Source organism: Chenggangzhangella methanolivorans (genome assembly GCF_042648545.1).
Lineage (GTDB): Bacteria > Pseudomonadota > Alphaproteobacteria > Rhizobiales > Methylopilaceae > Methylopila > Methylopila methanolivorans.
In genome coordinates this window covers 1264639-1378542 of record NZ_JBHRXS010000006.1, presented here as the reverse complement: position 1 = coordinate 1378542, position 113904 = coordinate 1264639, and the positions used below count along the sequence as shown (strand labels likewise).

101 protein-coding genes and 1 tRNA gene (1 of these 102 only partly in view) are annotated in these 113904 nt (G+C 69.1%); 47 read left to right on the top strand and 55 right to left on the bottom strand.

Annotated features, from left to right (window positions below):
• Window positions 1-464 carry the 3' portion of an ATP-binding protein gene (locus ACFOWB_RS18025; protein ID WP_261405869.1) on the top strand. The gene continues 1039 nt to the left of window position 1, outside the view, so 464 of the gene's 1503 nt are visible here — the last part of the coding sequence; the start codon falls outside the window, past its left edge; it ends in the stop codon at window positions 462-464.
• A 28-nt stretch (window positions 465-492) separates the two neighbouring features.
• On the opposite strand, the gene cynS is transcribed toward ACFOWB_RS18025, so the two are convergent.
• The 4 genes from cynS to ACFOWB_RS18005 all read right to left on the bottom strand — a co-directional run bounded on the left by cynS (window position 493) and on the right by ACFOWB_RS18005 (window position 4244).
• Window positions 493-942: a cyanase gene (cynS, locus tag ACFOWB_RS18020; protein WP_261403498.1), complete on the bottom strand. Its 450-nt coding sequence runs from the start codon at window positions 940-942 to the stop codon at window positions 493-495.
• 49 nt (window positions 943-991) lie between these two features.
• Window positions 992-1894, bottom strand: coding sequence for an ABC transporter ATP-binding protein (locus tag ACFOWB_RS18015; protein ID WP_261403497.1), 903 nt, complete (start codon window positions 1892-1894; stop codon window positions 992-994).
• Window positions 1895-2039: 145 nt separating this feature from the next.
• Window positions 2040-2885 (bottom strand): nitrate ABC transporter permease, encoded by an 846-nt coding sequence (gene ntrB, locus ACFOWB_RS18010; RefSeq protein ID WP_261403496.1) that lies wholly within the window; start codon window positions 2883-2885, stop codon window positions 2040-2042.
• 3 nt (window positions 2886-2888) lie between these two features.
• Complete coding sequence (locus ACFOWB_RS18005) at window positions 2889-4244, bottom strand: CmpA/NrtA family ABC transporter substrate-binding protein (RefSeq protein WP_261403495.1); 1356 nt, start codon at window positions 4242-4244, stop codon at window positions 2889-2891.
• A gap of 163 nt (window positions 4245-4407) precedes the next feature.
• Here ACFOWB_RS18005 and ACFOWB_RS18000 point away from each other — a divergent pair, with 163 nt between their 5' ends.
• Window positions 4408-6321: a sigma 54-interacting transcriptional regulator gene (locus ACFOWB_RS18000; protein WP_378148640.1), complete on the top strand. Its 1914-nt coding sequence runs from the start codon at window positions 4408-4410 to the stop codon at window positions 6319-6321.
• 9 nt (window positions 6322-6330) lie between these two features.
• On the opposite strand, the gene ACFOWB_RS17995 is transcribed toward ACFOWB_RS18000, so the two are convergent.
• From ACFOWB_RS17995 to uraH, 7 genes are all read right to left on the bottom strand, one after another.
• Window positions 6331-7527 (bottom strand): urate hydroxylase PuuD, encoded by a 1197-nt coding sequence (locus ACFOWB_RS17995; RefSeq protein WP_378148638.1) that lies wholly within the window; start codon window positions 7525-7527, stop codon window positions 6331-6333.
• Window positions 7528-7741: 214 nt separating this feature from the next.
• Window positions 7742-9076, bottom strand: a complete 1335-nt coding sequence (gene guaD / locus ACFOWB_RS17990) for a guanine deaminase (RefSeq protein WP_378148636.1) — start codon at window positions 9074-9076, stop codon at window positions 7742-7744.
• Between the two features lie 135 nt (window positions 9077-9211).
• Window positions 9212-10222, bottom strand: coding sequence for a BMP family ABC transporter substrate-binding protein (locus ACFOWB_RS17985; RefSeq protein WP_261405868.1), 1011 nt, complete (start codon window positions 10220-10222; stop codon window positions 9212-9214).
• Window positions 10223-10337: 115 nt separating this feature from the next.
• Window positions 10338-11258, bottom strand: a complete 921-nt coding sequence (locus ACFOWB_RS17980; RefSeq protein ID WP_261403492.1) for an ABC transporter permease — start codon at window positions 11256-11258, stop codon at window positions 10338-10340.
• Between the two features lie 15 nt (window positions 11259-11273).
• Complete coding sequence (locus ACFOWB_RS17975) at window positions 11274-12389, bottom strand: ABC transporter permease (protein ID WP_261403491.1); 1116 nt, start codon at window positions 12387-12389, stop codon at window positions 11274-11276.
• Window positions 12382-13944 (bottom strand): ABC transporter ATP-binding protein, encoded by a 1563-nt coding sequence (locus ACFOWB_RS17970; protein WP_261403490.1) that lies wholly within the window; start codon window positions 13942-13944, stop codon window positions 12382-12384. Before ACFOWB_RS17970 ends, ACFOWB_RS17975 begins: the two co-directional genes overlap by 8 nt.
• Window positions 13945-14007: 63 nt before the next feature.
• A complete protein-coding gene (uraH, locus tag ACFOWB_RS17965; RefSeq protein ID WP_261403489.1) occupies window positions 14008-14361 on the bottom strand; it encodes a hydroxyisourate hydrolase in 354 nt (117 codons plus the stop codon).
• A 299-nt stretch (window positions 14362-14660) separates the two neighbouring features.
• Here uraH and uraD point away from each other — a divergent pair, with 299 nt between their 5' ends.
• The 3 genes from uraD (at window position 14661) to ACFOWB_RS17950 (ending at window position 18930) form a co-directional block, all read left to right on the top strand.
• Entirely contained in the window at window positions 14661-15185 is a 525-nt protein-coding gene (uraD, locus tag ACFOWB_RS17960; protein ID WP_378148630.1) for a 2-oxo-4-hydroxy-4-carboxy-5-ureidoimidazoline decarboxylase, read from the top strand.
• A gap of 251 nt (window positions 15186-15436) precedes the next feature.
• The gene (locus tag ACFOWB_RS17955; RefSeq protein WP_261403488.1) at window positions 15437-16252 is read left to right on the top strand and encodes an FAD binding domain-containing protein; all 816 of its coding nucleotides are present in this window, start codon (window positions 15437-15439) and stop codon (window positions 16250-16252) included.
• Window positions 16249-18930: a molybdopterin-dependent oxidoreductase gene (locus tag ACFOWB_RS17950; RefSeq protein WP_378148628.1), complete on the top strand. Its 2682-nt coding sequence runs from the start codon at window positions 16249-16251 to the stop codon at window positions 18928-18930. The genes ACFOWB_RS17955 and ACFOWB_RS17950 overlap by 4 nt, the downstream gene beginning before the upstream one ends.
• Before the next feature lie 3 nt (window positions 18931-18933).
• On the opposite strand, the gene ACFOWB_RS17945 is transcribed toward ACFOWB_RS17950, so the two are convergent.
• Window positions 18934-19158, bottom strand: a complete 225-nt coding sequence (locus ACFOWB_RS17945) for a hypothetical protein (RefSeq protein ID WP_261403487.1) — start codon at window positions 19156-19158, stop codon at window positions 18934-18936.
• A gap of 199 nt (window positions 19159-19357) precedes the next feature.
• The gene (locus ACFOWB_RS17940; protein WP_378148626.1) at window positions 19358-20050 is read right to left on the bottom strand and encodes a GntR family transcriptional regulator; all 693 of its coding nucleotides are present in this window, start codon (window positions 20048-20050) and stop codon (window positions 19358-19360) included.
• A 150-nt stretch (window positions 20051-20200) separates the two neighbouring features.
• On the opposite strand from ACFOWB_RS17940, the gene ACFOWB_RS17935 reads away from it, so the two are divergent.
• The 13 genes from ACFOWB_RS17935 (at window position 20201) to ACFOWB_RS17875 (ending at window position 32836) form a co-directional block, all read left to right on the top strand.
• Window positions 20201-21217: a formamidase gene (locus ACFOWB_RS17935; RefSeq protein ID WP_378148624.1), complete on the top strand. Its 1017-nt coding sequence runs from the start codon at window positions 20201-20203 to the stop codon at window positions 21215-21217.
• 20 nt (window positions 21218-21237) lie between these two features.
• Complete coding sequence (locus ACFOWB_RS17930; protein WP_261403485.1) at window positions 21238-21519, top strand: hypothetical protein; 282 nt, start codon at window positions 21238-21240, stop codon at window positions 21517-21519.
• Window positions 21520-21918: 399 nt separating this feature from the next.
• Window positions 21919-23043 carry a BMP family ABC transporter substrate-binding protein gene (locus ACFOWB_RS17925; RefSeq protein WP_261403484.1) on the top strand — a complete coding sequence of 375 codons (1125 nt, stop codon included), beginning with the start codon at window positions 21919-21921 and terminating at the stop codon, window positions 23041-23043.
• Window positions 23044-23071: 28 nt separating this feature from the next.
• Window positions 23072-24193, top strand: coding sequence for an ABC transporter permease (locus ACFOWB_RS17920; protein WP_261403483.1), 1122 nt, complete (start codon window positions 23072-23074; stop codon window positions 24191-24193).
• Complete coding sequence (locus tag ACFOWB_RS17915) at window positions 24193-25113, top strand: ABC transporter permease (RefSeq protein WP_261403482.1); 921 nt, start codon at window positions 24193-24195, stop codon at window positions 25111-25113. Before ACFOWB_RS17920 ends, ACFOWB_RS17915 begins: the two co-directional genes overlap by 1 nt.
• Before the next feature lie 23 nt (window positions 25114-25136).
• Window positions 25137-25838, top strand: a complete 702-nt coding sequence (gene biuH / locus ACFOWB_RS17910; RefSeq protein WP_378148621.1) for a biuret amidohydrolase — start codon at window positions 25137-25139, stop codon at window positions 25836-25838.
• Window positions 25838-26893: a cyanuric acid amidohydrolase gene (atzD, locus tag ACFOWB_RS17905; protein ID WP_378148619.1), complete on the top strand. Its 1056-nt coding sequence runs from the start codon at window positions 25838-25840 to the stop codon at window positions 26891-26893. Before biuH ends, atzD begins: the two co-directional genes overlap by 1 nt.
• Window positions 26890-28407 (top strand): ABC transporter ATP-binding protein, encoded by a 1518-nt coding sequence (locus ACFOWB_RS17900; RefSeq protein ID WP_261403481.1) that lies wholly within the window; start codon window positions 26890-26892, stop codon window positions 28405-28407. Before atzD ends, ACFOWB_RS17900 begins: the two co-directional genes overlap by 4 nt.
• Window positions 28407-30218 (top strand): allophanate hydrolase, encoded by a 1812-nt coding sequence (gene atzF, locus ACFOWB_RS17895; protein ID WP_261403480.1) that lies wholly within the window; start codon window positions 28407-28409, stop codon window positions 30216-30218. The genes ACFOWB_RS17900 and atzF overlap by 1 nt, the downstream gene beginning before the upstream one ends.
• The gene (locus ACFOWB_RS17890; protein ID WP_261403479.1) at window positions 30218-30427 is read left to right on the top strand and encodes a DUF4089 domain-containing protein; all 210 of its coding nucleotides are present in this window, start codon (window positions 30218-30220) and stop codon (window positions 30425-30427) included. The genes atzF and ACFOWB_RS17890 overlap by 1 nt, the downstream gene beginning before the upstream one ends.
• A complete protein-coding gene (locus tag ACFOWB_RS17885; RefSeq protein WP_261403478.1) occupies window positions 30424-31776 on the top strand; it encodes an AtzE family amidohydrolase in 1353 nt (450 codons plus the stop codon). Before ACFOWB_RS17890 ends, ACFOWB_RS17885 begins: the two co-directional genes overlap by 4 nt.
• A complete protein-coding gene (hpxZ, locus tag ACFOWB_RS17880; protein WP_261403477.1) occupies window positions 31773-32168 on the top strand; it encodes an oxalurate catabolism protein HpxZ in 396 nt (131 codons plus the stop codon). The genes ACFOWB_RS17885 and hpxZ overlap by 4 nt, the downstream gene beginning before the upstream one ends.
• A 5-nt stretch (window positions 32169-32173) precedes the next feature.
• Window positions 32174-32836: a cysteine hydrolase family protein gene (locus ACFOWB_RS17875; RefSeq protein WP_261403476.1), complete on the top strand. Its 663-nt coding sequence runs from the start codon at window positions 32174-32176 to the stop codon at window positions 32834-32836.
• A gap of 260 nt (window positions 32837-33096) precedes the next feature.
• Here the strand turns inward: ACFOWB_RS17875 and ACFOWB_RS17870 are convergent, their stop codons facing one another.
• The 6 genes from ACFOWB_RS17870 to ACFOWB_RS17845 form a co-directional block, all read right to left on the bottom strand.
• Window positions 33097-33972, bottom strand: a complete 876-nt coding sequence (locus tag ACFOWB_RS17870) for a hypothetical protein (RefSeq protein WP_261403475.1) — start codon at window positions 33970-33972, stop codon at window positions 33097-33099.
• Between the two features lie 270 nt (window positions 33973-34242).
• A complete protein-coding gene (locus ACFOWB_RS17865; RefSeq protein WP_261403474.1) occupies window positions 34243-35601 on the bottom strand; it encodes an 8-oxoguanine deaminase in 1359 nt (452 codons plus the stop codon).
• Between the two features lie 10 nt (window positions 35602-35611).
• The gene (locus tag ACFOWB_RS17860; protein WP_378148615.1) at window positions 35612-37015 is read right to left on the bottom strand and encodes a nucleobase:cation symporter-2 family protein; all 1404 of its coding nucleotides are present in this window, start codon (window positions 37013-37015) and stop codon (window positions 35612-35614) included.
• Between the two features lie 276 nt (window positions 37016-37291).
• Complete coding sequence (locus tag ACFOWB_RS17855) at window positions 37292-37717, bottom strand: GlcG/HbpS family heme-binding protein (protein WP_261403473.1); 426 nt, start codon at window positions 37715-37717, stop codon at window positions 37292-37294.
• Window positions 37714-38856, bottom strand: a complete 1143-nt coding sequence (locus ACFOWB_RS17850; protein ID WP_261403472.1) for a BMP family ABC transporter substrate-binding protein — start codon at window positions 38854-38856, stop codon at window positions 37714-37716. Before ACFOWB_RS17850 ends, ACFOWB_RS17855 begins: the two co-directional genes overlap by 4 nt.
• A 226-nt stretch (window positions 38857-39082) precedes the next feature.
• Window positions 39083-39763, bottom strand: a complete 681-nt coding sequence (locus ACFOWB_RS17845) for a GntR family transcriptional regulator (protein ID WP_378148612.1) — start codon at window positions 39761-39763, stop codon at window positions 39083-39085.
• A 139-nt stretch (window positions 39764-39902) separates the two neighbouring features.
• Here ACFOWB_RS17845 and ACFOWB_RS17840 point away from each other — a divergent pair, with 139 nt between their 5' ends.
• Complete coding sequence (locus ACFOWB_RS17840) at window positions 39903-40199, top strand: ArsR/SmtB family transcription factor (protein WP_261403470.1); 297 nt, start codon at window positions 39903-39905, stop codon at window positions 40197-40199.
• A gap of 116 nt (window positions 40200-40315) precedes the next feature.
• Window positions 40316-41065 (top strand): SDR family NAD(P)-dependent oxidoreductase, encoded by a 750-nt coding sequence (locus ACFOWB_RS17835; protein ID WP_261403469.1) that lies wholly within the window; start codon window positions 40316-40318, stop codon window positions 41063-41065.
• A gap of 810 nt (window positions 41066-41875) precedes the next feature.
• On the opposite strand, the gene ACFOWB_RS17830 is transcribed toward ACFOWB_RS17835, so the two are convergent.
• Window positions 41876-43324, bottom strand: a complete 1449-nt coding sequence (locus ACFOWB_RS17830) for an acetamidase/formamidase family protein (RefSeq protein WP_261403468.1) — start codon at window positions 43322-43324, stop codon at window positions 41876-41878.
• Window positions 43325-43433: 109 nt separating this feature from the next.
• Here ACFOWB_RS17830 and ACFOWB_RS17825 point away from each other — a divergent pair, with 109 nt between their 5' ends.
• From ACFOWB_RS17825 to ACFOWB_RS17790, 8 genes are all read left to right on the top strand, one after another.
• Window positions 43434-44333, top strand: a complete 900-nt coding sequence (locus ACFOWB_RS17825) for a polysaccharide deacetylase family protein (RefSeq protein WP_261403467.1) — start codon at window positions 43434-43436, stop codon at window positions 44331-44333.
• Between the two features lie 170 nt (window positions 44334-44503).
• Entirely contained in the window at window positions 44504-44800 is a 297-nt protein-coding gene (locus ACFOWB_RS17820) for a hypothetical protein (RefSeq protein ID WP_261403466.1), read from the top strand.
• Entirely contained in the window at window positions 44800-45789 is a 990-nt protein-coding gene (locus tag ACFOWB_RS17815; protein WP_261403465.1) for a CobW family GTP-binding protein, read from the top strand. The genes ACFOWB_RS17820 and ACFOWB_RS17815 overlap by 1 nt, the downstream gene beginning before the upstream one ends.
• A gap of 297 nt (window positions 45790-46086) precedes the next feature.
• Window positions 46087-47181, top strand: a complete 1095-nt coding sequence (locus ACFOWB_RS17810) for an ABC transporter ATP-binding protein (RefSeq protein ID WP_261403464.1) — start codon at window positions 46087-46089, stop codon at window positions 47179-47181.
• Between the two features lie 23 nt (window positions 47182-47204).
• The gene (locus ACFOWB_RS17805; RefSeq protein ID WP_261403463.1) at window positions 47205-48500 is read left to right on the top strand and encodes an ABC transporter substrate-binding protein; all 1296 of its coding nucleotides are present in this window, start codon (window positions 47205-47207) and stop codon (window positions 48498-48500) included.
• A 166-nt stretch (window positions 48501-48666) separates the two neighbouring features.
• Entirely contained in the window at window positions 48667-49581 is a 915-nt protein-coding gene (locus ACFOWB_RS17800) for an ABC transporter permease (RefSeq protein ID WP_261403462.1), read from the top strand.
• A 145-nt stretch (window positions 49582-49726) separates the two neighbouring features.
• The gene (locus tag ACFOWB_RS17795) at window positions 49727-50554 is read left to right on the top strand and encodes an ABC transporter permease (protein ID WP_261403461.1); all 828 of its coding nucleotides are present in this window, start codon (window positions 49727-49729) and stop codon (window positions 50552-50554) included.
• 69 nt (window positions 50555-50623) lie between these two features.
• On the top strand, window positions 50624-51586 hold the full coding sequence (locus ACFOWB_RS17790; protein WP_378148606.1) for an isopenicillin N synthase family dioxygenase: 963 nt from the start codon (window positions 50624-50626) through the stop codon (window positions 51584-51586).
• A gap of 22 nt (window positions 51587-51608) precedes the next feature.
• Here ACFOWB_RS17790 and ACFOWB_RS17785 read toward each other — a convergent pair whose 3' ends face one another.
• A complete protein-coding gene (locus tag ACFOWB_RS17785) occupies window positions 51609-52769 on the bottom strand; it encodes a M20 aminoacylase family protein (protein ID WP_378148604.1) in 1161 nt (386 codons plus the stop codon).
• A 158-nt stretch (window positions 52770-52927) separates the two neighbouring features.
• Complete coding sequence (locus ACFOWB_RS17780) at window positions 52928-54541, bottom strand: ABC transporter substrate-binding protein (RefSeq protein WP_261403460.1); 1614 nt, start codon at window positions 54539-54541, stop codon at window positions 52928-52930.
• Between the two features lie 271 nt (window positions 54542-54812).
• Between ACFOWB_RS17780 and ACFOWB_RS17775 the strand changes: the two genes are divergently transcribed.
• The 8 genes from ACFOWB_RS17775 (at window position 54813) to ACFOWB_RS17740 (ending at window position 63626) form a co-directional block, all read left to right on the top strand.
• Window positions 54813-56414 carry an ABC transporter substrate-binding protein gene (locus ACFOWB_RS17775; protein ID WP_261403459.1) on the top strand — a complete coding sequence of 534 codons (1602 nt, stop codon included), beginning with the start codon at window positions 54813-54815 and terminating at the stop codon, window positions 56412-56414.
• A 189-nt stretch (window positions 56415-56603) separates the two neighbouring features.
• Entirely contained in the window at window positions 56604-57545 is a 942-nt protein-coding gene (locus ACFOWB_RS17770; RefSeq protein WP_378148600.1) for an ABC transporter permease, read from the top strand.
• The gene (locus tag ACFOWB_RS17765; RefSeq protein ID WP_261403458.1) at window positions 57545-58465 is read left to right on the top strand and encodes an ABC transporter permease; all 921 of its coding nucleotides are present in this window, start codon (window positions 57545-57547) and stop codon (window positions 58463-58465) included. The genes ACFOWB_RS17770 and ACFOWB_RS17765 overlap by 1 nt, the downstream gene beginning before the upstream one ends.
• A 145-nt stretch (window positions 58466-58610) precedes the next feature.
• On the top strand, window positions 58611-59606 hold the full coding sequence (locus tag ACFOWB_RS17760) for an ABC transporter ATP-binding protein (protein ID WP_261403457.1): 996 nt from the start codon (window positions 58611-58613) through the stop codon (window positions 59604-59606).
• Window positions 59607-59754: 148 nt separating this feature from the next.
• A complete protein-coding gene (locus ACFOWB_RS17755; protein WP_261403456.1) occupies window positions 59755-60765 on the top strand; it encodes an ABC transporter ATP-binding protein in 1011 nt (336 codons plus the stop codon).
• Window positions 60766-60916: 151 nt separating this feature from the next.
• On the top strand, window positions 60917-62098 hold the full coding sequence (locus tag ACFOWB_RS17750) for an amidohydrolase/deacetylase family metallohydrolase (RefSeq protein ID WP_261403455.1): 1182 nt from the start codon (window positions 60917-60919) through the stop codon (window positions 62096-62098).
• Window positions 62095-62553, top strand: coding sequence for a RidA family protein (locus ACFOWB_RS17745; RefSeq protein WP_261403454.1), 459 nt, complete (start codon window positions 62095-62097; stop codon window positions 62551-62553). Before ACFOWB_RS17750 ends, ACFOWB_RS17745 begins: the two co-directional genes overlap by 4 nt.
• Complete coding sequence (locus tag ACFOWB_RS17740) at window positions 62550-63626, top strand: D-TA family PLP-dependent enzyme (RefSeq protein ID WP_378148597.1); 1077 nt, start codon at window positions 62550-62552, stop codon at window positions 63624-63626. Before ACFOWB_RS17745 ends, ACFOWB_RS17740 begins: the two co-directional genes overlap by 4 nt.
• Before the next feature lie 272 nt (window positions 63627-63898).
• On the opposite strand, the gene ACFOWB_RS17735 is transcribed toward ACFOWB_RS17740, so the two are convergent.
• The 13 genes from ACFOWB_RS17735 to ACFOWB_RS17675 form a co-directional block, all read right to left on the bottom strand.
• Window positions 63899-65104, bottom strand: coding sequence for a Zn-dependent hydrolase (locus ACFOWB_RS17735; protein WP_261405864.1), 1206 nt, complete (start codon window positions 65102-65104; stop codon window positions 63899-63901).
• 8 nt (window positions 65105-65112) lie between these two features.
• Window positions 65113-66582: an amidase gene (locus ACFOWB_RS17730; RefSeq protein ID WP_261403453.1), complete on the bottom strand. Its 1470-nt coding sequence runs from the start codon at window positions 66580-66582 to the stop codon at window positions 65113-65115.
• On the bottom strand, window positions 66579-67712 hold the full coding sequence (locus ACFOWB_RS17725; protein WP_261403452.1) for a M20/M25/M40 family metallo-hydrolase: 1134 nt from the start codon (window positions 67710-67712) through the stop codon (window positions 66579-66581). Before ACFOWB_RS17725 ends, ACFOWB_RS17730 begins: the two co-directional genes overlap by 4 nt.
• 94 nt (window positions 67713-67806) lie before the next feature.
• Complete coding sequence (locus ACFOWB_RS17720) at window positions 67807-68511, bottom strand: ABC transporter ATP-binding protein (RefSeq protein WP_261403451.1); 705 nt, start codon at window positions 68509-68511, stop codon at window positions 67807-67809.
• On the bottom strand, window positions 68504-69313 hold the full coding sequence (locus ACFOWB_RS17715) for an ABC transporter ATP-binding protein (RefSeq protein ID WP_261403450.1): 810 nt from the start codon (window positions 69311-69313) through the stop codon (window positions 68504-68506). Before ACFOWB_RS17715 ends, ACFOWB_RS17720 begins: the two co-directional genes overlap by 8 nt.
• Window positions 69314-69512: 199 nt before the next feature.
• Window positions 69513-70556: a branched-chain amino acid ABC transporter permease gene (locus tag ACFOWB_RS17710; protein WP_261403449.1), complete on the bottom strand. Its 1044-nt coding sequence runs from the start codon at window positions 70554-70556 to the stop codon at window positions 69513-69515.
• Window positions 70553-71425, bottom strand: coding sequence for a branched-chain amino acid ABC transporter permease (locus tag ACFOWB_RS17705; protein WP_261403448.1), 873 nt, complete (start codon window positions 71423-71425; stop codon window positions 70553-70555). The genes ACFOWB_RS17710 and ACFOWB_RS17705 overlap by 4 nt, the downstream gene beginning before the upstream one ends.
• A gap of 203 nt (window positions 71426-71628) precedes the next feature.
• On the bottom strand, window positions 71629-72780 hold the full coding sequence (locus ACFOWB_RS17700) for an ABC transporter substrate-binding protein (RefSeq protein WP_261403447.1): 1152 nt from the start codon (window positions 72778-72780) through the stop codon (window positions 71629-71631).
• A 29-nt stretch (window positions 72781-72809) separates the two neighbouring features.
• On the bottom strand, window positions 72810-74096 hold the full coding sequence (locus ACFOWB_RS17695; protein ID WP_378148593.1) for a xanthine dehydrogenase family Fe-S subunit: 1287 nt from the start codon (window positions 74094-74096) through the stop codon (window positions 72810-72812).
• Window positions 74093-74941: an FAD binding domain-containing protein gene (locus ACFOWB_RS17690; protein ID WP_378148591.1), complete on the bottom strand. Its 849-nt coding sequence runs from the start codon at window positions 74939-74941 to the stop codon at window positions 74093-74095. Before ACFOWB_RS17690 ends, ACFOWB_RS17695 begins: the two co-directional genes overlap by 4 nt.
• The gene (locus ACFOWB_RS17685) at window positions 74938-77325 is read right to left on the bottom strand and encodes a xanthine dehydrogenase family protein molybdopterin-binding subunit (protein ID WP_378148589.1); all 2388 of its coding nucleotides are present in this window, start codon (window positions 77323-77325) and stop codon (window positions 74938-74940) included. Before ACFOWB_RS17685 ends, ACFOWB_RS17690 begins: the two co-directional genes overlap by 4 nt.
• Window positions 77322-78203 carry an alpha/beta hydrolase gene (locus ACFOWB_RS17680; RefSeq protein ID WP_378148827.1) on the bottom strand — a complete coding sequence of 294 codons (882 nt, stop codon included), beginning with the start codon at window positions 78201-78203 and terminating at the stop codon, window positions 77322-77324. Before ACFOWB_RS17680 ends, ACFOWB_RS17685 begins: the two co-directional genes overlap by 4 nt.
• A 5-nt stretch (window positions 78204-78208) precedes the next feature.
• Window positions 78209-79495 (bottom strand): amidohydrolase/deacetylase family metallohydrolase, encoded by a 1287-nt coding sequence (locus tag ACFOWB_RS17675; RefSeq protein ID WP_261403442.1) that lies wholly within the window; start codon window positions 79493-79495, stop codon window positions 78209-78211.
• A gap of 139 nt (window positions 79496-79634) precedes the next feature.
• Between ACFOWB_RS17675 and ACFOWB_RS17670 the strand changes: the two genes are divergently transcribed.
• Complete coding sequence (locus tag ACFOWB_RS17670; protein WP_261403441.1) at window positions 79635-80123, top strand: MarR family winged helix-turn-helix transcriptional regulator; 489 nt, start codon at window positions 79635-79637, stop codon at window positions 80121-80123.
• A gap of 161 nt (window positions 80124-80284) precedes the next feature.
• Here the strand turns inward: ACFOWB_RS17670 and ACFOWB_RS17665 are convergent, their stop codons facing one another.
• Window positions 80285-81586, bottom strand: a complete 1302-nt coding sequence (locus tag ACFOWB_RS17665) for an amidohydrolase family protein (protein ID WP_378148826.1) — start codon at window positions 81584-81586, stop codon at window positions 80285-80287.
• A 140-nt stretch (window positions 81587-81726) separates the two neighbouring features.
• Window positions 81727-82128: a nuclear transport factor 2 family protein gene (locus ACFOWB_RS17660; RefSeq protein WP_261403440.1), complete on the bottom strand. Its 402-nt coding sequence runs from the start codon at window positions 82126-82128 to the stop codon at window positions 81727-81729.
• Between the two features lie 91 nt (window positions 82129-82219).
• Here ACFOWB_RS17660 and ACFOWB_RS17655 point away from each other — a divergent pair, with 91 nt between their 5' ends.
• Window positions 82220-83443, top strand: a complete 1224-nt coding sequence (locus ACFOWB_RS17655) for an amidohydrolase family protein (RefSeq protein ID WP_378148586.1) — start codon at window positions 82220-82222, stop codon at window positions 83441-83443.
• A gap of 48 nt (window positions 83444-83491) precedes the next feature.
• Here the strand turns inward: ACFOWB_RS17655 and ACFOWB_RS17650 are convergent, their stop codons facing one another.
• Together ACFOWB_RS17650 and ACFOWB_RS17645 are read right to left on the bottom strand one after the other, a co-directional pair.
• Entirely contained in the window at window positions 83492-83746 is a 255-nt protein-coding gene (locus ACFOWB_RS17650) for a hypothetical protein (RefSeq protein ID WP_261403438.1), read from the bottom strand.
• Window positions 83747-83917: 171 nt separating this feature from the next.
• Window positions 83918-83992, bottom strand: a tRNA-Gln gene (locus tag ACFOWB_RS17645).
• A gap of 80 nt (window positions 83993-84072) precedes the next feature.
• Between ACFOWB_RS17645 and ACFOWB_RS17640 the strand changes: the two genes are divergently transcribed.
• On the top strand, window positions 84073-84984 hold the full coding sequence (locus ACFOWB_RS17640) for an MBL fold metallo-hydrolase (RefSeq protein ID WP_261403437.1): 912 nt from the start codon (window positions 84073-84075) through the stop codon (window positions 84982-84984).
• Between the two features lie 3 nt (window positions 84985-84987).
• On the opposite strand, the gene ACFOWB_RS17635 is transcribed toward ACFOWB_RS17640, so the two are convergent.
• From ACFOWB_RS17635 to ACFOWB_RS17615, 5 genes are all read right to left on the bottom strand, one after another.
• Window positions 84988-85776, bottom strand: a complete 789-nt coding sequence (locus ACFOWB_RS17635; protein WP_261403436.1) for a DUF1499 domain-containing protein — start codon at window positions 85774-85776, stop codon at window positions 84988-84990.
• Entirely contained in the window at window positions 85773-86963 is a 1191-nt protein-coding gene (locus ACFOWB_RS17630) for a M48 family metallopeptidase (protein ID WP_261403435.1), read from the bottom strand. Before ACFOWB_RS17630 ends, ACFOWB_RS17635 begins: the two co-directional genes overlap by 4 nt.
• 96 nt (window positions 86964-87059) lie before the next feature.
• Window positions 87060-88262 carry a YjgN family protein gene (locus ACFOWB_RS17625; protein ID WP_261403434.1) on the bottom strand — a complete coding sequence of 401 codons (1203 nt, stop codon included), beginning with the start codon at window positions 88260-88262 and terminating at the stop codon, window positions 87060-87062.
• A 105-nt stretch (window positions 88263-88367) separates the two neighbouring features.
• Complete coding sequence (locus ACFOWB_RS17620; RefSeq protein WP_378148582.1) at window positions 88368-89747, bottom strand: aminotransferase; 1380 nt, start codon at window positions 89745-89747, stop codon at window positions 88368-88370.
• A gap of 46 nt (window positions 89748-89793) precedes the next feature.
• Window positions 89794-91317 carry an extensin family protein gene (locus tag ACFOWB_RS17615; protein ID WP_378148580.1) on the bottom strand — a complete coding sequence of 508 codons (1524 nt, stop codon included), beginning with the start codon at window positions 91315-91317 and terminating at the stop codon, window positions 89794-89796.
• Between the two features lie 130 nt (window positions 91318-91447).
• On the opposite strand from ACFOWB_RS17615, the gene dxs reads away from it, so the two are divergent.
• From dxs to ilvC, 3 genes are all read left to right on the top strand, one after another.
• Window positions 91448-93367 (top strand): 1-deoxy-D-xylulose-5-phosphate synthase, encoded by a 1920-nt coding sequence (gene dxs / locus ACFOWB_RS17610; protein WP_378148578.1) that lies wholly within the window; start codon window positions 91448-91450, stop codon window positions 93365-93367.
• Window positions 93368-93634: 267 nt separating this feature from the next.
• A complete protein-coding gene (locus tag ACFOWB_RS17605; RefSeq protein WP_378148825.1) occupies window positions 93635-94258 on the top strand; it encodes a TetR/AcrR family transcriptional regulator in 624 nt (207 codons plus the stop codon).
• 24 nt (window positions 94259-94282) lie between these two features.
• Window positions 94283-95302 (top strand): ketol-acid reductoisomerase, encoded by a 1020-nt coding sequence (gene ilvC, locus ACFOWB_RS17600; RefSeq protein WP_378148576.1) that lies wholly within the window; start codon window positions 94283-94285, stop codon window positions 95300-95302.
• Window positions 95303-95482: 180 nt separating this feature from the next.
• Here the strand turns inward: ilvC and ACFOWB_RS17595 are convergent, their stop codons facing one another.
• Window positions 95483-96382, bottom strand: a complete 900-nt coding sequence (locus ACFOWB_RS17595; RefSeq protein WP_378148574.1) for an AraC family transcriptional regulator — start codon at window positions 96380-96382, stop codon at window positions 95483-95485.
• A 223-nt stretch (window positions 96383-96605) separates the two neighbouring features.
• Between ACFOWB_RS17595 and ACFOWB_RS17590 the strand changes: the two genes are divergently transcribed.
• Complete coding sequence (locus ACFOWB_RS17590) at window positions 96606-97340, top strand: SDR family oxidoreductase (RefSeq protein ID WP_261403429.1); 735 nt, start codon at window positions 96606-96608, stop codon at window positions 97338-97340.
• Window positions 97341-97391: 51 nt separating this feature from the next.
• Here ACFOWB_RS17590 and ACFOWB_RS17585 read toward each other — a convergent pair whose 3' ends face one another.
• Window positions 97392-98804: a cytochrome P450 gene (locus ACFOWB_RS17585; protein WP_378148572.1), complete on the bottom strand. Its 1413-nt coding sequence runs from the start codon at window positions 98802-98804 to the stop codon at window positions 97392-97394.
• A gap of 200 nt (window positions 98805-99004) precedes the next feature.
• Here ACFOWB_RS17585 and ACFOWB_RS17580 point away from each other — a divergent pair, with 200 nt between their 5' ends.
• From ACFOWB_RS17580 to ACFOWB_RS17565, 4 genes are all read left to right on the top strand, one after another.
• Window positions 99005-99529 (top strand): DedA family protein, encoded by a 525-nt coding sequence (locus tag ACFOWB_RS17580; RefSeq protein ID WP_261403426.1) that lies wholly within the window; start codon window positions 99005-99007, stop codon window positions 99527-99529.
• A 223-nt stretch (window positions 99530-99752) separates the two neighbouring features.
• Window positions 99753-100601, top strand: a complete 849-nt coding sequence (gene pdxY, locus ACFOWB_RS17575; RefSeq protein WP_378148824.1) for a pyridoxal kinase PdxY — start codon at window positions 99753-99755, stop codon at window positions 100599-100601.
• Window positions 100598-101326 (top strand): NUDIX hydrolase, encoded by a 729-nt coding sequence (locus ACFOWB_RS17570; protein WP_261403425.1) that lies wholly within the window; start codon window positions 100598-100600, stop codon window positions 101324-101326. The genes pdxY and ACFOWB_RS17570 overlap by 4 nt, the downstream gene beginning before the upstream one ends.
• A gap of 318 nt (window positions 101327-101644) precedes the next feature.
• A complete protein-coding gene (locus ACFOWB_RS17565; RefSeq protein ID WP_378148569.1) occupies window positions 101645-103195 on the top strand; it encodes a 2-isopropylmalate synthase in 1551 nt (516 codons plus the stop codon).
• Between the two features lie 70 nt (window positions 103196-103265).
• On the opposite strand, the gene ACFOWB_RS17560 is transcribed toward ACFOWB_RS17565, so the two are convergent.
• The 9 genes from ACFOWB_RS17560 to urtE all read right to left on the bottom strand — a co-directional run bounded on the left by ACFOWB_RS17560 (window position 103266) and on the right by urtE (window position 113841).
• Window positions 103266-105524 (bottom strand): M4 family metallopeptidase, encoded by a 2259-nt coding sequence (locus tag ACFOWB_RS17560; protein WP_378148567.1) that lies wholly within the window; start codon window positions 105522-105524, stop codon window positions 103266-103268.
• Between the two features lie 119 nt (window positions 105525-105643).
• A complete protein-coding gene (recG, locus tag ACFOWB_RS17555; protein WP_261403423.1) occupies window positions 105644-107743 on the bottom strand; it encodes an ATP-dependent DNA helicase RecG in 2100 nt (699 codons plus the stop codon).
• A gap of 209 nt (window positions 107744-107952) precedes the next feature.
• Entirely contained in the window at window positions 107953-108573 is a 621-nt protein-coding gene (ureG, locus tag ACFOWB_RS17550) for an urease accessory protein UreG (RefSeq protein WP_378148565.1), read from the bottom strand.
• The gene (locus ACFOWB_RS17545; protein ID WP_378148823.1) at window positions 108570-109262 is read right to left on the bottom strand and encodes an urease accessory protein UreF; all 693 of its coding nucleotides are present in this window, start codon (window positions 109260-109262) and stop codon (window positions 108570-108572) included. Before ACFOWB_RS17545 ends, ureG begins: the two co-directional genes overlap by 4 nt.
• 130 nt (window positions 109263-109392) lie before the next feature.
• Window positions 109393-109839, bottom strand: coding sequence for an urease accessory protein UreE (locus tag ACFOWB_RS17540; protein ID WP_261403422.1), 447 nt, complete (start codon window positions 109837-109839; stop codon window positions 109393-109395).
• 148 nt (window positions 109840-109987) lie between these two features.
• Window positions 109988-111700 (bottom strand): urease subunit alpha, encoded by a 1713-nt coding sequence (gene ureC / locus ACFOWB_RS17535; protein ID WP_378148562.1) that lies wholly within the window; start codon window positions 111698-111700, stop codon window positions 109988-109990.
• Window positions 111700-112320: an urease subunit gamma gene (locus ACFOWB_RS17530; RefSeq protein ID WP_261403421.1), complete on the bottom strand. Its 621-nt coding sequence runs from the start codon at window positions 112318-112320 to the stop codon at window positions 111700-111702. Before ACFOWB_RS17530 ends, ureC begins: the two co-directional genes overlap by 1 nt.
• On the bottom strand, window positions 112320-113171 hold the full coding sequence (locus tag ACFOWB_RS17525) for an urease accessory protein UreD (protein ID WP_261403420.1): 852 nt from the start codon (window positions 113169-113171) through the stop codon (window positions 112320-112322). The genes ACFOWB_RS17530 and ACFOWB_RS17525 overlap by 1 nt, the downstream gene beginning before the upstream one ends.
• On the bottom strand, window positions 113146-113841 hold the full coding sequence (urtE, locus tag ACFOWB_RS17520) for an urea ABC transporter ATP-binding subunit UrtE (RefSeq protein WP_261403419.1): 696 nt from the start codon (window positions 113839-113841) through the stop codon (window positions 113146-113148). Before urtE ends, ACFOWB_RS17525 begins: the two co-directional genes overlap by 26 nt.
• Window positions 113842-113904: the final 63 nt, after the last annotated feature.

Here is a 113904-nt window from a genome sequence, read left to right as displayed (position 1 = left end):
GGCAGGAAGTCGTTTTCCTGGAGGGCGCGCGCATTCGCACCCGCTGCCGGCCGGACTCGTTGCGCCGGGCGGTCCGCAACCTCGTCGAGAACGCCTCGCGCTACGCCGGCGGAGCGCGCGTCAGCGTGTTCGAGACCGCGCAGGCGATCGCAATCGACGTCGAGGATGACGGGCCCGGCGTGCCCAAAGACGCGCTGGAGCAGGTGTTCGCGCCGTTCTACCGGCTGGAGGTCTCGCGCAACCGCGAGACCGGGGGCGTCGGGCTCGGCCTCGCCATCGCCCGCTCTATCGCGCGCCGGCATGGCGGCGACGTCGTGCTGGAGAACCTCGACAAGGGCCTGCGCGCGCGCATCACGCTTCCGCAGGCGAGGGTGGCGGGCGAAAGCGAACAGACGTCCGCGCCCCGCCAGCGCCGGGCCGCGCTCCCGGCCCCCGTGACCTCGCCCGCGGCGCCTGCGCGCTGAGGGGCGAGGCCCGGACGGCCGCAGCGGCTCAGTAGCGCTTGTAGCTCAGGAACTTGCCCGACATCTGGAGTTTCACCCGGTCGCCCTTCTGATCGGGCTGGCGCTCCATCGTCATGTCGAAGTCGATCGCCGACATGATGCCGTCGCCGAACTCCTCGTTGATGAGCTCCTTCCAGGTCGTGCCGTAGACCATGACGAGCTCGTAGAACCGGTAGATCACCGGGTCGGTCGGCGGGATCTCGGTGAGCGAGCCGCGATAGGGGATCTCGGTCAGCAGGATCTCGGCCTCCTTCGGCAGGTCGAGCAGCGCGGCGGCCTTGGCGGCCTCGCTCGGCTCGAGCCGCATCTGGCCGAGCAGCGCGGCGGTGATCACGATCGGCGAGGTCGAGACCGAGACCTTCTCGTGGATCTCCTTCCAGGTCAGGCCCTTCATTCTCTTCTGCGACAGGACGAGTTCGGTGACTTCGGCGCGGATCATGGCGCGGCTCTCCTTGGGTGAGGCAGGTTGAGGTCGGGGTAGTGAAAAGTCAGGCCGACGCGGCGCGGGCCGGGGCGATCTCGGGCGGCGCGGCGGCGGCCGTCTCGCCCGGCCGCACCAGCGGCGGGCGGCGCGGGTCGTAGCTCTTCCCGGCGATCTCCGACGCGAAAGTCTTCGAGCGCGTCACGAGGAAGTCGAGCAGGTGGTTGCGCAGCGCGTAGTAGCTGTCGTGCTTGTGGATGTCGGTGCGCCGCCGGTCTTTCGGCAGCGTGTTCTCGACGATCTCGGCAATCTTGGCGCCCGGACCGTTGGTCATCAGCACGATCTTGTCGGCGAGCAGCATGGCCTCGTCGACGTCGTGGGTGATCATGAACACGGTCTGCTCGGTCTCGGTGCAGATGCGGCGCACCTCGTCCTGAAGGGACCCGCGCGTCAGCGCGTCGAGCGCCGAGAACGGCTCGTCCATCAGCAGCATCTTGGGCTCGATCGCGAGCGCCCGGGCGATGCCGACCCGCTGCTTCATGCCGCCCGACAGCTCCGCCGGCTTCTTGTGCTCGGAGCCGGTGAGATGGACGACGTCGATGTATTTCTGGCAGTGCGCCCGGACCTTGTCCTTCGGCCAGTCGGGATGACGCGACGTCACCGCGAAGGCGATGTTGCCCATCACCGACATCCAGGGCAGCAGCGAATGCCCCTGGAAGATCACCGCGCGGTCGAGGCTCGGACCCGAGATCTCGCGGCCGTCCACGATCACGACCCCGGCCGAGGGCTGGTCGAGGCCTGCGAGCACGTTGAGGATCGTGGTCTTGCCGCAGCCCGAATGGCCGATGAGGCAGACGAACTCGCCCTTGGCGATCGGCAGCCAGACGTTCTCGAAGACCGTGGTCTCGGTCCCGCCGGGCGCCGGATAGCGGCGCGCCAGCGCCTCGATGGAGATGAGGGGCTTGGTCATGGGCGAACGCCTGAAGGTTCGTCATGCCCCGGCTTGTCCGGGGCATCCACCGCGCCGACGCGCGGCGCTTCGTGGGTTGGCGTGGATCCCCCGGACAAGCCGGGGGATGACGAGGCGGTTGTGGTTTCAGACGACGCCATCACCGTCACTCCCGGTAGGCCACGAGGCGGGCGGCGCGGGCGAGGGCGACGTCGAGGATCATGCCCACGAGGCCGATCAGCAGGATCGCGGTCAGGATGTTGCCGATGGAGAGGTTGTTCCACTCGTTCCAGACGAAGTAGCCGATGCCGGTGCCGCCCACGAGCATCTCGGCCGCCACGATCACGAGCCAGGCGATGCCGATCGAGATGCGCATGCCGGTCATGATGGTGGGGGCCGCCGCCGGCAGGATCACCATGAAGGCCTTGCGCAGCGGTCCGACCTCGAGCGTCGCGGCGACGTTGAGCCACTCTTTCCTGACGCTCGCGACCCCGAAGGCCGTGTTGATCAGCATCGGCCACAGCGAGCAGATGAAGATCACGAAGATGGCCGAGATCCCTGAGTCCTTGATCGTGTAGAGCGCGAGCGGCATCCAGGCCAAAGGCGAGATGGGTTTGAGGATCTGGATGAAGGGATCGAGCGCCCGGTAGGTGAGCGGCGACATGCCGATCAGGAAGCCGAGCGGGATCGCGACCAGCGCCGCGAGGCCGTAGCCGACCAGCACGCGCCCGAGCGAATAGGCGAGCTGGATCCCGACGCCTTGGTCGTTCGCGCCGCGGACGTAGAACGGGTCCTTGATGTGTTTCCAGAGCGTCGCGCCGACATCGGCAGGGGTTGGGAACGCGCTCTTCTGTCCCTCCGCGGCCGCGCCCGAGACGAGGGCTGCGTATTCCGGATCGACGTTTCCGGCCGCGCCTGCGGTCGGAAGGGTCGCGACGTGCCAGATCCCGATCAGCGCCGCGAGGATCGCGATCGAGAGCAGGCCGGCGCGAAGAGACAGCGAGGCGCGCATCGCTCAGGTCCGCTTGATCGCGAAGGACTCGACGTACTCCGCCGGCTTGGCCGGATCGAACGGCTTGCCCATCACCGAGAACGTCTTGGTGGTGGCGGTCGGCGCGGTGAGCCCGGCCTCGGCCATGAGCTTGGTCGCGTCGGTCGCGAGGAACACGTCCTTGGCCACCTTCTGGTAGTCGACGTCGCCCTTGATCTGCCCCCAACGCTTCATCTGGGTGAGGATCCAGACCGCGAAGCTCTCATAGGGGAAGGGGTCAAACGCGATGCGGTTCGGGTCCTTCATCACCTTGCCGAGCCCGTCCGCGAAGGTGCCGGTCAGCACCTGTTCGACGACCGTCTGCGGCTGGTTGAGGTAGTTGGTGGGTGCGATCGCCTCGGCGATCTGCTTGCGGTTCTCGGGCTTCTGCGCGAACGCCGTCGCCTCGATGATCGCCTTCAGCAGCGCCTGATAGGTGCCCGGCATCTCGGTCACGAACTGCTTGGAGGCCGAGAACGCGCAGCAGGGGTGGCCGTCCCAGATCTCCTTTGAGAGCAGATGGATGAAGCCGACGCCGTCATAGACGGCGCGCTGGTTCACAGGGTCGGGCGCGAGAAAACCGTCGATGTTGTCGGCGCGCAGGTTCGCGACCATCTCGGGCGGCGGCACGGCGCGGATCTGCACGTCGCGGTCCGGGTCGATCCCGGCCTCGGCGAGGTAGTAGCGCAGCAGGTAGTTGTGCATCGAATAGTCGAAGGGCACGGCGAACTTCATGCCCTTCCAGTCCTTCGGGTCGCGCTTGTCCTTGTGCTTGACCGCGAGGGTGATGGCCTGGCCGTTGATGTTCTCGACCGCCGGCATCGTCCACGGGATCGGGTTCGAGCCCACCCCCATCGAGATCGCGAGCGGCATCGGCGAGAGCATGTGGGCGGCGTCGTATTCCTTGTTGATCGCCTTGTCGCGGATCACCGCCCAGCCGGCGGTCTTCACCACTTCGACGTTCAGCCCCTGCTTTTCATAGAAGCCCATCGGCTTGGCCATGATGATCGGGGTCGCGCAGGTGATGGGGATGAAGCCGACCTTGAGGTCCTTCTTCTCGACCGGCAGCCCTTGGGCGAAGACCTCGGTCGCGGTCGCAAGCGGGAACAGCGCGTTGACGGCGGCGATCGCCGTCCCGGCGCCGACGGCGGCCAGGAAGGCGCGGCGGGTGGCGTCCTGCGGGAACAGCGCCCGCATCACCGCGCTCTCGACGACGCGCTTCGAGCGGTCGTCGGCGCTTGCGGGGTCGGCCGCGTGCTCGGCCTGACTGGCGTGGCGGCCGCAGGAGCAACCGGGGGTCAGGCGGTGGCGGGCGTCGAAGGGGTCTTTGAAAGCGGTCATCGGCGCGAGGCTCCGGTGGCGAGGCGTCACTTCCATTGCGAAGCGCGTGCCAAACTCCGGACGCCGCGCAATCCTCTCGCGTTCTTGACGCAAACGCGCTGGCGGTCGGTTACGAAAAATCGTAATTTACGAAATATCGTCTCTTGCTTACGAGATTTCGTTGTTGGCGCAGCTTTCGTTCGATCTCGGCCGGAACCCCGTCGCGGCCTTCGAGGCGCTCGCCGAGGCGGCGCTCGTGGTCGATCCGTTCGCCGACCGGGTGCTCGCCGCCAACGACGCCGCGCGCCGCCTACTGGCGGGCGGCGAGGGCGCAGACGTGGTCGGCCGCTCCTTCGCAGAGCTGCATCCGGGCCAGCGTCCGGCGCTCGTGGTGTTCACGGACGCGGTGCTGACGCTCGGCCGGCACTGGACGCGCTCGCTCTCGCCCGCGCCCTTCGAAGGAGGGGCGGCGCGCTACGAATATTCCGGCGTGCGGCTCGAGGGCCCGCGCGGGCCGATCGTCGTCACGATCGCCGATCTCGACGAGCGCCGGCGCCGCGACGCGGACGCCGAGGCCGAGCTCTACATGCGCGACGGCATCGCCGAATGGCGCAAGGTCGAGCGCTTCTTCCAGGAGGTGGAGCGCGAGAACCAGCTCATCCTGAAGGCGGCGGGCGAGGGGGTCTACGGCGTCAACGCCGAGGGGACCACCACCTTCCTCAACCCCGCGGCCGAACGCATGCTGGGCTGGAACGCCGAGGAGCTCGTGGGCAAGAACATGCACGCGACGGTGCATCACCATCACCCCGACGGCAGCCACTACCACAACCACGACTGCCCGATTTACGGCGCGTTCCGCGACGGCGCGGTGCACACCGTCACCGACGAGGTGTTCTGGAAGAAGGACGGCTCGCCGCTCTGGGTCGAATACACCTCGACCCCGATCAAGGACCGCGGCGTTGTGGTGGGCGCCGTCGTGGTGTTCCGCGACATCGGCCAGCGCCGCGAGGCCGACGAGAAGCTGAAAGCCGCTCTCGCCGAAGTCGACGCGCTGCGCGAAAAACTCGAGCTCGAAAACGCCTATCTGCAGGAGGAGATCCGGCTGGAGGGCCGCCATCGCGGCATCGTCGGCGCGAGCGCTGCGATCCAGACCACGCTTCGGCAAGTGGAGCTCGTCGCTCCGACCGACGCGAGCGTCCTCGTCACGGGCGAGAGCGGGACCGGCAAGGAGCTGATCGCCCGCGCGATCCACGAGGCGAGCGAGCGGCGCGAACGCCCGATGATCCGAGTCAACTGCGCTGCGATTCCGCGCGAGCTGTTCGAGAGCGAGTTCTTCGGCCACGCCCGCGGCGCCTTCACGGGCGCGCTGAGGGACCGCGTCGGGCGCTTCGAGCTCGCCGACGGCGGGACGCTGTTCCTCGACGAAGTCGGCGAGATCCCGCTCGAGCAGCAGGGCAAGCTGCTGCGCGTGCTCCAGGAAGGCCAGATCGAGCGCGTCGGCGAGGAGAAGACGCGGCGGGTCGACGTCCGCGTCATCGCCGCCACCAACCGCGACCTCGAGGCGGAGGTGAAGCGCGGCGCGTTTCGGCGTGATCTGTTCTTCCGCCTCAACGTGTTTCCGATCCACGCCGCGCCGCTGCGCGAGCGGCCGGAGGACATCCCGCTGCTCGCGCTCCACATGCTGGGCCGGCCCGGGCGCGCGCCGGCCGGCCGGGCTCCGAGCCTCACCGAGCGCGACGTCCGCCGCCTCGTCGCCTATGACTGGCCGGGCAACGTTCGCGAGCTCGAGAACGTCATCGAGCGCGCGCTCATCACCGCGCGCGACGGGCGGCTGGCGATCGATCTTCCGGGCGGCGAGGCGGCGGCGGTCCGCGCCGAGCCGCGGCCGGCCGGCAAGGCCCCTGCGATCGTTTCGGAGGACGACCGCCGCGCCCGCGACCGCGCCGCGCTCGTCTTTGCGCTGGAGGCGGCCGGCGGCCGGGTGTCCGGTTCCGGCGGCGCGGCGGAGCTGCTTGGCGTGAGGCCGACGACGCTCGCCTCGCGCCTCAAGGCCGCGGGCCTCGACGCGCGATCGTTCCGGCGGGGGGCCAAGACCTAGCCGTCCCGCTCACTCGACCGCGACCCAATCCTTCAGGATGCGCCGTTCCTCGTCGGTGATCTCCGTGACGTTGCCGGGCGGCATGGAATGGGTCAGCACCGCCGTGACCCGGATCGCGCCGGCATGGGCCCGGATGTCCTGAAGCGTCTCGAGCTTCACCCCCTTCGGCGCGACGCCGACGCCGGGCCAGAGCGGCCTTTCGGCGTGGCACATGCTGCAGCGGGTCTGCACCACGAGCTGGGCGTTTTCGAACAGCTCGCTCTGGGCGCCTTGCGGTTCGACGACCGCGCGCCGGGCGGGCGCGGGGCCGGCCGCCGACAGAGCCGCGATCGCCGCCCCGCAGGCGGCCGTGATCCCCCAGGTCCACCAGGGCGAGGGCTTTCCGCGATGCATCGTGTTGAAGAAATGCCGGATCGACACGCCCATGACGATGACGAGCGCGAGGATGATCCACGAATACCGCGTCGCGAATGCGAGCGGATAGTGGTTGCCGATCATCACGAACACGACCGGCAGCGTCAGGTAGTTGTTGTGCAGCGAGCGCTGCTTGCCCTTCGCCCCGAGCGTCGGGTCGGGCGTCTCGCCGGCTTTCAGCGACGCCACCACCTTCCGCTGGTTGGGAATGATCACCATGAAGACGTTGGCCGCCATGATGGTGCCCATCATCGCGCCGATCTGCATGAAGGCGCCGCGGCCGGAGAACACGAAGGAGTAGATGAAGGCGAAAGCCACGATCATCGCGAAGGCCGAGAGCGCGAGCTTCAGGTCGCTCCTGGCGAGGTCGCTCTCGCAGAACTCGTTGTAGAGGAACCAGCCGAGAAAGATGCCGCCGAGGCTGTAGGCGACCGCCGAGATCGGATGGATGTCCATCACGGCGGGGTCGATCATGTAGAGCCGCGCGCCGAGATAGTAGACGATGACCAGAAGCGCGAAGCCCGACAGCCAGGTGGCGTAGGCCTCCCATTTGAACCAGGTGACGTGCTCGGGCAGCTGCGGCGGGGCGACCAGATACTTGACCATGTGGTAGAAGCCGCCGCCGTGGACCTGCCACTCGTCGCCATAGGCTTTCTCGGGCAGGCTGGGCCTCTGTTTCAGGCTGAGGTCGAGGTGGACGAAGTAGAACGACGAGCCGATCCACGCGATGCCGGCCATCACGTGCGTCCACCGCACGAAGAAGCTCACCCACTCCCAGATGATCGCGTCCAAGGCTCAGGCTCCCGAGAGTGGGCTTTGGCGTGGGAGAAACGACAGGCGCGACGCCTCCGGCCCCCTCCCCCTTGCGGGGAGGGTGAGGGTGGGGGTGGCGCCGGATAAGGCGCCGCGAGCGGTCATAGAGCGTTGGCGCCGTCGCGCTCCGTCCTGAACCACCCCCACCCCCGACCCCTCCCCGCAAGGGGGAGGGGAGAAGAGCGTCTCGCGATCAGCGATCCGCATTGGACTGATCCCGGTCGTGGAGCTTTTTGCCCGCCACGTATGTCGCGCGGATCGCGCGGTCGTCGGCCAGGATCATCTGGACGAACAGCGCCTCGAACAGGCTGTCGACCTCGCGCATCCGGCGGCGGATCAGCGGCGTCGAGTTCAGGTCGATGACCATCACGTCGGCCTCGTGGCCGGCCGCGAGATTGCCGACCTTGCCCTCCATGCGGAGCGCCGCCGCGCTGCCCATGGTGGCGAGCCAGAACGCCTTGACCGGGTGCAGCGAGTAGCCGCGCAGCTGCGCGATCTCGTAGGCGGCCTTCATCGTGTCGAACATCGACATGGACGAGCCGCCGCCGATGTCGGTCGCAAGCCCCACCCGGACGGGCGAGTCGCAGTCGCGCAGGCCCTTCATGTCGAACAGCCCCGAGCCGATGAAGGCGTTCGAGGTCGGGCAGTGGGAGATGGCCGAGCCGGTCTCGCGCAGCCGCGCGATCTCGCGTTCGGTCAGGTGGATGCAGTGGCCGAAATTCGCGCCCTCGCCGATGAGCCCATAGGCCTCGTAGGCCCCGAGATAGTCCGGCGCGTCCGGATAGAGCTCTGCGACCCAGGCGATCTCGGCGAGGTTTTCAGACATGTGGGTCTGCATCAGCGTGGTAGGATGCTCGCGCCAGAGCGCGCCCATGGCCTCCATCTGCTCGAACGTCGAGGTGACGGCGAAGCGGGGCGTCACTGCGTAGACGATGCGTCCACGGCCGTGCCATTTCTCGATCAGCGCCTTGGATTGGTCGTAGCCCGACCGGGCCGTGTCCCGCAGCGCCTCGGGGCAGTTGCGGTCCATCATGTTCTTGCCCGACACGATGCGCATGCCGCGTTCGAGCGCGCCCTCGAACAGCGCCTCGACCGACGCCGGATAGGTGGCCGAGAAAACGCTCGCCGTGGTGACGCCGTTGGCGAGGCAGCCGTCGAGATAGGTCTCGGCCCCGGCGCGGGCGTATTGCGGGTCGGAATATTTGATCTCGGTCGGGAAGGTGTATTTCTCGAGCCATTCGAGCAGCTGCTCGCCATAGGAGCCGATGATCTCGAGCTGCGGATAATGCGCGTGGCTGTCGACGAAGCCCGCCATGATCAGCGCGTCGGGGCCGTAAGAGTCGACCTCGACGCCCGGATGGCGGGCGAGCACGTTGGAAGCCTGTCCGACCTCCAGGATTCTGCCGTCCGCGATCACGACCGCGCCGTCGTCGCAGGTCTCGACGGCCGCATCCGGACCGACCCGGAACGGATCGTCCCGGAAGGCGAGCGTGCGTCCGCGCAGGGCGAAGGTGTGGGGTGTCGTCATCGTATGACGTTCGGCTCCGCCATTTCCGTCATCCCCCGGCTTGTCGGGGGGATCCAGGCCCATTGCCGGGCGCGGCGCTGCGGAGGTCTGGATGCCCCGGATGAACCGGGGCATGACGAGCCGCAGCGGTTCAGTTCACTTCGGCAGAGATCCCTCGACGCCCTGGACGAAGAAGTTCATCGACAAGAGGTCCTTGTCGGCCGCCTTCTCGCCCTCCTTCAGCCAAGGGCTGCCGTCCTGCTTGTTGATCGGGCCGGTGAAGGGGTGGAGCTCGCCCGAGATGATTTTCTCCTTGGTCGCGTCCGCGAGCGTCTTCACGTCGTCGGGGACCGCCGGGCCGTAGGGCGCGAGCTCGACCATCTTCTGCTTCAGGCCGTCCCAGGTGTCCTTGGTGGCCCAGCTTCCGTCCATCACCGCCTTCACGCGGTCGACGTAGTAGTAGTTCCAGTCGTCGAGGATCGAGGTGAGCTGCGCCTTCGGGCCGAAGATCGCCATGTCGGAGGCCTGACCGAAGGCGTAGATGCCGCGCTCCTCGGCGAGTTTCATGGCGGCGGGCGAATCCGTGTGCTGCATCAGCACGTCCGCTCCCTGGTCGACGAGCGCCTTGGCGGCGTCCGACTCCTTTCCGGGATCGAACCAGCTCGAGACCCAGATGGTCTTGATCTTGATGTCCGGGTTGACGGTCTTGGCGCCGAGATAGGCCGAGTTGATGCCCATCACGACTTCCGGGATCGGGAACGAGGCGATGTAGCCGATCGTCCCGGTCTTCGACATCTTGGCCGCGATGATGCCGGCGATGTAGCGGCCCTCGTAGAAGCGGGCGTTGTAGATCGAGACGTTCTTGGCCGTCTTGAAGCCGGTGGCGTGCTCGAACTTCACCTTGGGGAAGCGGTTCGCGACCTTAATGGTCGGGTTCATGAAGCCGAACGAGGTGGTGAAGATGAGGTCGTTTCCGCCCTGCGCCAGCTGCGTGATGACGCGCTCGGCGTCGGGCCCTTCGGAGACGTTCTCGACATAGGTGACCTTCACCTTGTCGCCGAACTCCTTCTCGACCGCCTTGCGGCCGACGTCGTGCTGGTAGGACCAGCCGTGGTCGCCGATCGGGCCGACATAGACGAAGGCGACCTTGAGCGGCTCGGCGGCCATGGCGGCCGTGGCCGCGACCGCCGCGGCGGCGACGAGGCCGGCCGAGGCCAGCAGGCGGAACGCGCGTTTCATTGCCAGGACTCCTTCGAAAGGCGCCGGGCCAACGGGACGACCGTCAGCTCGTCGCGTAAAACACCTTGCCAAGGCAGGACGGGGCGTTGAGCTTCATCTTCACGCGGTCGCGCGAGATCACGACCAGCACGAGGATGGTCGCGAGGTAGGGCATCATCGACAGGATCTGGGCGTCGACCTGAAGGCCGAGCGCCTGGCTGTGAAGCTGCATGATGGTGATGCCGCCGAACAGGTACGCGCCGCCGAGCACGCGGAGCGGCCGCCACGAGGCGAACACCACGAGCGCAAGCGCGATCCAGCCGCGCCCGGCCGACATCTTCTCGACCCAGAGCGGGGTCTGGACGAGCGAGAGATACGCCCCGCCGAGCCCCGCGCAGGCGCCGCCGAACATGACCGCCAGATAGCGGATGCGGATCACCGGATAGCCGATGCCGTGCGCGGCCTCGTGGTTCTCGCCGACCGCGCGCAGGATGAGGCCGGGCCGGGTCCTGGCGAGGAACCAGGCGACGCCCGCCACCAGCGCGAGCGAGAGATAGACGAGCGCGTCCTGCCCGAAAATCAGCGGGCCGAGGAAAGGGATGTCGGTGAGCAGCGGAATGTCGACGCGCGGGAATTGCGGCAGCGAGATGCCCGAATAGGACTGGCCGATCAGCGCCGAGAGGCCGAGGCCGAAGAGGGTCAGCGCAAGTCCGCAGGCGACCTGGTTGGACATCAGCGTCAGCGTCAGCACGCCGAACAGCCCGCCCATCGCAGCGCCGGCGAGCGCGCCGATCAGGATGCCGGCCACGTAGGAGCCGGTTCCCACCGTCCCCGCGAAGGCCGCGATTGCGCCCATGATCATCATGCCCTCGACGCCGAGATTGAGGACGCCGGACTTCTCCGTCACGAGCTCGCCGATCGCCGCGAAGACCAGAGGAGTCGCGGCCACCGTGACGCCGAGCAGGATGTTGAGCAGGAGATCCATCGGGTCCGTCTCTCCTTACTCGGCGGGTTTGGGGGTCAGCGGCGCAGGCGCGGGCTTCGCGGGCGCGGCCAGCCGCTCGCCGGCGCGCACCACCCGGAAATTCACCAGCACGTCGGTGGCGAGCAGGAAGAACAGCAGCAGGCCCTGGAACACGCTGGTGGTGGCCGACGGCAGGCTCATCTCGATCTGGGCGGTCTCGCCGCCGATATAGGTGAGCGCCATCAAGAGCCCCGCGAACACGATGCCGACCGGGTGGAGGCGTCCGAGGAAGGCCACGATGATCGCCGTGAAGCCGTAGCCGACGGGCAGCGACGGCACGAGCTGGCCGACCGGCCCCGCCGCCTCGAACAGACCCGCGACGCCTGCGAGCGCGCCGGAGATCATGAAGCAGGTCCAGACGATGGTCTTCTCGGAATAGCCGGCGAAGCGGGCGGCCCGGGGCGCCTGGCCCAGCACCTTCACCTGAAAGCCGAGGATCATCCGCTCGAGATAGACGTAAGCGGCGGCGGCGGCCGCGAGCGCGACCAGGAAGCCGATGTGGGCGCGGGTGTCCGTGATCAGGTTGGGGACATGGGCGTCCTCCTGGAACAGGCGGCTTTCCGGGAAGTTGAAGCCCTCCGGATCGCGCAGCGGCCCATGAACGAGAAGGCTCAGCAGCAGCGTGGCGACATAGACCAGCATCAGCGAGACGAGGATTTCGCTGGCGTTGAACTTCGTGCGCAGGAAGGCCGGGATCGCGGCCCACGCCATGCCGCCGAGCGCGCCGGCGATCGCCATCATGGGCAGGAGCAGCGGGCCCCCGTCCGGGTAGGCCGCAAGCGCGACGCTGCCGCCCGTGATCGCCCCAATGGTGAACTGTCCCTCCGCGCCGATGTTCCAGACGCCGGCGCGGAAGCCGATCGAGAGGCCGACGGCGATCAGGATCAGCGGCGTCGCCTTCACCAGCATTTCGGCGAGGCTGTTGAAGTCGGTGAGAGGCTTCAGGAAGATCAGGTACATCGCATGCAGCGGCGCCTTGCCGAGCAGCGTGAACAGGACGAAGCCGGCGAGGATCGTCAGCGCGACGGCCAGGAACGGCGTCGCATAGAGCATCGCGCGGTTCGGCTCCTTCCGCGGGACGAGCTTAAACATGGGCGGGCTCCGCCGCGGCGGCGTCCGCGGCTCGTGTCGCCTCGACCTCCTTGGCCCGGCCGCCCATCGCGACGCCGAGCTTCTCGACGGTGAGCTCCTCGGTCGGTTGGCTCGGAAACAAGTAGCCGCCCGCGATCACCGAGATCCGCGTCGAGATCGTGAACAGCTCGTCGAGGTCCTGGCTGATGATGACGACGGCGGCGCCGGCGCCCGCGAGATCGAGCAGGATCTTGTGGATCGCGGCCGCCGCGCCCGCGTCGACGCCCCATGTCGGCTGGGAGGCGACCAGCACCTTCGGGGCCTGCATGATCTCGCGGCCCATGATGAACTTCTGCAGGTTGCCGCCCGAGAGCGAGCGCGCCGCGGACTTCACGCTCGCGGTCTTGACCTTGAGGTCGGCGACCACCTGGCTCGCGAAGCGGTTGGCGTTGCCGGGGCTGATCAGCCCGCCGCGCGCGAGATCGTTGGTCTTGCCGGCCGAGAGCAGCGTGTTCTCCCAGAGCGCCATGCCGGGCACCGCCGCATGGCCGAGCCGCTCCTCGGGCGCGAAGCACATGCCGGCCGCGCGCCGCTCGCGGGGGCCCGCAAGGCCGATGTCGGCGCCGTCGAGCTGGATCTGGCGGGCGAAACGGCATGGCCGTTCGCCGATGAGCGCCTCCATCAGTTCGGTCTGGCCGTTGCCAGCGACGCCCGCGACGCCGAGGATCTCGCCGGCGCGCACGACCATCGAGACGTTCTCGAGGTCGACGCCGAACTGCTCCTCGCTGTCGAGCGACAGGTCCTGAACCTTGAGGCGGATCTCGCCGGGTTCGGGCAGCTCGCGCACCGGCTTGTTGAGCGTCGCGCCGATCATCATCTCGGCGAGCGACTTCGCGGTCTCCTGTCGCGGGTCGCAGGAGCCGACCAGCTTGCCGCCGCGCAGCACGGTGGCCTTCGAGCAGAGCGCGCGGATCTCGTCGAGCTTGTGGGAGATGTACAGGATCGAGCAGCCTTCGGCCGCCAGCCGCCGCAGCGTCTGAAACAGGACCGAGACCTCCTGAGGCGTCAGCACCGAGGTCGGCTCGTCCATGATGAGCAGCTTCGGCTCCGACAGCAGGCAGCGCACGATCTCGATTCGCTGGCGCTCGCCGACCGAAAGCGTGCCGACGAGCTGGGATGGGGCAACTTTCAGGCCATAGGCCGTCGAGACCTCGACGATGCGCTTGCGGAGGTCGCCGTTCTTCGCCTCGGCGGCGGACAGGCCCAGCGAGATGTTCTCGTAGACGGTGAGCGCCTCGAACAGGCAGAAGTGCTGGAACACCATGCCGACGCCCTTGGCCCGGGCCTCCGACGGCTTTGACGGCGAGAACGGCTCGCCCATCAGCGTCATCTCGCCGGAATCGGGCTTCTGGATGCCGTAGATCATCTTCACGAGCGTCGACTTGCCCGCGCCGTTCTCGCCGAGCAGCGCGTGGATCTCGCCCCGGCCGACCGTGAACGAGACGTTCTCGTTGGCGATGACGCCGGGGAACGTCTTGGTGACGTTCTCGAGCTTCAGGATCGGTGACTCAGACATCGGGCCGCCTCTCGCGTGAGCTTCGGGAGGCAAGAACTTTGCCGGGCGCCGATCCTGTCCCCATCAGCTGCCCCGATAGGTCGAATAGCCGTGCGTCTGCAGCAGCAGCGGCACGTGGAAGTGTTCGTCCGGCGAGGCGACGCCGAAGCGCAGGGTGACGACGTCGAGGAACGCCGGATCGGGCAGCGTGCGGCCGGCGCGCTTCAGATAGGGCCCGACATGGAAGCGGAGTTCGTAGACGCCGGCCGAGAACGCCTCGCCCTCGATCACGGCCGCGTCGGTGCGGCCGTCATGGTTGGTCGTCACCTCGCCGAGCTTCTCGGCGGCTTCGCCCGTGATCCGGTAGAGCTCGACCGCGATGCCGGCGCCGGGGCGGCCGAGTTCGGTGTCGAGAACATGCGTGGTCAAGCGTCCCAAACGCGTCCGCCCTGTCGCTGTGGCCTCGTCGGCCGATCGAAACGACCTCGGGCGGCGCCGGCGAAACTCAACCTCGCGCCGCGACGGCGCGGTATGGGCGCACCCGGACGGAAGGTTGGCGGGAGCCGGAGCCTCGTCGATCCTTCCGCCGGGCGCGTGTCCAGAAGCTGCCACCAAAGGTCGAAACTGCGCAATCTGCACGCAGGAACAAAATTGTGGCGCCGCCTTGCTTTTGGCGCCGTTCAAATCGGCGCCGACGCTGCTGGCCCCGCAGTCCGGAGGCGGTCTAGAAATCGGTGATGGACGTCTCGCCCAAGCGGCCCTCGGGCCTTTCCCCCGAAAACTTCGTCGCTCTCTACGGCGGGGTCTACGAACACTCGCCGTGGGTCGCCGAAGCCGTGGCCGCCAAGGGTCTGACGGAGGCCGACGACGAACCCGAGGCGCTGTCGGCGCGGATGTCCGCGATCGTCGAGGCGGCGGGGCGGGAGCGGCAATTCGCGCTGCTCCGCCTGCATCCCGAGCTCGTCGGCAGGCTCAAGGTCGGCGAGACGCTCACCGCCGAATCGACGCGCGAGCAGGCCTCCGCGCGGCTCGACGAGTGCTCTCCCCAGGAGTTCGAACGCTTCCAGACGCTGAACGAAGCCTACAATGCGCGGTTCGGCTTTCCCTTCATCGTCGCGGTCACCGGAATGACGCGCGCCGACATCCTCGCCGCATTCGAATCGCGTGTGGAGAACACGCCCGAGGACGAATTCCGGACCGCGCTCGACAACGTCCACCGCATCGCCCGCATCCGGCTCGACGCGCTGGCGCGGCAGGCGTGACGTCGCTCGACGACGGAACGGCGTGCTTCGAGACGCCGTGAAGAGCAGGCGTCTCAGCATGAGATGCCCTCTGGGTACGCCGGAGCTCAGACCCCCCTCATGCTGAGGAGCGGCCGTCAGGCCGCGTCTCGAAGCACGCAGTTCCTTCCCGCAGGCCGCCTGTGTCGCCGAGCCGGCGCTGGCACGCCGCTTGCCACTTTGCGCTTTAGCAGGCGCGCCATGATGATGGCCGTCCCGTCCGGAGCGTCGCGTTGGACATCAACACCATCGAGGAGATCGTCGCCCGGCCCGACCGCGGATCGCAGTCCGGCTGGCGCCCGGGCGACGCGTGGCTCGGCGGCGGCACGTGGATCTATTCGGAGCCGCAGCCGGACCTTCGCCGCCTGATCGACCTCGACGGCTTCGGATGGCAGGCGATGACGATCTCAACTGACGCGCTCGTCGTCTCCGCCACCGCCAAGATCCGCGAGCTCCACGATTTCGAGCCGCCGTCGGACTGGCGTTCGGGCGGACTCATCGTGCAGTGCTGCGAGGCGCTGCTCGGCTCCTTCAAGATCTGGAACATGGCGACCGTCGGCGGGAACATGTGCCTCGCGCTTCCCGCCGGGCCGATGACGTCGCTCGCGGTGGGCCTCGATGCGACCTGCGTGATCTGGACCGCGGACGGCGGCGAGCGGCGCATGGAGGCCGCGGACTTTGTCACCGGCGACCGCAAGACCGCGCTCAAGTCCGGCGAGCTTCTCCGCGCGATCGCGTTCCCGATCGAGAACTTTCGGGCGCGCTCCGCCTTCCGCCAGACCTCGCTGACGCCGCGGGGGCGCTCGGCCGCGCTGCTGATCGGTCTGTTGCATGACGACGGCCGCTTCGCGCTCACCATCACGGCGTCAACCAAGCGCCCGGTGCGGCTGGACTTTGCTCACATTCCAGAGGCCGGCGAGCTGGTCGAGGCGATCGCGGAGGCGGTCCCGAACGCGCTGCTCCATGACGACGTCCACGGCCGGCCGGACTGGCGGCGGATATTGACCTTCATGCTCGCGGAAGAGATCCGCGCAGACCTTCTCGCGTGAGCGTGACGGTCAACGGATCGCCGTTCGACGCCGAGCCGCGGCCGGGCCAGTGCCTGCGCACGTTCCTGCGCGAACTCGGCTGGTTCGGCGTCAAGAAAGGCTGCGACGCCGGCGACTGCGGGGCCTGCACGGTCCATGTCGACGGGCGGCCCGTGCACAGCTGCATCTTTCCCGCATTCCGCGCCGAGGGGCGCGAGGTCACGACGGTCGAGGGCCTCGCCGGGCCGGACGGGACGCTCTCGCCGGTCCAGCAAAAGTTCCTGGAAGCGCAAGGGTTTCAGTGCGGCTTTTGCACCGCCGGCATGATCTCGACCGTCTCCTGCCTCACCCCGCGCCAGCTCGACGATCTCCCGGGCGCGCTGAAGGGAAACCTCTGCCGCTGCACCGGCTACAGGGCGATCGAGGACGCGGTGCGGGGCGTGGTCCACGCCGAAGGCGCGGCGGATGGCGAGGCGGCGGGCCGCGCGGTGGCGGCGCCTGCGAGCCGGCGGATCGTTACGGGGGCGGAGCGCTACACGTTCGACCTCGCCATGGAGGGCGCGCTTCACATGAAGCTCCTCCGATCGCCCTTGCCGCATGCGCGCGTCGCGTCGATCGACGCTTCGGAAACGCTTGCGATTCCAGGGGTTCGGCTCGTTCTCACCCACATGGACGCGCCGAAGACGCTGACCTCCACCGGTCTTCACGAGCTTGATTCCGACGACCCGCCCGACACCCGCCTGCTCGACGACGTCGTGCGCCATATCGGCCAGCGCGTGGCCGCCGTCGTGGCCGACACCGAGGCCGTGGCGGAGGCCGGCGTCGGGGCGTTGAAGGTCGACTACGCGCCGCTGCCGGCCGTGTTCGAGCCCGCCGCCGCCATGGCCCCGGATGCGCCGCTGCTGCACGAGCGCGAACCGAAGAGCAACGTCCTCGCCGAGGTGCGCGGCCGCATCGGCGAGGCTGACGAAGGTTTCGCGCAGGCCGACGCGGTCTATGAGGGCACGTTCGACTCCCATCGCGTCCAGCACGCCCATCTCGAGACCCACGGCTCGCTCGCCTGGATCGACGATGAGGGGCGGCTTGTCGTCCGCACCTCGAGCCAAGTGCCGTTCCTCGTCCGCCGGCGGCTCGCTTTCGTGCTGGATCTGCCGGTCGAGAAGGTCCGCGTGATCTGCGCCCGCGTCGGCGGCGGGTTCGGCGGCAAGCAGGAGATGCTGACCGAGGACATCGTCTCGCTCGCGACGCTGAAGCTTGGGCGGCCCGTGAAGCTGGAGTTCACGCGTGAGGAGCAGTTCATCGGCGCGACCACCCGCCATCCGATGCGCGTGCGCGCCAAGCTCGGGGCGACGGCCGACGGGTGGCTGAGCGCGATCGAGATGGAGGTGACGTCGAACACCGGCGCCTATGGCAATCACGGGCCCGGCGTCTTCTTCCACGGCTGCAACGAAAGCGTGGCGCTCTATCGCTGCGCGGCCAAGCGCATCGACGGGCGGGTCGTCTATACAAACGTCGTGCCGGCGGGCGCCTTCCGCGGCTACGGGCTGAGCCAGACCAATTTCGCGATCGAGTCGGCCATGGACGAGCTCGCGCGAAAGATCGGGATCAGCCCGTACGAGATCCGCCGCCGCAACGTCATCCGGCCGGGCGACGCGATGGTCGCGTTCGACGACCACCCGCACGACGTCGAATACGGTTCCTACGGGCTCGATCAGTGCCTCGATCTCGTCGAGGCCGCGATGGCGACCGATCGAGGCGAGGCCGTGGGGCTCGGCGTGGACTGGCTTGTCGGCGAGGGCATGGCGGCCGGCATGCTCGACACCATCCCGCCGCGCGGACACCACTCGCACGCGCAGGCGCGGCTGACGGGCGAGGGGGGATACGAACTCTCGATCGGCACCGCCGAGTTCGGCAACGGTTCGACGACCGTCCACGCGCAGCTGATGGCGTCGGCGCTCGGCGTCGCGCCGGAAGCAGTGACGATCCTGCAGTCCGACACCGACATCGCAGGCTACGACACCGGCGCGTTCGGCTCGACCGGCACCGTCGTGGCGGGCAAGGCCGTGCACAAGGCGGCCATGGACCTGAAGGCGAAGATCATCGGCTCGGCGGCCGCGAGGCTGGGCGTCGATCAGGCGACATGCGACCTCGGGCCCGACGGCGTGACGGCCGGCAACGCCAAGCTGACGTTGAAGGAGATCGCGGACGAGGGCGGGCTTTCAGGAGAGGGCGTCGCCGACGGCAGTCCGCGCTCGGTGGCCTTCAACGTTCAGGCGTTCCGCGTCGCCGTCCATCGCCGGACCGGCGCGATCAGGATCCTGCGCAGCGTCCATGCGGCGGACGCCGGCTTCGTGATCAATCCGATGCAGTGCCGGGGGCAGGTGGAGGGGGGCGTAGCGCAGGCGATCGGCGCGGCGCTCTATGAGCATGTGGACGTGTCGGAAGACGGCGAGGTGACCACCGTCACGTTCCGCAACTATCACATCCCGGCCTTCGCGGACGTGCCGCGCACCGAGGTGCTGTTCGCCGAAACCCATGACGCGCTTGGGCCGTTGGGCGCGAAATCGATGAGCGAGAGCCCGTTCAATCCGGTGGCGGCGGCGCTCTGCAACGCGGTCCGCGACGCGACCGGCGTGAGGTTTACGTCGCTCCCGCTGACCGCCGACCGGATTTTCGGCCGGCTGCCAGGGAGCGTCTAAGCGTCAGCCGTTGGCGCCGCGCGCCGTCGACCGGTCCATCTTCGCGGACTGATGTTCGAGGCACTTTTGCACGAAGCTCGAGCGGGCGTAGCCGGTGACGTCGTGTCGGTCGGCGATCTCGTTGCAGGCCTCAACGTGCTTGATCTGGGCCTCGGCCGACGGCGCCGCGAAGGAAGGCGTGGAGAACGGAATGATGGCGAGCGCCAGCATCGCTGCGGTGGTGCGCATGGCGGAACTCCTCTGTTTGGTTGCGTCGCCTAACAAATGCCGCCGCGCCGGAAGAGTTCCGGGCTTTGCCGGGTCTCGATGACCAAATATTGGGCGATCGACATCTCGTTTGATCGAGACCTCGACTGCAGCGTCGGCCGCGACGTCGCGTCGATGCGGCGCGGGGGCTTTCGGGATCGGTTGGCGGCCGCGGCGCGTCTTAGGCGGTCTTGCTGGCCTTCGACCGCGTGAAGGCCGCGGCGAGGCGCTCGAACGAGTCCTCGACGAGGCTGACATGGCGCAGCATCGCGGCGTGGGCGGCGGCGGCGTCGGCCGCGACGATCGCCTCGACCACGGCGCCATGTTCGGCGTGGGACCGCGGCAGGCGGCCCGGCGTGTGAAACTGGGCGCGCCGATAGGGCAGGAGGCGTTGACGCAGGCCCGCCGCCATCTCGGCGAGCGGTCCGTTGTGCGCGCCGGCGTAGATCATGGTGTGGAACGTCAGGTTCGCGGCCGCGAAGCCTTCCGGGTCGTTCTCGGTCACGAAGGCCGACATGGACTCGTGATGGGCCTCCAGCCGACGCCTTTCGACGGGGCTCATGCCGATGGCGGAAAGCCGCGAGCAGGTCGCCTCGAGTTCGGCCATGGCGCCGAAAAGTTCGGCGAGACGATCGGCGGTGAGGCTCGCCACTACCGCCCCGCGGCGCGGCCGAACCTCGACGAGGCCCGAGGTTGCAAGCTGCCGCAGGGCCTCGCGGACAGGCGTGCGCGACACGCCGAAGCGGTCGGCGAGCGAGTGCTCGTCCAGCCGGTCGCCGGGCTCGAACTCGCCGCTCATGATCGCGTCCGACAGGTCCCGCACGAGGCGGTCGGTGCGGGTGTGAGCGAGATCTGAGAGCTGAGCTTCGGACATCTCGCCTTCGCAAGGGCGGTGAAACGGCCGCTTCGGAATGCAGGATTTGAGTTCTGCATGCAAGGCGCCCGGTTGGCACGGCGTTCGCCTGTCGGAAGGCGCCACAACAAACGATGCGCCCGTCGCGGCGCGGAAGCGGAGGCGATCGCCATGAACGGACTGGGCGGGCTCAACAAGTCGGAAAACGGCGTCGTGATCGGGCTGGTGCAGCTTCAGCTGCCGACCGTCGTGACGCCGGAGGATCTGGCGAGGCAGACGCAGGTCATCGTCGAGATGGTGGCCAAGGCCCGCCGGAACCTCGGCACGATGGACCTCGTGGTGTTCCCCGAATACGCGCTCCACGGCCTCTCGATGGACATCAACCCGGCGATCATGTGCCGGGTCGACGGACCCGAGGTCACGGCGTTCAAACAGGCCTGCGTCGACAACAGGATCTGGGGCTGCTTCTCCATCATGGAGCTGAACCCCGGGGGCATGCCGTACAACACCGGCCTCATCATCGACGATGAAGGCGAGATCCGGCTGAACTACCGCAAGCTCCACCCCTGGGTTCCGGTCGAGCCGTGGGAGCCGGGCGATCTCGGCGTGCCCGTCATCGAGGGGCCGCGCGGCGCGAAGATCGCGCTCATCATCTGCCATGACGGCATGTTCCCCGAGATGGCGCGCGAATGCGCCTACAAGGGCGCCGAGATCATGATCCGCACGGCCGGCTACACCGCGCCGATCCGCCAGAGCTGGCGCTTCACCAACCAGGCGAACTCCTTCCAGAACCTGATGGTGACCGCGAATGTCTGCATGTGCGGCAGCGACGGCTCGTTCGACTCGATGGGCGAGGGCATGATCGTGAACTTCGACGGCACCGTCATCGCGCATGGCGAGACCGGCCGGCCGAACGAGATCATCACCGCGGAGGTGCGCCCCGACCTCGTGCGCGAGGCGCGCGTCAACTGGGGCGTCGAGAACAACATCTACCAGCTCGGCCACCGCGCCTATACGGCGGTGAAGGGCGGCGCGCAGGACTGCCCCTACACCTTCATGCACGACATGGTGGCGGGAAAGTACCGGCTGCCCTGGGAGGACGAGGTCAAGGTGACGGACGGAACCTCCTGCGGCTTCCCGGCGCCGACTCGGCTCTATGGCGAGCGGTTCAAGGACGCGGCCGAGTGAGCGCGCGGGGAGATCTTGCGATGAAGCTGTCTCCGCGGGCCCTGATCGTCGCGGCCGCGTTCGCCGCCTCGACCGGCGCGCTCGCCGATCCGGTCAACAAGTACACGATCACGGGCCGCGCCTCGGCGGCCGCCGAGGCGCAAGGCGTTCCGCTCGACCAGACGCCGAAGCCGCCCGCCCCGGATGGGGAGGCGGCCGCGGGCGAGCCCGGCGCCGATCCGGCGGCCGCGTCGCAGGCCGGGCCGCCCAAGCCGCGCATCGAGCGCTACGGACTGTTCGGCCTCAGCTGGCGTTCGCAGTAGCCGGCGCCTGCGGGCGTCGGGCGCCCGATCGGTTCGCAGACGTTTTGACGAAGACCCGCGAAGCGCCCTCCCGCGCCGCGGGCCTCGCGCTGGCCAGCTCCTCGGATCTGAGCGGATCCCGAGCGCGCCGCGCCCTGCGGCGCCTGTCTATCGCGCGGCGCTAAACTTTGGGCGCCCGTGACGCTCATTAATGCATGCAAAGATATGACATTGCATGCAATCTTCTCGTCACGGGCTTTCGCGGCGTTGTCTTCCTCCAGATCCCACGCGCCGCCGCATCCGGCCCCGACATTGCATGACCCTGTGAGTGCGCCGTCCCCGGATGGGCCGGGACGGCGAGATGCGTCGCGCATGGCGACGCGGACGGCAGATCCGCGTCCGGCCCGAGGGGATGACACGATGACCGACCTGACGATCTCCCGCCGCTCCCTGCTGAAGACCACGGCGGCCGGCGCCGCGCTCGGCCTTGCGGGCGTCCCGGCCTTCTCGACGAGGGCTCGCGCGGCCGCCACGACCGTCGGCTTCATCTATGTCGGGCCCAAGGACGACTTCGGCTACAACCAGGCCCACGCCGAAGGCGCCAAGGCGCTCAAGGCCATGGAGGGGATCGAGCTCGTCGAGGAGGAGAACGTTCCCGAGACCGTCGACGTCCAGAAGACCATGGAGTCGATGATCAATCTCGACGGCGCGTCACTGCTGTTCCCGACGTCCTTCGGCTATTACGACCCGCACGTGCTGGCCATGGCCAAGAAGTTCCCGGACGCCCAGTTCCGCCATTGCGGCGGCCTCTGGGACAAGTCGAAGCATCCGATGAACGCCGGCTCCTATTTCGGCTACATCGCCATGGGCCAGTATCTCAACGGCGTCGTCGCCGGCCACATGTCGAAGTCGAAGAAGATCGGCTTCGTCGCGGCCAAGCCCATTCCGCAGGTGCTGAACAACGTCAACGCCTTCCTGCTTGGCGCGCGCGCCGTCGATCCGACCATCACCTGCCAGGTGATCTTCACCGGCGAGTGGTCGCTCGCGGTGAAGGAGGCCGAGGCCGTCAACGCGCTGGTCGACCAGGGCGCCGACGTCATCACCTGCCACGTCGACGGGCCGAAGGTCGTGGTGCAGACCGCCGCCAACCGCGGGGCGTTCGTGTGCGGCTACCACGCCAGCCAAGCGCCGCTCGCGCCGGAGAAGTACCTCACCGGCGCCGAGTGGAACTGGGCCACGGTCTATTCGATGTACGCCAAGCACGCGCTGGCCGGCGAACCGCTGCCGAACTTCACCCGCGGCGGCCTCTCGGACGGCTTCGTCAAGATGAGCCCGCTCGGACCCGCGGTCACGGAGCCCGCCAGAAAGCAGTTCGAGGCGACGCTCGCCGAGATCAAGAAGGGCGGCTACGCGGTCATCAAGGGCCCGCTCAAGGACAACAAGGGCAAGGAGATCGCGGGCGCGGGCAAGGCCTTCCCCGAGACGGCGATCGAGCTCGAGAGCACGAGCTTCCTCGTCGAGGGCGTGCTGGGTTCGACGTCCTGACGCGGCCTTTGGGCGGGGAGACGCTTCCATGGCCGATGTGACCGCGACCGACGTCGCAGCGCCCCTGGCGCCGCCGAAACTCTCCGGCGCGATCGCCTTCGCGGCGCGCCGCGCCGAAGGGCTGGTCATCCCGCTCGCCGCGCTCATAGCCGGCATGGCGGCCTTCAGCCTGTTCCTGCTCGCGCTCGGCAAGTCGCCCACGCAGTTCTTCGAGCTGATGTGGCGTGGCGGCTTTGGCTCGTGGTTCTCGCTGCAGAACGCGCTGCTCCGGGCGACCCCGCTGCTGTTCGCCGCGCTCTGCGTCGCGCTTCCGGCGCGGCTCGGCCTCACCGTCATCGGCGGGGAGGGCGCGATCGTGCTCGGCGGCGTCGCGGCGGCGGCCTTCGGGCACTGGCTGTCCGGGCTTCCGGCTCCGATGGTGATCCTCGCCATGGGCCTCGCCGCCATGGCGGCCGGGGGCCTGTGGATCGGCGCGGTCGGGGCGCTCCGGCACTACCGGGCGGTCAACGAGACGATCTCGAGCCTGCTGATGGCCTATATCGCCATCGCGCTGATGAACCAGCTGGTCGAGGGGCCGTTGCGCGACCCGGCCTCGCTCAACAAGCCCTCGACCCATCCGCTCGCCGAGGCCTACCGCATCGGCCCGATCCCCGGCATGGACGTGCATTGGGGGCTCGTGGTCGGAATTCTGGCCTGCGTCGCCTGCTGGGTGCTGATCGACAAGACCCGCTGGGGCTTCGCCGCGCGAGTCGCGGGCGGCAACGTGCGCGCGGCGCAGATCCAGGGTCTGAGCGTCGGCCCGCTCATCGTCGGCTTCTGCGCGCTCGCCGGCGCCTTCGCGGGCCTGGCCGGCATGTTCGAGGTCGCGGCGGTGCAGGGCACGGCCAACGCCTCGCTCGCGATCGGCTACGGCTACACCGGCATTCTGGTCGCGTTCCTCGCCCGCCAGAACCCGCTCGGGTGCATCCCGGTCGCCTTCCTGCTCGGCGGCATCGCGGCCGCCGGCGGCCTGATCCAGCGCCGCATGGGCCTGCCGGACGCCACCATCCTCGTGCTGCAGGGCATGCTCTTCATCACCGTGCTGATGAGCGAGACGCTCTACGGCCGCTTCAAGATCTTCAACCCCGACCGCTGGAAGAGGGCCGCCTGATGGAAGACATCGGCCTGTGGGGCGTGCCCCTCGCCATCCTCGGCGGCGCGATCCGCGTCTCGACGCCCTTCATCTTCGTCAGCCTCGGAGAGGCGGTGACGGAGCGCTCGGGCCGCATCAATCTCGGGCTCGAGGGCACGCTCGTCTTCGGCGCGATGGCGGCCTACGCGGTCGCGGTCGAGACCGGCTCGCCCTGGTTCGGCGTGCTGGCCGCGATGGCGGCGGGCGCTGGTTTCGGCCTCGTCCATGGCTGGATCTGCTCGTTTCCGCGGGTCAACGACATCGCGGTCGGCATCGCGCTGATGCTGTTCGGCATCGGCCTCGCGTTCTTCTTCGGCAAGCCCTACATCCAGCCCTCGGCCCCGCCGCTGCCCGCGATCGGTTTCGGCGACTGGTCCGACATCCCGCAGGTGCGCGCCGCGCTCAACGTCAACGTGCTGTTCCTGTTCGGGGCGGCGCTCGCGCTCGCGCTCTGGTGGGGCTTCAAGAACACCAAGATCGGGCTGATCGTGCGGGTGGTGGGCGACTCGGCGGACTCCGCCCGCGCCATGGGGCTCTCGCCGACGACGGTGCGCCTCTTCGCCACCGCCTTCGGCGGGGCGCTCGCGGCGATCGGCGGGGCGTATCTCTCACTCTACTATCCGGGCAGCTGGAACGAGCGCATCTCCTCGGGCCAGGGCTTGATGGCGGTCGCGCTCGTCATCTTCGCGCGCTGGAACCCGATCGGCTGCTTCGCCGCCGCCATGCTGTTCGGCGGCGCGGGCGCGCTCGGGCCGGCGCTTCAGTCGGTCGGCGTCACGCAAGGCTACTACCTGTTCTACGCAGCCCCCTACATCCTCACCCTTCTCATCATGATCGCCACCTCCTCGCCTGGCCGCCAGCTCGCCGGCGCGCCAGGAGAGCTGTCGATCACGAAGTGAGATCCGAAGCCGGAGCAGGTTCCATGAACATGCACGCCCGCGTCGACCAGCGTTTCGTCGAGGCCGAGCCCTACAAGTGGCCCTACAACGGCGACCTGAGGCCGGAGAACACCGCGCTCATCGTCATCGACATGCAGACCGACTTCTGCGCGCCCGGCGGCTATGTGGACGGCATGGGCTACGACCTCAGCCTCACCCGCGCGCCGATCGAACCGATCAAGCGCCTGCTCGCCGCGATGCGGGCCGGCGGCTACCACATCTTCCACACCCGCGAGGGCCATCGCCCGGACCTCGCGGACCTTCCCGAGAACAAGCGCTGGCGCTCGCGCCAATTCGGCGCGGGCATCGGCGACGCGGGGCCCTGCGGCCGCATCCTCGTGCGCGGCGAGCCCGGCTGGGACATCATCCCCGAGCTCTACCCGGTCGAGGGCGAACCGATCATCGACAAGCCCGGCAAGGGCTCGTTCTGCGCGACCGACCTCGAGCTGATCCTCAAACAGCGCCGCATCGACAACATCGTGCTGGCGGGCGTCACCACCGACGTCTGCGTCCACACCACCATGCGCGAGGCCAACGATCGCGGCTTCGAATGCGTGATGCTGGAGGACTGCTGCGCCGCGACCGACAGGGGCAATCACGAGGCCGCGCTCAAGATGATCAAGATGCAGGGCGGCGTGTTCGGGACGGTCGCGACTTCGGACGCCTTCATCCGGGCGATCGCCTGATGGCGTCGATGCGCGCCGTGGTGAAACGGGTGGCGGCGGCCAGCCCGGACGACGTCTCGGGCGTCGAGGCGCTGTTCGACGCCGGGCTCGATCTGGCTTCGGTCGTCGCGGTGCTCGGCAAGACGGAAGGCAACGGCTGCGTCAACGACTTCACCCGCGGCTTCGCCACGCGCTGCTTCGAGGACCTGTTCGCCCGCCGCGGAGCGGGAGACGTCGCGATCGTGATGTCGGGCGGTACGGAAGGCGCGCTGTCGCCCCACTGGACGGTGTTCGCGCGTGAGGCGAGCGACGAAGAGCCCACCCGCGCGCTCGCGGTCGGGATCGCCCGGACAGCGGATCTTGCGCCCGAAGACCTCGGGCGGCGGGGCCAAGTCGAGATGGTGGCAGAGGGCGTCGCCAAGGCGATGGCGGACGCCGGGGTCGAAACCGCGGACGACGTCCATTTCGTGCAGGTGAAATGCCCGCTGCTGACCGCCGCGCGCGTCGAGGAGGCCTCCCGACGGGGCGTCACGACCGCGACCGGCGACACGCTGAAGTCCATGGGCCTGTCGCGCGGAGCCTCGGCGCTCGGCGTCGCGGTCGCGCTCGGCGAGGTCGCGGCGGACGAGATCGGGGACGCGGACGTCTGCCGGAACTACGGGTTGTTTTCCGGCCGCGCCTCGGCGTCGGCCGGCGTCGAGCTCGGGGGCCACGAGATCGTGGTGCTCGGCATGGGGGAGGGCTGGTCCGGCCCGCTCGCGATCGACCATGCGGTGATGGGCGACGCGATCGACGTGGCCTCGGTTCGCGAGGCGCGCGAGCGGATGGGCGAGGGGATCTTGGTCGCCGCGCTCGCCAAGGCCGAGGCCGATCCGACGGGCCGGATGCGCGGGCGCCGGCACGTCATGCTCGACGACTCGGACATCTCCTCCACCCGCCACGCCCGCGCCTTCGTTGGCGGCGCGCTGGCGGGATATTTCGGCGAGACGGAAATCTACGTCTCCGGCGGCGCCGAGCATCAGGGGCCGCCCGGCGGCGGCCCGGTCGCGATCATTCTGGACAGGAGCCAGCCATGAGCACAGCCGTTTCGGTCGAAGCCGTTAGCATGACGATGCGCTTCGGCGCCTTCACGGCGCTGGACGACGTCTCGGTCAAGGTCCCGGCGGGCTCGTTCCACGCGCTGCTCGGCGAGAACGGCGCGGGCAAGTCGACCCTCGTCAAATGCATGATGGGCTTCTACACGCCGACTTCGGGCCAGATGCTCGTCGACGGCAAGGAAGCCGTGATCGCGAGCCCGAAGGACGCCGACCGGCTCGGGCTCGGCATGGTCTATCAGCACTTCACGCTGGTGCCTTCGCTGACCGGCGCGGAGAACCTCGTGATCTCGCGCGAGAACGCCCCGAAGATCATCGACTGGCGCAAGGAGCGCCGCGACCTCGCCGACTTCATGACCACGATGCCGTTCCGCATCCCGCTCGACGTTCCGGTCGCCTCGCTTGCGGCCGGCGAGAAGCAGAAGCTCGAGATCGTCAAGCAGCTCTATCTCGGCCGCCGCTTCATCGTGCTCGACGAGCCGACCTCGGTGCTGACGCCCAACGAGGCAGAGGAGATGCTCGGCCTCGTGCGCGGCATGACGAAGGCCGGCGACCTCACCGTGCTGATGATCAGCCACAAGTTCCACGAGGTGACGTCGTTCTGCGACGACGTCACGGTTCTGCGGAAGGGCAAACGCACCGGCTCGGGCTCGCTCGGCGAGCTCGACCGCAAGAAGATGGCCGCCATGATGATCGGCGACCAGCCGATCGCGGCGCTCGACAGCCGCTCCGCGACGCCCGCCGACGCCAAGCCCGTGCTCACCGTCACCGCGCTGAAGGCCAAGGACCGCACCGGCCTGAAGTCGATCGCGGTCGACGGGCTGACGGTGCGGTCCGGCGAGATCGTGGGGATCGCCGGGATTTCGGGCAACGGCCAGAAAGAGTTTCTCGAGGTGCTGGCCGGCCAGCGGGCGCGCGAGGCCGGCGAGGTGGCGGTGAAGGCCGCGCCCTACGCCTCGACCCGCGAGCAGTCGCGCAAGCTCAACGTCCGCTTCATCCCGGAAGAGCCGCTGCGCAACGCCTGCGCGCCCAGGATGACGGTGGCGGAGAACATCTCGTTCCGCACCTTTGACCTCAACAAGGACGGCAAGCCGGTCGCCTGGATCAGCGCCCGCGCGATCCGGACCTACGCCACGAAGCTCATCGAGCAGTTCAAGGTGAAGACCGCGTCGCTGTCCTCGCCGATCCAGTCTCTGTCGGGCGGCAACGTGCAGCGCGCGGTGCTGGCGCGCGAACTGACCGGGGAGGTCGATCTGCTGATCGTCTCCAACCCCTGCTTCGGGCTCGATTTCGCGGCGGTGGCCGAGATTCGCGCCCGCATCATGAAAGCCCGCAATGGCGGCGCGGCGGTGCTGCTGATGTCGGAGGATCTCGACGAGCTGATGGAGCTCTCCGACCGCATCCTCGTGATGTCCGACGGGGCGCTGGTCTACGAGACGCCGATCGCGAGCGCCGACGTCCATGTCATCGGCGAGCACATGGCGGGGCATCACTGATGGCGCGCCCGCTCGAAGGGCTTGGCCTCGACCTCGCCTCGCTCGCCGCAGCCTACGCCGGCGGGACGACGCCGGCCGACGTCGTAGACGAGGTCTTCGCCCGCATCGAGGCCTGCGGGGATCCCGGGATCTTCATCTCGCTCGCCGACCGCGCCGCCCTCCGCGCGGCCGCAGAGGCGCTCGGCGCGACGCCGGACGGGCGGGCGCTCTGGGGCGTTCCCGTCGCGGTGAAGGACAACATCGACGTCGCAGGCCTCGAGACCACCGCCGCATGCCCCGCCTTCGCCTATCGCGCGGCGGAAGACGCGGTCGCGGTCTCCCGGCTGAAGGCGGCTGGCGCGCTCATCGTCGGCAAGACCAATCTCGACCAGTTCGCCACCGGGCTCGTCGGCCTTCGGACGCCCTATCCTGTCCCGCTCAACGCCGTCGATCCGTCGCTCGTGCCCGGCGGATCGAGCTCGGGCTCCGCGGTGGCGGTGGCCAAGGGACTCGTCGCCTTCGCGCTCGGCACCGACACCGCCGGCTCCGGCCGCGTGCCGGCAGGGCTCAACAACATCGTGGGGCTGAAACCGACCGTCGGCGCGATCCCGACCAAGGGCGTCGTGCCCGCCTGCAAGTCGCTCGACTGCGTCTCGGTCTTCGCGCTGTCGGTCGACGACGCCTATGCGGCCTTCTCCGCGATGGCGGGCTTCGAACCCTCCGACCCGTTCTCGCGCGACGTCCGGACCGCGCCGGTCGGCTTGGCCCCGCCGAAGTTTCGCGTCGGCGTCCCGACGCCCCAGACCCGCAGCTTCGGGGGCGACCCCGCGGCAGAGGCCGCCTACGAGGCGACGCTCGCCGACGTCGCGGCGCTCGGCGGCGAGATCGTCGAACTCGACTTCGAGCCGTTCTTCGCGGTCGCGGGGCTGCTCTACAGCGGACCCTTCGTCGCCGAGCGGCAGGAGGCGATCCGCGGCTTCATCGAGACCAACGCCGACGACATCCATCCGGTGACGCGCCAGATCATCGAGGGCGCGCGCCGCTTCGACGCCGGCCACGCCTTCGGCGGCATGTATGAACTCGCGGCGATGAGGCGCGCGCTCTCGGGCCCGCTCGGCTCCGTCGACTGCCTGCTCGTGCCGACCTATCCGCGGCCCCGCACCGTGGCCGAGGTCTCGGCCCATCCGGTCGGGCTCAACAGCGAGTTCGGCGCCTACACCAACTTCGTGAACCTGATGGATCTCTGCGCTCTCGCGGTTCCCGGCCGCCCGCGGCCCGACGGGCTGCCGGCCGGCGTCACGCTGATCGGCGCGGCAGGCGCCGACGCGCGTCTCGCCGCGATCGGAGAGCGGCTCCACGCCATGGGCGAAACGCCGCTCGGCGCGCTCGGCCTGCCGGCTCCGGCCGCGCCCGATCGCGCGCCGGCTCCCGCGCCCGACGAGACCGCGATCGTGGTGGTGGGCGCGCATCTTTCCGGCATGGCGCTCAACGGCGAGCTCACTCGGCTCGGCGGGCGCTTCCTGCGGGCGATCGACGCCGCGCCCTGCTACCGGCTCTATGCGTTGCCCGGAAAGGTCGCGAGGCCAGGCCTCGTGCGCGTCGCGGAAGGCGCGGGCGCTGCGATCGCGACCGAGATCTGGGCGCTGCCGTCGGCCAATGTCGGACCGTTCATCGCGGGCGTTCCGGCGCCGCTCGGCTTCGGGACGCTGCGCCTCGCCGACGGATCGACGGCGCTCGGCTTCCTCGCGGAGGCGATCGCCACGGACGGGGCGGAGGACATCACCTCGTTCGGCGGCTGGCGCGCCTACCAGCGCAAGCGGGCGGCGGCGTGATGGCCGACGACGCCGCCGCGCTCGAAGCGCATCTCGACGCCGCCGCCGCGCTGCTCGGCCTTCGGGTCGCGCCCCAATGGCGCGCCTCCGTGCTCGCCCATCTTGGCGTGACCGTGACCGCGGCGCGGCTCGTCGACGCCTTTCCGCTCGAGGACGAGATGGAGCCCGCGCCGATCTTCGCGCCGATCGCTCCGGGAGGCGCCGCGTGAGCCTGGCCGCCGCCAGACCCGAGCCCGGCCCCGCGGAGCAAGCGGCCGCCGCCGCGCTCGCCCGGATCGACGCGCTCGACGGGCGCGTCGGCGCCTTCACCGACGTGACGGCCGAGCGTGCGCTCTCCGCCGCGCGCGCGCTCGACGCCGGCGCCAATTCGGGCGCGCTTGCGGGCGTCGCCTTCGCGGTCAAGAATCTCTTTGACGTCGAAGGGCTCCCGACCCGCGCGGGCTCAAGGATCAACCGCGACCGTGCGCGTGCGACCCGCGACGCCGCTCTTCTGACGCGCATGGAGGCGGCGGGGGCGATCCTCACCGGCGCTCTCAACATGGGCGAATACGCCTATGACTTTACAGGTGAAAACATTCACGACGGGCCCTCGCGAAATCCCCATGACCTCACGCGCATGTCGGGCGGTTCGTCGGGCGGGTCGGGCGCGGCGGTGGCGGCCGGATTGGTCGATGTCGCGCTCGCCTCCGACACCAACGGTTCGATCCGGGTGCCCTCGGCGCTCTGCGGCTGCTTCGGCCTGAAGCCGACGTACGGACGGCTCACCCGCGCCGGAACCTTCCCCTTCGTGCAGAGCCTCGACCATCTCGGTCCAATCGCGCGCTCGACCGATCTTCTGGCGCGCGCCTACGACGCCATGCAGGGGCCGGACGCCGAGGATCCCGCCACCACGACGCGCGCGCCGGAACCCGCGGCTCCGTCGCTCGACGCCGGCTTCGCGGATCTCCGGATCGCCACGCTCGGCGGCCATTTCGCGCGCGGCGGCGAGGCGGAGTGCTTCGAGGCGGTGGCGCGCGCCGCGGCCTGTCTCGGGGCCGAAGCGGTGGTCGAGTTTCCCGAGGCCGCCCGCGCCCGCGCCGCGGCCTATCTCATCACCGCGACCGAAGGCGCGGCGCTTCACCTCGAGCGCCTGCGCGCGCGCCCGGACGAGTTCGACCCCGCGGTGCGCGACCGGCTGATCGCCGGCGCGACGATCCCGTCGGCCTATGTGGCCAAGGCCCAGCGCTTCCGGCGCTGGTTCGCGCAAGAAGCGGCGCGCGTGTTTGAGACGGTCGACATCCTGCTCGCGCCGTCGACCCCCTGCCGGGCCCCGGCGCTCGGTCAGAAGACCTTCACGCTCGACGGCGTGACCTTGCCCGTGCGGCCGAATCTCGGCGTCTACACCCAGCCGATCTCCTTCATCGGCCTGCCGGTCGCCTGCGCGCCGATCTTTCTTGACGAGGGCCTGCCGCTCGGCGTGCAGATCATCGCGGCGCCCTGGCGGGAGGCCGACGCGTTGCGCGTCGCCCGCGCGCTCGAGGCGGCCGGCGTGGCCGAATTCCGAAAGGCGAAGCTGTGAGCATCGAGTCCGAGATCGACATTCCCGAGGTGAAGGCCGAGGTCGAAAAGGCCTTCGCGACCTATGAGGCGGCGCTGACCGGCAACGACGTCGCGACGCTCGAGGCGCTGTTCCGCGACGATCCCCGCACGCTCCGCTACGGCGCGACCGAGAACCTCTACGGCATGGACGAGATCCGCGCCTTCCGCCGCGGCCGGTCCTCGAAGGGGCTCGACCGCACGCTCGAGCGCACGCAGATCACCACCTACGGCCGCGACTTCGCGGTCGCCAACACGCTGTTCCGGCGCGAGAACGCGCCCGGCAAGATCGGCCGCCAGAGCCAGACCTGGGCGCGGTTTCCCGACGGCTGGCGGGTGGTCTCCGCCCATGTCAGCGTCATCGACGAGGAGTAAGGGCGATGGTGACGATCGACGCGGAGCCGCAGCCGATCGCGGTGGACCTTGGAAGAACCGCGCTCGTCATCATCGACATGCAGCGCGATTTCCTCGAGCCCGGCGGCTTCGGTGAGACGCTGGGCAACGACATCTCGCTGCTTGAGGCCGCGATCGCGCCCTGCCAGGCGGTGCTGGCCGCGGCGCGCGCCGCCGGAATGCTGGTGATCCACACCCGCGAGGGGCACCGTCCCGACCTCTCGGACGCGCCCAAGGCCAAGGTGGAGCGCGGCGAGCCGAGCCTCAGGATCGGCGCGCAAGGCCCGATGGGCCGCATCCTGATCCGCGGCGAGGCCGGCCACGACATCATCGCGGCGCTCAGACCCGCGCCCGGCGAGCCGGTGATCGACAAGCCCGGCAAGGGCGCCTTCTACCAGACCGATCTCGAACTGATGCTGAGGAACCGCGGCGTCGACACGCTGCTGGTCTGCGGCGTGACGACGGAGGTCTGCGTCAACACCACGATCCGCGAAGCCAACGACCGCGGCTATCGCTGCGTCGCGCTTTCGGACTGCTGCGCGTCCTATTTCCCCGAGTTCCACGAGATGGGGCTCCGGATGATCAAGGCGCAGGGCGGCATCTTCGGCTGGGTGTCGAGCTCCGGGGCCGCGATCGCCGCGATGGCGTGAGGCGCTCTCCCTCGTAAGCCGTTGTTCCGTTGGAGCCCCCGCCGTCGTGCCCGCGCCTTCGCGCGGGCATTCACGACTTGGTCAAAAGCGCGCGGCGACAGCCGAAATCGTGGATACCCGGCTTTGCCGGGCATGACGGCGGTGCGTCCGGTGGGCCGGCGGCTCTCTTCTCCCCCAGGCCGAGGCATAAAAAATGGCCGGCGAACCTGTCGCCGGCCATGTTCAAGTTTGGGAGGAAACCCGGAGAGAGGGAGGAAAGATCAGAAGCGCAGCACCGCAAGCGCCTGGAAGCGGCTCTCGTCGACCTTCGAGCCGAGCTTGTTGACCCAGAGCTGGTATTCGGTGCCGAGGAAGAACACGTCCTTCTTGCCGGTGATCGCGTAGCCGGCGTCCCAACGCAGCTGCGGCTGGGCGAGGAACCAGTCCTTCTGCTTGATCTTGAAGCCGTCGATGTTGGTTTCGACGTTCCACGTATATTCCCAGTGGCCCTCGAAGCTGAAGAACTGGCCGGCGATCTCGAACGGCGCGGCGAAGGAGTTGTCGAACTGCCAGCCGTCCTTCTGGCGCCCGTTCGGCCCCTTGTGGTCGCTGTCGTCGAGCACGGCGGTGAACTGGGTGCGGAAGAACGCGAAGCCCGGAACCTTCCAGTCGACATAGATGCCGGGGAGGTAGCTGCGATAGTTGGCGTCGGCGTCGGCGTTGATGCCCGCCACCACGCCGACGTCCTTGATGATGCCGTCGCCGTAGTTCACGCCGAGCAGCTTCGAGGACGAGAAGTAGGCGTAGAATTCGCCGTAGGCGTCCTTGTCGTTGAAGCCGTCGCGCTTGTTGTCGTCGAGGAAGTCGATGAAGAAGAACACGTCGCCGAACACCCAGCTGGAGGCGTGCTGCAGCGTGACGATGGGGGTGTAGTTCGGGTCGCCGCCCGGCGCGAAGGGGTTCTTCAGCCGGCCGAGCTGGAACTGGATTTCGGTGGTCGAGAAGGTGAAGGGCGCGGGCGTCGCGGGAGCGGGTTCGGCCATGTCGGCCGCGACCGCCGAGGTCGCGCCGCCGGCCAGGACCGCAGCGGCGACGGCGCCGAGCGTCCAGGACTTCAGGTCGGCGAAGGATTTGCTCGAATTCCAAAGACGCGTCATGTCACAAGGCTCCCCGTCGAGCGTAGTTCGCCGCACCCGCGCAAGATTTTGCGCGCGGCTTTCGTCTCGAATTACATCGACCCCCGATGCTTCGACGAGAGTCACATGACCGAACCGGACGGTCAATATGACGAGGACGTGAAAGCTGTAGTCGTTCGCAAGTGTATCCGAGGGTACACAGTGGCGTGAAAAGAGGCGCGAGAAGACGTGACTTGATCGATCTTTGATCAATACCGGCCGGCGGACGCGCAGTTGGTGCAAGCCGGCGCCTTAATGCGAGTCATGGATCAGCGCGCGGGCGAGCGCTGCATGGCGTTCGAGCGCCATCTCACGGTCGACCGTAACGCAGCGGCCGCGCTCGACCACCACGCGGCCGTTGACCACCGTCAGGTCGGCGCGCGCCGGACCGCAGAAGACGAGCGCCGCGACCGGGTCCCATTGCGCGCCCGCGAAGGCGACGTCGGAAAGGTCGAAGGCCGAGACGTCGGCGGCCTTGCCCGGCGCGAGCGCGCCGATGTCGTCGCGCCCGAGCGCCTTCGCGCCGCCGAGCGTCGCGAGTTCGAGCGCCTGCCGGGCGGTGAGCGCCGCGCCGCCCTTGGCGACGCGCTGGAGCAGCAGCGCCTGCCGCGCTTCGGCGAGCATGTGGCCGCTGTCGTTCGAGGCCGAGCCGTCGACGCCGAGCCCGACGCTGACGCCCGCCGCCATCATCTCGCGCACCGGCGCGACGCCGCTGCCGAGCCGCATGTTGGAGCAGGGGCAGTGCGCGACGCCCGTGCCGGAGCGGGCGAAGAGGCCGATCTCCTCGGCGTCGAGCTGGACGCAGTGGGCGTGCCAGACGTCAGGCCCGCACCAGCCGAGCGCCTCGGCATAGGCCCCCGGGCGCACGCCGAACCTTTCCAGCGAATAGGCCACGTCCTCGACGTTCTCGGCGAGATGGGTGTGCATGCCGACGCCGTAGCTTCGGGCGAGCTCCGCGGAGTCCCGCATCAGTTCGCGACTCACCGAAAACGGCGAGCAGGGCGCGACGCCGACCCGGACCATCGCGAACCGTGAGGGGTCGTGGAACGTCTCGATCACGCGGCGGCAGTCGCGGAGGATGGCGGCCTCGTCCTCCACCAGCGCGTCGGGCGGCAGGCCGCCCTTCGACTCCCCGATGCTCATCGAGCCACGGGTCGCGTGGAAGCGCAGGCCGATCCCGGTCGCGGCCTCGATGGAATCGTCGAGCCGCGCGCCGTTCGGAAACATGTAGAGGTGGTCGGAGCTCGTGGTGCAGCCGGTCTCGGCGAGCTCCATCAGGCCAATGGTGGTCGAGGCGCGGATGTGCTCCGGGCCCATTCGGCCCCAGATCGGGTAGAGCGTCTTCAGCCAGCCGAACAGCAGCGCGTCCTGCGCGGCCGGGACCACGCGGGTGAGGTTCTGGTAGAGGTGGTGGTGGGTGTTGACGAGGCCGGGCGTCACGACGCGGCCCGCCATGTCGATCACGCGGTCGGCGGTCTGCGGAAGCTCGGCGGTCGTCCCGACCTGTTCGATCACCCCGTCGCGGGCGAACAGCGCCCCGTCGGCGATTTCGCGCCGCCCGTCGTCCATGGTGACGAGCACGTCGGCGCGGCGGATCAGAAGGGTCGGCAAGCCAGGAACCTCACACGTGCTCGGCCGTCGCAGCCGCCGAGGCCGCGTGGGCCCGGGCGTCCTCGGCGCTCCCGAACCCGTTGAAGAACAGGTTGAGCAGCACCGAGACGACGGCGGCGAGCAGAATGCCGGACTCCAGCAGCGGATGGAGCGCATCCGGCAGGTTCCGGAAGAAATTCGGCGCCACCATCGGGATCATGCCGAAGCCGACCGAGATCGCCACCACGAAGGTGTTGAAGCGGTTGGTCTCGAAATCGGCGTTCTTCAGGATGCGCACGCCCGTCGCCGCCACCATGCCGAACATCACGACGCCCGCCCCGCCGAGCACGGGCTGGGGGATGGCCTCGACCAGCGCGGCGACCTTCGGCAGGAGGCCGAGCACGATCATGATCGCCCCGCCCGTGACCGTCACCCAGCGCGACTTGACCCCCGTGACGCCCACGAGCCCGACGTTCTGGGAGAAGGACGTGTAGGGGAAGGTGTTGAACACCCCGCCGAGGATCGTCCCGACGCCGTCGGCGCGCAGGCCCCGCGTCAGGTCTTTCTGGTCGAGCGGCCTGTTCGTGATCTGGCCGAGCGCGAGGAACATGCCGAGCGACTCGATCATCACGACCAGCATCACGAGGCACATGGTCAGGATCGGCACGAGGTGAAACTGCGGCAGGCCGAAATGGAAGGGCGTTATGAAGGCGCCCCATGAGGCGGTCGCGACCTTCTCGACATGCATGAGGCCGAGCGCGGCCGACAGCGCCGCGCCCGCCACGATGCCGAGCAGCACCGCGATGTTGGCGATGAAACCCGCGCCCCAGCGGATGAGGCCAAGGATCACGAGCAGCGTGAAGAGCGCGACGCAGAGCCCGAGCGTCTGGGCGTAGGCGGGGTTGGGGAAAGCGCCCGGAAACGCCTCGCCGGGCACCGCCTTGGTGATGGTCGGCAGGCCGCCGCCCGCCCAGTTGATCGCCACCCGCATCAACGAGACGCCGATCACGAGAATGATCGTGCCGGTGACGACCGGCGGGAACAGCGGCAGCAGCCGGCTGACGAAGGGCGCGACGAGCACGCCGAAGACGCCGGCGGCGATCACCGAGCCGTAGATGCCCAGGATGCCGATCTCGGGAACCGTCGCCATCGACAGCATCGGGCCGACGGAGGCGAAGGTGACGCCCATCATCACCGGCAGGCGGACGCCCACGCCCCTGAAGCCGAGCGATTGGCAAAGCGTCGCGAGCCCGCAGACGAAGAGGTCCGCGCTGATGAGGAAGGCGACGTCCTCGGGCGGCAGCTTCAGCGCGCGCCCGATGATGAGCGGCACCGCGACCGCGCCGGCGTACATCACCAGCACGTGCTGCAACCCGAGCGTGATCAGCCGCGGGGCCGGAAAGGTCTCGTCGACCGGATGGACTGCTGACGACATGCCGGACCCCTCGTGACCTCACTGTCCCGTGAGGATTCAAGCCGCGTGCCAGTCGTCGGCGCGGGCTTGGTCCGGGACCAGGGGAACGCCCACGGGACCGGACTGCGTGCTTCGAGACGCCGCGCTTGCGCGCGGCTCCTCAGCATGAGGGAGGTTTGCGGGTTGCGGGACGAGCCTTCCGATGGCTGGAGCCCTCGACAGCCCTCATGCCGAGTGGCCCGCCTTCTGGCGGGCGTCTCGAAGCACGCAGTCCGCAAGTCCACGGCGCCTCGCCGCTCAGACCTCGTCGGCTCCCACGGCCGCGAGCGCCGCGCGGGCGATCGCGATGTCGTCCTCGTCCGAGGCCGACCCGATCCCGATCCCGCCGACGCACGCCCCGTCGATGAAGACCGGCAGGCCGCCCGCCATGTCGGTGATGCGCCCGCCCGATGCGAAGGCGAGGCCGGTGGCGATGTCGGCCGGGATCCGCGTGCTCGGCCGCCGGTGCGAGGCCGACGTCTGGGCCTTGGCGCGGGCCGTCTCGATCGACAGGAACTTCGCCCCGTCCATGCGCACGAAGGCGAGGTCGACGCCGCTCTCGTCCACCACCACGACGTTGACGGGGGCGCCGAGGCGCGTCGCCTCCGCGACCGCCGCTGCGATCATCGCGAGCGCGCCGGCATGGGTGATCTTTCGCGCGGGACGAAAGGGGTCTCCGCTCACGCCAGAGAGCCTTGCACGCCCTCGACCAGGAAGGCGGTGGCGTCGAGCTCCGGCGCGTAGTTTCCGAGGGTCTGGCCAGCGGCCACGATCGTCGCGCCCTTGTTGTCCTTGATCGGGCCGACATAGATCGGCTTTCCGGCCGCAAGCTCGGCGATCGCGGCTTCGGCGGCCTTCCGCGCCTCCTCGGTCGCGCCGGCACCGTAGGGCGTGAGGCGCACCATGTCCTTGTCGAAGCCGCCCACGGCGACGTTCGGCAGCGGCTTGCCGCTCGCCAGAAGCTCGGCGAAGCCCTTGTAGATCGTCTCGTATTTGAGCTCCGCGCCGGTGACGAAGCCCTTGGGCGCGAGCGAGGCCTGGGAGGCGTTGTGGCCGCAGGACTTCACGCCGCGCGCCTCGGCGGTCTGCACGATGATCTTGGGGCTGTCGACATGGCAGGCGATCAGATCGCAGCCCTGGTCGATCAGCGAGTTGGCCATCTCGGCCTCGCGCACCGGCAGCGACCACTCGCCGGTGACCGCGAGCCTCACGGTGGCGTTCGAATTGGCCTTGCGGGCGCCGAGCGTGAACTGGTTGACCGAGCGCAGCACGATGCTGATGGGTTTTGCCGCGATGAAGCCGAGCTTGCCGGACTTCGACGACAGGCCCGCGGCGACGCCCGAAGCGTAGTGCGCCTGGTCGAGCGAGGCGAAGTAGCCGCCGAGGTTCTTCGGGTGCTTGTCGGCGCTCCAGAGCGTCGTCGGGTGCCGGAACTGCACGTCCGGATACTTCTTCGCCAGCTCGATCATGAACGGATTGAAGTAGCCGAACGAGGTGCCGAAGATGAGCTTCGCGCCGTCGAGCTCGATCATCGACTCCATCGTCTTCACGACGTCGATCGACTCCGGAACGCGCTCCTCCTCGAGCACCTTGACGCCAGGCGTCGCCTTCAGCGCGGCGATGGCGCTCGCGTGCGACTGGTTCCAGCCGAAGTCGTCGCGCGGGCCGACATAAACGACGCCCACGACGAGATTCTCGGCCGCGCGGACGGGTGCCGGGCGCAGGCCTGCGGCGGCGGCCAGCGTCGCGCCGCCGCTGGCGATCAGGAGAGAGCGGCGGTCGAGGCCGCGTGAGGTCAGGCGAGGCTCATGCGCATCGGTCATCGCGCGCTCCTGGCGTCTGCGGCCGCCGTCATGGCGGCGTCGCGGTCGGCGGAAGGGGGAGGGACCGGCGTCGCCGATGCGGCGCGCTGCCTTCATTCACCCCCACGCCAACCCATGACCGAAATCATGTATACGTGATGGCGCAACGCAAGAATACATTATGGGCGCCGGGGCTTCCAAACGGCGCAAAGATGCGGCGCCGGGCGGTCCGCGGATGCGAGGGCGCTCAGCCGGCGTAGCGTGCGAGCACGTCCGAAAGCGTCGCGGGCGCCGTGGGCGTTTCGGGAAGCGCCCGCGCCGTCACGGCGGCGAGATGGGCCGCCATCAAGGCTGCGGCGCGGTCCGCGTCTCGGGCCGCCAGCGCCGCGATCACGCCGCGATGCTCGGCGGTCGCGCAGTCGGACTGATGCGGCCGGCCGTGAACGGCGAGGATGAGCGAACTTCGCGAGACCACTTCCGAGACGTAGCGCGCGAGCAGCGGATTGCCGGTGAGCCCCGCCAGGACGATGTGGAACTCGCCGGCGAGCCGGCCGGCGGCGGCCGCGTCGCCCCGGCGGGCGGCCTCGTCCTCCTCGTCGACATGGGCGAGGAGGCGCGCCGCCATCTCGGGCGACCAGCGCTCGACGACGAGCCGCACCGTCTCGCGCTCGAGGCAGCGGCGGACCTCGAAGATCGCTCGGGCCTCCTCGACGCTCGGTGAGGCCACGGTCGCCACCCGCTTGCGCTGCGCGTCGACGAGCCCCTCGGACTGGAGCCGCGACAGCGCAGCGCGCGCCAGCGTCCGGCTGACGCCGAAATGCGCGCCGATCTCGTCCTCGCGCAGCTTCGCGCCGGGGGCGAGCGCCTGCTCGATGATGGCCCGGCGCAGCGCCTCGTAGGCTGCGTCCGCTCGCGTCGGCGTCTCCATGGTCTCCCGGACAGTGATCGGCGGGTCGCCCGCCAGACGCATCGTGTATACGCGATGCGTGCGTCATGCGCACGACGCCCAGCGGACTTGTGAGGGCGGCGGCCTCGACGGATGCGCCGGCCGTCGCCATGTTCCGTCCATGGCCCAGGCTGACGACGCCGCCCAACTGACCGACAAGGACTTCACCCGCATCGGGCGGGCGCTGGCGGAGCCGCGCCGCGTCCAGATCCTGCGCCAGCTCGGCGCCGCGTCGGAGCCGATGGCCTGCGCCGCTTTGCACGAGACGCAGGACATCAGCGCCGCGACCATGTCGCATCACATGAAGGAGCTGGAGACCGCGGGGCTGATTTCGATCGCCCGCGAGGGCCGCTGCGCCATCCTCACGCTCAATCGCGACCGCCTCTCGGCCTATCTCGCGCGCCTCGCCGCGATCTGACGGCGGCTGCGCCGTCGCAGGCCGCGTTTCGATCCGGCGATCACGGCGGACGCTCTTGCGGCATATGTTTCGATAATTACCTAACTATCGAAACATTTCGCCGAAAGGGAACTCCAATGAGCGAACTGACTGGAAAGACCGCCGTCGTCACCGGCGCCTCCAAGGGCATCGGCGCGGCCATCGCGCGCAGCCTCGGCAAGGCCGGTGCGTCCGTGGTGGTGAACTACGCGTCCGACAAGGCAGGCGCCGACAAGGCGGTGGCCGACATTGCGGCGGCCGGCGGCAAGGCCGTCGCCGTCCAGGGCGACGTTTCGAAGGAGGCCGACGTCCTGCGCCTGTTCGAGGAGACCGAAAAGGCTTTCGGCCGGCCCGACGTCCTGGTCAACAACGCCGGGATCTATCAGTTCGCGCCGCTCGAAGAGGTGACGGCCGAGCACTTCCACAAACACTTCGACATCAATGTTCTGGGCGCGCTGCTTGCGACGCGCGAGGCCGCCAAGCGGTTCGGGTCGGACGGCGGCGTGGTGATCAACGTCTCCTCGCTCGCGAGCCAGGTGGCGGTGCCCAACGCGTCGGTCTACAGCGCCACCAAGGGCGCGATGGACGTGCTGAGCCGCGTCCTCGCGGCCGAGCTTGGACCGCGCAACATCCGCGTGAACTCGCTGAACCCGGGCGCGGTCGAGACCGAGGGCACGCATACGGCCGGGGTCATCGGCTCGGATCTCGAAAAGCAGATGGTGGCCCAGACCCCGCTCGGCCGGATCGGCCAGCCGGACGACATCGCCGACGTCGCGGTGTTCCTCGCCTCCGACGCCTCGCGCTGGGTCACCGGTCAGACCATCAACGCCTCGGGCGGCGCGCGCTGACGGGGCGGGCGGGTCGGGGAGGACGCGAGCCGGCCGCCCGCGCCTGCTTCAATACGGCCGCCGTCGACGCGCCTCACGCTTCCTCATGTCGAGGAGCAGGCCGCAAGGCCTGCGTCTCGAAGCACGCATCGACCGCTGTGCGTCCTTCGAGACGGCCCTTCGGGCCTCCTCAGGATGAGGAGCGTGGAGGATGGCGAAGAGGGAGAGAGCCGAAGGTCCCCGGCCGACTCTTCTCCAGCGCCAACGCCTCCGAAAACCTCCGTCCTTCCTCATGCTGAGGAGCAGGCCGCAAGGCCTGCGTCTCGAAGCACGCAGCGACCGCTGTGCGTCCTTCGAGACGGCCCTTCGGGCCTCCTCAGGATGAGGAGCGTGGAGGATGGCGAAGAGGGAGAGAGCCGAAGGTCCCCGGCCGACTCTTCTCCAACGCCAATGCCTCCGAGAACCTCCGCCCTTCCTCATGCTGAGGAGCAGGCCGCAAGGCCTGCGTCTCGAAGCACGCACAGCGGTCGATGCGTCCTTCGAGACGGCCCTTCGGGCCTCCTCAGGATGAGGAGCGTGGAGGATGGCGAAGAGGGACGGAGCCGAAGGTCCGCGGCCGCCTCTTCTCCAACGCCAATGCCGCCTCCGAGAACCTCCGTCCTTCCTCGTGCTGAGGAGCAGGCCGCAAGGCCTGCGTCTCGAAGCACGCATCGACCGCTGTGCGTCCTTCGAGACGGCCCTTCGGGCCTCCTCAGGATGAGGGGCGTGGACGGCGGCGAAGCGGGCGTCGCCGCTTCGCCGCCGCCTCGCCTTCCAGTTCTGGCCCCGGCCTCAGACCCGTCCTGCAAACAGATCCTTCTTGACGATGGCGTGGACGCCCCAGTTGCCGTCCACCACCTGCGTCACGCCGAAATCGACCGCGATCGACATCAGCGACACCGCCTCGTCCTCGGTGAGCTTCTGGGTCGTCATCAGGAAGTGGCGCATCTTGCGGAAGGCGTCGCGCATCGCGAGGTCGACCGACGACTTGCCGTAGATCGCCGACTGCGCGTCGCTTCCGAGCTCCTTCAGATAATTGGCGAAGGAGAAGCCGTGGACGAGCCACTCGTCCTTGGTCTCGAGCATCGGATAGTTCAGCTCCTCGAGCGGCGTGCCGGCGAGGTCCGCCTTCTTGTGCAGGATGAGCTGGAACACGCCGGTCAGCGAGCACTCGATCGCGGTGCCGCAGAGCTCGCTGTCGCCCTGGCTCGCATGCGGGTCGCCGACCGAGAGCAGCCCGCCTTCGACCGCGACGGGGTAGTACATCGTCGCGCCTTTGCCGATGCGCCAGTTGTCGATGTTGCCGCCCACCCAGTTCGGCGGGATCGTGTCGACGAAGTCGACCTCGGCGGGCGCGAGCCCCAGCGTGCCGAAATGCGGGCGGATCGGGATCCTGACACCTTTCAGCACGTCGAAGTTCCGCGCGGTCTTCGAATGGTCGACCGGCACGCCCGGATAGTCGATCGTGGCGTGCTCCACCCCGAACGGGTCGGTCTGCGGCACCCATTTGAAATTGTAGACCGCCTGCGCCCAGCTCTTCGCGCCGGAGGCGTCGACCTCGTAGATCGTCACCACCTCGCGTTTCTGGCCGCCCAGCATGTCGTTGTAGTGGTAGCCCCACCAGGCGGCCGCGTTGGAGCCGAACGACTTGCCCTTGAAGGCCGGGTTGGCGCAGGCGCGGGGCGCGCAGTCGAGGATGCGCACCTCCAGCACGTCGCCGGGCTCGGCGCCGCGGACATAGACCGGACCGGTCATGACGTGGACGCCTTGGCCTTCGCCCGACCCTTTCTTATAGACCTTGGGGTCGGTCGGGCCGGCGCCGCGGCGATCGACGCCCTTCTTGTCCTTGGTCCAGAGGAAGACGCTTTCCGCGCCTTCGTCGCCCTGCACCATGCGCTCGGCGTCGTCGTTGGCGTGGTGGGTCAGCGTCTCGATGGTGACGATGTCGCCAGAGTCGCATTCGACGCGGGGTTTGAGCGTCTTCGAAAAATAGCCCCAGTGCACCGTGTCGGCGTTCGCGGGCAGGTAATGGTGCTTGCGCGTCGCCGGGGCCTTGGCGGCGGTCGCCTGCGCGAGCGCCGGCGTCACCAGCGACATGCCGCCGGCCGCAAGGCCTGCGAGACCGCCCGCAGCGACGAAGCTCGATTTCAGGAAGCTGCGCCTTTCAGAGGCGAGGTCGCGCTTCAACGCCTCGTAATGAAGCCCGAATTCCGGGCAGGACGGGTCGTCGCCTTGGCACATCGCCAGCTCTCGCTACTGTGAAATCGGGTCGGCGGACGCCGCGCGGCCTCCGCCCTAAAGACGCCAGCAAGCCCGGCGCCATCTGGCGTCCCAGATCGAGGAGACACCCATGCCGAAAGAGATTTTCGTGTCCTACGGGATCGACGTCGACGCCGTCGCAGGCTGGCTCGGCTCCTATGGCGGCGAGGACAGCCCCTGCGACATCTCCCGCGGCGTGTTCGCGGGCCGCGTCGGCTCGCCGCGCCTTCTGCGCCTCTTCGACAAGTGGGGGATCAAGACCACCTGGTTCATCCCCGGCCACTCGATCGAGACCTTCCCCGACGAGATGAAGGCGGTGGCGGCCGCCGGCCACGAGATCGGCATGCACGGCTACAGCCACGAAAACCCGATCGCCATGACGCCCGAGCAGGAGGAGGCGATCTTCGACAAATGCGTCGAGGTGATCGCCAAGCTCTCGGGGCAGGGGCCCCGCGGCTATGTCGCGCCGTGGTGGGAGTTCGGAGCCAAGACCAACGAGCTGCTCAAGAAAAAGGGCGTCCGCTACGACCACTCGCTGATGCACAACGACCACCACCCCTATTACGTGACGGTCGGGGACGAGTGGACCAAGATCGACTATTCGCAGCATCCTTCGACATGGATGAAGCCCTTCGTGTCCGGCGAGGAGACCGATCTCATCGAGATCCCGGCCTCCTGGCATCTGGACGACCTGCCGCCGATGATGTTCATCAAGGCAGCGCCCAACAGCCACGGTTTCGTGGATCCGCACGTCATCGAGCGGATGTGGCGCGACCAGTTCGACTGGGTCTACGAGAACTACGACTATGCGGTCTTCCCGCTCACCATCCATCCCGACGTTTCGGGCCGCCCGCACGTGCTTCAGATGCACCAGCGCCTCTACGACCACATGCGCGCCCATGACGGCGTGAAGTTCGTCGCCATGGAGGAGATCGCGGAGGATTTCGCGAAGCGCTATCCGCGGTCGGGGACGGCGCGGCCGATGTCCTGAGCGCCGGGGAGAGGAACTGTGTGCGTCGAGACGCCCGCTGACGCGGGCTCCTCACTATGAGGGGGGTCGAGGGCGCCTAAGCCCGAAGCCCAACTCATGCTGAGGAGGCCCGAAGGGCCGTCTCGAAGCACGCAGTCGGCTGATGCAGTTATAATCCACGGAGCACCACCATGTGCGGCCTCTGCGGCTCCTTCGCGCACGGCCACTGGAGCGACGGCGTCGCCTCGAACGCGCAGACGCCGACGGCCGAGCGGGCCCGCCGCGCCGCCGTCGCGAACGCGGCGCTCGCGCCCTTTGGGTTGACGCTGAAGTCCTGGGGCGGGCGCTACGTGCTCTCGTCGCGCACCGGCAAGGCCGCGGTGGTCGAGGGTTTCGGCGATCTCTGGCCGGCGGCCGAAAAGCTCGGGGGCCGCTCCTGCGATCCGCTCGACGCGACGGTGCTCGCCCGGCTGGAACTGGGCGCCTGATGAGCGCCCGCCTTCCCGTCGACGTCATCACCGGCTTTCTCGGCGCCGGCAAGACGACGCTGCTGCGCCGCCTGCTCGCGCGGCCGGAGCTCGCGGGGGCGGCGGTGCTCGTCAACGAGTTCGGAGAAATCGGGCTCGACCATCTGCTGCTCGAGCGGATCGACGGCGACGTCGTGCTGCTGAAGAGCGGCTGCGTCTGCTGCACGGTGCGGGGCGACCTGAAGGCCGCGCTCGAAGCCCTGCTCGGACGCCGGGCGCGTGGCGAGATCGCGTTCGACCGCGTCGCGATCGAGACCACGGGCCTCGCCGATCCCACTCCGGTCTTCGCCACGATCGCAGCGGACGCGGCGCTCAAACACCGTTTGAGGATGGGCGCGGTGGTCTGCGTCGTCGACGCTCTGAACGGCGCCGCGACGCTCGACGCCCACGACGTCTCGCTGCGTCAGGCCGCCGCCGCCGACCGCATCGTGGTCTCGAAGACCGACCTCGCGCCGCCCGAGGCTTGCTCCGCGCTCGCGGCGCGCCTGCGCGCCCTCAATCCCGTCGCCGAACTCCTTCTGCTCGACGCCGAGACGCCGCCGCCTGCGCTGTGGCTCACGGGGGCGGGCGAGGGACCGCCAAGCCGGTGGCGCGCCGACACGCCCGCGGCCGAGCCCGGGCACGACGCGCGCGCGTTCCTGCTTGAGGCGGAGGCGCCGCTAGACTGGGCGCGCTTCGGACTGTGGCTGTCGATGCTTCTCAACGCCCACGGCGACGACATCCTGCGGCTCAAGGGCGTGGTCGCGATCGAGGGCGTCGCCGGGCCGGTCGCGATCCAGGGCGTGCAGCGCGTCGTGCATGCGCCCGAGCACCTCGAGGCCTGGCCGGACGGCGATGCGCGGACACGCCTCGTGGTCATTGCGCGGACCATCGATCCCGAGCGCGTTCGGCGGTCGTTCCGGGCCTTCGTCGGGCGCGCCGGGACGAACGCGGCGGCGGCCTCCGCCTGAAGCGCCCGATCCGTCGCCGTCACGCCCGGCGGCGGCCGGACATCCATGACTTGTCGGGATCGTCGAGCGCGACGTCGAAGTCGTGGATACCCGCGCGAAGGCGCAAGCATGACGGCGAGGACACGGCTCACGCACTGCGAGATCCCCGCGCCGTTTCCGATCAATCGCCCAAAAATTAGGCGAACGCGCCATCACGGACGCGCGACCCCGTGCCCGTCTCCCGCAATCCGTGCGGTTGGCATGACCGTTGCTGCTTTCTTGAGCGACGCGAAGCCCGCGGGGGACAAAAGGGGCAAGATGCAGCAGGCCGCCACGATCGACATCGCTTCGCTGACCAAGAAATACGGCGACGACGCCGTCGCGGTCGACGCCATCAGCCTCAAGATCAAGGCCGGGACCTATTGCTGCCTGCTCGGCCCCTCGGGCTGCGGCAAAACCTCGACGCTCAGGATGATCGCCGGCCACGAGACCGCGACGTCCGGCGACATCAGGCTCGGCGACGTGGTGGTCACCGACCTGCCGCCCGCCAAGCGCCAGACCTCGATGATGTTCCAGTCCTACGCGCTGTTTCCGCATCTCGACCTTGTCGACAACGTCGCCTTCTCGCTGAAGATGAAGAGCGTGCCGAAGGCCGAGCGCCGCGCCAAGGCGCTCGACATGCTGAAGCTCATGCACATCGACCAATACGCCTCGCGCCGGCCCGCCCAGCTTTCGGGCGGCCAGCAGCAGCGCGTCGCGCTCGCCCGCGCGCTCATCACGAGCCCGCAGGCGCTGCTGCTCGACGAGCCGCTTTCGGCGCTCGATCCGTTCCTGAAGGTGAAGATGCGCCAGGAGCTGAAGCGCCTTCAGCGCGAGCTCGGCGTCACCTTCGTGCACGTCACCCACAGTCAGGAGGAGGCGATGGCGCTCGCCGACCTCGTGGTGGTGATGTCGAACGGCCGCATCGAGCAGGCCGCCGAACCGCGCGAGATCTTCCACCGGCCGGCGACCGCTTTCGTGGCGCGCTTCATGGGCGACCACAACGTGCTCGCCGGAAAGGTGAAGGAGCTCGACGCCGAGGGCGCGCTCATCGAGGCCCCGAACGGCGCCTCGTTCCGCATTCCCGGCGCGGATCACCTCGTCGTCGGCGAGACCGCGGAAGCCGCGGTTCGCCGCGACCGGATCGCGATCGGCGAAAGCCCGACCAAGGGGCTCGGCTTCACCGGCCATGTCCGCAACGTCGAGTATCGCGGCGGCTCGATGAAGGTGACGCTCGACGCGCCCGGCGTCGAGGACTTTACGGTCTACGCCGAGGAAAGCGCCTTCGACAGCGCCCCGCACGAGGTCGGACAGGCGGTTCCGCTGTCCTGGAGCCTCGCCGACGTCCACGTGCTCAAGCCCACCGCACACTGAGAAGACACCCAAGGAGACGACCAATGACCGACTCGACGGAAACGCCGCGCGGCCTTGACCGCCGGAGCCTTCTCAAGACCGGCGCGGCCGCGGCCGGCGTCGCCGCAGGTTCGGGCGCGATCACCGGCTTTCCGACCATCTGGGCGCAGAACATCAAGGACGTGACGCTGCGCCAGTTCGGCACCGGCGTGTCGAACCTCAACGCCATCGCCGAGAAGGTGAAGCAGGATCTCGGCTTCACGCTGCAGATGACGGCGCTGGATTCCGACAGCGTCACGCAGCGCACGGTGACGCAGCCCAACAGCTACGACATCGCCGACATCGAATACTGGATCTGCAAAAAGGTGTTCCCGACCGGCGCGCTGCAGCCGATGGACGTCAAGAAGATCAAATACTACGACAAGATCACGCCGATCTTCACCACCGGCAAGCTGACGCCCGAGAGCACGATCGCTCAAGGGACGGCGCCCCACACGGTGACCTTCGTCGAGGCCCCCGGCGCGAAGACCTTCGCCAAGGCCCCGACCGAGTGGATGACGCTGATCCCGACGATCTACAACGCCGACACGCTCGGCATCCGGCCAGACCTCGTCGGCCGCCCGATCGCCAACTGGAAGGACATCCTCGACCCCAAGTTCAAGGGCAAGGCGTCGATCCTCAACATCCCCTCGATCGGCATCATGGACGCCGCGATGATCTGCGAGAGCGCAGGCCTCATCAAATACGGCGACAAGGGCAACATGACCGAGGAGGAGATCGACAAGACCATCGCGGTCCTGATCGAGGCGAAGAAGGGCGGCCAGTTCCGCGCCTTCTGGAAGACCTTCGACGAGAGCGTGAACCTGATGTCCTCGGGCGAGGTCATCATCCAGTCGATGTGGTCGCCGGCGGTGACCGCGGTGAAGTCGAAGGGCATCCCCTGCGTCTACCAGCCGCTCGCCGAAGGCTATCGCGCATGGGGCGGGGGCCTCGGCATCGGCAAGAACGTCAAGGGCATCGTGCTCGACGCGGCCTATGAATACATCAACTGGTATCTGTCGGGCTGGTGCGGCGCCTACCTCAACCGCCAGGGCTACTATTCGGCCTGCCCCTCGACCGCCAAGGAGCACATGTCGGCGGAGGAGTGGGGCTTCTGGATGGAAGGCAAGCCCGCCGCCGCCGAGATCACCTCGCCGGACGGCAAGCCGATCGAGAAGGCCGGCGCGGTGCGCGACGGCGGCTCCTTCGAGAACCGCATGGGCAAGGTCGCTTGCTGGAACGCGGTCATGGACAAGGACCGCTACATGGTCCGCAAGTGGAACGAGTTCATCGCCGCGTGAGGATGCGCTTCGGCCCTAGTCCGCGACGCCTCCGCCCCCCTCTCCCGCGCGCGGGAGAGGGTAAGGGTGAGGGTCTGTCGCAGATCAGGGAGGTCGCTGGACGCCCCCTCATCCTTACCTTCTCCCGCAAGCGGGAGAAGGAGTCCCTACCGTCGAGCGAAAACGCATGACCGTCGCCGCTGACGCCTCCCCCACTTCAGTCGAGACCGAGGCTCCCCCGCGCAAAAGGCGCCTCGCGCTTCCGCTCGCGCCCTATCTCCAGGCCGCGCCGCTCGCGCTGATCCTCGGCGCGTTCCTGCTGCTGCCGATCGCCGCGATCGTGATCGTCAGCTTCTGGGACTATGACAGCGTCCAGATCTACCCGGCCTTCGTGACGCTCAACTACGAGGAGAGTCTCGGCTCCTGGGTCACCTGGTCGACCTTCCTCAACACGCTGAAATTCGTCGCCATCGTCTGGGCCATCACGCTCGTGGTGGGCTTCTGGGTGGCGTATTTCCTCGCCTTCCACGTCCGCACCTCGAAGATGCAGACGGTGCTGTTTCTCGTCTGCACGGTGCCGTTCCTCACCTCCAACATCATCCGCATGATCTCGTGGGTGCCGTTCCTCGGGCGCAACGGCCTGCTGAACTCCGCGCTCGTCGAACTCGGGATCGTGCCCGCGCCGCTCGAATTCCTGTTGTTCTCGGAGTTCGCCGTCGTCCTGGCGATGGTGCATCTCTACGCGCTCTTCATGGTGACGCCGATCTTCAACACGCTGGTGCGCATCGACCGGTCGCTGGTCGAGGCCGCGCGCGACGCCGGCGCGTCGAGCTGGCAGATCCTCACCAACGTCATCATTCCGCTGGCCAAGCCCGGCATCGCCATCGGCTCGATCTTCGTCGTGACGCTGGTGCTCGGCGACTTCATCACCGTGCGCTTCATGTCCGGCGGCCAGTCGGCCTCGATGGGGCTGATGATCGCGAACCAGATCTCGCTGCTGCAATATCCGGCCGCCGCCGCCAACGCGGTCGCGCTGCTGATCCTCGTGCTGCTGATGATGGCCGCGATCCTGAAGATCGTCGACATCCGGAAGGAGCTGTGATGGCGCTCCGCCGCCTTTGTCCCGGCCTTGAGCCGGGACCCAGAACCGATGCGGGCGCCGAAAGAGGCGGCTGCGTTGAGGTCCACTTCCAGAGCGTGCCGTTTCTGGGTCCCGGCTCAAGGCCGGGACAAGGAAGGAGCGCCGGATGACCTCTGACCGGCGCACGCTCGAATTCTATCTGCTCGCGGCTTTCTTCGCCCTGTTCGTGCTGTTCCTCTACGGCCCGCTCTCGACCATCCTGATCCTGTCGTTCCAGGGCCCGAACGGCGGCCTGACGTTCCCGATGAACGGGGTCTCGACGCGCTGGTTCCAGAACCTGTTCGAGACGCAGGCCGTCGGCGATTTCGGCGGCTCCTTCACCCGCTCGGCGCTGCTCGGCCTGATGGTGATGGCGACGACCGTGGTGGTCTCGCTGCTCGCGGGCCTGGCCTTCCGGCGCGGCTTCTTCGGCGCGACGCCGCTGTTCTATCTCGCGATCTCGAGCCTCGTCGTGCCCTCGATCCTGGTGAGCCTCGGCATCGGCCTGTCGTTCCAAATCCTCGGGCTGGAGCCGACCTGGTGGAGCTCCGCCTTCGGCGCGCATCTCACCTGGACGTTGCCTTTCGGCGTGCTGATCATGTTCGCGGTGTTCAACCGTTTCTCGCCGGCCTACGAGGAGGCCGCGCGCGACCTCGGCGCCTCGAGCTGGCAGGCCTTCGCCCATGTGGTGCTGCCCATCATCGCGCCGAGCCTGGTCGGCGTCGGGCTGTTCGGCTTCACGCTCAGCTATGACGAGTTCGCCCGCACGCTGATGACCGCGGGCTCGTTCAACACGCTGCCGCTCGAAATCTACGGCATGACCACCAACGTCACGACGCCGGTGCTCTATGCGCTCGGCGCGGTGACGACGCTGGTCTCGTTCGGCGTGATCGGGGTCTCGCTCGCCGCGATCGCCGTCATCGCGCGCCAGCGCAAGAAGCTCGGCGTGTCCTGAAGCTCGGTCCGCGCCGCAAAGCCGGCGGGGACGAGCCGATCACGAGCAGGGACGGCGAGGAGAGGATCGATGGACCTGCCGATCGTCGACGTCGCGCCCTTCATCGACGGCGGCGAGGCCGCCAAGAAAGCAGTCGCGCGCGCCTTCGGCGATGCGCTTGAGACCACGGGTTTCGCCGTCGTGGTCGGGCATGGCGTGCCCGAAAGCCTCGCGACCGCCACCTACGACGCCATGAAGCGTTATTTCGCCCGAGACGTCGAGGCGAAGCTCGCCGACAAGGCGCCCGAGAAGACCAAGGGCCGCGGCTATCTGCCCATGGGGATCGAGAGCGTCGCCAGGACGCTGAAGGGCGAAACCCTGACGGACCTGTGCGAGGCGCTCGTGTTCAACGCGCCGCATCGCGAGGGAAGGGCGGTCAAGCCGAACATCTGGCCCGCCGAGCCGCCGGAGCTCTCCGGCCTCGTGCGCGAGTGGTGCGGCGAGATCCTGACGCTCACCGATCGGCTGACCCGGCTTTCCGCTCTGGCGCTCGATCTGCCCGAGAACCACTTTGACCCCGTCTTCGAGGATCCGGCGCTCACCCTTCGCTTCGTGCACTATCCCGATCAGGTCGAGCCGCCGGCTCCCGGCCAGCTGCGCTACGGCGCCCATCACGACTATGGCGGGCTCACCATCCTGCGGCAGGACCAGGCGCCCGGCGGCCTCGAGGTCGCGGACAAAGAAGGCGTCTGGCATGAGGCCGGCGTCGTCCCGAACAGCTTCGTCATCAATGTCGGAGACCTGCTCGCCCGCTGGACCAACGATCGCTGGAGATCGACGCTCCACCGGGTCTCGAACCCCAACCGCGCGCTCACCGGCTCGACCGCGCGGCTTTCGATGGTGGCGTTCACCGCGCCGAACGAGGAAGCCGAGGTCGCCTGCCTGCCGAGCTGCTGCGACGAGGCGAACCCGCCGCGCTACGCGCCGGTGAAGTCCGGCGAATACATCTGGTCGAAGATCGCGGCCTCGCACGACATCTCGACGGCCGCATAGGCGCTGCCGCGCCCTCCGGCGCTCAGGCGGCGAGCCGACGCTCGACGATCCGCGCCAAGAGGCTCGCGCCGACCGGCAGGATGGCGTCGTCCAGCACGAAGCCGGGATTGTGCAGCGGCAGGTCGCCCGCATGGCCGACGCGGGCGTAGCAGCCCGGCGCCTTGCGCAGCATGTCGGCAAAATCTTCCGAGCCCATCATCGGCCGCGGCCGGGTGATCAGCCCCGTGTCGCCCACGACGTCCCGCGCGGCCTCCGCCATGGCGGCGGTCTCGCTTTCGGTGTTGATCAGCACGTCGAACACGTCGCGAAGGTCGAGCGTCACCTCGACCGCGTAGGTCGCCGCGATCCCGGCGCAGATCTCCTTCATGCGCTTGCGGGCGAGCTCCATCATCGTCGGGTCGAAGGCGCGGATCGTGCCGGTCAGCGTCGCCTCCTCGGGGATGACGTTGTAGGCCGAGCCCGAATGGACCTGCGTCACCGACAGAACCAGCGACTCGAACGGGTTGGCGTTGCGGGAGACGATCGACTGCAGCGCCATGACGAGCGCCGAGGCCGCGACGACCGGATCGCGCGACATCTGCGGCATCGCCGCGTGGCTGCCCGATCCGACGATCTTCACGTCGAAGAAGTCGGCCGCCGCCATCGCCGGGCCGGGGAAGACCGAGATTTCGCCGGGCTCCAGATAGGGGTCGTTGTGGAGGCCGTAGATCTCGTCGACCGGGAATTTCTCGAACAGCCCGTCGGCGATCATGGCGCGCGCGCCGCCGAGCCCTTCCTCGGCGGGCTGGAACACGAACACGGCCGTGCCGGGAAAGTCGCGCTTTTCCGCCAGATAGCGCGCGGCGCCGAGCAGCATGGTGGTGTGGCCGTCATGGCCGCAGGCGTGGGAGACGCCCGCGTTGTTCGAGCGCCACGGCAGGTTGGTGGTCTCGACGATCGGCAGCGCGTCCATGTCGGCGCGAAGGCCGATGGCGCGGCCGGGGCCGCCGGACCCCTTCAGGACGCCCACGACGCCCGTGCCGCCGATCCCGCGATGCACCTCGACGCCGTAGGAGGCGAGCTTTTCGGCCACCACGCCCGATGTGCGGGTCTCCTGAAAGCCGATCTCGGGGTGGGAATGGAGGTCGCGGCGCAGCGCCGTCATGTCGTCGGCGAAGGCGAGGATCTCGGGGAGGGCGGGCATGCTGGAGTTCCCTTGTAAGTGCTGACACGCCTCAGTCAGTCATGCCCGGCGGAGCCGGGTATCCACGACTTACTGAGATCGTAGGGCTCTACGTCCAAGTCGTGGATACCCGCGCGAAGGCGCGGGCATGACGGCCGAGGTTCGGGCGGCCATGTGAGCTAGCCCTTCTTCTCCATGTTCCAGAACACCGGGATCGGGGCCTTGACCACGCCCGACACGGAGGCCCGCCAGGCGGCCGGCTGGCGATACTGGCCGAGCGGCACATAGATCACCTGGTCATAGACCCGAGCCTGAACCTTCTCGGCGATCTGCTTGCGCTGGTCGTCCGTCTCGGCGGCCGCGAAGTCGGCGCGCATCTTCTCGAGCTCGGGATCGTCCGGCCAGCCGAAGAAGCCGGTCTTGGCGCGGCCGTTGATCATCGGATTGACGATCGGGTTCCAGACCTCCGGGATCACCCAGTTGGTGAAGAACATGTTCCAGCCGCCCTCGGCGATCGGCTTCTGGCTCGCGCGGCGGGCGACCAGCGTCTGCCAGTCCATCGGCTGGAGATCGACCTTGAAGCCTGCGGCGCGCAGCAGCTCGGTCGCCACCACCGGCTGCGAGGAGGTCGAGGGCGTGTCGGTCGGGTGCATGATGACGACGGGCGTGCCGTCGTATCCCGCCTCCTTCAGCAGCGCCTTCGCCTTCTCGACGTCGCCGCTCTTGGCGATGGTCGCGGCGCCTTCGCCGGCCTCGGTCGAAAGCGGAGTGCCGCAGCCATAGACCGAAGGGCAGGTCTGGAAGAATTCGGGATCGCCGATCAGCGCCTGCAGCACGCTCTCCTGGTTGAGCGCGTAGAGCGCCGCCTTGCGGATGCGGATGTCGTTGAAGGGCGGATAGAGGAAGTTCATCCGGCCCATCGTCTGCGAGCCGAGCTCGTTGTAGAAATCGACCTTCACGTCGTCGGGGACAGCCTGCAGCAGGGGCAGCAGGTCGACGGGCGGCTGCTCCATGTAGTCGATCTCGCCCGTGACCAGCGCGTTCACCGCGGTCTGCATGTCGGGCATGTTGATCCACTCGACGCGGTCGACCTTCACGGCCTTTCCGCCCGCCATCCAGTTCGGCGCCTCGGCGCGCGGCTTGTAGCCCTCGAACTTCTCGTAGACCGTGCGGTCGCCCGGCCGATACTCGGCCTGAACGAAGCGGAACGGGCCGGAGCCGACGATCTCCTTGACGGCCGTCGTGGGAGGCGTCTCGGCGAGGCGCTTGGGCATCATGAAGGGCACGTAGGAGGCGGGCTTGGCGATGAGGTCGAGCACGTAGCGGAAGGGCTTCTTCAGCTTCAGCACGATGGCCTTGTCGCCGTCCGCGGTGATGCTCTCGACGGAGTCCATCAGCATCTGGCCGCCGGCGTCGCGCGCGCCCCAGCGCTTGAGCGAGGCGACGCAGTCGTCCGCGGTGACGGGCGCGCCGTCGTGCCAGGTCAGGCCGTCGCGCAGCGTGAACGTGTAGGTGAGCTTGTCGTCCGAGACCTTGAAGTCCGCCATCTGCGGGGTCGGCTCGTACTTGCTGTTCATCGAGAGCAGCGTGTCGAACACCATGTAGCCGTGGTTGCGGGTGATGTGCGCCGTGGTGACGATCGGGTCGAGGATGTTGATCCCCGAATGCATCACGACCTTGATCGTCGTCTTGGTCTGCGCCGCCGCGCGCTCGGGCGGCGTGAAGGCGAGAGCCGCCAGCGCAAGCAGGCCAAGGGCGACGGGAGGGAGTGAGCGGACGCGCTTCGCTGACATGGGCGGGGCCTCGCTTGAGCTTCCGGGCGGCGTTTCGGGCCGCGACTGCGGCCAACATAGCGCGCGCTCGCCGCCGCCCATCGATTGGGCGCGCACAAATTAGCGACGCGACCGCTCATTGCTTGATCACTTCTAAACCCGGGGCCATGGTGAGCGGCCCACTGCGCGCCTGTCGTCGTCTGACGGTCCGGGCATGGCACGATCTCTGCAGACGGATTGGCTGGCGCGCCAGGCGCCAGCTTGCGGCCCACGCCGCTACCGGGAGACACCGATGGATCGTCGCACTTTCCTTCAGGCCTCGATTGGCGCGGGACTTATCGGAGCGACCGGTTCGCTCGCCGCGCCCTCCATCGCGCTCGGCGCGGCGAAGAAGACCCTGAAGTTCGTGCCGCAGGCGAACCTCGCCAACTTCGATCCGATCTGGGGAACGCAATACGTCGTCCGCAACGCCGCGGCGCTGGTCTGGGACACGCTCTACGGCGTCGACGAGAAGCTGCAGCCGCAGCGCCAGATGGTGGAGAGCGAGACCGTCTCCGATGACGGCCTTGTCTGGACCTTCAAGCTGCGCTCGGGGATGAAGTTCCACGACGGCGAGCCCGTGCTCGCCAAGGACGCGGTGGCCTCGGTCGCGCGCTGGTCGGCCCGCGACCCGATGGGCCTGATGATCCGCGTCATCCAGAACGAGCTCGTCGCGGTCGACGACCTCACGTTCAAGTGGTCGCTGAAGAAGCCCTATCCGAAGATGCTGCTGGCGCTCGGCAAGAACAACGCGCCGTGCTCCTTCGTGATGCCGGAGCGGATCGCCAAGACCGACCCCTTCACCCAGATCAAGGAATATGTCGGCTCCGGGCCGATGAAGTTCGCGCAGAAGGAATGGGTGCCGGGCGCGATCGCGGTGTTCGAGAAGTTCGAGGACTACAAGTCCCGCGACGAGCCCGCCTCGTGGCTCGCCGGCGCCAAGCGCATGATGGTCGACCGCATCGAGTGGATCATCATGCCGGACCCCGCGACCGCGCTCGCGGCGCTCCAGAACGGCGAGATCGACTGGTGGGAGAACCCGCTCTCCGACCTCGTGCCGGTGCTGCAGGGCAATTCCGACGTGAAGGTCGACATCGCGGACCCGCTCGGCAATGTCGGAGCCTTCCGCATGAACCACCTCTATCCGCCCTTCGACAAGGTGGAGGTGCGCAAGGCCGTGCTCACCGCGATGAGCCAGGAAAACTACATGCGGGCGATCGTCGGCTCCGACGACAATCTTTGGAAGCCGATGCCCGGCTTCTTCACGCCCGGCACCCCGTTCTACAGCGAGCAGGGCGGCGACATCCTGAAGAAGGCGAGCATCGACGAGGCCAAGAAGTTGCTCGAGAAGGCCGGCTATGACGGCACGCCCGTGACCTGCGTGGTGGCGCAGGACAACCCGATCACCAAGGCGCAAGGCGACGTGACCGCCGACCTTCTCCGCCGCATGGGCATGACCGTCGACTTCGTGGCGACCGACTGGGGCACGGTCGGGGCCCGGCGCGCGTCGAAGAAGCCGCCGAAGGAAGGCGGCTGGAACATGTTCCACACCTGGCACGCGGGCGCGGATTGCCTGTCGCCCGCCGGCTACAACGCGCTGCGCGCCAACGGCGAGAAGGCGTGGTTCGGCTGGCCCAACAGCCCCAAGACCGAAGAGGGCATCACGGCCTGGTTCGAAGCGGCTGATCTCGAGGCCGAGAAGGCGGCGCTGGCCAAGACCAACGAGGCGGCGGTGGACGACGTGGTCTACGGCGTCACCGGCTTCTTCCTCAGCTACCAGGCGTGGCGCAGCAACGTACAGGGCGTGAAGAGCGGCCCGCTGCCGTTCTTCTGGGACGTGACCAAGGAGGCGTGAGCCGGTGGCGCATGGCCGAGGCCAACTGCGTGCTTCGAGACGCGACGGCGAAACGCCTTCGCTCCTCAGCATGAGGATGGTTTGTGCTTTGGCGCCCACCCACCCCCCTCATGCTGAGGAGCAGGCCGGAGGCCTGCGTCTCGAAGCACGCACTTCGTTGATCCCGGGCTCGTTCGAAGGGAGCGGCTGATGTCCTCGGTCGTCCTGCGCCGCATCCTCTCGACCATCCCCGTCATGGGGGTGGTGGCGCTGTTCGTCTTCAGCCTGCTCTACGTCGCGCCCGGCGATCCGGCCGCGGTGATCGCGGGCGACCAGGCCTCTCCCGAGGACGTCGAGAAGATCCGCGCCGGGCTCGGTCTAGACCGGCCCTATCTCATCCGCTTCTTCGAATGGGTGGGGCAGATCCTGTCCGGCGACCTCGGCACCTCGATCTTCACCAACATGCCGGTCACCACCATGATCGCGCAGCGCGTCGAGCCGACGCTTTCGCTCATGATCGTGACGCTCATCATCGCGGTCGGCGTCGCGGTGCCGATGGGCGTCGTGGCGGCGTGGAAGGCCGACACCTGGGTCGACCGTTCGGCGATGGCCTTCGCGGTCTTCGGCTTCTCGACCCCGGTCTTCGTGGTCGGCTACCTCATCGCCTATGTGTTCGCGCTGAAGCTCGGCTGGTTTCCGGTCCAGGGCTACAAGCCGATCTCGGCGGGCGTCGGCCCGTGGATCCAAAGCCTGATCCTGCCGTCCGTGACGCTCGCGCTCGTCTACATCGCGCTGATCGCCCGCATCACCCGCGCCGCGATGCTCGACGTGCTCGGCCAGGACTACATCCGCACGGCCAAGGCCAAGGGCGTCGGCCAGCGGCGCATCCTCTTCGTGCACGGGCTGAAGAACGCGGCGGTGCCGATCGTCACCGTCATCGGCATCGGCGTCGCGCTGCTCATCGGCGGCGCGGTGGTGACCGAGAGCGTGTTCGCGATCCCGGGCCTCGGCCGCCTCGTGGTCGACGCGATTCTGCGGCGCGACTACCCCGTGATCCAGGGCGTCGTGCTGCTCTTCAGCTTCGTCTACGTGCTGGTCAATCTCGCCGTTGACCTCGTCTATGTCTGGGTCGATCCGAGGATCCGCTACTGATGGCCGTCGAAGCCAGGACCCTCGCGCCTCCGCCCGGCCTCAAGGTCGCCGAGGAGCTGCCCGACGTCATTCCCGCGCGCAAGCCCCTGAAAGGGTTTTGGGGCGTCGTCCGCCGCCGGCCCGCGGCGGCGCTCGGCGGCGCGATTTTGCTCGCGATGATCGCGGTCGCGGCGTTCGCGCCGCTGCTCGGGACCGTCGACCCCGGCGAACTCGCGCCGTCGCGACGGCTGCGGCCGCCTTCGGCCGACTTCTGGTTCGGCACCGACATGCTTGGCCGCGACCTCTATTCGCGCGTGGTCTACGGCGCGCAGGTCTCGCTCGTCGTCGGCTTCTCGGTGGCGGTGCTCGCCTCCGTCTTCGGCCTCGCCATCGGGCTCGTCTCGGGCACCGTGCGCTGGATCGACGGCGTCGTGATGCGGCTCATCGACGGCATGATGTCGATCCCGCCGATCCTGCTCGCCGTCGCGCTGATGGCGCTGACCCGCGGCTCTCTGCAAAACGTCGTCATCGCCATCACGCTCGCCGAAATCCCGCGCGTCGCCCGGCTGGTGCGCGGCGTGGTGCTGTCCTTGCGCGAGCAGCCCTATATCGACGCGGCGATCGCCGCCGGCACGTCGACGCCGATGCTCGTCATCCGCCACATCCTGCCCAACACGCTCGCGCCCATGACCGTGCAGGCCACCTACATCTGCGCCTCCGCCATGATCGTCGAGGCGATCCTGTCGTTCATCGGCGCGGGCGTGCCGCCGATCACGCCGTCCTGGGGCAACATCATGGCGGAGGGCAGGGCGCTCTGGCAGGTGAAGCCGACGATCGTGTTCTTCCCCGCGATCTTTCTGTCGCTCACCGTCCTCGCCGTGAACCTCCTCGGCGACGGCCTGCGCGACGCGCTCGATCCCCGCATGGCGAAGAGCTTGTGATGGGAGATTCTCTCCCGAACCACCGGCGTCATGCCCGGACTTGGTCCGGGTATCCACGACTTGGGCGTAGAGCGCGCGGCCCAGGAAGTCGTGGATACCCGCGCTGCCGCGCGGGCATGACGGCGGCGTCGCCGGAGTACGCCTGATGCCCCTGCTCGAAGTCGACCGTCTCCAGACCCACTTCCGCACTCCCGACGGAGTGAACCGGGCGGTCGACGGCGTCTCGTTCCACATCGACAAGGGCGAAACGCTCGCGGTCGTCGGCGAAAGCGGCTGCGGCAAGTCGGTCACCGCCATGTCGATCATGCGCCTGATCGCCGAGCCGCCCGGCAGGTCCGCGGGCGAGATCCGCTTCGAGGGCAAGGACCTGCTCAAGCTCTCCGAGAAGGAGATGCGCAAGATCCGCGGCGACGACATCTCGATGATCTTCCAGGAGCCGATGACGAGCCTCAATCCGGTGCTGAAGGTCGGCCGGCAGATCGGGGAGTCGCTGCGGCTCCATCAGGGGCTCGGCCGCGCCGCCGCCGAGGACAAGGCGGTCGAGATGCTGCGCCTCGTCGGCATTCCCGAGCCCAAGCGCCGGGCGGGCGAATATCCGCACCAGCTTTCGGGCGGCATGCGCCAGCGCGTGATGATCGCCATGGCGCTCGCCTGCTCGCCGAAGCTGCTGATCGCCGACGAGCCGACCACAGCGCTCGACGTCACCATCCAGGCCCAGATCCTTGACCTGATGCGCGACCTCAAGCAGCGCGTCGGCGCCGCGATCCTGATCATCACCCATGACCTCGGCGTCGTGGCCGAGGTCGCCGACCGCGTGGTGGTGATGTACGCCGGACGCAAGGTCGAGGAGGCCCCAGTCAACGACCTCTTCGCCGACCCCAAGCATCCCTACACCCGCGGTCTTCTCGGGGCGGTGCCGAAGCTCGGATCCTCGCTCGACGGCGAGGCCGAGCGGCTCGCCGAGATTCCCGGCATCGTGCCGAGCCTGAAGAAGAAGATCGAGGGCTGCGTGTTCGCAAGCCGCTGTCCCGACGCCGAGGACGTCTGCCGCCAGTTCGCGCCGGCGCTCGAGGAGAAGGCGCCGGCCCATCTCGCCGCGTGCCATTTCTCGAACCGCGACGCCGCGGAGGCCGCGGCGTGAGGGGAAAGCGCAGCCCTTGTCCCGGACTTGATCCGGGACCCAGAACCGACGGCGCTTCCAAAGGAGACGGCGGCCGTCGCGATCATCTGAGAAACCGCATCGGTTCTGGGTCCCGGATCAAGTCCGGGACAAGAGGGGGAGACGCCCCATGACCGCCCCGCTGCTCGAGGTCAACGACCTCAAGATGCACTTCCCCCTCGGCGGGGCGCTGTTCGGCGAACGGCGCTACGTCTATGCGGTCGACGGGCTGTCGTTCCGCGTCGAGCGCGGCGAGACGCTGTCGCTCGTCGGCGAGAGCGGCTGCGGCAAGTCCACCGTCGGACGCGCCATCCTGCGCCTGCTGAAGCCCACGGGCGGCCAGGTGGTTCTCGCGGGCAAACGCATCGACGACATGGGTTCGGCCAAGCTGCGGCCCTACCGGCGGCGCGTGCAGGTCGTGTTCCAGGATCCGTTCTCGAGCCTCAATCCGCGCATCCGGGTCCGCGACGCGCTCGCCGAGCCGATCAACAATTTCGGGCTGGCGAAGGACAACGCCGAACTGACCCGCAAGCTCAACATGCTGATGGACAAGGTCGGCCTGCCAAGGGAAGCGCTCGGCCGCTGGCCGCACGAATTCTCTGGCGGCCAGCGCCAGCGCGTCGGCATCGCCCGCGCGCTTGCGGCCGAGCCCGACCTCATCGTCTGCGACGAGGCAGTGTCGGCGCTCGACGTCTCGGTCAAGGCGCAGATCGTCAATCTGCTTGGCGATCTGCAGAAGGAGCTCGGCCTCGCGCTTCTGTTCATCAGCCACGACCTCGCGATCGTCGAGCATATGACGCATCGCGTCGCGGTCATGTATCTCGGAAAGATCGCCGAGATCGGGACCAAGCGGCAGATCTTCGCGCGGCCGCGCCACCCCTACACCGAGGCGCTGCTCTCGGCCGTGCCGACGCCGGACCCGCTGGCCAAGCGCGAGCGCATCATGCTGAAGGGCGACGTTCCGAGCCCGATCAGCCCGCCCAGCGGTTGCCGTTTCCACACCCGCTGTCCCTATGCGTTCGACCGCTGCAAATCGGAAGAGCCGCGACTGCGCGAAGTAGAGAAGGGCCACGAGGCCGCCTGCCACCTCAATGACCGCGACGCGCAGGACAATCCGCTGCTGAGCGGGGCGCGGGCGTGATGCGCCTTCCTTGTCCCGGACTTGATCCGGGACCCAGAGCCGTCGGCGCTTCCGAAATAGGCGGCGGCCGCGGCGGTCGCCAAAGCAACCGTCTCGCTTCTGGGTCCCGGATCAAGTCCGGGACAAGCAGGCGGCGGGTCCGGAGAACGCTATGACGGCGGCGGCTCCCGACCTCATCCTCCGCGGCTCGCGGGTCGTCGATCCCTCCCAGAACTTCGACGGGATCGCCGACGTCGCCTTCACGGACGGCAAGGTGTCGGGCTTCGGGCCAAACCTCCCCGGCGGAGCGCAGACAGACATCCGCGACGTCTCCGGCGCGATCGTCACGCCCGGGCTGATCGACCTCCACACCCATGTCTATTGGGGCGGGACGTCGCTCGGCGTCGACCCCGACGCGTTCTGCCGGCTCTCGGGCGTCACCACCTCGATCGACACCGGCTCGGCCGGCCCCGGCAACTGGGCGGGCTTTCGCAAGCACGTCATCGAGCGCGCGGAAGCGCGCGTGCTCGCCTATCTCCACGTGTCCTTCGCGGGCATCTTCGGGTTCTCGAAGACCGTGATGGTGGGCGAGAGCGAGGACATCCGGCTCATGGCGCCGAAGGAGGCCGCGCAGGTCGCCGACGCGAACCGCGACCTCATCGTCGGCATCAAGGTCCGGGTCGGCCGTCATGCCTCGGGCGACCAGGGAACCGCGCCGCTCGACATCGCGCTGCAGGTCGCCGACGAGGTCGGCATGCCGCTGATGTGCCACATCGACCATCCGCCGCCCTCCTATGAGGAGGTGCTGGCGATGTTGCGGCCGGGCGACGTGCTGACCCATGCTTTCCGCCCGTTCCCCAATGCGCCCTGCACGGCGCAGGGCACGGTGAAGCGCGCGGTGCGGGAGGCGCGCGAGCGCGGCGTGCTGTTCGACATCGGCCACGGCATGGGCAGTTTCTCGTTCAAGACCGCGCGCGCGATGCTGGCGCAGGGGTTCGCGCCCGACACCATCTCGTCGGACGTCCACCAGCTCTGCATCGACGGTCCGGCCTTCGACCAGGTGACGACCATGTCGAAGTTTTTGTGCCTCGGCATGGCGCTTCCCGACGTCGTCCGCCGCTCGACGGCGAACGCCGCCTTCGCCCTGAAGCGGCCGGACCACGGCTCGCTGAAGGTCGGCTCGCTTGGCGACGCAACGGTGCTGAGCGTGCGCGAGGGCGCGTTCGACTATGTCGATACGGTCGGAGAGCATATGACGGGGGCGCAGAAGATCGTCTCGGAGGGCGTCGTGCTGAAGGGGAAGTGGTGGCACTCGGCCGAGGGGACGGCGTTCGGGAAGAAGGTTGCGGCATGACCGCCGAACAGAAACTCGCCGAACTCGGCCTGACGCTGCCTGACACCTACACGCCGGTCGCGACCTATGTGCCGGCCAAGCGCGTCGGAGACCTGCTGTTCCTCTCGGGGCAGGGACCGCGGCTCGCGGACGGCTCGCACCATGTCGGCAAGGTGGGCGCGGAGGTCTCGGTCGAGGAGGCGAACGGGCACGCCAGGCTTGTGGGCCTTGGCCTGCTGGCCGCGATGAAGGCTGCGGTCGGCGATCTCGACAAGGTCGAGATCGTCAAGCTTCTGGGCATGGTCAACGCCGCGCCGGACTTCACCCAGCATCCGCAGGTGATCAACGGCTGCTCGGACTTGCTGGTCGCCGTGCTGGGCGAGCGCGGACGGCATGCGCGCTCGGCGGTCGGCATGGGCTCGCTGCCGAACGGCATGACGGTGGAGATCGAGGCGATCGTCCGGATCCTGCCGTGACGGCTCTGGCGGCGCGCATCGCGCAGGAATTCGGCACGCCCGCTGTCGTGGTCGATCTCGACGTCGTCGAGGCCAACATCACGCGCGTTCAGGCGCTCTGCGACGCCGCGGGCCTCGCCTGCCGGCCCCATGTGAAGACGCACAAGTCGCCGGTGCTGGCGAAGCTTCAGGTGGAGGCCGGGGCGCGCGGGATCACCTGCCAGAAGCTTGGCGAGGCCGAGGTGATGGCGGCGGGCGGTCTCGACGACATTCTGGTGAGCTACAACATTCTGGGCGAGCGCAATCTTGGCCGTCTCGCGGCGCTGATGGGCCGCGCGAAGATGACGGTGGCGGCCGACAGCGCGACGACCGTCGACGGCCTCGCAGGCGCCGCGGCGGCCGCTGGCCGCACGCTCGACGTCGTGGTGGAGTGCGACACCGGCATGAGGCGCGCGGGCGTCGAGACGCCGGGCGAGGCGGTCGCGCTTGCGAGACGCATCGCCGCGACGCCGGGCCTCGCCTTCGCCGGGCTGCTGCTCTACCCGCCGCCGGACCGCTGGGCCGAGACCCAGACCTTTTTCGATGCGGCGCGGGCGGGACTGCGGGACGCGGGGCTCGACTGCCGCATCGTCTCGACCGGGGGCACGCCGAACCTCGCGCATCTCTCCGCGCTCAAAGGCGCGACCGAGCATCGGCCGGGCACATACATCTTCAACGACCGCATGCAGATGGCGGCGGGCGTCGCTCGGCTCGAGGACTGCGCGGTCGCGATCTGTTCGACCGTCGTCAGCCGCGCGGGAGCAGATCGCGGGATTCTCGACGCGGGCTCGAAGATGCTCACGAGCGACCAGTTCGGACAGACGGGGTTCGGGCTCGTGCTGGAGCATCCCGACGCCGCCGTCAACGCGCTGTCGGAGGAGCACGGGTTTCTCGACCTCTCGGCCTGCGCTTCGAAGCCCGGGATCGGCGACGTGGTGCGCGTCGTGCCGAACCATGTCTGCGCGGTGATCAATATGGTGGATCGGCTCGTCGCGGTGCGGGGCGGGGAGATCGTGGGGGAGCTTGAGGTGGCGGCGCGGGGAAGGTCCGTCTGAGGCGAACTGCGTGCTTCGAGACGGTCCTTCGGACCTCCTCAGCATGAGGAAGGTCGGCGGGTTTTCAGCCTCCCGACGACTCTCATGGCTCGCAGAGCCGCGAAGCGGGGTCTCGAAGCAGGCGGTTCGGCCTTTTCCCGCGCCCTTGTCCCGGGCTTGACCCGGGACCCAGAACCGCTGCGCGGCCCATGTGAGGCGCGACCGTCGGCGGCGTCTTCTTCGGAGCTGGCGTCGTTTCTGGGTCCCGGATCACGTCCGGGACAAGCGCGGCGCTACGCCTTCAGAAACCGCTCCGCCCCGGCGCACAGCACCTCGAGACCGAGCGCCAGATCCTCTTCCTTGGTGTCTTCCGCCCAGTGGTGGCTGATCCCGCCGATCGAAGGCGTGAACAGCATGGCGGCGGGCATGATGGCGGCCATGTTCTGCGCGTCGTGGCCGGCGCCGCTCGGCATGCGCCGCCACGCGCCGGGCGCAAGCTCTTCGGCGGCCGCCGCCAGCGCGTCCATCATCGCCGGGTCGCAGATCGCGGGCATGGGCTTTCGCAGCGTCTCGATGCTGACCGGGCACTTTTCGCGCCGGTTGCTCTCCTGCACGAGCCGCCGCAGCGTCGCCTCCAGGCGCTGCAAAACCTCGATCGAGACGTCGCGGAACTGGAACAGCACCTCGGCGCGGCCCGGGATGACGCTCGGCGCTCCCGGATCGAGCGCGATGCGCCCGCAGGTCCATGTCGTGCGCTCGCCGCAGACGCGCGGAAACTCGCGGTCGATCTCGCCGAGCAGCCGCACGGCGGTGAGCCCGGCGTCCCGGCGCTCGGCCATGGTCGTTCCGCCGGCGTGGTCCTGCCGGCCCTCGACGATGAGGCGGTACTGCCAGATCGCGACGATGCCTGTGACGACGCCGACGCGTTCGCCGGCGTTTTCGAGCGCGGTTCCCTGCTCGATGTGCATCTCGAAATAGCCCTTGTAGCGGGCCGGATCGATCCGCATCCGCGGGCGTCCCTCGAGGCCGGCGGCGCGCAGCGCCTCGCGAAGCGGCGTCCCGCGCGTGCGGTCGACACTCGCGTCGATCTCGTCTTCGCCGAGGTCGCCGATCGCCGAGCGAGAGCCGAGGAAGCCGCAGTCGAAATGCCCCTCTTCGTCGGCGAAGGCCACGACGTCGACGGGCAGCCCCGCGCGGGCGAGCGCGAGCGCCCCCATGACGCCCAGCGCGCCGTCGAGCCAGCCGGCCTCGTTCTGCGTCTCGATATGGCTGCCGACCAGCAACTTCGGCCCGTCGTCCTTGCAGCGCCCGAGCACGTTGCCGACGCCGTCCATCTCGGACACGAGGCCGACTTCCTCCATCCGCCGCATCAGCCATTCGCGCGAGACCATGTCGTTGGGCGAGTAGGTCGGCCGGTGGACGCCGGTCTTGAACTTGCCGATCTGGCGAAGCTCGTGGAGGTCGCGAAGAAAGCGGGCCGTGTCGGGTTTCACCGGCAGTCCTTGAGTTACGCGCGTGGGGCGGCCGCCTCGTAGGCGGCGGCGATGCGGAGCAGGTCGAGGTCGCCATGCGGCCGCCCGATGAGCTGGAACCCCATCGGGCGGCCGTCGGCGGCGAAGCCCGCGGGAAGATTGACGACCGGAAACCCCGTCATGGAACCGGGCGCCACGACCTCCATCCAGCGGTGATAGCTGTCCATGGGGACGCCCGAGATCTCCTTCGGCCAGTCCCAATCGACGGGGAAGGGGAACACTTGCGCGGTCGGCAGCGCGATCGCGTCGAAGCGCTCCAGCAGGCCGAGCGCGGTCTCCCGCCAGCGCGTGCGCGTCGTCATGGCGGCCGCGATGTCGTCGGCGGACAGCCGCGCCGCGGTCTCGATCTCCCACCGCATTTCGGGTTTCAGCTGCGCGTATTGTTCAGGCGACGCCCGATAGGCGCCGTGGCTCGTGAGCGCCGCGAGCCCCCGCAACGTGACGAAACTCCGCCAGAGCGCCTCGAAGTCGAAGTCCGGCGCCGCCGCCTCGGCGCGCCAGCCGGCCGGCTCCATGGCGGCGAGCGCGGCCTCGCAGATCTCCAGCACGCCGGGCTCGAACGGCAGCCGGCCGTACAAGCTCCCGAGCCACGCGACTTTCGGCTTCAGCGCCTCCGCGCCGCCGAGCCGGTCTTCGTAGCGGAAGCCCTCGTCGGCGCTTGCGAGCGCCGTGCGCGGATCGTAGCCCGCCATGACGGAGAGCGTCAGCGCAAGATCCTCGACGCTGCGAGCGATCGGGCCGTCGGTCGAGAACGAGCCGTAGAAGGCGTCCTTGGCCGGGACGTTCGGCACGCGGCCGAGCGAGGGACGGAAGCCGAAGACGTTGTTGTAGGCGCCGGGATTGCGCAGCGAGCCGCCGAAGTCGGAGCCGTCGGCTATCGGCAGCATCCCGAGCGCCACCGCGACCGCCGCCCCGCCGCTCGACCCGCCGGCGGTGAGGCTCGGATCGAAGGCGTTCAGCGTGCGCCCGAACACGGTGTTGTAGGTGTTCGAGCCGAGGCCGAACTCCGGCGTGTTGGTCTTGCCGATCACGATCGCGCCCGCGGCCCTGAGGCGCTCGACCGTCAGGCTGTCGGCGTCGGGAACGAAGTCGGCGAACAGCGGCGAGCCGAAGGTGGTCTTGAGGCCCCTGGTCGGCTGCAGGTCCTTGATCGCGATTGGCAGGCCCGCGAGCGGGGCGGCAATCGCGCCCGCGGCGCGGGCGGCGTCGGCGGCTTTCGCCTCGGTCAGGATCTTGTCGGAGGCGCGCATGGTGACGATCGCGTTGTGCGTCGGGTTCGTCCGTTCGATCTGGCCGAGATGAGCCTCGACCACCTCGACAGAGGAGACGTCTACGGCCGCCAGCATGCGCGAAAGCTTCGAGGCGCCCGCCCGGCAGAGCTCCGGCATGTCGACGGGCGGCGCGACCAGCGTCCCGTCGCTCGCGAAGGCGGGGCGGAAGGTCATTTCAGCCTCATCAGCAGGCCCGCGACCAGCCGCGCGCGCTCGGGGAGGCTGTCGACCTCGATGTGTTCGTTGAGCGTGTGCCAGCCTTCGCCGCGCACGCCGAGGCCGTCGAGCGAGGGAACGCCCATCGCGCCCGTAAAGTTGGCGTCGGAGCCGGCGCCGGCGGAGCCGTGGGTGAGCTCGAAGCCGAGCTCCTTGGCGATCTCCCGCGCGATCTCGTACATCGCCATCGTCGCGCCGCTCGGCTCCCAGACCGGGCGGGTGACGCCGCGCGTCACGCGGAAGCCGATCCCGGTCTCGTCGACTTCGGTCAGAGCCAGCATGCGCTCGACGCCGCGGTCGAGATCGGCCTGGCGCTTGGCCATGCTGAGCGCCTCGGCGCGGCAGGCCTGCGGCACGCAGTTCACCCAGCGCCCGCCATGGATGACGCCGACCGAGAAGGTGCAGTCCTCGTCGGTCATGGCCTCGATTTCGCCGATGCGCCGCGCCATCTCGGCGATGGCCGAGCGGCCTTTCCTGAGGTCCGCGCCCGCATGGCTGGAGAGGCCCCGCGCCTCGAGGTCATAGCGCGCGATGGCGTAGCGGCCGGTGACGAGGCCGCCGTCGAGATTGGCTGGCTCGGGCACGAGCACGTAAGCCGCCCTGGCGGCCTCCGCCTCGATCAGCGCGCGGCAGCCCGGGCTGCCGATCTCCTCGTCGGAGGTGAACAGCACGCGGACCGGCAGCGGCGTCTCGAGCCCGGCGCGCGCCAGCGCCGCGATCGCTTCCACGCAGAGGAAGTTTCCGCCCTTCATGTCGAGGATGCCGGGGCCGTAGGCGCGGCCGCCCTCTCGGCGGAACGGGAAGGTCTCGATCGTGCCGAGCGCATGGACGGTGTCGAGGTGGCCCATCACGAGCACGCCCTTCTCGCCGCGGCGCGGGTGCGGAAACTCGGCGAGCACGCAGTCGCCGAGGCCGGGCGGGCCGGGGACGCGCCGCGCCTCGGCGCCCGCCGCCGCGAGGTCTGCGGCGGCGAGGTCCATCATCGCGTTGACCGCGTGAGGTTCGAAGGTCGGGCTCTCGCATTCGACCCAGCGGCGCAGGCCCGCCAGCATCAGGTCGGCGTCGAACGGCAGCTTCGTCAGATCCATGGACGCAAGTCTCGCATGAGTGGCGGGGGCTGACGCGAGACCTTTCGCCGCCGGGCGAGAAGGCAAGGCGTCGAACCGCCGCCTGCCGTTTCGGTCAGCCGCCGAGATAGGCGGCGCGCACATGCGGGTCGGCGATCAGCTCCTTGCCGAGGCCGCGTCGCACCACGCGGCCGGTCTCGATGAGATAGGCGTGGTCGCAGAGCTCGAGCGCCGCGAAGGCGTTCTGCTCGACGAGCAGCACGGTCGCGCCGCCGTCCCGGATCGACTTGATGATGCCGAGCGTCTGCTCGACGATGGTGGGCGCAAGGCCCAATGAGGGCTCGTCGAACATCACGAGCTTCGGGCGGGACATCAGCGCGCGGCCGATCGCGAGCATCTGCTGCTCGCCGCCCGAGAGCGTGCCGGCCGCCTGATGCCGGCGTTCGGCGAGGCGCGGGAAGTCGGAATAGACGCGGTCGTAGTCCTGCCGGACGCGGATCGGATCCTTGCGGAGATAGGCCCCCATGGCGAGGTTGTCGGCGACGCTCATATAGGGGAAGACGCGCCGCCCCTCGGGGCAGTGCGCGACGCCCTGGCTGAGGATCTTCGCAGGATCTGCGCCGGTGATGTCCTGCCCGGCGAAGCGGATCGAGCCGGACTTCGGCTTCACCAGCCCCGAGATCGCCCGGAGCGTCGTCGACTTGCCGGCCCCGTTCGCGCCGATCAGCGCGACGAGCTCGCCCTCTCCGACGTCGAGGCTGACGCCTTTGAGCGCCGCCACCGGCCCGTAGCCGCATTCGAGGTCGCGGATCTCAAGCATGGGCGGCCTCCTGCTCGGCCTGAAGGGTCGCGGCGCTCTTGCCCAGATAGGCTTCGATGACGGCCGGATCCTGCCGGATCTCGGCCGGCGTTCCGTCTGCGATCAGGCGGCCGTGGTTCAGCACCACGATGCGGTCGGAGACCTCCATCACCATCGGCATGTCGTGCTCGACCAAGAGGATCGTGACACCGCGGTCGCGAACCGACTGGATCAGGCGCACGAAGTTCTTGGTCTCCGACGCGTTCATGCCCGAGACCGGTTCGTCGAGCAGCAGCATCGCCGGGTCGGTGGCGAGTGCGAGCGCGACGCCGACGAGCCGCTGCTCGCCATAGGAGAGCGAGCCCGCCCGTTCGTCGGCGCGGGAGCCGAGACCCACCCACTCGATGAGCTCGCGGGCCTTCGCCCGGCGCGCCGCCTCGCCGCGGCGCTCCTTCGGCAGGTTGAAAATCGCGTCCAAAAGGCTCGCGCCGCCGTCCTCACGGTGGAGGCCGATCAGCACGTTGTCCAGCACCGTATCGTCCGGGAAAACGCTCGTGCGCTGGAAGGTGCGGGCGAGGCCGAGGCGGTTGATGCGGTTGGGCGAAAGTCCGGCGAGGCTCGCGCCCTTGAAGCGCACCTCGCCCTGGCTCGGCTTCAGGAAACCCGAGCAGACGTTGAACGCCGTCGTCTTCCCCGCGCCGTTCGGCCCGATGAGGCTGAGGATCTCGCCCTCGCGGACGTCGAAGTGAAGGTCCGCGATCGCGATCAGCCCGCCGAAGCGCACCCCCACATGATCGATCGAGAGGATTTTTGAGGCGCTCATGATGCTGCTCCGTCGATATGCGAGCCGCGACGGTCGCCGTCACCCTCCCCCTTGCGGGGAGGGTGGGGGTGGGGGTGGTTCAGAACTGAATGAATGGTTCGGCGTAGAGCGGCTTCACTGGCGGCGCCCCTTCCGGAGCCACCCCCACCCCTAACCCCTTCGCACAAGGGGGAGGGGGAAACGGCGATCGCAGAGCCGCTCATGACTGGCCCTCGAGCTGGGGTTTGGCGACGACGGACGAGGGGGTCTTGGCGCGCTTCAGCCGTCCCTTGAACAGGTCGTCGAGGAAGGGCGCGATGCCGCGCGGCATGAGGAAGAGGATCAGGATCAGCACAGCGCCGTAGACGATCCACTGGGCTTCCGGCGCCATGTAGGGGCGCAGCGCCACGGGCAGCGTGCCGAAGATCACGCCGCCGATGACGGGGCCTGCGAGCGTGCCTTTGCCGCCCGACACCACCATGATCACCATCGTGACCGTGTAGGTGAACAGGAACACATCCGGATCGATGATGCGGAAGTAATGGGCGTAGAGGCTGCCTGCCGCGCCCGCGAGCGCGGCCGAGATCGTGGCGGCGACTGTGAGCGTCTTGGTGGCGTTGACGCCGACCGACACGGCGAGCTGCTCGTTTTCCTTCAACCCCCGCATGGCGCGGCCAAAGCGCGAATGGACGAGCCGCGCGACCACCAGATAGGCGAGCGCCGCGACCCCGAGCATCAGGTAGTAGTTCTGGATCTTGGTGCGGAGCGTCAGCTCGCCGACGCCCGGGAGCCCGAGCTTCATGAAGGGGATGGAGGTGAGCGCCAGAGGCCCTTGGGTCAGCTCGATCCAGTTGAGCGCGACGAGTCGCACGACCTCGGCGAAGCAGATCGTGACGATCACGAAATAGGCCCCGCGGACGCGGAACGAGAGCCGGCCGACCACGTAGCCGCAGATGCCCGAGACGATGATCGCCGCGAGGAACCCGAAGAAGGGATGCGCGCCCTCGTGCACGATACGAACGCCGAACGGGAGGCCGACGTCGAAGCCGAGCGCGGTGAGGGCGCTCGCATAGGCTCCGATGCCGAAGAAAGCGATGTGGCCGAGGCTGAGCTGGCCGGTGAAGCCGAGCAGCAGGTTCAGGCTGATGGCGCCGATGGCGAAGATGCCGCCGGTGATCAGGGCGTTGAGGATGTACGGGTCCCTCAGCCCAAGCGGCAGCAGGGCGAGGACGAGCAGGATGAACGGCGGGAGATAGCGGGTCATCCGACGCGCTCCGCGCGGGCGAAGAGGCCCGTGGGCTTGGCCAGAAGGACCGCGATGATGATCAGGAAGCCCATCGCGTCGCGGTAGCCGGAGGAGATGTAGCCGGCTCCGAACTCTTCCGCGAGGGCCAGCACGAAGCCGCCGATGGTGGCGCCCGCAATCGAGCCGAGGCCGCCGAGGATCACGATCGCGAAGGCTTTTACGGCCGCAAGATCCCCCATCTGCGGGAACACGACATAAACCGGGCCGAGCAGCGCGCCGGCCGCCGCCGCGAGGCTCGAGCCGAGCGCGAAGGTCGCGGTGTAGATGACCTTGACGTTGACGCCCATCAGCGCCGCGGTGTCGGCGTCCTGGAAGGTCGCGCGCATGGCGCGGCCGAGCCGCGTGCCGTTGATCATCGCGTAGGCGCCGACGATGAGGGCGGCGGCCGCGACCAGCACGAACAGGCGGATCCAGGAGATCGAGACGCCGAGGAAGGCGATCGGCGCGTCGGGGAAGGGGTTGGGGATGGCCTTGGCCACGCCGCCGAAGGTCCAGAGCGTGCTCGACTGCAGGATGATGCCGGCGCCGATCATCACCAGCATCGTGGTGTCGATGTCCGCGCCCCGGAGCGGCCGCAGCAGCAGGATCTCGATCAGCGCGCCGAGCGCGAGGCCCGCCACGATCGCGACGGGCAGCGCGAGGAAGAAGTTCAGGCCGAGCGAGACCGAGGCGATGTACATCGCATAGGCCCCGAAGGTGTAGAGCGCCCCGTGGGTGAAGTTCACCACGTTCATGATGCCGAAGATCAGCGTCAGCCCGATGCCCAGCAGCGCATATGCGCCGCCCAGCACCATGGCGTTGACGAGGTGTTGCAGGAATTGGTCCACGAGGGCCGCCTTGAGACTTGGAATGCTACGTGTCGGAAATTCCCCTCCCCCTTGTGGGGAGGGGTGAGGGGTGGGGGTGGTTCAGAACATCGAGCCGAGGATCGGCGTAGAGCGCCTTCACCGTTCTCGCCTCTTCCGGAGCCACCCCCACCCCCCGACCCCTCCCCGCAAGGGGGAGGGGAGCAGGGCGTCGCTCCGTCAGCTCACAGCTTCACTTCGCTGATCTGGCCGTCGGCGATCTGGATCAGGTAGACGCCGGGCTTGGACTGGCCGCTTTCCTTGCCGGCCGGGCCGGACTTCGCGAACTTGATCGGACCGTTGAGGCCCGTGAGCTCGATCTCCCAGAAGGCCTTCTGGATCGCCTTGGACTCCGCGGATCCGGCCTTCTCGATGGCCGCTGCGATGGTGCGGACGCCGTCATAGCCGCGGAAGCTCTCGGTCGCGCCGGCGAAGGGGTAGCCGCGCTTCTTCCACTCGGCGAGGAAGTAGTCGGTCGCCTTCGGGTCCGGGGTCTTGGCCGGATCCCAGGGCAGGAAGGTGGTGAGGTGCATGGTCTTCTCGGCCGCGGCGCCCGCCTGGGCGACGATCTGGTCGGGGTTCTGCGAGCCGCCGGTGGTGATGACGCGCTTCTTCACGCCCATCGCGGCCATCTGCTTGAAGACCAGCGTCAGCTGGTCGACGGCGGCCGTGATCATCAGCGTGTCGGCGTCGGTGCCTTTGATCTTTGCGAGCTGGGCGCTCATGTCCTGGGCGCTCGCGTCCATGGTCTCGGTGAGGCCGACGGTGACGCCCTTGTCCTTCAGCATCTTGCCGAAGTCGGCCGCCGCGCCGCGGCCCCAGTCATTGTTGATGACGAGGAAATCGACCTTCTTGACGCCGATCTTCTCGACCATCGGCGCGAACATTTCCGCTTCCAGCGCCGACGGCGGCGAGATGCGGAACACGAAGGGGTTGCCGGAGGTCGTGATCTTGCCGGACGAGGAGGTCTCGACCAGCATCGGCACTTCGTATTCTTCGAGCTTCGGCATGACCGCGAGCGTCAGGCTCGAGCCCCAGGCGCCCATCATCACGGGCGTCTCGTCGGAGGTGATGAGCTTCTCGGCGACGGCGGCGGCCTCGGTCGGGTTGGACTTGTTGTCCTCGACCACGAGCTCGATCTTCTTGCCGAGCACGCCGCCTCGGGCGTTCACCTCGTCGGCCGCGATCTTGGCGCCGTTGACGACGTAGGCGCCGGACGCCGCGAACGGGCCGGTCAGCGGCTGGTTGACCCCGATCTTGATCGTGTCGGCGGCGAAGGCGGGAGCCGCGAGGCCGAGGGCCAAGGCGGCGATCGAAGCTATGCGGAACGTCGGCATGGCCATCTCCATGGAGGGAATGCGGAAAATCATCGGGGGGCGCCGCCGGACCGGAGGCGCTTCAGCCAGTCGCCGATCAGGGCGGCGACGAGGCGGAATGGGTTCAGCCCGCCGGCCGGGGCTTGCCCGCCGGCCTGGACCGGCGCGCCCGACAGGCGCGCCTCGAGGTTCTTTGCGAATTCGGCCGTGAGCCGGGCCGCGATGTCGCGCACGAGGCCGGGCCGGCCGAACTGCGCCAGCGGACCTTTGAGCGTGTAGCCCACCTGCATGACGATCTCGGACGTGCCGGCTTGCGCGCCGGGCTCGACCCGGTAGCGGATCTCGCCCTGCGCGCCCGAGCGCCCGTCGGCGCCGGCGCCGAGGATGCGGCCGGAGCGGGAGGCCTCCTCGCGGGTGACGGCGGCCACGCCGCGGAACGAGGCGGTGATCGGCCCGAGCCCGACCTTGATGCCGCCCTCGACGCGCTCGGGCGAGGGCGTGGCGTCCACGAAAGCGCCCGGCAGGCAGTCCGCCACCGCGCGCACGTCGCCGAACAGGGCGAATACGTCTTCGGGGGGATGGGCGACGGAGAAACGCTGTTCGAGCGTATGCGCCGGGGTGAAGTCGCTCGGGAGTTCGGAGCGCGAGGTGTCCGCCCCCTCCCCCTTGCGGGGAGGGTGAGGGTGGGGGTGGTTCCGGATCTGGCTCGAAGCGTGGGCGTAGGGCTGCGCTTTATCCTGAGCCACCCCCACCCCCGACCCCTCCCCGCCAGGGGGAGGGGAGAGATGCGCGCCGACCGGGCCCAGCCCGCGCTCGCCCGTCACCGGCGCGATCCCTCGCGCCCTTCGATCCGCGATGACAGACAGGATCGCCTGTGTGATGCCCACGTAGCCGGTGCAGCGGCAGAGGTTTCCGGCGAGCGCGACGCGCACGCGGCGCTCGTCGGCCTCCGGAAGCCTGAGAGCGAGATCGCGCGCGGTGACCAGCATGCCGGGCGTGCAGAAGCCGCACTGGAGCGCGTGCTCGCGGTTGAAGGCGGCGCGGAGTTCTCCCATCAGCTCGTCGTCGTCAAAACCCTCGATGGTGACGACGCGCGCGCCCTCGCAAGTGGCCGCGAACGTCAGGCAGGAGCGCGCCGGCTCGCCGTCGACGGAGACCGTGCAGGCGCCGCAGACCCCGTGCTCGCAGCCGAGATGCGTGCCGGTGAGGTTAAGGTCCTCGCGCAGGAAGTCGGCGAGATGGGTGCGCGGCTCGACCTCGGCCTCGATCGCGCGGCCGTTGACGGTGAGCGCGACCGGCGTCGCGCCCGCGCGGTGGAGACGGACGGGGGCGTTCATGCCGCGCTCCTCAGCGTGGGAGCCGGCGCGTCGAAGGCCTGCGCCAGCGCGCGGGCGAGCGCTTCGACATGGATGTGCCGGTCGACCATGTCCTCGACGCCGGCGGCGGCGAGCCGCCGTCCCGTCTCTTCGCGGTCGAGGCCGGTCGAGCGGTCGTAGAGGTCGGCGGCGTCCTCGAAGACGAGCGGCGGCGCGTCGATCGCGCCCGCCACCGCGCGCGCGATCCCGCGCTCGGGATCGACGAGCGCGGCGCCGATCGCATGCGCGAACTCGCCGATCTTGCGGGCGTGCTTGACGTAGCCGAAGCGCGCGGCGCCTGAGACCAGCGGAATACGAACGGAGACGAGCAACTCGCCCGGCTGAAGAGCGGTCGAAAGCGCGCCTGTGAGGAAGGCGCCGATGGCGAGGCGCCGGCGGCCGGCGCGCGAGGCGATCTCGATCTCGGCGCCGAGCGCCGAAAGGGTCGAGACCCAGTCGGCCGCCGGATCGGCATGCGCGAGGCTGCCGCCGATGGTCCCGCGGTTGCGCACGGCGCGGTAGGCGATGCCTGCAGCGACGCGCGCCATCATGTCGGTCCCGACGTCGGGAGCGCGGCCGTCCTCGAAATCGGCGTGGGTGACGCAGGCGCCGACCACGAGCGCGTCGGCCTCGCGGTCGATGCGGCGGAGTTCCGGGATCCCTGCGATGTCCACGAGCGCGTCGGGCTCGACGAGGCGCAGGTTCAGCATCGGGCCGAGCGACTGACCGCCGGCCAAAACCTTCACGAGACCTGTTGCCCCCGCGAGATGGTCGAGCGCTTCGGAAAGGTCGCGCGGGCGGAAGAGCTCGAAGCGCGCCGCCTTCATGCCGCGTCCCTCCGCGCATGAGGAGCGTCCGACGCGCTTTTGGCGCGCGCCTTCAGCACCGCCTCGACGATGCGGCGCGGCGAGACCGGCGAGGCCAGCATCTCGACGCCGAGCGAGCCGAGCGCGTCGTTGATCGCGTTCGCGATGGCGGCGGGCGGCGCGATCGCGCCGCCTTCGCCGATGCCCTTCACGCCGAACTGCGTGTAGGGCGAGGGCGTCTCCATATGGTCGATGCGCGGGGCCGGCACCTCCGCCGCGCCCGGCAGCAGGTAGTCGGCGAAGGTCGAGGCGAGCGGCTGTCCGGCGCCGTCGAACGGCATCTCTTCGTAGAGCGCCGTGCCCACCCCTTGCGCGAGGCCGCCGAGGATCTGGCCGTCGACCACCATCGGGTTCACCAGAACCCCGCCGTCCTCGACGATGACGTAGTCGAGGATCTCGACCTGTCCCATCTCGGCGTCGACCGCGACGACCACCGCGTGCGCCGCATAGGAGAAGGTGCCGCTGTCGCGCACCGGCTTGTAGCCGGCCGTGACCTCGAGCCCGCCGCCATGGACGCCCGGCGGAAGATCCTGCGGGCGCCGGTACCAGACGCGCGCGATCTCCTGGACCGAGACGTCTCCGTTGGGGCCGATGACGCGGCCGGTCTCGTAGCGGACCTCCGATGGGTCTGCTTGCAGCAGATGCGCGCCGATCGCCTTGAGGCGCTCGACAAGCTCCTTGGCCGCGGCGGCGACCGCGCCGCCCGCCATCACCATCATGCGCGAGCCCCAGGCGCCGGTGGAGTAGGGCGTCATGGCGGTGTCGCCATGGACGACGCGGATGCGCTTCACGGCCACGCCGAGGATCTCGTGCGCGACCTGCGTCAGCGTCGTCTCGAGGCTTTGGCCGTGGCTGTGCGAGCCGATCCGCAGCTCCAGCCCGCCGTCGGGCGTGATGCGGGCGCCGGCCTGCTCGTGGCCGGGCACCATCGGGATGCCCCAGCCCGAATAGACCGACGTGCCGTGCGCGGCCTGCTCGCAATAGATCGAGAGGCCGAGGCCGATGCGGCGGCCGTCCGGCTCCCCGCGCTTCTGGCGGGCGCGCACCGCCTCGACGTCGATCGCCTCGACGGCGCGGCGCAGCGCCTGCGGGTAGTCGCCGGAATCGAAGTGCTTCTTGGTGATGTTGTCGAACGGCATCTGCTCGGGCCGCACGAGGTTCTTGGCCCGCACGACTTCCGGCGGAAGGCCCGCCTCGCGCGCCACCGCGTCGAGCGCGAGCTCCAGCGCAAAGCACACGCCGGTGCGCGCGACGCCGCGATAGGGAAGGATCGGGGCCTTGTTCGTCGCGACCGACCAGGTGCGGCAGCGATAGGCCGGGAAATCGTAGGGGCCAGGCAGGATGCTCGCGACCTGCGCGGCTTCGAGGCACGCCGAGAAGGGGTAGGCGGAGTAGGCGCCGCTATCGACGGTCGCCTCGCAGTCGACGCCGCGGATCGTTCCGTCGCGGTCGGCGTAGACCGTGATCTCGTAGTGGTGCTCGCGGCAATTTGCGTTGGCCGAGAGATGCTCGCGGCGGTCCTCGATCCAGCGCACCGGGTGGCGCAGGCGCAGCGCCAGCCAGCCGAGGCAGACTTCTTCGGCCAGAAGAATGCCCTTGTAGCCGAAGCCGCCGCCGACGTCGGGCGAGACGATGCGGATCGCGCCTTCCTCGATGCCGAGACATTCCGACATGCCCGACCGCACGATGTGCGGCATCTGGGAGGCGGTGTGCAGCGTCAGCTGTTCGAGGCGATCGTCGAAATGCGCGATGGTTCCGCGGCCCTCGATCGGGGCCATGCACTGGCGCGCGGTCGAGATCGTGCGGCTCACCTTGATGGCTGCGTCGAACGCCTTCTCGATGCCGATGTCCACGAAGGTCTCGAGAAAGACGTTGTCGCCCCAGTGCTCGTGGACGAGAGCCGCGCCGGGCTTCCGCGCAAGGAGCATGTCGTGGAGCGCGGGTAGCTCCTCGAGATCGAGCTCCACCCGCGCGGCGAGGTCCTCGGCTTCAGCGCGTGTCGGGGCGACGCACATGGCGATCAGCTCGCCGACCTGCCGCACCTTCTCGAAGGCCAACACCGGCTGCTCCGAGACCTTGAAGCCGGGAAGCCCCGACACCGCGCGGATCGGCAGGACGCCGTCGAGGTCGGCGGCGACGAATACCTGCGAACGGATGTCTTCGGGCACGCGGATCGCGCGGATGCGGGCGTGCGCGAGCGGGCTCCGCACGAAGGCGACGTCCTGCATGCCGGCCATCTTGATGTCGGCCACATACTGGCCGCGGCCGCGCATGTAGCGCTCGTCTTCCTTGCGAGGGAGCCGGGCGCCGACGCCTTCGCCGGATATCCGCTCGGGCGCGCTCATGCCGCCGCCCGGGACTTGGCTTCGGCGAGGATCGCGAGCGCGGCCTTCACAAGCGCGCCGTCGGCAGATCGGAACTCGTCGAGGATGGTGAAGTGGTCCGCGCCTTCGATGGCGATCAGCGGACCGCCGGCGCCGGCTTCAGAGCGTTTCGCGTGGAGCGCGCGGCTGTCGCGGACGAGCGCCGGGACTTCCGCCGTCCCGTAGGCGATCGCCATCGGCTTTGTGACGACCGGCAGCGAGAGCGGCGACAGCGTCGTGATCTCCTTGTCGGTCAGCTTCAGCGCGGCGTTGAGGAAGGTGTCGCGGATCGGCCCGAGCTCGTAGACGCCCGAGACGGCGAGCCCCGCTTTAACCGCCGAATGGCCGAGCAGCATTGCGGTGAGGTGCCCGCCCGCCGACCAGCCGGCGAGCACGACCGGGCCGTTCAGCCCGTGCTGGCGGCCCTCGCGGGCGATCCAGTCGAGCGCCTCGCCGAGCTCCGCGACGATCTCGGTGAGGCTCGCCTCGGGGGCCAGCGTGTGGCTCGGCATCGCGACCGACCATCCGGCCGCGAGCGCGCCTTCGGCGTAATGCGCGAAGACCTCGCGCGAATTCTTTTGCCAATAGCCGCCATGAATGAAGACGAGGCAGGGGGCGTCGCGATCCGCGGAGCGGTAGACGTCGATCCGGTTGCGGGGCTTCGGGCCGTATTTCAGGTCGAGCTTCGAGCCGTTCGCCGAACGGAATTCGGCCGCCAGCCGGTCGCGCTCGGCGACCAGCTCCGCGCTGTTGGCGACCGCCGCGTTGTTGTTGTACGCGGCGTCGCGTTCCGCCTGGGAGAGCGTCTCCCAGACATCCTGCGGGGATGGCCCCGCCAGCGGGGCAGGAGCCGCGGCCATGTCGCTCACGCGGCGATCGCCTGCGGGAGGATCGGCGAGTCCGAGTCGATCTTCTTGCCCTTGCGCAGGCAGAAGGCCGGCTGCAGCAGGCGCTCGGCGATGACGCGATGGTCCTCGTTGTCGCGCAGCACGAAGCGGCCGCGGACGTCGTCGAGCACCGAGACGTCCGCCGTGCGGCCGACGGCGAGCGAGCCCAGAGAATCCTCCATCTGCAGCATCTTGGCCGGATGGGTGGTCACCATCTTGACCACGTATTCGAGGTCGAGGCCGAGCGTCATCATCGAGCTCATGGCCTGGGTCAGGCTGAAGCGCGCCTGGCCCTTGAAGGGGTGGTTCTCGTCGTCCTCATGCTCTTCCGGCGTGCCGAGCGGGACCGGGATCTCCGGCACCTGCGTGTTGTAGCCGTGCATGTCGGCGCCGAGCGTGTGGGGCACGACGCCGGCCGCAAGCGCCTGCTTGGCGAGGCGGTAGGAGAAGTGGCTCCCATGGCCGACGTCGACCTTCAGGCCGCGGTCGATCGCCGCCTGGATGACGTGGTGCAGCTCGCCCTCGCGGTTCACGAAGCCGCCCGGATGGCGGGTGAACGGATGGGCGAGCACGTCGCCCTCCTTGAGCAGCGGAATGACGCGCTCGAGAATGGTGTCGGCGTCCTCGCCGTTGACGCCATGCTCGGGCAGTCCCCAGAGCTGGCCGAAATGGACGTAGAGCGGCACTTCCGAGCGGCGGGCGATCTCGGCCGCCATCTCCATCACCCTGATGCCCCAGCGCGCGAAACCGCCGATTTCGGCGTGGCCCTTGATGCCGCGGACGATGTCGCGATTGGCGCTCGCCGAGCGCACGGTCGCTTCGATGTCGACGCAGTCGGGCTGGTAGAGGTTGGGGTAGAAGTGGCCCTCGAGGCCGCCGACGAGATAGGCGGAGAGGAACGCCAGCACGTTGGTCTCGGCGGGCTCGGCGATGAACTTGCGGAACCCCGGCAGCGTCATGCAGGACGGGCCGCCCTGGTCGATCACCGTGGTGACGCCCGAACGCACGCCGACCATGTCGGGCTCGAGCCCGAAGCGGCCGGTGACGTACTGGTAGACGTGGCCGTGGGTGTCGATCATGCCCGGCAGAACGAGCTTGTCCGCCACGTTGACGACTTCGCGCGCGGCGCTCGGAAGGATCGCCTCCTCGACGGCGGCGATCTTCCCCGCCTTCACGGCGACGTCGCGGACGCCGTCGATCCCGCTGGCCGGGCAGATCACCCTGCCGCCCTTGAGCAGCAGATCGTAGCCGGGGGCTTCCGCCATTGTGGTCCTCCGTGACGCGGCCCGCGTCTTGCAGCGCAGGCGAAAAAGCGAAGTATGCTTCGCAATTTCGTATGCACGCGGCATGCCAGAAGCGGGCGTCGGCTCGACCGAGGGCCGGCCAGAGGAGCGAAGCGGATCAATGGCGGACGATGAAAATTCGAGAGATTCCAAGGAATCCTGGCCGCTCGCCGGGCGGCCAGGATTTCTCGCGCGGCGGCTTCACCAGATCCATGTGGGCCTGTTCATGGAGCTTTGCGCCGAATTCCGGATCACGCCGCTGCAATACAGCCTGCTGACGGCGCTCGCGGAGTGCGGAACGGCCGACCAGTCGACGCTGGCGCGTCTCGTCGCCCTGGACCGCACCACCACCACAGGCGGCCTGAAACGCCTCGAAAGCCGGGGACTCATCCAGCGCGTGACCTCCGAGCGGGACCGGCGTTCGCAGGAGTGCAGGATGACGGCGGAAGGCGCGGACCTGCTCGAACGGATCCGCGAGCCGGCGCGCGCGGCGCATGAGCAGACCATCTCGAAACTGAGCAGATCCGAGCAGGCGACCTTCATGCGCCTGCTGGAGCGCGTCGTGCTCGCCAACGAGGCGCGCGACGCCGTCCGGATGCCTGAAGAATAGGCGTTCGCCGCCTTATTCGTGCGCAGATCCTAATCGAGCGCGACATCGGAAAACGTTCCTCTGCCGACTGCGCCGGAAGACTGGTCCTGACCGGGTAGGGCGCTCCCACGGCGACTGTCGCCGCCGAACGACGGAGGCTTTGGCCGCAAGGCGCTAGGACGTCATCCGCAGCCCGCGCAGCCCTGGAACCAGTGGCGCAGCGCGGCGTCAAAGCACGGCCAGCCGCGGTCGAGCTCGGCGTAGCGTCCGACGTCCTGGCGGAACCGGGCCCGCAGCTCGGCCTCCGCGCCGTCGAGATCGACGCTCGTCAGCTTGCCGTCCGAGACGACGCTGCGGCCCGCCACGACCAGCTCGCGGAGATGGCTGGCGGTCGCGCGCGCGAACAGAAGATCGAGCGGGTCGACCGGCATGACCGCGTCACGGTCGAGCGCGTCGAGGTCGAGCACGCAGAAATCCGCGGGCCGCCCGGGCGCGAGCGCCCCGTCGCCGGGCGCGCCGACGGCGGCGCGGCCGGACGCGACGGCGAGCGCCAGAAACTCCGCAGGCGTCCAGTTCGCGTAAAGGCCGGAGCCTGCGTGCACGCCATGGACGAGGCGCATCTCGCGCAGAATGTCGTCGTCCTCGTCGAGCGCCGCGCCGTCGACGCCGACGGCGACGCGCACGCCCCGCCGATGGGCCTCGGCGATCGGCCCGAGGCCTGAGCGCAGATGCATGTTGGAGCTGAAGTTGGTGACGATGCGGGCGCCCGAAGCCGCGATGAGGTCGAGTTCGTCGGGGCGGGCGCAGACGCAATGGGCGAGCGTCAGGCGCTCCGACAGCAGTCCAAGCCCGTCGAGAAACGGCGCGATCCCGTCCGGATGCGCGCTGTCGGCCCAGAGGCGCTGCCGCTCGGTCTCGAGCAGATGCATGTGGACGCGCCGTCCCGTGCGCGCCGACGCCTCAGCGATCGCCTCGAGGAGCGCTGGCGAGCACCATTGCGGGCCGGCCGGCCCGTACTGGACGTCGACGAACGGGCCCGAGATCGCCTCCGCGAGCTCGTCGACGAGCGCAAGATAGCTTTCGGGGCTCGTCGGCGGCCGCACGAATGTCTCGCGGAACAGCGCGCGCGTCGCTTCGGGCAGGGCGTCCAGAACCTCGGTCTCGTCGCCATAGACCAGCGGGTTCATGTCCTTGACGGCCGGCGCGAAGGCGATCCGCACGCCGACGTCGGCGGCGGCCTTCGCGATCGCCCGGGCTTCTTCGACGATCGGCATGGTCCCGCTCGGCCGCGTGTAATGCACCATCACGGCCCCGCAGCCGCTCCGCGCCGCGCGGGCGAGCGGGGCGAGGGCGGCGAGATAGGGGTCGGGCGGGGTCGCGAAGATCGTGCGCGGCAGCCACGACTCGAGCGGCGTGAACGCCGCGCCGAACGAGTTGGAGGACAGCGGCCGCGCGTGGTCGTGCGCGTTGACGAGCGCCGGGATCGCCAGCCTCCGCGGGCCGGGCGCCGGGCCGTCGAGCGGCTCGATCGCGACGATGATCCCGTCCTCGTGGCGCAGCGCGACGTCCGTGCGCAGCGTCGCGCCGTCGAACAGCGCCGAGACGGCGACTTCGGACGCGGCGCTCAGGCGTCGATGCCTTTACGCACGAGGATGCGCTCGGCGCTGTCGTTCCAGACGTCCATCGTCACGATCTTGCCGTCGCGCACCACGTAGCGGTCGACATAGCGGTTGCCCTCGAACGGCTCGCCGTCCGGCCACTCGCCGTAGAGCGTGCCGACGCTGTAGACCACCGTCTCGCCGTCGCCCGGCGCGACGTCGAACCGGCCAAGGCGCTTCTTCACCCATTTGTAGCGGCGGGCGTTGACGCCGGTCGTGCCGCTCGGATGGCTGAACTTGCGCCCGCCCGTGAAGGTGATCTCGACGTCCGGGGCCATGAAGGTCGCGGCCCGGTCGGGGTCCGGCGCCATCGAGGCTTCCAGGAAATCGCGCACCAGCGCGGCGTCGGGCGGCAAGTCGTCGGACATCGTATGAGGGTCCCCTGAAGCTGCGGACGTTGCGAGCATAGGCCGATCGCGATGCATGATGCACGCCGAACCGGAGCAGGCGGAGACCAAAATGAATCTGGACCTCGTGGTGACCGACGCTCGCCTTCGCGGGCGGGACGAGCCCGTGGCGATCGGGATCGCGTCGGGGCGGATCGTCGCGATCGAGCGCGAGATCGCGGCCGACGCGCCGGTCCGGAGCGCCGGGGGGCGGCTTCTGCTGCCGGGCTTCGTCGACAGCCACGTCCATCTCGACAAGGCGTGCCTGCTCGGCCGCTGCGGCCATGACCATGGCGACCTCAAAGGCGCGATCGCCGCCGTCTCGGCGCTCAAGCGCGGCTTCACCGAAGACGACGTTCTGGCGAGGGCGGCCGCCTGCCTCGACCGCGCGATCGGCCACGGCACCACGCGGATGCGGACCCATGTGGAGGTCGATCCGCGCGCGGGCCTCAGAAGCTTCCGGGCGCTCAAGCAGGCGAAGCGCGACTACGCCTGGGCGCTCGACCTGTCGCTCTGCGTGTTTCCGCAGGAGGGGCTCACCAACGATCCTGGATGCGAAGAGCTGCTGGTGGAAGCCTTGCGCGACGGCGCCGATCTTCTGGGCGGCTGCCCCTACACCGACTCCGATCCCTCCGCGCAGATCGACCGCCTGTTCGATCTCGCGTGCGCGTTCGACGTCGACCTCGACCTGCATCTCGACTTCGACCTCGATCCCGCGACCTCATGGGTCGAGGAGGTGTGCCGCAAGACGGTCGAGACGGGCAGGGGCGGACGCGTGGCGATCGGGCACGTCACCAAGCTCTCGGCCATGCCGCGCGAGGCGTTCGAGGCCGCCGCGCGACGCCTTGCGGACGCAGGCGTCGCGGTGACCGCGTTGCCGGCCACGGACCTTTTCCTCATGGGGCGGGACCGCGACGCCGACCGCCCCCGCGGCGTGACGCGCGTCCATGAGCTCGCCGCGCACGGCGTCGCCTGTTCGGTCGCGACCAACAACGTCCAGAACCCCTTCACGCCCTTCGGGGATCTGTCGCTGATGCGGATGGCCAATCTCTACGCCAACGTCGCGCAGGTGGGGCCGGAAGGCTTCGGCGCGTGCCTCGACCTTGTCACCGAAAGCCCCGCGCGCTTCATGAACCTCGGCGACTACGGCCTGCGCGTCGGGGCGGCGGCGGATCTCGTCGTGATGGACGCTGCGGACGCCGACGAGGCCTTCGCCTCGATCACCGCACCGCTCTGGGGACTGAAGCGCGGGCGCGTCAGCTTCGAGCGCCCGCGGCCGATTCTGAACCGGCCTTGAGCTGAGACCGGCGGCGGCGCCGTTCCGCGCCGTCGCCGGGAGACCGCATCAGCGCGCGCTGACGGTCCGCTCGTTCGAGACGCGCAGGACGCGGCGTCCAGCGGTCGCGTCGTCGGCCGCCGACTGGCGGAACTGCGGCGCGCGGCGATCGAGCGATGCGTTGGCCGAGCCGTCGAGCGGGACGCCGCGCGCGACCGCGACCGAGGCCGAATAACCGGTGATGGTGGCGGGCGTGACGGGATCCGCGACGGCGGCGGTGCTCGCGACGGCCAGGGCCGCCAAACCATAGACGATGCTTTTCATGACGCTCTCCTTTGGATGAGCGGCGCCGGCTCATATGTCGGCCGTCGCTCTAGGCGTCATGTCGATATTACGCCAACGAAGCGCAACAATGCGAATAAGGCTAACTGCATTGCGATAGCGCAATATCTGCGGCCGCCGGCAGAAGGCGCTTTGGCGTCGATCGTCTTGGATTGGCTGGGGCGGGAGGATTCGAACCTCCGCATGGGGGAATCAAAATCCCCTGCCTTACCGCTTGGCTACGCCCCATCGACGGCGTAATGCGCCGACGGATCGGATGGATAGCCGCGGGACGGCCCCGCCGCAACCGATCTCGTTCGGGAGCTCGCATGGCCGACGACCTGGTCTTCGACACCACGCATGACGCCTCGCCCGGCGAGGTGGTGGAGGTGGCCGAGAACGTCCGCCGGATCGTGGCGCCGAACGGCTCGCCCTTCACCTTCACCGGCACCGCGAGCTACGTGGTTGGCCGCGGCGTGGTGGCGATCGTCGATCCCGGTCCCGACGACGCCCGCCACCGGGCGCGGCTGCTCGGGGCGGTGTCCGGCGAGACGGTCAGCCACGTCGTCGTGACGCACAGCCACATGGACCATTCGGAAGGCGCGGCGGCGGTCTCGGCGGCGACCGGCGCGCCGATCGTGGGGGCGGCGGCCCATGCTCGCTTCCGCCGCCTGCATGACGGCGAGACCGGCGCGCTCGACGCCGGCGTCCACTTCGCCTACCAGCCCGACCAGGCGCTCGCGGACGGCGAGGGGATTTCGGGACCGGGCTGGTCGCTGGTCGCGGTCGCGACGCCCGGCCACACCGCGAACCATCTGTGCTTCGCGCTGCCGGAAAGCCGCCTGCTGCTGTCGGGCGATCACGTCATGGCGTGGTCGACCTCGATCGTCGCGCCGCCCGACGGGGCGATGGGGCCTTACGTCGCCTCCCTGCGAAAGCTGATCGAGCGCGAGGAGGACTTCTACCTCCCGGGCCACGGGCCGGCGCTCAGGAACGCGAGGACCTTCGCCCGCCACCTCCTCGGCCATCGCCTGATGCGCGAAACCGCGATCCGCGCCCGGCTCGCCGAGGGGCCGCGGCGCATTCCCGATCTCGTCGCCGAGCTCTATCGCGGGCTCGATCCACGGCTTGCGAAGGCCGCGGGGCTTTCGGTCTTCGCCCATCTCGAGGATCTCGTCGAGCGCGGAATCGTCGCGACCGACGGGCCGGCGCTTCTCGATGGGCTCTATCGGCCCGCCTGACGCTCAGGGCGCGACGTTGGCGGCCGCCGCAAGGTCGGCCAAGAACGCCTTGATGCGCGCCGCGTTGGTCCCGAAATCGCGCGTCCCGAAGCGGGAGGCGGAGCGCATGTCGACGCGCGAGCCGTCGCCGTCGGCGCGGATGCGGATCGACACGTCGTCGGAGACGCCGAGCAAAGGCGTGCGCGCCACCGCCTCGATCCGGCCGGTCGGGGGACCGCCGCGCGGATAGGACGTCGGCCCGAGCAGGCGCCATCCGCGTTCCTCGACGACGCCGATCGCAAGGTTCGACGCCTCCTCCGGCGGCAGCGGCAGGCGGAGAGAGGCGAGGTCCGGATAGGCGGCGCGCTGCGTCTCGGCCTGCGCGGGCGATATGGCGACAGGGGCGGGGAGGTCGACGCGCGCTCGGTCCCGCGGGGCCCTGTCGAAGCGCGGCGGGTCGACGAGGTCGGTCGAGACGTCGGTGAGCGCTGGCGCCGCCACTCCTGCGCCTGCGACGTAAGCGGGCCCGGCGAGGGTCGCGGCTGCGATCAGAAGCGCGAACAACGCCCGCACGCCGCCCGTGCGCCCCGTCCGCCAGACGACGGTCATGGCGACAAGGGAAAGGGGTACTGCGAGCGCGGCGAGCAGGAGCCCTGCGAGAAAGGCCGGAAACGCGGCCGAGGCCTCGATCGCGCGGAATCGGATCAGCGCGGCGGCGTAGAGCGTCACAAGCAGCGCGAAGAAGGCGAGCGACAGCGCCGCCCCTGCGAAGAACGAGCGCTTCGGCGGTTCAGGCCTCAGTACATAGGTCATGAGGGTTTGCCGCAGATGCGCTGGATCGCGAGGAAATCCGCGCCGTCGACCACAGGCGAAAACGGCCCGTCGCCCGCGACGGCGTCGACGCGGCGACGGCGCTCTTCGCTTTCGGGATGCGAGGAGATCCAGCTCTGCAGCGAGCGTTCCTTGCGCTTCTCGGTCTCGGTCGGTTTTTCGCCGGCGTCGTCCGTTTTGCCGGCCTTGTCCTGGTCGGCCTCCGGTTCGGACGCGCCCTCGGTCAGGCGCGAGAGAAATTCGCCGAGCGGGCGCGGATCGGCTCCGATCTTTTTCATCAGGTCGGCTGCGTAGTCGTCGGCGTTGGTTTCGGCGGCCCGCGAATAGTGCGCTTCGCTGAGCACGCGCGCGATGGTGATGGCGGCGGTGCCGCCCACCACGTCGCCGAGGATGAAGCCGAACAGCAGCGACGCCCCGCCCGCCTGCAACGCCCGGCGCGCGCCGTCGCGATGGGCGACGTGGCCGATCTCATGGGCGAGCACGCCCGCGATCTCGTCGGCCGAACGGGCGTTGTCGAGCAGTCCGCGGAACAGGTAGACGCCGCCGCCCGGCAGCGCGAGCGCGTTGACGAAGTCGCTGCGCACCACCGTCACCTTGATGGGGACAGGGAGCGCCGCGGCGTCGGAGAGCCGTTTCGTCAGCCGGTCGAGCGCCTCGCGGCCGGGCCGCTCCTCGGAGGAGGCGCCGCATTCGAAGCCGCCGGGATCGGTCGGGAACACCGCGCGGATCTGGCGGTCGGCGATGTCGCCCATGTGTCGGTCGACGCTCCAGGGCAGGAGCGGGGCGACCCGGTCGGCGAGCGCCGGCACGCCGTAGAAGGTGAAGAGCGAGACCGAGACCATGGCCGCGAGGCTCCACAGCACGACCTTGCGGGTCGTTCCGCGTTCCTCGGCGAGCGCGGCGGTGAGGCGGGGGGCGGAGGCGCGGATCTGCGCGGCGAGCGCCCGATCGCGGATCTCCAGCCGGGCGAGCGCGTTCCCGCCGTCATGGCCGAGCCGCAGGAGTTCGGGCGGCGCGGACAGTTCACGGAGCTGGCCGAGCGGCCACATGTCGAGCCGCGCGCCGTCCGGACGCAGGATCTCGAGCGTCGCGTCCTGAAGGGCGACATGGACGTCCTGCCGGCGGCTCGTGAGCCCGTCGAAGAAGACGCCCGTTCCGCTGCTCGTCACGTGCTACGCCCGATACATGTCGTCGGTCGCGACGGGACGGCCCCGGCGCGGGAGCGACTTTGCCAGAGGCCGCGCCGCGCCGCCATGCGCTTCGGCTCAGAACCCGCCGAAATCGATCGCGTCGGCGATGCCTTCGCCGAAGGCGTTGGCCACGGGCGCCTGCGACTGGGCGGCCATCAGCGCCGGAAGCCCGAAGATCTCGACGCTTTCGAACGACTTGCGCCAGATCGGCCGGACCCCGAACAGCTGCCAGAGCGCCGCGAAGGCGAGCGCGATCACGAAATAGACCAGCACGCCGCCCGCCATCACGGCGTATTGGGCGGGGCCGGGCTCGGTCGCCTGGAGCACGCCGTTGGCGTGCAGCAGATAGGCGATCAGCCCGCCCACGGCGCCGACGGCCATCGAGAACAGCAGCACCACGCCGAAATAGCCGGCGTAGACCTTGAAGAACTGGAACAGGCCGAGGTCGCAGCTCGCCGCCGCCGGACCGATCGAGCAGCCGTTCGCCCACCAGCGGTATTCGATCGCGAGATAGACGGCGAAGACCACCGGCAGCAGCAGGAACAGCACGAAGAGCGCGGCGTGCGCGGGCGAGGCCTGGGCCGCGCCCGGCGTCCGCATCTCGAGCGCCGCCAGCACCGCGATCGGGCCCACGATGACGACGACGCACAGCAGCCACAGCAGGAAGCCGCGCTTGAACAGCTGGCCGCCGGTCGAGGAGAACGCGCCCTGCTGGTCGCCGTACCAGGTGTTGGTCATCTTGTAGCGCTCGAGGCTCGCACGCATCCAGGGGTAGACGAGGCCCAGCGTCAGGATGACGAGGATCGCCCAGCCGAGCGACTTGGCGGCGTAGGCGAGGCCCGAGCCCGTCTGCTGAAAGCGCACGCCCCGCCAGATCGTGCGGGTGAGCCGGTAGCGCCGCGCCCGGAAGAGCGCGAACTGCGCGAGGAAGATGATCGCCACGGTGGCGACGTTCTGGAACACGATCGTGCCGATCGGCCCGAGCAGGAAACTCAGGAAGAAGATCACGCCATAGAGCGGGATCACCACCGCGAGCGCGATGAGGAAGCCGATGAAGAGCTCCACGCCGCGGCCGGTGTATTCGAGATAGTCGCCGCCGACCTCGACGCGGTTCCACAGGAACCGGCGGACGTTGGTGAGGTACCAGAAGCGATAGACGCCGAGCGTCAGGACGGTGAGCGCAAGGCCCTTGAAGACGATCGGGAACATCTCGCCGGCCGAGCCCTGGAAGCTCGGCCTGACGCCGGTTTCGCCCTGGTCCGCGTTCCAAGCCGTCATTGCGCCCCCGACGTCTTTCTGCGCAGCCCCCGCTGCTTGTCGACCGCTTAAATCACGGATTTGTTGCGCAGGCGAGACGGAACGACAGCCCTGGGATGTGGTTTCTCAGCCCTCCCGCGACCGCTCTTTCCGCACCCATTCCTCTCCGCGGTCGAGCGCGCGGCCGAGGCGGTCGAACAGCTCGTCGATCTCGGCTTCGGTGATCACGAGCGGCGGGCAGACCGCGACCGCGTCGCCGATGGCGCGCACGATCAGGCCTTCGTCCTGCGCGAACGCCACCACCTTGGCGGCCACCGCCGTCTTCGGGTCGAAGGCGCGTTTGGCCGCCTTGTCGGCCACGACCTCGACCGCGCCCACAAGCCCGAGACCGCGGGCTTCGCCGACCAGCGGATGGTCGCCGAGCGCCTTCAGGCGCTTCTGGAAATGCGGCGTGATGTCAGTGACATGGCCGAGAATGTTGATGCGCTCGTAGATCTCGAGCGTCTTCAGCCCGACGGCGGCGGCGACCGGGTGGCCGGAATAGGTGAAGCCGTGGCCGAAGACGCCGATCTTGGCGCTTTGGGCGACGAGCGCCTCGTCGATCCAGTCCGGGATGATGACCGCGCCGAGCGGGATGTACGAGGAGGTGAGCGCCTTGGCGACCGAGACCGTGTCCGGCTTCATGCCGAGCTTGGTCGCGCCGAACCACTCGCCGAGCCGACCGAAACCGCAGATCACCTCGTCGGAGATCAGCATCACGTCGTGCTTCTCCAAGATGGGCTGGATGGCGGCGAAATAGCCCTCCGGCGGCACGATCACGCCGCCGGCGCCCATCACGGGCTCCGCGATGAAAGCCGCGACCGTCTCCGGTCCCTCGGCCTCGATCTGCGCGTCGAGCTCGGCGGCGAGGCGCGCGGAGAATTCGGCTTCCGTCTCGCCCTCATGGCCAAAACGCCAGTGATGCGGGCAGCCGGCGTGGCGCACGGAGGACAGCGGCAGGTCGAAGTCGATGTGGTTGTTGGGCAGGCCCGTGAGGCTCGCGCTCGCGATCGTCACGCCGTGATAGGCCTTGATGCGGGAAATGATCTTCTTCTTCTGCGGGCGGCCGAGCGCGTTGTTGACGTACCAGACGAGCTTCATCTGGGTGTCGTTGGCTTCAGAGCCCGAGGAAGTGAAGAAGACCTTTGCGGCCTTCATCGGCGCGAGCTCCTTGAGCTTTTCGGCGAGCGCGATCGCCGGGTCGTGGCTCTTGCCGGTGAAGAGATGCGCGAAAGGGAGCTTGCGCATCTGCTCGGCGGCCGCCTCGACCAGCTCCTCGACGCCGTGCCCGAGCGCGTTGCACCAGAGGCCGGCCATGCCCTCGATGTAGGGCTTGCCCTCGACGTCGTGGACATAAACGCCTTGACCGCGCTCGAGGATGAGCGTGCCTTGGCTCGGCAGCGTCGCGAGGTTGGAATAGGGGTGGAGGACGGTCGCGACGTCGCGCGCCTGGAGATTGGTCAGCATCGCCTAAAGCCTTTCGCGTCCGGACGAGACGGCGTGGCCCAAGCGCTTACGGCGTCTCGCTGCGCTTCGGAAGGGGCTCGTCGGGCCGATCAGCCTTGCGGCCGGAGGCCTGAGCGTTGGAGGAGGCGCCCTTCGCCTCGCCCTTCCCGGCGTCGGCTTTCTCGGGTTCGCCGTCCTTGGCGGAAGCCGGCTTCGGCGCCTCCGCCTCCTGGCTGTCCTCGTCCTTGGCCTTCGCGACCTCCGGATCCGACCACTGGCAGAGCTTGGCCTTCGAGCGCCTCGGCTGAAGATCGATGTGGAGATGGGTCTCGTGGAACCCGTCGGAGCCCGGCCCCAGGACCGTCGCGAAGCGCGCGCAGGCGCCGGCCTTGGCGGCGGTCTTGACGGGTTCCGGGAGCTCGGCGGCGAAAATCCCGAACTCCTTGCCGTCCGCGAAGCCGAAGCCCGAAAGGTCGACGGCGTTGGCGCGGCCGTGTTCGCTCATCTTCCCGCCTGCCGCGCCGTTGCGGCCGCGGCACTGGAACGAGCCGGCGATCTCGAGCTTTTCGAGCTTCGTCCCGGCGGCCTCGGCGGAGGGCGAGACGTCCTCGCGCAGATACTCGGCGAGCTCCTTGGCCATTCCGCAGCGCAAGGTGGCGGCGGGCTTGATCAAAATCAGCCCGCCGTCCTTGCGCTTGACGCCCGTCAGCCGGACCAGCGGCCCGCCGCCGCAGACGCCCGGTCCCTCGATCGGGGGAATCTGCTCGGCGACCGCGAAGCTTTCGTCCGCAAGCGCGGCGCAGGCCGGGTCTTCCGCATGGCTGGTGACGGGAAGCTCGATCGCGGGCGGCGTCGGGCCCTTGGGCGGCTCGGGAGCCTCTGGCGGCAGCGGAACTTCGGGGTTCAGCGCCGCGCTGCGTTCGTCACGCGGGGAGGGGATCGGCACGCTGTCGGGCGCGAGGCCCTGTCCGTCCGGCGCGAGACCGCCCTCGGGCGCAAGCCTCTCGCGGTTCGGAGGCGGCGAAGCGGCCGCGGTTTCGCCGCCGGGCCGCACGGGCGGCAGCGGGACGTGCATGTCGGGCGTCTCGTCCTCGTCCTCGTCAGCCTGAGGCGCCGCGACGGGCGCCGGCTTCTGCAGCGAGGACAGCAACGCCATCACATTTGCGGGGGCGGGCGCTGGCCCTTCGGGCGGAAGCAGGGGGACGGGAGCCGGCTCGCCCAACTGCGCGGCGAGCGCGGCCCAGTTCTCCTGCTCTCGCGCCGTCGCTCCGCGCGGAAGGGCGCCGAGCGGAACCAGAAGCGCGGGCAGCAGCGCGTCTTTCGGGTCGAGCGGGCGCGTAGGGGCGGCGGGCGTCTTCTTGGCCCGGTCGGGCGCCGCGCGCCGTTCCGTCCGCGCCTTGTTGGGGCGGGGCGGCCGCTTCTGGCGGGTCTTGCGCTTTGGCGCGCGCGATTCCCAGGGGAACCGGAACTGCGCCTGCGACTCGAGCGCAGGCGCAGCGCCGCCAAGCGCCGCAGGCCGCATCGCCGCAGCCGGGGCGGACCAAAGGAGCGCCAGAGCGAGAGCCGCGGCGCAGCCGAAAAATAGCCTCATGCCCTCCGTAACTTGCGCGCCGGCGCCTATCTACAAGCCGACCAAGGTCGTGAAGCGGCGGGTTTGCGCGGCTCCAAGGGCTCGTGTAACCCTCCCGCCTCATTTTCTTAACGTGGCAGTCATCTCCGAAGTGACCCTCCCGTCCGCCACTCCGCTGCTCGACCGAGTCGATACGCCCGAGGATCTCCGGGCGCTCGACGACGCGGAGCTGCGCCAGTTCGCGGACGAGCTGCGGCGCGAGACCATCGACGCGGTCTCGGTCACCGGCGGGCATCTGGGCGCCGGGCTCGGCGTGGTCGAGCTGACGGTCGCGCTCCACCACGTCTTCGACACGCCGCGCGACCGGCTGATCTGGGACGTCGGCCACCAGTGCTATCCGCACAAGATCATCACCGGCCGCCGCGACCGCATCCGCACCTTGCGCAAGGGCGACGGGCTCTCGGGCTTCACCCGCCGCGCCGAGAGCGAATACGATCCCTTCGGCGCCGGGCACTCGTCCACCTCGATCTCCGCCGGCCTCGGCATGGCGGTGGCGCGCGACCTCACGGGCGCGGCCAACAACGTCGTGGCGGTGATCGGCGACGGCGCCATGTCGGCCGGCATGGCCTATGAGGCGATGAACAACGCCGGCCATCTCGGCTCGCGGCTCGTCGTCATCCTTAACGACAACGACATGTCGATCGCCCCGCCCACCGGCGCGATGTCGGCTTATCTCGCGCGGCTCGCCTCGGGCCGCACCTATCTGTCGCTGCGCGACATCGGCAAGGGGCTCGCCAAGCGCCTGCCGAAGTTCGTCGAGCGCGGCGCGCAGCGGGCCGAGGAATACGCCCGCGGCTTCGCCATGGGCGGCACGCTGTTCGAGGAGCTCGGCTTCTACTATGTCGGCCCGATCGACGGCCACAATCTCGAGCATCTGCTCCCGGTGCTCAGGAACGTCCGCGACGCCGATCTCGGGCCGATCCTCGTCCATGTCGTGACGCAGAAGGGCAAGGGCTACGCGCCCGCGGAAGCCAGCGCCGACAAGTATCACGGCGTTTCGGCCTTCGACGTGGTCTCGGGCGCGCAGGCCAAGCCCAAGGCCAACGCCCCGAGCTACACCAAGGTGTTCGCCGAGAGCCTGATCCGCGAGGCCGAAAGCGACGACCGGATCGTCGCGATCACCGCTGCGATGCCGGGCGGCACGGGGCTCGACCTCTTCGGCAAAGCGTTTCCGCAGCGCACCTTCGACGTCGGCATCGCCGAGCAGCACGCGGTGACGTTTGCGGCGGGCCTCGCTACCGAAGGCCTGCGCCCGTTCTGCGCCATCTACTCGACGTTCCTGCAGCGCGCCTATGACCAGGTGGTCCACGACGTCGCGATTCAGAAGCTGCCCGTGCGCTTCGCCCTCGACCGCGCCGGCCTCGTCGGCGCCGACGGGGCGACGCATGCCGGCGCTTACGATCTCGCTTTCCTCGGCTGCCTGCCCGACTTCGTGCTGATGGCGCCCGCCGACGAGGCGGAGCTCGTCCACATGGTTGCGACCGCAGCCGCCTATGACGACGGCCCGAGCGCCTTCCGTTATCCGCGCGGCGAGGGCGTGGGCGTCGAGCTGCCCTTGCGCGGCCGCGTGCTGCCGATCGGCCGCGGGCGCATCGTGCGCGAGGGTACGACGGTGGCGCTGGTCTCGCTCGGCACCCGCCTCAAGGCGGCGCAGGAAGCGGCCGAGGAACTCGCGCTGAAGGGCGTCTCGGCGACCGTCGTCGACGCGCGCTTCGCGAAGCCCCTCGACCGCGCGCTGCTGCTGCGGCTCGCGCGCGAGCACGAGGTGATGGTGACGATCGAGGAGGCGGCCGAGGCCGGCGGTTTCGGCGCGGCCGTGCTGCAGCTTCTCGCCATGGAGGGCGCGCTCGATCGCGGCCTCAAGATCCGCACGCTCGGCCTGCCGGATCGTTTCATCGAGCACGACAAGCCCGAGCGGCAGGTTTCGGACGCCGGCCTGGACGCCAAGGCGATCGCAGCCACGGCGCTTTCCGCGCTCGGCCGCGACGTGCGGGCCGCGCTGCGCGCCTGAGGGCGCTCAGGAACCGCGGCCGTCATCCCGGGCTTGACCCCGGAATCGATGAACGCCGGCGCCGCGAAGCCCTCAGAAGTCGATGGTCCTGGATCCCTGCTCTTCGGCCGGGATGACGGCGGTGTTTCGGAGCCCGAAAAGATTCCCGCGACCAGGCGTCGAAAGGGACCTTGAAACCGACCCCGTCTTCCGGCATAGAGCCGAACCGTAACGTACGGTACGGCGATTGTGAGCGACCTCGACACCACCGGCGCGCCCGGCGAAGAGATGACCGAACGACGCGAGGCGGTGCTCGACGCCGTGCTGGCGCTGCTCGTCGAGAAGGGCGCGGCCGCTCTCACGATGACGGCGGTGGCCCAGCGCGCGCGGTGCTCGAAGGAGACGCTCTACAAGTGGTTCGGCGACCGCGACGGCCTGCTGACCGCGACCGTGCGGTGGCAGGCGTCGAAGGTGCGCGCCGGCGCTTACGATCGCCAGCATCTCGACGCTGGGGCGCTTCGCGAAAGCCTCGAGGCCTTCGCGGCCAACTGGCTGAGCGTCATCGCCTCCGACACCTCCGTGGCGTTGAACCGCGTCGCCATCGGGCAGGCGGGGGCTCTCGGGCCGCTGATGCTCGCGAACGGCCGCTTCGCGATTGGCGAGCGGCTGAAAACGCTGCTGCTCGACGCCCGCGCGGCGGGGCTCGTGGCCTTCGAGGACGCGGAAGAAGCGTTCCGGACCTTCTTCGGCCTGATGGGCCGCGACGTGCAGATCCGCCTGCTGCTCGGCGACCATCCTCCGATGGACGCGGGCGTGATCGCAGCCGACGCCGCCCGCGCCGCAACCCAGTTTCTCGCCCTCTACGGGGCGGAGAGAACCCCGGCGAAAGCCGGCTCACCGAAGTCGCATTGAATCCCAAGGGAAAGGACAACAAACATGCGCGTCTATTACGATCGCGACGCCGATCTCAACCTCATCAAGGGCAAGCAGGTCGCTATCATCGGCTACGGCTCCCAGGGCCACGCCCATGCGCTGAACCTGCGCGACTCGGGCGTGCCAGGCATCATCGTGGGCCTGCGTCCGGGCTCGGCGACCGCCAAGAAGGCCGAGGCCGAGGGCTTCAAGGTGCTGTCGCCGGCCGAGGCCGCCAAGGCCGCCGACGTCGTGATGATGCTCACCCCCGACGAGCTCCAGGCCGACATCTACAAGGAGAGCCTCGAGCCGAACCTGAAAGAAGGCGCGGCGCTCCTGTTCGCCCACGGCCTCTCGGTCCACTTCAACCTGATCGAGCCCCGCAAGGACCTCGACGTGCTGCTCGTCGCCCCGAAGGGCCCGGGCCACACCGTGCGCGGCGAATACCTTAAGGGCGGCGGCGTGCCGTCGCTGATCGCGATCTACCAGGACGCCTCGGGCAACGCCCACGACATCGGTCTCTCGTACGCCGCGGCCAACGGCGGCGGCCGCGCCGGCATCATCGAGACCACCTTCAAGGAAGAGTGCGAGACCGACCTCTTCGGCGAGCAGGCCGTGCTCTGCGGCGGCCTGGTCGAGCTGATCCGCGCCGGCTTCGAGACGCTGGTCGAGGGCGGCTACGCGCCCGAGATGGCCTATTTCGAGTGCCTGCACGAGGTGAAGCTGATCGTCGACCTCATCTATGAGGGCGGCATCGCCAACATGAACTACTCGATCTCCAACACTGCCGAATATGGCGAGTACGTCACGGGCCCGCGCATCATCACGGCCGAGACCAAGGCCGAGATGAAGAAGGTGCTGAACGACATCCAGACGGGCGTCTTCACCCGCAACTGGATGCTCGAGAACAAGGTCAACCAGACCTCGTTCAAGGCCACCCGCGCCCGCAACGACGCGCACCAGATCGAGGAAGTCGGCGCCAAGCTTCGCGACATGATGCCGTGGATCAAGGCCAAGGCGATGGTCGACAAGACGAAGAACTGAGTTTTCTGAAGATCGGACTGAGAAGCGCGGCGGGAGCGATCCCGCCGCGTTTTTCGTTTGAGGCGACCGATCCTCAGGCCGTCATGCCCGGCGGAGCCGGGTATCCACGACTTCCTGGGAACGTGGAGCTCTGCGCCGAAGTCGTGGATACCCGCGAAGATGCGGGCATGACGTCGGCGCTTACCCCGCCCACGCCCCCTCGGCCCTGAGCCGCTCCCCGTCCCGCATCGGCGGCGCGCCGAACAGCCTGCGGTACTCCCGCGAAAACTGCGACGGGCTGTCGTAGCCGACCGCGTGCCCCGCGCCGGCCGCGTCCGCGGACCTCGTCAGGATCAGCCTCCGCGCCTCCTGAAGGCGCAGCTGCTTCTGGTATTGCAGCGGGCTCATCAGCGTCACCGACTTGAAATGCGCGTGCAGCGCCGACTGGCTCATGCGCGCCTCGGCGCACACCGCATCCATCTCGAACGGCTCGCGAAAATTGCGCTTGATCCAGTCGATCGCGCGGTTGACCTGGCCGAGACGCCCGTCGGCGAGCGCGATCTCGCCGAGCTTTTCGGCCTCCCCGCCGCGCATGAGCCGGTAAAGGATCTCGCGTTCCGCGAGCGGGGCGAGCGCCGGGATATCGGCGGGCGTTTCGAGCAGCCGCATCAGCCGCACCGCGGCGTCGAGCAGTTCCGGCGAGACTTTTCCGAGCGACAGCGCAGGCCCTGTTTGCGCGGCGCGGCTTCGCTCGACGCTGAACTCGACCAGCATCGAGGCGAGCATCGCGGGGTCGAGCTTCAGCACGAAGCAGAGATAGGGCTCTTCCGGCGTCGCCTCGATGACCTCGCCGACCAGAGGCAGGTCGACGCTCGCGATCAGGTACTGTTCGGGGTCGTAGGTGAAGACGTCCTGGCCAAGCATCACGCGCTTGCGCCCCGAGGCGATGATGCAGACCGCAGCGCTCTGCATCGAGTGGATCGGCTCTGTGCGCCGAGTCGACTTCACCAGCATCACGCGCGGCAGGGCGGTCTCCTCGATGAGGCCCTCGCGCTCGGCGTATCGGTCAATCAGCTCCGCGAGATCGCTTGAGCTCGCCATTGGCGCCTCCTGTGCTTCGCCCTCGGATATGAGGCGCGGCGCACCGTTATCCATGGCCTGACCAAAGCGCATCGCGTGGTCGGAAGCGAGTGCGGACAAGCGATCTTGGAGGATCGTGCAAGAGGTCGGGAGGATCGGTCTACAGGTTCGGCCTCTCGTCTCGCCATGTTCCCCGTCGACCGGCGCCGACGGACGGCGCCTTCGAAACCGAAGGGATGAGCAGATGTCGAACCTCAAGGGCAAAGTCGTCGCGATCACCGGCGCGAGCAGCGGCATCGGCGAGGCGACCGCGCGTCGTCTCGCGAAAGAAGGCGCCAAGGTCGTGCTCGGCGCGCGCCGCACCGACCGGCTGGAGAAGATCGTGGCCGAGATCGAGGCCGAGGGCGGGGAGGCGGCGTTCCGCGCTCTCGACGTCGTCGACCTCGAGGACATGCGCGGCTTCGTCGAGTTCGCGGTCGAGCGCTTCGGCAAGCTCGACACGCTGATGAACAACGCGGGCGTGATGCCGCTCGCGCCGCTCGAGGCGCTCAAGATCGACGAGTGGAACCGGATGATCGACGTGAACATCCGTGGCGTCCTGCACGGGATCGCGGCCGCGCTTCCGCTGTTCAAGCGCCAGGGGGCCGGTCACTTCGTCAACGTCTCGTCGATCGGCGGCCATCAGGTCTGGGCCAACTGCGCGGTCTACTGCGCCACCAAATACGCGGTGGTTGCGATCTCGGACGGCGTCCGGCTCGAGAACAAGGATGTGCGCGTCACCGTCATCTCGCCCGGCGTCACCGAGTCCGAGCTCGCCAACACCACGACCGACAAGGGCGCGCAGGAGATGCTGGACGCGTTCCGCGAGGTCTCGATCCCGGCCGACGCGATCGCCGGCGCCGTGGCCTATGCGGTCGGGCAGCCGGACGGCGTCGACGTCAACGAGATCATCGTGCGGCCGACCGCGAGCCTGTACTGAGACCAACGACCAGTCGGCCCCGTCCGCTGAGCGGATGGGGCCGGCGCCCCGTCATCCGCCGCGACGGCGTTCGACGGTCATGTAGAGGCCTTCGTGGACGCGAAGGCTCACCGCTCCGGCCGGCCGCACCTCGTGGCCGTCCGCGAGCCGGAACCTGAACTTTCGCGCCAGCACCGAGATCCCGATCATGAGCTGCTGGATCGCGACCGCGGCCGCGATGCAGACCCGAGGGCCCATGGCGAAGGGCAGATAGGCGAGGCGCGGGCGGCCCACGGAGTTTTCCGGCAGGAAGCGGTCGGGATCGAAGCGGTCGGGATCGGTCCAGAGCTTGCGGTGCCGGTGGATGATCCAGGGCATCACCAGCGTCACGGCGTTGGCCGGCACCTTGACCCCGCAGAGCTCGTCGTCTTGCGCCGCCATGCGCATGATGGCGGGGATCGGCGGATAGAGCCGCATCGACTCGTCGAGAACCCGCCGCACATAGGGCATGCGCGTCATCGCCGAGGGATCGATCTGGCCGCTCCCCAGCACCTCGTCGATCTCGGCGTGGAACCGCGCCTCGACCTCCGGGTCGATCGCGAGCAGATACCAGATCCACGTCATCGCCCGCACCGTGGCGATGCCGCCGGTGATGAGGCTCGCGGCCTCGTCGCGCGCTTCCGAAGCCGGCAGCGGCTCGTTGGTGCCCCTGTCGATCGCGTGGACCATGCGCCAGATCATGTCGCGCGCGCCCTGGTAGTTTGGGTCGCGCCGCTCTGCGATGAGGCGGTCGAGCGTGGCGTTCGCCTCCGCGGATTCCGCGCCGCGCCGCATGCGGCGGAGGTCCGACATCCATTTGGGCTGCGGCACGAGGTCGAGCACGCGCGGCTTGTGCGGAACGCGCGAGAACCACTTCATCATCGGCACGCCCGCAGGGTCGCCGCCGGTCACCACATGGTTCCAGATCCGCGTCGAATAGCGGGTGAGCCAGTCCTGCATGTCGACGACCGCGCCGCTGCGGGCGTGGGCGTGAAGCTGCAGCGCGCGGCGCTCGGCGATCGCGATCATGGCGTCGAGGTCGGGGGCGATCGAACGCGGGTCGATGACGGGCGTCGCGGCGCGCCGATGGCGGCGCCACACCTCGCCCTCGCTCGAAAGCGTGCCGGTGTTGAGCTCGAACTCGAACAGACGGCGGGTGTTGGTCCAGCGCGGATACTGGTCGAACTTGTCGAGCAGCACTTGCCGGACCGCCTCGGGATCGCTCACCACCACGAGCCGCAGCGTGCCGTAGCGCCGCGACACGATGAGGTCGTCGAACATCTGCTCGTCGCAGACCGAGAGCGAGTTCGTGGTCGCGGTGCGGATGATCTGGAACGTCGACAGCGGCTTCGCCGGCCGCGGCGGAAACACCGGGATCGGAGCCGGCGAGGCCGTGACGGGCGCGCTCTTCGGAGACGGTGCGGGACGGGCGGTGGCGCGCGGCAAGAGATCGTCCGAAAAGGCCGAAAACGACGAAGCTGTCAGCGGAGCCGCAACCTTAGCGGAGGCGGCGGGTGAGGCAAGCGGCATCGTCTCCCCCCTGTCAGGCACCTGTCCGGCGGCGCCCGTTCACGCACCGGCGCCTTGCGGGCGGTGTCGAAACCCGACACAAGCGGCGTTCCTCCCCTGAATTCCGCGGCCCTTAAATGACGTTCGACAGCCTGATCCAGACCGCGCTCGAATTCGTGCGCGAGCACCAGGCCTGGGCGCCGTTCATCGTGTTCGTGCTGGCGATGCTCGAATCGATCGTGGGCCTGTCGCTCGCCGTGCCCTCGACGCCGATCTTCGTCGGGGTGGGGGCGCTGATCGGGGCGAGCAACATCGCGTTCTGGCCGATCTTCGCCGGCGTCGCGCTCGGCGGCTTCATCGGAGACTGGATCTCCTACTGGCTCGGTTACCGCTTCAAGGAGCCGGTCCTGAACTGGAAGGCCGTGAGGGACCGACCCCAGATCATCGAGCGCACCAAAGGCATCGTGGAGCGGTGGGGCATGGCGGCCGTGTTCGTGTGCCGCTTCATCAGCCCGATCCGCTCCTTCGTGCCCTTCGTCGCCGGCATGTTCCAGATGCCGTTTTGGCTGTTCCAGCTCGCGAACGCGTCTTCGGCCGTGGTCTGGGCCTATGTGCTGCTGGCGCCCGGCGCCGCGCTGCTGAGGCATTACGGGCTCGCTTGACGGGGGTGCCCTGCATCAGCGAACTGCGTGCTTCGAGACGCCGTCCTGACGGACGGCTCCTCCGCATGAGGGTTGTTTCGCTCTTGCAGCGCTCCGACGCTCTTTATGCTGGGGAGCCTGCGGAGCAGGCGTCTTGAAGCGCGCCCTCGCTCGATGCAGCCTCGACGCAGGGCTCAGGGCGGCGTTAGAAGGCGGATCGCTCACGGTCTCGGGCGCTGCGCCGATGAACATCCTCTCGATCCAGTCCCACGTCGCCTACGGCCATGTCGGCAACGCCTCCGCTGCGTTTCCGCTGCAGCGGCTTGGCCATGAGGTCTGGGCCGTCAACACGGTGCAGTTCTCCAACCACACCGGCTACGGCGCCTGGCGTGGGCCGGTGTTCCCGCCCGAGACGATCCGCGAGGTGGTGGCGGGCGTCGAAGAGCGCGGCGTCATGGGAGCCTGCGACGGGATCCTCTCCGGCTACATGGGCGAGGCGGCGATCGGCGAGGCGATCCTCGACGCGGCGGCTCGGGTGAAGGCCGCGAACCCCCAGGCGCTCTATTGCTGCGATCCGGTGATCGGCGACGTCGGCCGCGGCGTGTTCGTGCGGCCGGGCGTGCCGGAGTTCATGCGCGACAAGGCGGTCCCGGCCTCCGACGTCGCGACGCCCAACCAGTTCGAGCTCGCGCTGCTCACCGGGCGCGAGATCGCGACGCTCGCCGACGCCAAGGCCGCCATCGAGGCGCTTCGGGCGACGGGGCCGGGCGTGGTGCTGCTGACGAGCCTGCAGATCGACGAGACGCCCGCCGACGCGATCGAGATGCTGGCGGTCGACGGGGAGGGGGTGTGGCGGCTCCGCACGCCGCTGCTGCCGATTTCGGTCAATGGCGCGGGCGACGCGACGGCGGCGCTGTTCTTCGCGCATCTGCTCCAGACCCGCTCGGCGGCGGAGGCGCTGAAACGCGCCGCCTCCTCGATCTACGGCGTGCTGAAGGCGACGGCCGAGGCGGGCTCGCGCGAGATCCTCACCGTGGCGGCGCAGGAGGAGTTCGTTTCGCCGTCCCGCGTGTTCGAACCAGAGCCCGCGTGAGCGCGGATCTCGACAACGCGCCCGGAGCGCCCCGGGTGGTTCCGGTCTCCGGCGTCGCCGCCCGTCTTCTTTCCGGACCCCATGCGGCCGAGGCGGGCGAGCGCGACGCCATCGCGCGCGAGTGGAAAAAGGCGCTGGCCGAAAAGCCGAAGATGTTCGACGGCCGTGTGCTGCTCGGCGAGAGCGCCGACGTCCGGGACGGGGCGCTCGACGTCGCGTTCCGGGAGGTCGGCTTTTCGCTGATGATCTGGCGGCGCTTGATCCCCGCCGAGACGCGCCCGCTGCTGAACGTCTTCGGAGCCGCCGCCGTGGTCTCGTCGGACGGCGCCGTGCTGCTCGGCCGCATGGGCGACCACACGGCCAACGCCGGCCGGGTCTACTTTCCCTGCGGAACGCCCGATCTCGGCGACGTCGTGGGCGAGACCGTCGATCTCGAAGGGTCGATCGAACGGGAGCTGCATGAGGAGACGGGGCTTGGCGAGGAGGACGCCGTTCCTACCGAACGTCGGCTCGCCGTGTTCCATGGCCCGCTCGTCGGCTACATCCGCGTCTTCCGTTCTCGCTTCAGCGCCGAGGCGCTGCTTGCCAAGGCGAGGGCGCATCTCGCCGCCGATCCGGAGCCGGAGCTGTCCGAGCTGGTCATGAAGCGACTGGGCGACCCGCTCGGGCCGGAGATTCCGCCCTATGCAAGAGCCGCCGTCGCGGCGATCCTCGCAGCGGATTGATCCCGCGCGACATTCGACGTAAATTCACATGCGTCGCGCGGGCGTCCTTCCGCCTGTCGCGTTCCTTTTCGGCTTCGGACGTTTCACTCGATGCGCGCGACCAGCGTCATCATCGCAGACCTGACCACGGCGCTTTCGGGCCGGACGTCGCTTCGCGCGCTGCTTCTCCTTAGCCGCCCCTGAGGGCCGGCGGGGCGTCGCACGCCCTGGCGCTCAGGGGATCTGGAACAGCCGCAAGACGAGACGTAAACGACAGGCGCGCGCCAAAGGCCTGAGGGCCATAGCCAAGACCGCGCCGGACCGAAGGACTGACCCCCAATGACCGCTTCCAAGGACCGCGTCGTCATTTTCGACACGACGCTGCGCGACGGCGAGCAATGCCCCGGCGCGACCATGACGTTCGAGGAGAAGCTCGAAGTCGCAAGCCTCCTCGACCGGATGGGCGTCGACATCATCGAGGCCGGCTTCCCGATCGCCTCGAACGGCGACTTCGAGGCCGTGGCCGAGATCGCCCGCCGCACCGAGAACGCGACGGTGGCGGGCCTCGCCCGCGCCATTCCGGGCGACATCGCCCGCTGCGGAGAGGCGGTGCGCCACGCCCGGCGCGGCCGCATCCACACCTTCGTCTCCACCTCGCCGATCCATCTCGCGCACCAGATGCGCAAGACCGAGGATCAGGTGATCGAGATCATCCAGGCGACGGTCAGCCAAGCCCGCAACCTCGTCGACGACGTCGAGTGGTCGGCGATGGACGCGACCCGGACCTCGATCGAGTATCTCTGCCGCGCGGTCGAGACCGCGATCAAGGCGGGCGCCACCACGATCAACCTGCCCGACACCGTCGGTTACGCGACGCCGGAAGAGTATGGCGACATGTTCCGCCAGGTGCGCGAGCGCGTGCCGGGCGCCGACCAGGTCATCTTCTCGACCCACTGCCACAATGATCTGGGCCTCGCGGTCGCCAACTCCTTGGCCGGCCTCGCCGGCGGCGCGCGGCAGATCGAGTGCACCATCAACGGCATCGGCGAGCGCGCGGGCAACGCGGCGCTCGAAGAGGTCGTGATGGCCCTGCGCACCCGCAATGACGTGCTGCCGTGGGACACCGCGATCGAGTCGACGATGCTGACCCGCGCCTCGCGGCTCGTCTCCGCCGCGACCTCGTTCCCGGTGCAGTACAACAAGGCGATCGTCGGCAAGAACGCCTTCGCGCATGAGAGCGGCATCCATCAGGACGGGATGCTGAAGCACAACGAGACCTACGAGATCATGACGCCGGCGTCCGTCGGCCTCACCAAGACCTCGCTCGTCATGGGCAAGCATTCCGGCCGCGCCGCCTTCAAGGACAAGCTGAAGGCGCTCGGCTACGAGCTCGGCGAGAACGCGCTGCAGGACGCCTTCCAGCGCTTCAAGGATCTCGCCGACCGCAAGAAGCACGTCTATGACGAAGACATCGAGGCGATCGTCGACAACCAGATCGCCTCGGGCCACGACCGCATCAAGGTGCTGTCGCTGACCGTCATCGCCGGCACCATGGGCCCGCAGTCCGCGACGCTGACGCTGGACATCGAGGGCGTGCACACGACCGTGCAGTCGTCCGGCAACGGCCCGGTGGACGCGATCTTCAACGCGATCCGCCGCGTGGTGCCGCATGAGGCGTCGCTCGAGCTCTACCAGGTCCACGCGGTGACCGAGGGCACGGACGCGCAGGCCGAGGTCTCGGTTCGGCTGGAAGAGGACGGCAAGACCGTCACGGCCAAGGTCGCCGATCCCGACACGCTGGTGGCGTCGGCGAAGGCCTATGTGGCGGCGCTCAACAAGCTCTCGGCCAAGCGCGGCAAGATCAACCCGCAGGCCGCCATCAGCGCCTGAGCCTGATGGGCGGGTGACGGAACGAGGCCGGCTTTCGCCGGCCTCGTCTATTCTCTTCGCCGCTCCGCCGTCACTCGGCCGAGGCGACGTCGGCCTTCGACGACCCGCAGGTGTAGAGGCGGACGTCGTCGATGATCCAGCCGTCCCAGGCGCCGTCGAAATCGGTCGCCATCCGGAAGCGGAACTTCACCTTCTTGCCGGAGAGCGACGACAGGTCGATCCGGCTCGACGTCCATCCGCCAGAGAAGCCCGAGAAGGCCGCCTGACCCGCGAACGCGCTGCCGGTGTCGGTCCTGATGGTGGTGTTGTACGGATTGTCCTTGAACATCGTGGCCGGCACGCGCTGCCAGTCGCCGTTGTTCACGCTGTATTCGACCACGCCGCCCGCCGATGAGCCGGCTGAATTGGTGTAGAGGTTGTAGTAGTGCGCGAAGCGCAGATAGGCCTTGGCCGGAATCTTGGCGTTGTCGGTCGATGCGAGATTGGTGTCGTACTGGCCGCCGCCTGACGCGTAGAGCGCGTGGAAGTTGCTCGCGGCGTAATTGTCCACGACGCTCCAGTGGAAGTCCGAGCCCTGGAACTTGTACGACGTCGTGTCGGTCGCCTCGAAGGTCTCGAAGAGCTTGTATTTGGCGGTCTTGCCGCTCGGGCAGACGCCCGCCTCGGCCGGAATCGGCCAGTATTGCGGGTCCTTGCTCATCTCGGTGGCGGTCACCGCCTTGGCGACTTCCTTGCAGTCGTCGGCGGTGATGGCGGCTTTCGCGACGCCCTTCTTGTTCTTCGGGCGGCTGCCGATGAGATCCTTGCAGGACTGCTTCATCGCGTTGCCGAAGTCGGCGTAGTCGCTCGACGACGTCAGGATGAAGTTGTTCACGCGGTAGAAGATCGCCGCGGCCTTGTCGATCCCGAGGCCCTTGACGGTCTGGCCGTTGAAGGTGTCGCCGTCGGTGATCAGATAGGCGGCCTTGTTGCCCACGCCGCTGTTGACGTGAACGCCGCCCTGGTCGCGGAAGCTGAAGTCGCCGGTCCAGAGCGTGCTCGTCATCTTGTCTGGCTGGGCCGGAAACAGCGCCGGGTTCGGCGAGATCGTCGGATCCTTCATGTTGCGGATCGCGCCGATCGGCAGATCCTCGCCGAGCAGCCAGCCGTCGCCGGTGTCGTGCGAGCGCTGCACGAGATCGCCGAAGATGTCCGACAGCGACTCGTTCAGCGCGCCCGACTGATAGTAGTAGAAAAGGCTCGACGAGAAGTCGGTGAAGCCGTGGCTGAGCTCATGGCCCACGACGTCCTCCGCGGTTGCGAAGTCCTTGCCGTAGACCATCTGTCCGAGATCGCCGCTCCAGAACGCGTTCTGGTAGTCCTGACCTGCGGTGCGCTGGAAGCGCACGGTCGAGACCAGCCGGAGACCCGCGTCGTCGAGGCTGTTGCGATCGAAGCGGCGGGCGTAGAAGTCGTAGGTCGACTCGGCGAATTTGGCGGCGAGCTTGACGTCCGGCACGTCGCTGCCGGTCGGGTTGGAGACCGCGTCGGCCTGCGTGCAGGGCACCTTTGCGACGGCGTTCCCGGCGTCGCAGACCCATTGCAGGGCGTTGGCCGGCGCTGCGTGCGCCGCCTGGTTGAAGGTGACGGCGACCCGTCCGTTCTGCGCGTCGACCAGCACGATCTGGCGCAGGTCCTCGCGGGTCTTGCTGGTCACGTCCACGCGCCAGACGAGCGCCGGCGGAGCCGGCGGGCCGCCCATCACCCGGGCGTCGTGGATGGACAGGACCGGCTCGGCCGCGACGAGATCGGTCTCCGGCGCCCCGTGAACGCGCGCGGTCGAGGAGACCGCGGTCTTGCGCGCCCCGTCGCCGGCGACGCCCGGCTGGGTCGAGACCGAAATGTCGCCGACGCTGCGGCCGCTCGCCGACATCACGTCGCGGGAGGCGCCGACCTGCACAACGAGCTCGGCGCCGATGATCGGAACGCCCTTATAGGTCTGCTGGAAGCGCACGAAACCGCGGCCCGACGCGTCGGTCGAGGTCTTGACCGGCGAGAGTTCGGCGCTCCCCGAGCGAAGGCCGAAGGCGGTCGACTGCTGGCTGAGGAACCCTGCCGCGGCCTGTTCGAAGCTCGCCGCGCCGCCCTGGCCTAGGGCGCTGGCGACAGGGCCGCCGCCCACGCCCGACATCCAGGCCACGAGCCCGGTGCGCGCGTTGAGGACCACTTCGGCGGCCTTGGGAGAGAAGGCGGGCAGCGGCCCCGCGGATTGCGCCCACGCGACAGGCGCGGCCGTTGACGAGAGCGCGACGGCGATCGCCGCGCCAATGACACGCTTCGACGCCAGCATCGCAGTCCCCCCGATACGGGACGGACCGATGGGATGCGGTCCAGCGGCAGGATGCTAGATCAAGCGCGCGTGATCGTCTGTAAGTAGTGCTACGAGGTCGGGCCCCGACCGCAGCGCTTTCAACCGGCCCGCAGCAGTCTTACGGCGGCGTCGCGCTCGAAGATCTGGAGCAGCAGGCGCAGCGCCCGGCCGCGGTCGGAGGTGAGGTGCGGATCCTTGGCCAGCACCAGCCCCGCATCGTCGTGGGCGACGCGCACCAGCGCGCCGTGGGTCTCCATTCGGGCGAGGCGGAATTCCGGCGCGCCGGACTGCCGGGAGCCGAGAACCTCGCCTTCGCCGCGGAGCTCGAGATCCTTCTCGGCGATGACGAAGCCGTCGTCGGTGTCCCGCAGCGTCTCGAGCCGGGCCTTCGCGGTCTCGCCGAGCGGCCCTTTCCAGGCGAGGAGGCATGTCGAGCGGCCCGCGCCGCGGCCGACGCGGCCGCGCAGCTGATGAAGCTGGGCGAGGCCGAAGCGCTCGGCGTGCTCGATCACCATGACGGTCGCCTCCGGCACGTTGACCCCGACCTCGATCACGGTCGTCGCGACGAGGATCGGCGTCTCGCCCGAAACGAAGCGCGCGACCGCTGCGTCCTTGTCCGCGCCCTTGAGCTTGCCGTGCGCAAGGCCGACGCGGCCGGGAAACACTTGGTTGAGCGAACCGAACCGGTCTTCGGCGGCGGCGACGTCCAGCGTCTCGGACTGCTCGACCAGCGGGCACACCCAATAGACCCGCGCGCCGCCCTCGATCGCGCGCCCGACCGCGCCGACGATCTCGTCGAGGCGCTCGAGGCTGACGAGCCGCGTGTCGATGGGCGTGCGGCCGGGCGGCTTCTCGTCGAGCGCGGAATGCTCCATGTCGCCGAAGGCGGTGAGGACGAGCGTGCGCGGGATCGGGGTCGCGGTCATCACCAGCACGTCGACGGCCGCGCCCTTGCTCGCGAGCGCGAGCCGCTGACGGACGCCGAACTTGTGCTGCTCGTCGACGACGGCGAGCCCGAGATCGCGGAAGACGACGTCGTCCTGAAAGAGCGCATGGGTGCCGACGAGAAGGTCGACCTCGCCGTCCTCGAGCCGCGTCAGGATCGCGGCGCGCTCGCGGCCCTTCTCGCGGCCGGTGAGAAGCGCGACGCGAAGTCCGGCCGCGCCTGCGAGCGGCTCAAGCGTCGCGAGATGCTGGCGGGCGAGGATCTCGGTCGGGGCCATGATCGCGGCCTGCGCGCCGGCCTCCACCGCGGTCGCGGCGGCGAGCAGCGCCACCACGGTCTTGCCCGAGCCGACGTCGCCCTGCAGCAGGCGCAGCATGCGCTCGTCGGACGCCATGTCGTCGCGGATCGCCGCCACCGCGCGCGTCTGCGCGCCGGTGAGCGCGAAGGGAAGCGCCGCCTCGATCCGCTCCGAGACGCGTCCCGTGCCGACTCTCGCCCGACCGGACCCACGCCGCATCCGCGCCCGCACCAGGCGAAGCGCGAGCTGGTTGGCGAGCAGCTCGTCATAGGCGAGGCGGGTCAGCGCAGGGCCGTCCGGCGCCACGTCCCCCGGGCTCTGCGGCGCGTGCAGGCGCTCAAGCGCTGCGCGAAAGCCCGGAAACTCGCGCGAGGCCAGAAACGCGGCGTCGAGCCATTCGGGCAGCTCCGGGACGCGCTCGAGCGCGGCGCGCGCGATGCGGTTGACGAGGCCGTGGCTGGCGCCCTCGACGAGCGGGTAGGTGGGCTCCACCGCCGGCAGCTTCGCCAGCCCCTCGGCGTCGACCACATGGGCGGGATGCACCATCTGGAACGCGCCGTCGAAGAGCTCGGGCGTCCCCGAGATCCAGCGCGTCTCGCCGAGCGGGAGAAGCTTCTCGATGTAGCCGCCCTGGGCGCGGAAGAAGACGAGCGTCAGAGCGCCGGTCGGATCCGCCACCACGACGCGGTAGGGCGCGCGCGAGGAGCGCGGCGCCTGATGGCGCTCGACCACCGCCTCGATCGTGGCGACCTCGCCGGCGACGAGCTCCGAGATCGTCGGCCGAGCCCTGCGGTCGATCGCGCCGGTCGGCGCGTGGCCCAGCACGTCGATGACGCGCGGGCCTTCCTCCGGCGCGCTCGCGAGCAGCCGCTGAAGCGTCTTGGCGACCTTCGGGCCGACGCCCTGAAGGGTCGTGGCTTCGGCGAACAGGGGATCGAGGCGGGAGTCGCGCATGGATGCGATAGAGGCGGGAGCAGAGCCGGGGCGCAAGCGGCCGGTGACGGGCGACGGAAAGGAACTGCGTGCTTCGAGACGCCTCGGCTGGCGCCAAGGCTCCTTAGCATGAGGAAGGTTGGCGGTTACCAAAAACGGTCCTCATGCTGAGGAGCCGTCCCTCAGGACGGCGTCTCGAAGCACGCAGTCCGCTTCGGTCGGGCGTCGGCTCAGGCCGCCCGCAACCCTCCGGCCTTTTCGATGAAGGCCGCCACCGCCTCGACGCCGTCGCCGTGCTTCACGCAGGCGAAGACGTAGGGCGCGCCCTTGCGCATGCGGACCGTGTCGGCCTCCATCACCGAAAGATCCGCGCCCACCAGCGGCGCGAGGTCGGTCTTGTTCACGACCAGAATGTCGGAGCGGGTGATGCCCGGCCCGCCTTTGCGCGGGATCTTCTCTCCGCCCGCGACGTCGATGACGTAGACCGTGATGTCGGCGAGCTCCGGCGAGAAGGTCGCGGCGAGGTTGTCGCCGCCCGACTCGATCAGGATCAGGTCGAGCGCCGGGAACTTGCGGCTCATCTCGGCGACCGCCGCGAGATTGATCGAGGCGTCCTCGCGGATGGCGGTGTGCGGGCAGCCGCCGGTCTCCACCCCCATGATCCGGTCGGCGTCGAGGGCGCCGGCGTCCACCAGGATGCGAGCGTCCTCCTTGGTGTAGATGTCGTTGGTGATGGCGCAGATGTCGTAGGTTTCGCGGAAGCGCTTGCAGAGCGCCTCCATCAGCGCGGTCTTGCCCGAGCCGACCGGGCCTCCGATCCCGACGCGGAGGGGTCCGTTAGAAGAGCTCATGAGCGAAAAAGCCTTGTATATTGCGTCTCGTGGCGGGCGGAGCTGAGATCCAGCCTGAAGGTCGATGAGCTGAGATCATCGAGCGTGAGCGCCTCGGCTTCAACCGCGATGGACTGCGCCAGAGGGCTCAAGGCCGCCACCACCCGCGCGCCGGCCGTCTGTCCGACGGGCGCGAGCCGCACCGCCGCCGACACCAGCGCCTGGGAGATCGCGACGAGGAAGGCCGCGGCCGTCTCGCGTTCGGGAAGTCCGTGGGCCGCCGCCGCGGCGCCGACCGCGATCGGATAGGCGACTTCGCCGGGGAGGGCTGGCGCGACGGCGGAAAGCCGGTCGGTCGGCCATGCGGCGAGCGCCGCGTCGAGAAAGCTGCGACCCTGCTGGGAGGTCTCGAGGTGGAGTTCCTTCGTGGCCGCGAAGGCGAGCGCAACCTCGTTGGCGGCGGCGAGAGCCGCGAGGTCGCCCGCCATGACGGCGCGGTGGGCGGCATGGAGAAGGATCGTGTCGTTGCGGGCGAAGCCGAGCGCCAGGACGTCGTTCAGCCAGACGAGCAACGAGGCTTCGTCCCTGACGTCGCCGTCCTCGACCGCCTGTTCGAGCCCGTGGCTGTAGGCGTATCCGCCGACCGGGAAGGCGGGGGAGAGCCAGGCGAGCAGGGTGGCGGTGGTCGCCTGATGTGCGCCGCCGCCGATGACGCTCTCTCCGTCATGCCTGGCCAACTGCCAGGCGTCCACGACTTCTCCTGTCGGGGACGTTGCCGTCAAAGTCGTGGATACCCGCGCGTCGCGCGGGCTTGACGGCTGAGGGTCGCGCGCCGGACCGTCACCCATGGTCATGCCCGTGATACGCGCCCTTCTCCGGCCGGAAGGGCCGTCGCACCGTCCTCGTCGCGCCGCCGAGGCCGCGGACCATCTCGACCAGCACATGGTCGGGCGCCACGTAGATCGCCTCCTCGGCGACCTCCGCGGGCGTGTGCCGGTTGCCGAGGTGCCAGGCGATCTTGGCGAGGCGCAGCGGCGTCCCGGCCGTGACCTCGACAAGGTCCTCGTCGGCGGCACACACCTCGACGAGGCGCCCGTCATCGAGCGCAAGCGCGTCGCCGTCCTCGATCGCAATGGGGCGGGGGAGATCGAGCAGGAAATCGAGCCCGCCGTCGCTGGTCATGGCGAGGCGGCGGCGGTTGCGCGCCTCATGATCGAGCGTGATGCGGTCGGCGACGAGCGCGGTCTTCACCGCGGGGCGGCGGACGACGGAGAGCGCGCGGGTCATGGGACGCGGAGACGAATTGCGCGCTTCGAGACGCAGCCTGACGGCCGCGCCTCAGCACGAGGGGCGTTGAGGAAGGAGCAAACCTCCTCATGCCGAGGAGCCAGCCTTGGGCGGGCGTCTCGATGCGCGCCGTCGCCCGATCCAGGTCTCAAAACAGAAAATACCGCTGCGCCATCGGGAGCTCGAGCGCCGGCTCGCACACCAGCAGCTCGCCGTCGGCGCGCACGTCATAGGTCTCCGCGTCGATCTCGATGACCGGCGTGGCGTCGTTCAGGATCATGGACTTCTTGGAGATCCCGCCGCGCACGTTCTCGACCGCGACCATCGGCTTCTGCGCGCGCAGCCGGTTGGCGAGGCCGCCGTCGATCGCGGCCTTCGACACGAAGGTGAGCGAATTGGCGAGCGGCGAGGGACCGAAGGAGCCGAACATCGGCCGGTAATGCACCGGCTGCGGGGTCGGGATCGAAGCGTTGGGGTCGCCCATCGGCGCGCAGGCGATCACCCCGCCCTTGACCACGAGGTCGGGCTTCACGCCGAAGAAGGCCGGCGTCCACACCACGAGGTCGGCGAGCTTGCCTTCCTCCACCGAGCCGACATGCCGCGACACGCCATGCGCGATGGCGGGATTGATGGTGTACTTCGCCACATAGCGGCGGGCGCGGAGGTTGTCGTTGTCGCCCGTCTCGCCGGGCAGGGCGCCCCGCTGGCGCTTCATCTTGTCGGCGGTCTGCCAGGTGCGGATCACCACCTCGCCGACGCGGCCCATGGCCTGGCTGTCGGACGACATCATCGAGAGCGCGCCGATGTCGTGGAGGATGTCCTCCGCGGCGATCGTCTCCTTGCGGATGCGGCTTTCCGCGAAGGCGAGGTCTTCGGGGATCGACGGGTCGAGGTGGTGGCAGACCATGAGCATGTCGAGATGCTCGTCGATCGTGTTGCGGGTGTAGGGCCGCGTCGGGTTGGTGCTCGACGGCAGCACGTTTTCGAGGCCCGCCACCTTCATGATGTCGGGCGCATGGCCCCCGCCCGCGCCTTCGGTGTGGAAGGCGTGGATGGTGCGGCCCTTGAAGGCCGCGATCGTGTCCTCGACGAAGCCGCTCTCGTTCAGCGTGTCGGAGTGGATCATCACCTGGATGTCGAACGCGTCGGCGACCGAGAGGCAGCAGTCGATCGCGGCCGGCGTCGTGCCCCAGTCCTCGTGGAGCTTGAGCGCGCAGGCGCCGCCCAGCACCTGCTCCTCGAGGGCCGCCGGCAGCGAGGCGTTGCCCTTGCCCGTGAAGCCGAGATTCATCGGGAAGGCGTCGGCGGCCTCGATCATGCGCGCGATGTGCCACGGGCCGGGCGTGCAGGTGGTGGCGAAGGTGCCGGTCGCCGGTCCCGTGCCGCCGCCGAGCATGGAGGTGACGCCGGAATTCAGCGCCTCCTCGATCTGCTGCGGGCAGATGAAGTGGATGTGGCTGTCGAAGCCGCCGGCCGTGACGATCTTGCCTTCGCCCGCGATGACCTCCGTGCCGGGCCCCACGATGATGTCGACGCCCGGCTGGACGTCCGGATTGCCGGCCTTGCCGATCTTGGCGATGCGGCCGTCCTTCAGGCCGATGTCGGCCTTGTAGATCCCCGTATGGTCGAGGATCACCGCGTTGGTGACGACGGTGTCGACCGCCCCGTCCGCGCGCGTCGCCTGGGACTGGCCCATGCCGTCGCGGATGGTCTTGCCGCCGCCGAACTTCACCTCCTCGCCATAGGTGGTGAAGTCCTTCTCGACCTCGATGACGAGCGACGTGTCGGCGAGCCGGATCCTGTCGCCGGTCGTCGGCCCGAACATGTCGGCATAGGCCGCGCGGGAGATCTTGGCGGGCATCAGAGACCTCCCATCACGTCCTGCCGGAACCCGAACACCTTTCGCGCGCCCGACAGCGGAACGAGCGTCACGGTCCGCGTCTGGCCGGGCTCGAAGCGCACCGCGGTGCCGGACGCGATGTCGAGCCGCATGCCGCGGGCGGCCGCGCGGTCGAAGTCGAGCGCCGGGTTGGTCTCGAAGAAGTGGTAATGGCTGCCGACCTGGATCGGACGGTCGCCGGTGTTGGCGACCGTGACGCTGACGGTCTCGGCGCCGGCGTTGAGCTCGATGTCGCCCTCGGCCGCGATCACTTCGCCGGCCGCAAGCTCCGACGCCGCGCCGCGGATCGGGTGGTGCACGGTCACGAGCTTGGTGCCGTCCGGGAACGTCGCTTCGACCTGGATGTCGTGGATCATCTCGGCGATCCCGTCCATGCACTGCTCGGCGCTCACGACATGCGCGCCGGCCTCCATCAGCTCCGCGACCGTGCGGCCGTCGCGCGCGCCCTCGACCACGAAATCGGTGATGAGCGCGACCGCTTCGGGATGGTTGAGCTTCACCCCGCGCGAGAGGCGGTTTCGCGCCACGATCGCCGCCATCGCGACCAGCAGCTTGTCCTTTTCGCGGGGCGTGAGGTTCATCAGCAGGTCCAGACGCGGGGGAGGGGGCGGTCGATCAGGATCGGCAAAGTCTCGCGCAGGGCGTCGCGCAGGCGCTCGGCCGAGGGGGAGAGCATACGCAGGATCATGAGGCCGTTCCAAGAGGTTACGCCCGCCTCGACCGCCTCGAGGGCAGCGACCGAGGCGCGCACCGGCTCGACGAGCGCCTCTGCGTCCGGCGCGACATGCAGCACGGTCGCAAGCGCCGTCGCTCCGCGGGCGACGGCCTTGCGGGCGAGCAGCTCCTCGATGTCGCCGGAGAGCTTCAGCGTCTCGGCGAAAACCAGCCGCCCGCCGCGGCGCACGCGCCAGCGATCCTCGACGAGGCCGGACCGCACCGCCTCGCCGCGGGCGCGGCGGCCGAACACGATCGGCTCGCAGACGGTGAGCCTTGCGGTTTCCGCGACGTCGGCCTCGAGCCGGCGCTCGAGCCGGGCGTGATCGAACAGGATGGTCTCCTGCGGCAGCCATGCGAGCCGGCCGCCGGCCGCGACGGCGAGGCGGTTCTCCACCGTCGCGCTGATCCCGTCGGAGCGGTAGACGCGCTCGGCGCCGGGAGTGGAGAGCGAGGCCGCCGCGCCTTCGCCGATTTCGACCTCGACGCTCATCGCGTCGCCGCATGCGATGCCGCCCGCGACGTTCAGCATCACGCCGTCGAGCCCGTGGGGCGACTTCGGAAGCCTCAGCCGCGACGCGCCGCTCTCATGGACGCGCACGATGCGGCTCGCGCCGCCGCGCGCCTCGACGGTGAGCGCGATGCGGCCATGGGCGCGCTGGCGGCCGAAGTTGTCTCGCGCTGGCGGAGCTTCAGAAATGTAGGCGATTGCGGACATCGTCCCCCTGAAGCGCCGTGGCGTCGCCGCTTTCGACCACCTCGCCGCGCTCCATCACGATGAAGCGGTCGGCGAGCTCCTGGGCGAAGTCGAAATACTGTTCGACCAGCACGATCGCCATGTTCCCCTTGTCGCGAAGATAGCGGATTGCGCGGCCGATGTCCTTGATGACCGAGGGTTGGATGCCCTCCGTGGGCTCGTCCAGAACGAGCAGCTTTGGCCGTGTGACGAGCGCGCGGCCGATGGCGAGCTGCTGCTGCTGGCCGCCGGACAGGTCGCCGCCGCGCCGCCCGAGCATCGACTTCAGCACGGGGAAGAGGTCGTAGACGTCTTCCGGAATGGTGCGGTCGCGGCGTTTCAGCGGCGCAAAGCCGGTCTCGAGGTTCTCCTTGACGGTCAGCAGCGGAAAGATCTCGCGGCCCTGCGGCACATAGGCGATCCCGAGGCTCGCGCGGTCGTAGGGCTTGAGGGTCGAGATCGGCCGGCCCTCGAGCGTGATCCGGCCGGCCGAGATCGGCCGCTGGCCGGTGATGGCGCGGAGAAGGGAGCTTTTGCCGACGCCATTGCGCCCGAGCACGCAGGTGACCTCGCCGGCCGCCGCCGTGACCGAGACGCCGCGCAGCGCCCGCGAGGAGCCGTAATAGAGCGAGACGTCTTCGACGCTCAGCATGTGGCGATCTTTCGCTCACGAACGAACTGCGTGCTTCGAGACGCGTCGGCCGCGCCGCCGCTC

Coding starts and splice junctions, on each gene's coding strand:
- cynS (WP_261403498.1), bottom strand. CDS start 942: ATGATCCGCGCCGAAGTCACCGAACTCGTCCTGTCGCAGAAGAGAATG.
- ACFOWB_RS18015 (WP_261403497.1), bottom strand. CDS start 1,894: ATGACCAAGCCCCTCATCTCCATCGAGGCGCTGGCGCGCCGCTATCCG.
- ntrB (WP_261403496.1), bottom strand. CDS start 2,885: ATGCGCGCCTCGCTGTCTCTTCGCGCCGGCCTGCTCTCGATCGCGATC.
- ACFOWB_RS18005 (WP_261403495.1), bottom strand. CDS start 4,244: ATGACCGCTTTCAAAGACCCCTTCGACGCCCGCCACCGCCTGACCCCC.
- guaD (WP_378148636.1), bottom strand. CDS start 9,076: ATGACGACACCCCACACCTTCGCCCTGCGCGGACGCACGCTCGCCTTC.
- ACFOWB_RS17985 (WP_261405868.1), bottom strand. CDS start 10,222: ATGGCCGCCGAGCCGCTCAAGGTCGCCTTCGTCTATGTCGGCCCGATC.
- ACFOWB_RS17980 (WP_261403492.1), bottom strand. CDS start 11,258: ATGGATCTCCTGCTCAACATCCTGCTCGGCGTCACGGTGGCCGCGACT.
- ACFOWB_RS17975 (WP_261403491.1), bottom strand. CDS start 12,389: ATGTTTAAGCTCGTCCCGCGGAAGGAGCCGAACCGCGCGATGCTCTAT.
- ACFOWB_RS17970 (WP_261403490.1), bottom strand. CDS start 13,944: ATGTCTGAGTCACCGATCCTGAAGCTCGAGAACGTCACCAAGACGTTC.
- uraD (WP_378148630.1), top strand. CDS start 14,661: ATGGACGTCTCGCCCAAGCGGCCCTCGGGCCTTTCCCCCGAAAACTTC.
- ACFOWB_RS17945 (WP_261403487.1), bottom strand. CDS start 19,158: ATGCGCACCACCGCAGCGATGCTGGCGCTCGCCATCATTCCGTTCTCC.
- ACFOWB_RS17940 (WP_378148626.1), bottom strand. CDS start 20,050: ATGTCCGAAGCTCAGCTCTCAGATCTCGCTCACACCCGCACCGACCGC.
- ACFOWB_RS17935 (WP_378148624.1), top strand. CDS start 20,201: ATGAACGGACTGGGCGGGCTCAACAAGTCGGAAAACGGCGTCGTGATC.
- ACFOWB_RS17930 (WP_261403485.1), top strand. CDS start 21,238: ATGAAGCTGTCTCCGCGGGCCCTGATCGTCGCGGCCGCGTTCGCCGCC.
- ACFOWB_RS17925 (WP_261403484.1), top strand. CDS start 21,919: ATGACCGACCTGACGATCTCCCGCCGCTCCCTGCTGAAGACCACGGCG.
- ACFOWB_RS17920 (WP_261403483.1), top strand. CDS start 23,072: ATGGCCGATGTGACCGCGACCGACGTCGCAGCGCCCCTGGCGCCGCCG.
- ACFOWB_RS17915 (WP_261403482.1), top strand. CDS start 24,193: ATGGAAGACATCGGCCTGTGGGGCGTGCCCCTCGCCATCCTCGGCGGC.
- biuH (WP_378148621.1), top strand. CDS start 25,137: ATGAACATGCACGCCCGCGTCGACCAGCGTTTCGTCGAGGCCGAGCCC.
- atzD (WP_378148619.1), top strand. CDS start 25,838: ATGGCGTCGATGCGCGCCGTGGTGAAACGGGTGGCGGCGGCCAGCCCG.
- ACFOWB_RS17900 (WP_261403481.1), top strand. CDS start 26,890: ATGAGCACAGCCGTTTCGGTCGAAGCCGTTAGCATGACGATGCGCTTC.
- atzF (WP_261403480.1), top strand. CDS start 28,407: ATGGCGCGCCCGCTCGAAGGGCTTGGCCTCGACCTCGCCTCGCTCGCC.
- ACFOWB_RS17890 (WP_261403479.1), top strand. CDS start 30,218: ATGGCCGACGACGCCGCCGCGCTCGAAGCGCATCTCGACGCCGCCGCC.
- ACFOWB_RS17875 (WP_261403476.1), top strand. CDS start 32,174: ATGGTGACGATCGACGCGGAGCCGCAGCCGATCGCGGTGGACCTTGGA.
- ACFOWB_RS17870 (WP_261403475.1), bottom strand. CDS start 33,972: ATGACGCGTCTTTGGAATTCGAGCAAATCCTTCGCCGACCTGAAGTCC.
- ACFOWB_RS17860 (WP_378148615.1), bottom strand. CDS start 37,015: ATGTCGTCAGCAGTCCATCCGGTCGACGAGACCTTTCCGGCCCCGCGG.
- ACFOWB_RS17850 (WP_261403472.1), bottom strand. CDS start 38,856: ATGACCGATGCGCATGAGCCTCGCCTGACCTCACGCGGCCTCGACCGC.
- ACFOWB_RS17845 (WP_378148612.1), bottom strand. CDS start 39,763: ATGGAGACGCCGACGCGAGCGGACGCAGCCTACGAGGCGCTGCGCCGG.
- ACFOWB_RS17840 (WP_261403470.1), top strand. CDS start 39,903: ATGGCCCAGGCTGACGACGCCGCCCAACTGACCGACAAGGACTTCACC.
- ACFOWB_RS17835 (WP_261403469.1), top strand. CDS start 40,316: ATGAGCGAACTGACTGGAAAGACCGCCGTCGTCACCGGCGCCTCCAAG.
- ACFOWB_RS17830 (WP_261403468.1), bottom strand. CDS start 43,324: ATGTGCCAAGGCGACGACCCGTCCTGCCCGGAATTCGGGCTTCATTAC.
- ACFOWB_RS17825 (WP_261403467.1), top strand. CDS start 43,434: ATGCCGAAAGAGATTTTCGTGTCCTACGGGATCGACGTCGACGCCGTC.
- ACFOWB_RS17820 (WP_261403466.1), top strand. CDS start 44,504: ATGTGCGGCCTCTGCGGCTCCTTCGCGCACGGCCACTGGAGCGACGGC.
- ACFOWB_RS17815 (WP_261403465.1), top strand. CDS start 44,800: ATGAGCGCCCGCCTTCCCGTCGACGTCATCACCGGCTTTCTCGGCGCC.
- ACFOWB_RS17810 (WP_261403464.1), top strand. CDS start 46,087: ATGCAGCAGGCCGCCACGATCGACATCGCTTCGCTGACCAAGAAATAC.
- ACFOWB_RS17805 (WP_261403463.1), top strand. CDS start 47,205: ATGACCGACTCGACGGAAACGCCGCGCGGCCTTGACCGCCGGAGCCTT.
- ACFOWB_RS17800 (WP_261403462.1), top strand. CDS start 48,667: ATGACCGTCGCCGCTGACGCCTCCCCCACTTCAGTCGAGACCGAGGCT.
- ACFOWB_RS17795 (WP_261403461.1), top strand. CDS start 49,727: ATGACCTCTGACCGGCGCACGCTCGAATTCTATCTGCTCGCGGCTTTC.
- ACFOWB_RS17790 (WP_378148606.1), top strand. CDS start 50,624: ATGGACCTGCCGATCGTCGACGTCGCGCCCTTCATCGACGGCGGCGAG.
- ACFOWB_RS17785 (WP_378148604.1), bottom strand. CDS start 52,769: ATGCCCGCCCTCCCCGAGATCCTCGCCTTCGCCGACGACATGACGGCG.
- ACFOWB_RS17780 (WP_261403460.1), bottom strand. CDS start 54,541: ATGTCAGCGAAGCGCGTCCGCTCACTCCCTCCCGTCGCCCTTGGCCTG.
- ACFOWB_RS17775 (WP_261403459.1), top strand. CDS start 54,813: ATGGATCGTCGCACTTTCCTTCAGGCCTCGATTGGCGCGGGACTTATC.
- ACFOWB_RS17770 (WP_378148600.1), top strand. CDS start 56,604: ATGTCCTCGGTCGTCCTGCGCCGCATCCTCTCGACCATCCCCGTCATG.
- ACFOWB_RS17765 (WP_261403458.1), top strand. CDS start 57,545: ATGGCCGTCGAAGCCAGGACCCTCGCGCCTCCGCCCGGCCTCAAGGTC.
- ACFOWB_RS17760 (WP_261403457.1), top strand. CDS start 58,611: ATGCCCCTGCTCGAAGTCGACCGTCTCCAGACCCACTTCCGCACTCCC.
- ACFOWB_RS17755 (WP_261403456.1), top strand. CDS start 59,755: ATGACCGCCCCGCTGCTCGAGGTCAACGACCTCAAGATGCACTTCCCC.
- ACFOWB_RS17750 (WP_261403455.1), top strand. CDS start 60,917: ATGACGGCGGCGGCTCCCGACCTCATCCTCCGCGGCTCGCGGGTCGTC.
- ACFOWB_RS17745 (WP_261403454.1), top strand. CDS start 62,095: ATGACCGCCGAACAGAAACTCGCCGAACTCGGCCTGACGCTGCCTGAC.
- ACFOWB_RS17730 (WP_261403453.1), bottom strand. CDS start 66,582: ATGACCTTCCGCCCCGCCTTCGCGAGCGACGGGACGCTGGTCGCGCCG.
- ACFOWB_RS17725 (WP_261403452.1), bottom strand. CDS start 67,712: ATGGATCTGACGAAGCTGCCGTTCGACGCCGACCTGATGCTGGCGGGC.
- ACFOWB_RS17720 (WP_261403451.1), bottom strand. CDS start 68,511: ATGCTTGAGATCCGCGACCTCGAATGCGGCTACGGGCCGGTGGCGGCG.
- ACFOWB_RS17715 (WP_261403450.1), bottom strand. CDS start 69,313: ATGAGCGCCTCAAAAATCCTCTCGATCGATCATGTGGGGGTGCGCTTC.
- ACFOWB_RS17710 (WP_261403449.1), bottom strand. CDS start 70,556: ATGACCCGCTATCTCCCGCCGTTCATCCTGCTCGTCCTCGCCCTGCTG.
- ACFOWB_RS17700 (WP_261403447.1), bottom strand. CDS start 72,780: ATGCCGACGTTCCGCATAGCTTCGATCGCCGCCTTGGCCCTCGGCCTC.
- ACFOWB_RS17695 (WP_378148593.1), bottom strand. CDS start 74,096: ATGAACGCCCCCGTCCGTCTCCACCGCGCGGGCGCGACGCCGGTCGCG.
- ACFOWB_RS17690 (WP_378148591.1), bottom strand. CDS start 74,941: ATGAAGGCGGCGCGCTTCGAGCTCTTCCGCCCGCGCGACCTTTCCGAA.
- ACFOWB_RS17685 (WP_378148589.1), bottom strand. CDS start 77,325: ATGAGCGCGCCCGAGCGGATATCCGGCGAAGGCGTCGGCGCCCGGCTC.
- ACFOWB_RS17680 (WP_378148827.1), bottom strand. CDS start 78,203: ATGGCCGCGGCTCCTGCCCCGCTGGCGGGGCCATCCCCGCAGGATGTC.
- ACFOWB_RS17675 (WP_261403442.1), bottom strand. CDS start 79,495: ATGGCGGAAGCCCCCGGCTACGATCTGCTGCTCAAGGGCGGCAGGGTG.
- ACFOWB_RS17670 (WP_261403441.1), top strand. CDS start 79,635: ATGGCGGACGATGAAAATTCGAGAGATTCCAAGGAATCCTGGCCGCTC.
- ACFOWB_RS17660 (WP_261403440.1), bottom strand. CDS start 82,128: ATGTCCGACGACTTGCCGCCCGACGCCGCGCTGGTGCGCGATTTCCTG.
- ACFOWB_RS17655 (WP_378148586.1), top strand. CDS start 82,220: ATGAATCTGGACCTCGTGGTGACCGACGCTCGCCTTCGCGGGCGGGAC.
- ACFOWB_RS17650 (WP_261403438.1), bottom strand. CDS start 83,746: ATGAAAAGCATCGTCTATGGTTTGGCGGCCCTGGCCGTCGCGAGCACC.
- ACFOWB_RS17640 (WP_261403437.1), top strand. CDS start 84,073: ATGGCCGACGACCTGGTCTTCGACACCACGCATGACGCCTCGCCCGGC.
- ACFOWB_RS17635 (WP_261403436.1), bottom strand. CDS start 85,776: ATGACCTATGTACTGAGGCCTGAACCGCCGAAGCGCTCGTTCTTCGCA.
- ACFOWB_RS17625 (WP_261403434.1), bottom strand. CDS start 88,262: ATGACGGCTTGGAACGCGGACCAGGGCGAAACCGGCGTCAGGCCGAGC.
- ACFOWB_RS17620 (WP_378148582.1), bottom strand. CDS start 89,747: ATGCTGACCAATCTCCAGGCGCGCGACGTCGCGACCGTCCTCCACCCC.
- ACFOWB_RS17615 (WP_378148580.1), bottom strand. CDS start 91,317: ATGAGGCTATTTTTCGGCTGCGCCGCGGCTCTCGCTCTGGCGCTCCTT.
- ACFOWB_RS17605 (WP_378148825.1), top strand. CDS start 93,635: ATGACCGAACGACGCGAGGCGGTGCTCGACGCCGTGCTGGCGCTGCTC.
- ilvC (WP_378148576.1), top strand. CDS start 94,283: ATGCGCGTCTATTACGATCGCGACGCCGATCTCAACCTCATCAAGGGC.
- ACFOWB_RS17595 (WP_378148574.1), bottom strand. CDS start 96,382: ATGGCGAGCTCAAGCGATCTCGCGGAGCTGATTGACCGATACGCCGAG.
- ACFOWB_RS17590 (WP_261403429.1), top strand. CDS start 96,606: ATGTCGAACCTCAAGGGCAAAGTCGTCGCGATCACCGGCGCGAGCAGC.
- ACFOWB_RS17580 (WP_261403426.1), top strand. CDS start 99,005: ATGACGTTCGACAGCCTGATCCAGACCGCGCTCGAATTCGTGCGCGAG.
- pdxY (WP_378148824.1), top strand. CDS start 99,753: ATGAACATCCTCTCGATCCAGTCCCACGTCGCCTACGGCCATGTCGGC.
- ACFOWB_RS17565 (WP_378148569.1), top strand. CDS start 101,645: ATGACCGCTTCCAAGGACCGCGTCGTCATTTTCGACACGACGCTGCGC.
- ACFOWB_RS17560 (WP_378148567.1), bottom strand. CDS start 105,524: ATGCTGGCGTCGAAGCGTGTCATTGGCGCGGCGATCGCCGTCGCGCTC.
- recG (WP_261403423.1), bottom strand. CDS start 107,743: ATGCGCGACTCCCGCCTCGATCCCCTGTTCGCCGAAGCCACGACCCTT.
- ureG (WP_378148565.1), bottom strand. CDS start 108,573: ATGAGCTCTTCTAACGGACCCCTCCGCGTCGGGATCGGAGGCCCGGTC.
- ACFOWB_RS17540 (WP_261403422.1), bottom strand. CDS start 109,839: ATGACCCGCGCGCTCTCCGTCGTCCGCCGCCCCGCGGTGAAGACCGCG.
- ureC (WP_378148562.1), bottom strand. CDS start 111,700: ATGCCCGCCAAGATCTCCCGCGCGGCCTATGCCGACATGTTCGGGCCG.
- ACFOWB_RS17530 (WP_261403421.1), bottom strand. CDS start 112,320: ATGAACCTCACGCCCCGCGAAAAGGACAAGCTGCTGGTCGCGATGGCG.
- ACFOWB_RS17525 (WP_261403420.1), bottom strand. CDS start 113,171: ATGTCCGCAATCGCCTACATTTCTGAAGCTCCGCCAGCGCGAGACAAC.
- urtE (WP_261403419.1), bottom strand. CDS start 113,841: ATGCTGAGCGTCGAAGACGTCTCGCTCTATTACGGCTCCTCGCGGGCG.